The following is a 100,648-nucleotide window of genomic DNA, read 5'->3' on the forward strand; positions in this document are numbered from 1 at the left end:
CGGCTCTTTGGCCCCAGCCCCAGAGCCGTACGGTAGTGCTCCGCCTCGGCCAGCAGAGCGGCGGCGGGGCGCAGCGCGACCCGGGGGTACCCGGTGGTGCCCGACGTGATCTGCGCCGTCGCCGCCTCCTCGAAGGCGGGCCGACGGGCTCCTTCCCGGCCGACGCTCAGAATCCTTTCCCCCCAGTCCGCGGCCGTGACCGGGAAGGCCGGCGACGAACTCGGGGCCGAGAGGAAGTCGAGCGGACAGCGTTCCTGGATCCGCTGGAGTTCCCACGGCGTCAACCGGCGCGAGAGCGGCACCGCGACCGCGCCGGTGGAGATGATCGCGAACACGTCGCCGACGAACTCGGCCGCGGGCCAGGCGACGGTTCCCACCAGGGTGCCCGGCCCGACGCCGGCCTCCCGTAGGGCACGGGCCCTGGCGTCGACGCGCTCGGCCAACTCCGCCGCGCTGGTGGTCCCGGAGTCGTCGCCGATCAGCGGCGCGTCCCCGGCACGGGCGCTCTGGGCGCGCAGCAGGGAGAGCAGCTCCGCACGAGCGGCGGTCATCCGAGACCGGTCAGCGCGCGCCGCAGCGCCCCTACCGCCTTGTCGAGGACGTCGCCGGTGTGCGCGGTGCTGAGGAACCACGGCTCCAGCGCGTTCGGGTGGAAGTAGACGCCCTCCCGCTGGGCGAGCGTCTGGAAGCGGCGGTGCCGGGAGAAGTCGACGGCCTCGGCGAGGTCGCGCAGGGTGTCGGCCTTCTCCAGTGGTTTCCTGAGCAGGGCCACGCCCATCAGGGTGCCGACCCGGGCGATGTGCACGGGCCGCCTCTCCACGGCGAAGACCTCGCGCACGGCGTCCTCCGCGTCGGCGCCGATGGCCTCGAGCTCCGCGTAGAGGCCGGACAGCGCGCGGATCTTGGTCAGTACGGTGACGACCGCACGCAGGGCCGCGTGGTTTCCGGCGTAGACGCCCGCGTGGTGCGCCTCGTTCGTGGCGAGCATCCGCATCGCGGCCTTCCGCCCGCCGAAGGCGGCGACCGGGAAACCCCCGCCCATGACCTTGGACAGGACCGTGAGGTCGGGCTCGACGCCGTACAGCTCCTGCGCCCCTCCTCGGGCGACCCGGAAACCGGTGATCACCTCGTCGAAGATCAGCATCGCGCCGTTGCGCGCGGTCAGGTCGCGCAGCAGCTGGAGGAAGCCGGGTACCGGGGCGATCACCCCGGCGTTGACCAGAACCGGCTCCAGGATGACGGCCGCGATCCGGTCACCGTCCCGCGCGAAGAGCTCCTCGACGGCCTCGGCGTCGTTCCACGGCAGCTGCGCGGTGTGGGCGAGGGCCTCGGGGATCATTCCGGGCGCGCCCGCGACGACGTCCGTCGGCCGGGTGCCCTGTATCTGGAGCGTGGTCTTGCCCGCGCGCAGGACGGTCTCGCTCCAGCCGTGGTAATGGCCTTCGAAGGTGACCACCAGGGAGCGGCCCGTGGTGGCGCGCGCCAGCCGCAGCGCGGAGGTGACCGCCTCCGTGCCGGAGTTGGCGAACCTGACCTGCTCCACGCCCGGCACCAGTTCGGCCACCAGGGAGCCGGCCTCGGCGTCCAATTCGTGCGGCAGGCCGGTCATGTGGCCCTTGGTGAACTGGTCGGCCACGGCGTCGGCCACGTCGCGGTCGGCGTAGCCGAAGAGATGCGGACCGTAGCCCATGTTGAAGTCCACGAGTTCGCGGTCCTCGACATCGCGGATCAGGCAGCCTTCGGCACGCCGCACGACCAGTGGCACGGGGACGGCCGCCGCACGCATGCTGCTGCTGACACCACCGGCGATGACCTCTTTGATGTCCTCCAGAAAATCGGCGTTCGTCCGACGTTCGGCGTCCATGGCACCCACTGAAATCCTCCAGCTTCGGCGGCCTGATCCGGCATCACAGAATGCCCCAGGGATATCGGGCCCGACAGCGGTCGTTACCGGAATGGCCGGATCGCGGGGGTGATCGGCCTGTCTTGGATGGCAGTATCGGACGGGCTGATCGGCGCGCGTCGCTGAGGAGGAATGTGATGTCGTCTCGGGACGTCGCCGTGGTCACGGGGGCGGGATCGGGGCTCGGGGCCGCCATCGCCGTACGGCTGGCCGCCACCCACGACCTGGTGCTGACCCATCTGACCCGGGACACCGGGCTCGCCGACACCGCTGACCAGGCGTCAGCGGCCGGCGCGGACGTCGTCGCCACCGTGGTCGGGGACCTCACACACGAGGAGACCGTGGACCGTCTCGGACAGGCCATGGACGCCTGCGGGCCGAGACTGGACGTCCTGGTCTGCAACGCCGGGGCGTACACCTACACGCCCTGGCAGGACACCACGTGGGACGACGTGCGCTCGGCCGTGGACGTCAATCTCCTGGCGCACATCGCCTGCGTCCGTGCCGCCACACCCCATCTGGTGGCGCGCGGAACCGGCCGGATCGTGGCCGTCTCCACGGTGCTCACACAGATCGGGCGCGTGGAACTCGCCCCGTACATCGCGGCGAAAGGGGGCCTGGAGGCATTCGTTCGCGCCCTGGCCCGCGAACTCGGCCCGCACGGCATTACCGTGAATTCCGTCAGACCGGGATCGATCGAACTGAGTACCGGGCAGAGGTCCCACCCGGATTACCCTTCCTGGCGGCGACGGGAATTCGCCCGACAATGCATCAAACGGCATGGACGCCCCGAGGACGTGGCCGCGGCCGTTGCGTTTCTGACTTCTCCCGGAGCCGGTTTCATCACGGGCCAGGGTCTGACCGTCGACGGCGGCTGGGATCTCCACTGACCTGCCCACGCAGGCCGATCCAAGGAACCATGACGCGAATGGCGCACGAACAGGAACAGAGCTCCACCACCCGGGTACTGCTGGTGCGGCACGCCCAGTCGCATGCCAGCGTGAAGAAGCTGATCGCCGGGTCCCGCACCTGTCCCGGTCTCACGGAGCAGGGGCGGGAACAGGCCGCCCGGCTCTCCGCACGGCTGGCGGCCGAACCACCGCGGCCGCGGGCGCTGCTGACCAGCCCGGTGCGCAGAGCACGCGAGACCGCCGAAATCCTGGCGAGCGGGCTGGAGCTCGGGGCACCGGTCGTCGAGACGGAGGCGCGGGAACTCGACTTCGGGGCGGCCGAGGGTCTCTCCATCGACGAATACCAGCGTGTGCACGGGGCGTTCGACATGACCACCCATCCCGACCGCCCGTTCGCCCCCGGCGGTGAGACCTGGAACCGGTTCCGGGCACGGGCCGGCCGGGTCGTCGACGACCTGGTCTCCCGCCACCGGGGCGGAACGGTCCTCGTGGTGTGCCACGCCGGGTTCGTCGTCGCCGTGATGTCCGCGCTGCTGGACGTCGTCCCGCCCGTGCTGTTCACGGACTCCACACCCGCCGCGACATCGATCAACGAGTTCGTCCACGACGGCTCACGGTGGCGCCTGCTCCGGTTCGACGACGCGCGGCACCTCGACATGGCCGTATGAGAACGGCGGCACCTCGACACGGCCGTATGAGGACCGCGGCACCTCGAAGTGCCGTACGAGAAAAGTGGCACCTCGTCTCGGCCGTACGAGGACACCCGGTCCGTCCGGCCGGCGACCGCCCCGGAAGCGGACGGCTGCGCCCCGGTCCGCCGACGGGTGGGCCGGATGGATTCACTGCTGCGGGCCGCGCTTGCGTTCCATCATGTGGCGGCCCAGCGCCTTCTTCTGCTTCCAGCTCCGCAGGATCTCCGCGCTCAGTCGCGCGTCGCTCCGGGCGGCGATCCGCTCGTTCTCGCGGAGCAGCTTGTGGTAGTTCTCCAGCCGCCTCAGGGGCAACTCACCCTCCTCGACCGCCGCGAGCACCGCGCACCCGGGCTCTCCGTGGTGCGCGCAGTCGGGGAAACGGCAGTCCCGGGCGAGGGACTCCACGTCGGTGAAGGCCTGCGCGACGCCGTTGTCGGCCTCCCACAGTCCCACCCCGCGCAGCCCCGGGGTGTCGATCAGGACACCGCCGCCCGGCAACGGCAGGAGGTCGCGGGTCGTCGTCGTGTGCCGCCCCTTGCCGTCACTGTCCCGCGTGGCGTCGACCCGCTGCGCGTCCGCTCCCGTGAGCCCGTTGACGAGGGTGGACTTGCCGGCACCGGACCGGCCGAGGAGAGCCGCGGTGCCGTCGACGAGGGCCGCGAGGGCGTCCATGCCCTGCCCCGTGGCCGCGCTGACCGACAGAACGCGCGCTCCTGGTGCCACCCTCTCCGTGTCCTCGACGAGATGGGACACCGTCACCGGGTCGGGAACCAGATCGGCCTTCGTGAGGACCACCACCGGCTGCCCGCCGCTCTCCCACGCCAGGGAGAGGAAACGCTCGACGCGCCCGAGATCCAGCTCGTCGGCGAGCGAGACGGCGATGAGCACCTGGTCGATGTTGGCGGCCAGGACCTGACCCTCGGAGCGCTGCGAGGAGACGGCACGGACGAACGCCGTGCGCCGCGGCAGGACCACCCGGACGACCGCCTGGTGCGGGTCGAGCGCCACCCAGTCCCCGGTGCAGGGGGTCAGCAGGGGATCGGGGGAGGCCACGGGCCCTATGCCCGCCCGAACGGTCGTCACCCGCCCGTCCTCGGCGGCGGTGACGGTCTCGCAGCTCCCACGGTCGACCCGCACCACACGGCCGGGCCGGAGACCGTCGGCCTCGTGGGGGGCGAAGTCGGTGGCCCACGCGTCGTTCCAGCCGTACCGGTCGAGGGGATGGGAGGCAGTGGATGCGGTCAAGCTCGCCCCTCCAGAGGGGTGTGAGGGCGGCGGAACCGGCGAAGGGTGCGTGCACCGGCTGCTCGGGCCCGCAGTCTAGTCCCCGCACGCCGGGCACATGAGGGGCCGGCCGTACCCGGCGAGGACCGCCCGCGGGGGTGGTCAGCGGTTCGGCCGTCCCCCGCGAGGACCGCCCGCGGGGGTGGATCAGCGGTGGCCGGCCACCGCGTCCGACGCGGACAGGTCGCACAACGCCTCGCGGTCCGGACGCGCGGTCCCGGTCAGCAGGGCCGCCACATGCTTTCTCGACCGTACGGGGCGAGACGGCCGGCGATGGCCCTGTTGCTGAAAGGGTTCCGCCGGCAACGGGAAGACCTCGTACTCACGGACCGTCACCCCCAGCGCCCGCAGCGGCGCCGGAACGCGTCCGAGCCGCTGCCGGACCGACACACCGGCCTGGCAGCAGGGACCGGCACGCGTCGTTCGGTGCCGCCACTGCCGCCACTGTTGGCGGCTTGACGGATGAGTCGGGTGAGGGATCCGATGCGGCCTGCGGCGCGTCGGCGGAGGTAGGGGGGCGTGGCGGGGGAGGGCACCGGGCTTGTGCTGTTGGAGACCGAGGTTGCTTTCGATGCCGGTGATGACGTCGCGGAATGGTTCGCGTGGTGCCTGGCGTGCGGGGGTGATGAGGGTGGCGCGTCCGGTGAGGAGGGCGCCGCGGATAGGCGGGTGATGCTCCTGCATGATCTGATCTGTCCGGGGCGGACGGTGCGAATCTGAGTGTCGACGCCGGGCGAGGGCGGCCTCGGTGCGGGACCTCCGCGCGCGACGGGGGTGGCAACGTGGCACCGTTCGTCACTGCACGTGGCCTGGGTGAGCCGGAGAGGGCCCGTGCCGTGTTCTGCTCCGGTTGCATCCGTGCCGAAGCCGCACAGGCTGGAACTGACGGAACACGCACGCGAAGGTCCACTGACCTGGATCACTTCTGGCAGCGCAGAAGCGGCGGAGGGAGCCTCCATGACAGGCCGGCCCAACAACGATCATCATCACCGGAATCCCCTGCGTCCCAACGCCCCCAAGTCAGAGCGAAGGCCCGAGGACATGGCCGCCGAGCGGGCCCGGCTCTCAGGGATGCGCGCCCGGCGCCGCCTGAAGGACGTACCGGAGACCAGGCGCCGCAAGTTGGTGGAGCGGAGTCTCGATCTGGGCCTGTCCTCGGCGCCCTCGATCAATGACCGCGACATCTCGTTGTTCTCCCGCAGCCTGGACCCGATGTTCGCGGGGATCAACACCTTCCTCAAGTCGCCGTACGTGGAGAACGTCAGCGACACCGGCCGGTTCGACGTCGCAGTGGTCGGAGTGCCGTTCGACATGGGCACCACCTACCGCTCGGGCGCCCGGTTCGGCCCCGAGGCGGTGCGTCGCATTTCCGCGCTGTACGACTCCTACAGCCCTGACCTGGGCATGGACCTCCTCGAGGAAATCACGATCGGTGACGCCGGCGACATCTTCGTCATTCCGGCCAACATCGAGAAGACCTTCGACCAGGTCGACCTCGGCATCTCCCACCTACTCGACACCGGCACCTTCCCCGTGATCATCGGCGGCGACCACAGCATCGGCTACCCCGATGCCAAGGCGCTGGCCAAGCACATCGACGGACGCCTGGGCATCATCCACTTCGACCGGCACATCGACACCGCGGTGACCACGATGGACGAGCGCATGCACACTACGCACTGGTCCCACGCCACCGACCTGCCTAATGTCCCGCCGGCCAACCTGGTCCAGATCGGCATCGGCGGATGGATCGGCAACCACTCCGGCGTACAGGTCGCCGAGGAACGCGACACCACCGTCATCACCATGGCCGACGTCGAAGAACTCGGCATCGACCATGTCCTGGACATCGCCCTGGAGATCGCCTGGAAGGACGCCGACGCCGTCTACCTGTCCTTTGACATCGACGTCGTCGACCCCGGCTACGCGCCCGGCACCGGAACACCCGAGCCCGGAGGCATGTCCCCCCGGGAAGCCCTCAAAGCCGTCCGCAAGGTCGCGCAGGAGGGCCTGATCGGCATGGACCTGGTCGAGATTTCCCCGCCCTACGACGTCTCGGACACCACCTCTCAACTCGGCGCCCGCGTCATCATGGACACCCTTGCGACCCTGGTGGAAAACGGCCACCTCGGCAAACGCCTCAGCCCTGACCAACGCGCCGACGACGAAGCCCGCCGCGACCGCGAAGCCGGCATCGACGACTCCTGACCCCAGCATGTGCCCCTCGGCCCGCATCCCTGTCCCGATCGCGCCGCCGTACAGGGCGTCGGCGAGCACAGGTCCGGTAGGCCGCGGGGCTGCATTTCGGCTGGTGGACCGAGGAGGGCACGGTCCTGGACGCTCCCGCGACCACAAGTCCACTCGCGCACCTCGCGCCGGGCGCCGGCGTCGACCAGCTGGCGTTCGCCGCCCGGCTCACCGCCGCCGACCCCGAGGCCACCGGCGACGTCGCCGCGTTCCACGCCCGCGCCCGGTTCGGGCAGAGCTGATTTCACCCTCCGCTATGTCCCAGCCTCCCTGATTCCATCGGGACAACCTGTGAGGTCTGGGTGAGCCCGTGGGGCCGTTTCCCCAGGCAGACGCGTTTCCGGGAGGCGACCTGTAACCCTGTGGCACAGGGGGAGCCGCACGCTCCCTGTCCTCTGGCAAGTGATCTTGACCGATGGTCAAGCGATCGGATGCCCCATCAGGACTCAGCTCTCCGCCTGGACCTCGTCCGCCTGCATACCCCTTTCGCCCTGCACAGCCACGAAGGTCACCTTCTGGCCTTCCTGGAGACTCTTGAAGCCGTTCCCCTGGACCGCCCTGAAGTGCACGAACAGGTCCGGACCCGATTCCGGGGTGATGAAGCCGAACCCCTTTGCGTCGTTGAACCACTTCACGGTGCCGCTCTGCCGCTCTGCCATGTCCACTCCTTGAATCGCCTGCCGTAGCCGGACGTGCAAGACACCCCGACGAGCTGATCATCGCCGACTGGAGGACGGGAATTCGGCACAAGCATCGCCACGGGAAGTGATCGGAGCTAAGCGGTCAAACTCATCTGGCAAACGATCAAGGTCGCGTGCCAAGGGTCACTCCCGAAGGCGTGTCACGCTGACAGAGCGCGAACGTGAAACCGTGGGCCAGCCCGGCCGGCTCACGTCAGGGCCGGTCGCTCCGCGGTGCTTCGCCAAGCCTTCCTCTCCGGTGCACCCCCGGACGATTGCGAGCCGATCGGCCCACCGAAGAGCCAGTGGGCCAAGCGGACGAACGAACCACATCTGTTTCCTGAGAGCCCCTCGTGCTGACCCGCCTCACGTGGTGGCGGTCTGGATGTGTGCGAGCCCGGCGTTGAGGAGGTGGCGCAGGCGGGCTGGTGTGGGGGCGATCGCGGTGATGAGCAGTGCGGGTCCGTTCGCCAGAGGGGTGAGGACGGCGTGCCCTTGGGTGGGGTCGTCTTCGAGGAGGAGTGGCTGGTGGTGGGGGTTGAGACGGGGGTCGACGGCGAGGAGTTGTCCGGCGGCGCGGTGGGCGCCCAGGATCGCGGGACCGTCCCAGGCGGGGGCTGGTTCGCCGTAGATGGTGTGCTGGTCGAGGAGTAGCTGGCCGTCGCGTCGTACGGTCAGGCGGGTGGAGAGGTGGCCGGGGGGTTCGGCTGTGCGGCCGAGGAGTTGTTCCTCGCGCAGCAGCAGCCGGGACGTCGAAGCGAGTTCTACGGTGCAGGTCTGGTGCAGGGTGCTGCCGCGTGTGCTGATCAGCGGCTGGGGAAGCCAGTTGAGGGAGGAGTTCTCGCCGAGGGTGAGGCGGACGTCGTAGCTGGCGGGTGCGGTGGTGGGTCCGCGCAGGGCGATGGTGGCGGCGGCCGTGGTGACCTCCAGTTCACAGCCGGCTGCGGCCGTGACATCGAGTGCGAGGCGGTCTCCGCCCAGGGGTGCGCTCATGGCCCCGATCACGCTGACCCGTGCCCGCCCGTCGCGGGGGCGCAGCCGGCGCAGGTGGAAGGGGCCGTCACTGTGGAGGAGCGGGACGGTCGTGGTGCGGCCGTTGTGTCGGGCTCGGATACGGGCGGTGGCGTGGACGCCGGGGGGTTGGGGAGTACTGGCGTCACCCTCGGAGTTGCCGGACTCATGCGCTGGAGCGGCACTGTGCGTCTCGTCGGCGTCACCTGCCGGTTGGTGGCTGGGCGGGGCTGGTGCTGTGAAGGAGAGTTGTGCGGTGCCGGTCACGCGGCACCCTCGGTACGCCAGGCGGCCAGGCGTGCGGTGATCCAGTCGGCGATGGGGCCGATTCCGTCGCTCGTGGTGAGGCTGGTGAAGACGACCGGTCGGGTGCCGCGCTGTTTTTTCGCGTCGGCGGCCATGGTGTCCAGGTCGGCTCCGACGTGGGGTGCGAGGTCGGTTTTGTTGATGACGAGGAGGTCGGCGGTGGTGATGCCGGGGCCGCCTTTGCGGGGGATGTCGTCGCCGCTGGCCACGTCGATCACGAACAGCTGGGTGTCGACGAGTCCGCGGGAGAAGGTGGCGGTGAGGTTGTCGCCGCCGGATTCGACGAGGATCAGGTCCAGGGGGTGCAGCGATTCCTCGAGCTGTTCGACGGCTTCGAGGTTGGCGGAGATGTCGTCGCGGATCGCGGTGTGGGGGCAGGCTCCGGTTTCCACGGCGGTGATGCGTTCCGGGGGCAGGACGGCCTGGCGTCGCAGGAATTCGGCGTCCTCGCGGGTGTAGATGTCGTTGGTGACCACGGCGATGGAGAGCCGGTCGCGCAGCGTGCGGCACAGTGCGGCGACGGTAGCGGTCTTGCCGGAGCCGACGGGTCCGCCGAGGCCGACGCGCAGTGCGCGTCGGCTGCCGTCGGGGCGCATGGCGTCGGCGCTGTGGGTGTGGCGGTGGGGGAAGATCGCGGGGTGGTCGAGGTGCACGGTGACTCCCGTGGTTGGGTTCAGGATGCGAACAGGCGGACGTTCCAGGCGGCGTGCCGCTCGCCGAGGATGTCCAGCAGCGGTGCGCAGACGGCGGGCAGCGCACTGACGCCGTCGGCGGTGACACGGTCCGCCGCCTCTGCGGCGGCGCCGGCGACGTCGTCGAGTTCACCGGCGAGCCCGGCCAGGAGTGCGGTGGCATCGAGCGGGTCCAGGCTCAGTAGCCGTACCGCCGCGGTGGCCGGTCCGCCGATGCTTTCGTAGGCGGCGCACCGGGCGGCGTCGAGCGGTGTCAGGCCGGCGGCGCGGGCTGTGACGCCGAGGACGACGGGCTGGTGCACTCCTTGCGGCCGTAGGCGGGCGAGGCGGTCGAGGTCGGGTGAGGGCCAGGTGACGCGGGCCGCCCGCAGCATCTGCCGGCCGAGTCTGCGGGCGACCTGGCGCAGTGCCGGACCGGATGTGCGGGCGTCAGCGGCCTCGTCCAGGGTCAGGGGGTCGTGTCCGGCGGCCGCGGCGGCGGCGAGTCCGGCCGCGGTCAGTCCGGCCGTGTGCAGGCGCCCCTGGCAGAATGCCTGCAGGCTCGCCTTGTCGTGCACGCTGTGGGAGGCCACCGCGGCCTCCATCCCGCCGGAGTGGGCGTACCCGCCGGCCGGGAATCGGCCGTCGGCCAGGACGAGCAGAGCAGCACGGCTCATAGCGGCGGCCTGCCTTTCACGTGGACAGGTCGGCCCGGCGGTAAGGCGTCGGCCGGGCCGCCGAGGCGGTCAGAACAGGAAGTACCGCTGGGCCATGGGAAGTTCGGTGGCGTAGTTGAGTGCGATCTGATGTCCGTCCACCGTGGTGCGTACGTCGGATTCGACGGCGCCGCCGATGGTGACGTTGAAGGTGTCGGGGCCGACGACGACCTCCGGCAGGCCGTTGTTGTGCACCATGTCGGCCTTGGTCACCTCGCGGGTGTCCTTGATGACACGCAGCTCTTTGAGCAGGCCGCTGCGGGACAGCTCACCGCCGGCGGCGAGTTCGGAGACGAAGTTGAAGGAGTTGGCGCCGGGGGAGCGGCCTCCGGAGCCCCACACCGGGCGCGGCAGGAACGGCTGCGGGGTAGGGATGGAGGCGTTGGCGTCGCCGATCTGAGCGTAGGCGATCTGGCCGCCCTTGATGACCATGTGTGTCTTGACGCCGAAGAATTTCGGCTCCCACAGCACCAGGTCGGCGAGCTTGCCCACCTCGACGGATCCGACCTCGTGGTCGATGCCGTGAGTGATGGCCGGGTTGATCGTGTACTTGGCGACGTAGCGCCGTGCGCGGAAGTTGTCCGACTGGGCGTCGTCCTCGCCAAGGTGTCCGTAGCGGGACTTCATCACGTGCGCGGTCTGCCAGGTCCGCATGACCATCTCGCCGATGCGGCCCATGGCCTGCGCGTCGGAGGACATCATCGAGATGGCGCCCATGTCGTGCAGCAGGTCCTCGGCGGCCATGGTGGAGGGCCGGATCCGCGAGTCGGCGAACGCCAGGTCCGCATCGACCTCGGGATTGAGGTGGTGGCACACGATCATCATGTCGACGTGTTCCTTGACGGTGTTGACCGTCAGGGGCCGGGTCGGATTCGTCGAGGCGGGCAGTACGTTCGGTTTGCTCACCAGGCTGATCATGTCGGGCGCGTGTCCGCCGCCGGCGCCCTCGACGTGGAAGATGTGCAGGCTGCGGTACCTGGAGTCCTTGGTCCTCGGGTCCTTCTTCGTCGCGCCGAAGGTGTGCTGCACGAACCCCGACTCGTTCAGGGAGTCGGCATGCAGGGCGATCTGGACGCCTGTCTCGTCGCACATCTTCAGGGCCGCGTCGATGACCGCCGGTGTGGCGCCCCAGTCTTCGTGGATCTTGAAGCCCAGGGCGCCGGCGGCGACCTGGTCGCGCAGTGCCTTCTCGGAGACCGTGCTGCCCTTGGCCAGCAGACCGATGTTCACCGGATAGGAGTCCAGCGCCTCGAACATCCGCTGCAGATGCCACTTGCCCGGCGTCACGGTGGTCGCCTTACTGCCCTCGGCGGGCCCCGTGCCACCGCCGATCAGCGTGGTTACCCCCGAGGCGAGCGCCTCATGGATCTGCCCGGGACACAGGAAATGCACGTGCGTGTCGACGCCGCCCGCGGTCAGAATGCGCCCGTTTCCGGAGATCACCTCCGTCTCGGGCCCCACGACGAAGTCCGACGCCGGGTGGAGACTGTCCGAACTGGCAGACATCGTCTCGGGGTTGTACGCCCTGCCGATCGCCTGGATCCGCCCGTCACGCATCCCGACGTCGGCCTTGACCACACCCCAGTGGTCCAGGATCAGCGCACCGGTGATCACGGTGTCCACCGGCATCCGGGGGTCATCCCGCGGAATGTGCGACTGGCCCATCGACTCGCGGATTACCTTGCCGCCGCCGAAGACCATCTCATCACCGCTGCGACCGGGACCGCCGCACCAGTCCTCATCGATCCGCAGCACGAGGCCGGTGTCGGCGAGCCGGACCCGGTCACCGGCCGTCGGACCATAGAGGTCGGCATACCGCGAGCGCGTCAGCGGATCGTAGGGCCGTCCAGTCTCACTGGGCATCGAGGTTCATCTCCTGCTCGCTCTTGCCGGCCTGAAGACCCCGGACGATCCGCTCACCCGCAATAGGCACCAACCGCACGGCGCGCTCGTCACCCGGCTCGAAACGCTCCGAGGTGCCCGAGGGGATGTGCAGGCGCATGCCGCGCGCGGCCGCGCGGTCGAAGTCCAGTCCCTCGTTGGCCTCGGCGAAGTGATAGTGGGAGCCGACCTGGACCGGACGGTCCGCCGGGTTGCGCACGACCAGGTCCACATACTCCAGGCCTTCGTTGAAGGCGATCCGGTGTTCCTCGTCGTCCGGCAGAAGTTCCAGTTTGCCCGGATGGACGCTCACGTCCCCGGCTGCCTCGTCGAACGGGTCGTGGATCGTCACCAGCTTCGTCCCGTCCGGGAACGTCGCCTCGACCTGCACATTGCTGATCATCTCCGGGACGCCGTCCATGACGTCGTCACGTGTCAGCACACGGCGGCCGGACTCCATGACCGCGTCCACCGTCGCACCGTCCCGGGCCTCCTCGTACACGTGCGCCGTCAGCAGTGCCATGGCCTCCGGGTAGTTCAGCAGCAGGCCCCGCTCACGGCGCCGCCGAGCGACGTCCGCGGCCACATGGACCAGCAGGCGTTCTTGTTCGTGCGGAGTCAGGTGCACTCGCTTCTCCTTCCTGCTCGTCGCTCGACCTGCGCGGCGAGCCCGCGGGGCAGCGGACGAGCTTTGGTGTGCCGCAGTTCGGTGTGCCGAATGCCGCATACCGATCGTCAGCCCAAGAGACCGGCAACAAGTGCTGAATACCCCCAAACATCAACGATCGAGTGGGACGGGTGCACGGGCGGCACAGGGGGCGCTTACGGTCAGCCCAGCGTCAGGGGTGTATCGACTGCGCCCAGCGCCCTCGCAGAATGCGACCGCACGCGCTGGCCCCCGGCGGCGGACACCAAGAGAGCGTGGAAGTTGGTGAAGAGCAGCTCCGGCAGCGTCCACGTCACACCGCAGCCTTCGCAGCGAGGCTCCATCGTCGCCCGGCGGCACACCAGGGCCCTGAACCCGTGTCAGTTCGGCTCCGCCACCCAGCGAAGTACGCGGCGACGGGATTCGGCACCGCCTGGCATCAGGCCGGCAGCGCGAGGAACAAACCCAGGCGACCACCGAGAACCCGCGCTCGCCGTCGACAGTCACAAGGATGCGGAGCTTGCGCGGGGCGAGGTCCGTGGCAGCAGTCGTAGTGGGCGCGGGGGCTGCAGGGGGGCGGCTGACATGGTGTCCCATCTGCTTCTACGAGGGCCCTTCGTGGGCCGGACCGTTCCATGAGCGCAACTTCCTCCCCAGCTTCCGCGTTCCTCCGTACGCTCACCGTCATGACCGAGACCGCGTTCTTCGTGCACCAGACCGCCCGCCCCCATGGCTTTCCCACCCCCGGCCACTTCACCTTCGTCGAGTCCCCGATACCGGAACCAGGCCCAGGAACGGCGCTGGTGGAGAACCTGTTCTGGTCGGTGGACCCCTACCACCGCGAAATGATGGACGCGGACTTCTCGCTGAACGCTCCTCTGGAGGGGCGCACCATCGGTCGGGTTGTGGACTCCCGCCATCCGGCCCTCCGCGAGGGCGAGATCGTCTTCCACCGGCAGGGCTGGCGCACCCACAGTGTCATCACCTCCGATGAGGCACGTACTGTCCCCCGCTTCGACGGCGTACCGCTCTCCGCGCACCTGAGCATCCTCGGCGGCACCGGCCTGACGGCCTACGTCGGCCTCACCCGCATCGCGGAGTTCCGCGAGGGGCAGGACGTGTTCGTCTCAGCGGCGGCGGGCGGTGTGGGCACGGCCACCGGGCGACTCGCCAGGCTGATGGGCGCGGGACGGCTGGTCGGCAGCGTGGGCAGGCCGGAGAAAGCCGCTTACCTGACCGAACACGTCGGCTACGATGAGGCCTTCGACTACCACTCGGGCCCGGCGGCCGAGCTGCTCGCTAAGGCGGCGCCCGACGGGATCGACCTCTACATGGACAATGTTGGCGGCGAGCACCTTGACGCCGCGATCTCCTCGCTGCGTGAGTACGGGCGGATCGTGCGGATCGGGACGATCTCCCAGTACAACAACACCGGTACGCCCTATGCCCTGCGCAACCTGCCCGACATTGTCGAGAAAAGCCTGCGCATGGAGGGCTTCCTGGTCCGCAACCACCGTGACGTGCAGGACGAGTTGTACGAGTTCGTCGTACCGCACCTGCAGAGTGGACGCGTCAAGCTCGACGAGACCGTGGTCGACGGCTTTGGCGGCATCGTGGACGGGTTCCTGGGAATGCTGCGGGGCGAGAACCGGGGCAAGATCGTCGTGCGGGCAGACGGGGTGGACGTCTGACGGACCGGGGCTATTCGGCACATGTCCTGAAGGGGCGAGGACAACAGCGTTCGATTGCCCCCAGCGTGTTGCACTGCTCTGATTCCGTAGATCACTTCACATCACTACCGCCCTGACCGTGAGCGAGAACATCGACAACCCCGTGGGCATGGGCGGCGGCCAGCGCAAGAGCTGTCCCGCGCTGAACGGCAGAACAACGGTCCGCACCGAAACCTTGACCGCCAGGGTGCGACGGACCAGAAGGCGGAACTGGTGCGCGAGACGACAGACGCAGCTGAGGGCGCCGGGCAGGCGGGCGACGACACCGCACAGAACTGACGGACCGCCGCCGCAGACCGGCACCGCACGGGGCAGGGCCCCCGGACTGCGACGGGCAGCCGGGGGCCCTGCTGCCAAACAGGTACCGCCGGTCGCGCTCAGCTCCCGGCCGCGGAGCATGCAGGACCTCTCCGACCTGGACCTCGGATGCCTTTCCGTGCCAGTCGCCCCGGGCCGACCAGTTCCTCGGTCGATGTCGATCGAGCGCACGATCTCTCCGGCCCTGGACGAGGGCCATGACGATCTCCAGACCGTGCCGGCCCACCCGTCCCGCGTCTTTGCTGCGGCCATCGCCAGCCGGATGGGGCCCTCTGCCGTGACCGCCCAGTCGGCGCCGCGGCTCGATGCGTTGAGGACGACGCGGGGGTTCACCTCGGCCATGACGGCGTCGAGGCGGTCTGCGTCGCGCAGTTCGAGGCGGTACCACGAGGCATGGGAAGCGTCGCCGGGTTCGGTCGCGGACGTTGCGGCCGTGGTGTACCCAGCCGCTCTCGCCTGCTGGAGCGACACAGCCGTCTTAGTGACCATCTCATTTGGCGAGTCTGCGGTAGCAGATGAGGGTGCAGGCGATGCTGGTGAAGGCCAGGAAGTGGTCGCCGCCGGTGGAGCAGGTGGGCACGACAGCGGCGCGCCCGGGTTCCGGCCGCGCCGCTGTCGAGGTGTGGTCAGCCCTCGGGGGAGCCCCCGGGTCAGTGGAGCTTGTTGACGGCGGTCTTCGTCGTGGTGCGGAAGGCGGTCAGCGGGGCGTCCTCGAGGTCGCCCATCTGGCCCCAGCGGACGAGGGTGACGGTGCGGCCGTCGCGGCCGACGGAGAACAGGTGGATGTCGGAGATGCCGATCTGCGGGTCGGCGGTGTCCAGGCTGTAGACCCAGGCGCCCTCCTCGACGGCGAGCTTGCCGTGGGAGGCGCTGACGGCCTGCAGGCCCGGGTTCTGCTGTTCCAGCAGGGGGCCGCAGCCGGCGAGGGCCCCGCGGAGGGTGTCGACCAGCTTCACGGCGTCGGCCTCGGTACGGGCGACGGTGGTGACCTGGACGCCGTTGGTGTCGAGCTCGGTGCTGAACTCGCGGTAGCGGGTGTTCTGCGCCGGGATCTTGTACGGGGCGCAGAGGACGCCGCCGTTCTCCGGGACGCCGGTGAAGACCTGGGTGGCGGTCCACGGCGTCGACGACGGCGGCATCTGGGAGGCGGCGAGGAAGGCGGGCTGGGCAGCGGCCTGCGCCGGGGCTGTGGCGAGGGCCGCGAGGCCCAGTGCGGCAGCGGCTGCGGTGGCGAGTGCGGTGCGGAGCCTGTTCATGGTGGTGGATCCCCCGTCGGGTCGTTCGTTCGGTCAGTGCTCAACCAGCGTGGGGCCGGCGCCCGTCGGCTGCAACGATCACGCGCCCACCAGCCGTCCCGGAACCATTCCACCCCCGCTGACGTGCAAGGACGTGAAGGATGTGACGCAGGGTCGAGGGGGATGGAATGCCGAAGGACGCCGCCGTCGAGGAGTTCGCGGGGCTCGTGCGCGCGCTGAAGGCACGGGACGGGAGGAGTTACGAGGCGCTGGGCCGGCGGCTGAGCGTCAGCGCGTCCACCCTCCACCGCTACTGCTCGGGCGCGACCGTCCCACAGGAGTTCGCCGTGGTCGACCGCCTCGCCCTGCTGTGCGGAGCGGACGAGGAGGAACGGCGGGCCCTGGAGGCGGCTTGGACGGAGGCGGACCGCGCCCGCCGCCGAGCGGCCTCGCCCGCGCCCACGCCTGTGCCGGCCGTGTCGGCCGCGCCGGAATCGAACCCGGAACCGTCCGCGCCGGAACCGGGCCCCGGCCCCGCGCCGGACCCGACGGCCCCGGACCCGATCGCGCCGGACCCGTCCGCCGCGGATCCGTCCGCGCCGGAGGCGCCCCGCGCCCGCCCCCGTCGTGGCGCCCTCGCTCCCCTCCTCGTCGCCGCCGCCGTCGCCCTCGTCGTGCTCGCCCTCGCCGCCGCCCTGCTCGGCCATCCCACCCGTACGGCTTCCGCCCCCGCTCCCGCTTCCACCGCTCCGGGGCGGACCGCGGCCCCCCTCCCCTTCACCTGGAGCATCGGTTCCCAGCTCTGGGAGGGCGGCTGCGGGCACACCTACCTCGTGGACCGGGCCCCCCGCGCGGTCGCCCCGCCGCCGGTCGCGGCCGACTCCGGGGCGTGGGCCGGGACGCACGGTGCCGTGCACGGCGGGGAGGCGCTGGTGCGGATCACGGTCCAGGGCCGCTCGCCGTCCGACGCCGTCGTCCTCCATGCCCTGCACGTGCGCGTGGTCGACCGCGCCGCGCCGCTGCCATGGAACGCGTACCGGATGGACAACGGCTGTGGCGGCGCCGTCACCCCGCGCCACTTCACCGTGGACCTCGACCGGCCGCGCCCGCTCGCGAGGCCCGTCGACGGCCTTGACGCCTCCGGCGCCGAGGTCCGGAAGATCCCGGCCGTCTCCTTCCCGTACAAGGTCACCTCCTCCGACCCCGAGGAGCTGCTGGTCTCCGCGCGGACGGCGGGCTGCGACTGCCGCTGGTACCTGGAGCTGGAGTGGAGCGCCGGGGGCCGTACGGGGACGGTGCGGATCACGGACGGCGGGAAGCCGTTCCGCACGAGCGGGACCAGGGGGAGGCCGGCGTACGTGCACGACTCCGCCGAAGGGCGCTGGATCACAGACTCGGACTCTGACAGACCGGGTGACCGATGAGTAACTTCGACTGACACAGGCTGAGCAAGCGCTTAAAGGGAGATCAGGAACAGCTACGACAGCCTGAGCGCCGACCAGCTGGGGATCGCGTCGCGCCCCAGGGGTTGTCGGTCCGGACTTGGAGTTGATGCGCCTCCTCCACCTACCCGATCTGGAGGTGGACAGCGGCGGCAACTACTCGTTCGCGCCAGGTGCTTCTGCCCGGGTGGCGAACGTCATCCTCCGGCGGGATGGGCAAGCATGGGCGGTCGCTGGAGTGGGCGACCACTTTCTTCGCCCGGGCTGGCCACCAGTGCTTGAGCGGGTCGTGCAGCCGGAGGACTGAACTCTGACCAACCTTCGGTGAGAATCGCTCAGCCGTCGCTGCGCAGCAGGTCGATGTCGAGCCGGGTGAGGCTCGGGTGGGCGCCTCGACCTAGAATCGAACGTGCGAACGATCAGCCGTCTCGTCTCGACCTGCTCGACTTCGCGCGCCGCGTCGTGGTCCAGCAGGCGACCGCGGCACTGAACCAGATAGACGGGTGGATCGCCGACGAGGAACGGCGCCAGGGTGAACGCCGACAGGGGGAGCAGCGGCGGCCGCCGCCTCCGGCCTGGCTGATCCAGTACGGTTTGGACCGTGCGAACCTCGACGCCGTCCACACCGGCGACTGCTGGGCCGCGGCCAAGAGCGGCCGGTGCCGACCGGTCAGCCGGGAACAGGCTCTCGATGCCTCGACAACGGCTACGCCGACGTGGTCACCGGCTTCCGCACCGAGGCCATCGAGCGCGACGGTGAGGGCCGCCTGGTGCTGGCCGGTGAGGACGGCCGTCGCCTCGACCCGGTCGACGAGGTCATCGTGCTCACCGGCTTCCGCCCGGGCCTGTCTTTCCTGTCCGAGCTCCGCCTCGGCCTGGACGAACGGCTCCAGGCACCCACCGAGCCGGCCCCGCTGATCGACCCCAACCAGCACTCCTGCGGCACCGTCTACCCACACGGCCACCGCGAGCTGTCCCACCCCGAACCCGGCGTCTACCTGGTCGGCATGAAGTCCTACGGCCGCGCCCCCACCTTCCTCGCCATGACCGGCTACGAGCAGGTCCGCTCCGTCACCCCGGCGATCGCCGGAGACCTCGCCTCCGCCGACCGCGTCGAACTCACCCTCCCCGAAACCGGAGTGTGCGGCGGCGCCGGCCTCTTCGACGACCCGGCCACCGGACAGGCCGACACCGGCGGCTGCTGCGCCCCGGCGCCCGCGCGCGTTCAGATCGGCGTCGGCCCGCCCGCTGCCGTGATTGCCGAGGAGGCGCCGGCGGGCGGCTGCTGCGGCTCGTGACCGACCTCAACACCCCTGCACGCGGGGCCGCGACCGGAACCGGGGACCGGTCGCGGCCCCGCGCCGCACTCCTGGCGCTGTGCGTGCGCCACCCAGATCACCAGCGTTTCAGCCGCCCGGAAGGCCGTAGGCCCTTCCACGGAAGGTGGATTCCGCTACGTGATGCGGAGCTCGGCCAACTGCAGGCGGTACTGGCTGGTCTCGTCAGAGGCGGGCTTGCCGAGCCTGGTGGCCTTGAGGCGCAGATAGCGGCCGGTGGCCGAGGTGAGGGCGTAGGTCTCGGCGGCACCGTTGGGGTTGGACTGGCCGCTGACCGTGCGGGCGGTGGTGTAGGAGGTGGCGCCTTGCGCCCGGGTCTGGATGGTGAAGTCGACGGGGAAGCCGGCCGTGCCGCCGCCGGTCGCGGCGATATCGGTGCGCGGGTGGAGGGTGACGGACCCGATAGCCCGATCGGCGCCGAGATCAACCTCGATCCACACCGGCGTGTCACTCACGTCGGCGGAGGGGAAGCCGATGCTGGTGAAGCCCTTGGCGCCGGTCGCGCTGGTGAGGGTGCCGTCCAGGACCCGCGTCTTGCCCCAGTCGTTGTTCTCCAGGGTGCAGTTGCTGGTGACGGTCGTCGCGGCGGTCGGGACGGTGAGTTCGGCGAGCTGGAGGCGGTACTTGCTGGTCTCGTCCGAGGCGGGGGTACCGAGCCGCGTGGTCTGCAAGCGGACGTAGCGAGCGGTGGTCGTCCTGAAGCCGTACGTCTGCACGAGCCCACCGGGGTCGGGCTGGCCGGTGACGGTGCGGACTGTGGCGTAGGTGCTGGATCCGTCGGGACGGGTCTGGATCGTGAAGTCGACCGGGAACCCTGCCGTACCGCCCCCCGCCGCCGGTGTGTCGGTGCGCGGGAAGAGGCGTACGGCGTCCAGGTCGGTGTCGGCACCGAGGTCGATCTCGACCCAGACAGGGTTCGCGCTCACGTCGGCGGAGGTGAACTCGTTGCTGGTGTAGCCCTTGGCGCCGCTCACGCTGGTGAGGGTGCCGTCGGTGAGCCGATTCCTGCCCCAGTGGCTGTTCTCCAGGCTGTTGTTGCTGGTGACGGGTCTGCCCAGGGCAAGGTTGTCGAGACGGCCCGCGCCGGTGACAGTGAAGGTCCACGTGCCCGGCTTGAGCGTGAAGTAGACGTACGAGGAGTCCTTGCTCTCGTACCCCAGGCCGCTGACGCTGCCCGTGGCGGAGCCCCCGGAGAATACGGTGGTGCCGTTCGCCTTGATGACGGGCTGGGAGCCGCCGTACGTGGGCACGCCGACCCGGGCCGTCGTGCCGTTCGGTGAGGTGAGGGTCAGCGTCACCTTGGTGCCATCGCGATCGGTCCCGAAGCGGATGTCCCCCTTCACGGTGGACACCACCGTGTTGATCTTCGTGAGCGTGCCGGTCTGCGGCACGACGTCGTATGTCTCCCAGCCGGGCTTGGTGGGGCGGACGCCCGCGGCGTAGGCGGACAGCGCGTACAGCGGGCCGCCGTTCCAGGCGTGGTTGTCGGTGCCGGCAGCCTTGTCCCAGAGCTCCCACAGGGTGTGGCAGGCGGGGTCGGCGACCTGGGCGGCGAAGCGGTTGCGCATCCGCTCCTCGGCCACCGTAGCCGCGCCCGTCAGATACAGCGCCTCCAGGACGTAGAACTCCATGTACGGGCTGGCGTTGAGGTGAGTGCGCAGCACCTCGGTGATCGCCCGGTGGCGGGAGGCGGGGGCCAGGCCGGCGACGACGGCCAGGCCGTTGGCGCGGTCGTCGGTGTCGCGGGTGTAGCCGGGCGAGCGGTACTCGCCCCGCGAGGAGTTCCACAGCACCCGGTCGAAGTTGGCCTTGATGCTGTCGCGCCTGCTCTTCCAGCCGGCCACGTCGCCGCTGTTGCCGCTGAGGTCGGCGAGCTTGGCGGCGGTGTCCAGGGCGAGGTAGTACCAGCAGTTGTCCAGGACGCGGGCGTCGATGTCGGAGCCCCAGTCCTCCCAGTCCCAGTCCCCCGCCCGGTGGTTGACGAGGCCGTCGCTGTCCAGGGTCCAGAGGTCGAGGTACTTCTTGACCGCCGGGTAGGCGACAATGACGGCGTCGGCGTTGCCGGTGTAGAGGTAGTACGTCCAGAACGACCACACCGAGGCCAGCATCTGGACGGGCAGTTCGGCGGTCCAGATCGTCGTGGGCACCGGGGAGTACAGCGCCCCGCTGGGTTTCTGCCAGGCGGCGAGCTGGGCGATGGCCTTCTTGCCCAGGGCATGGGACTTGGTGTCGAAGGTGTAGAAGCCCTCCTTGAGCTGGTTGACCACGTCGCCCCACCACTGGGCCCGCTCACGGGTGGGGCAGTCCATGTAGTTGTCCCGCATGTTGACGTACATCGTGCGCGCGGCCTTGGTCCACAGGGTGTCCAGGAAGGCGTCACTGCTGCTGAACGAGCCCGCGAAGTCGGTGTCGTAGCCGGACTCCCGGTATTTGAGGTCCAGGATCGTCACGCTCGCCGGGATCGTGTACCGCACGGCCGTACCGCTCATCCACCCCAGCGCCTCGAACTCCTGCACTCCGCCGGAGCAGACGTAGGTGGCACGCATGTTGTACTGGGTCCCGGGCTCGATACCCACCAGGCCCGCACCGTCGTCGTAGTGATCGGTCTGCACGCCGATCACCGCACCGGCGGGGGCGTCCACCTTCAGGTACGGGGTGACCTGGAGATTGGACGGCAGCGTGGCCGAGACGGCCGTGGAACCCTGGCCGGTCGACGGCAGTGAGGCGGCGTTCGCGTAGGACTTCAGGCCGGAGTAGCGGAACTGCGGGATCGGCCGCTCCACCAGGGCGTTCCAGGGGGCGGTGCCGACGGCACCGAAGTCGGTCGGAGCGCTCCAGGAACTGTCGTTGAAATCGGGGGACTGCCACCCGGCCATCGCGGAGGCGTTGCGGGCGTCGTAGTAGACGTTCGACTCGGGCAGCCGGAAGTTGACCTGCGTGCCGCTGGTGTTGTTCGCGTAGCCCGGGTGGACGGTGTGCTTCCAGTTCGTGTCGCTCATCAGCCGGGTGGTGGTCGAACCGACCTCGATGTCCGACTGGAACAGCAGACCGCCCTTGCCGCTGCTGTTGTGCGAGAAGCCCTGCTTGCCGAAATGCCACACCAGCAGTGCCACCGTGTTGCTGCCACTGGTGAGGTGCGGGGCGAGATCGATCTCGTCGTAGTAGGTGTCCATACGGTTCGGACCGCGCTTGAGCCCGCCCTCGAAGACCACCAGCGTGCCGTTCACCCACAGCCAGTACTTCGAGTCCGCCGCGATCTGCGTCACCGCTCTCGTCGGCGCGGAACCCAGGGTGAACGATCTACGGAAGGCCACCCACTGGTTCGCCGAGCTGGACGGTGCCCAGACCCACTTCGCGCTCCAGGACACCGCGGCGGACGCCGCCGGAGCAAGGACGGGAAGGACCAAGGGACCCAGGGTGGGAGCAAGAGCCACGGCTATGGCGGAGCGCAGGGCAGACCGGCGGGAGATGTACTGCATGGAGCGAACCTTCCCAGGAGTGCTGTCGACGAGGGGGTGGTGGAGGCGGCGGGGCCGCGGAAGACGCCGAAACCCCTGGCTTTCCGAGATGGGTCGTACCGGCTTCGGGAGGGGTGCGAGTCACCGGGACGACGAACGCAGAGCCAACGGGCGGAGGGAGACTTGAATCGATTCAATCAGGTACTTGCAGGCGTGATTTTTCGGCTCCCCGCAACGCCTTGTCAATGGGCCGGAAGCAAGAAAGTCGCGCCATGGGGCACCTGCACCGGACGCCCGTCGTGAATCCGGCCGCCGCGGCAAGGCCCCGGGTGCTTCCCTCTCCCGGGTGCTCCCTGCCCGGGGTGGGCGACTTGCGGCAGCCACGAGCGTGTTCGGAGCATCCACGCCACTGGACGGCTCGCGCCTATGGGGCTGGGCTGCCGCGACTGCGAACTCCGGTCGAGTGTCGGGCCGCGGGCAGGGACTCCATGGTCTCGGCCTGAGGGTGGCCGCTCAACGCCTACCGGTTTCAGAGGGTGGCCGCTCAACGCCTACCGGTTTCAGGCGGTAAGCGGCGATACCCAGGTTTTGTCGGCAGGGGAGCCTCCGCTGTCCGCGGCACGGGCCGGGCCGGGCCGAGAAGCACCCTCCGGCCCACACCGCCTGGTGCGGTGCAGAGCCCGAGGATGAGCGGCAGGCGTGTCAGAGGGTGAGGAGGACCTTGGTGGCGCGGCGTTCGTCCATGGCCTCCAGCTCGCGTACGTCCAGCAGCTCGATCGGCACCCCGTTCGGCGCCGTGCCCGACTCCAGGCTGCGCCAGGCCTCCGAGCGCATGACGCGCCAGCCGGCGTCCGTGATCGATCACGCCACGTTCTTGGTGAAGAACTCTTCCAACTTGTCGAACGGGATCAGGTCCGTCTTGTCGTACAGATCCACGTGGCCGGCATTCGGGACGACGTAGAGCTCCTTGGGATCCGCCGCGAGTTCGTAGGCATCCTCGCTGAAGTACCGCGAGTGAGCCTGCTCTCCCATGACGAACAGGATGGGCCGCGGCGAGATCGACTTGATGTGCGTCAGCAGCGGGAAGTTCATGAACGACATGGTGCTCGTCGCGGTGAACTGGGTGATGGAGTTCGGGTGGTACCCCCGCGGTGTGGAGTAGAACTCGCCGAACTCGCGACCGACGGGATCGGTGTTCTCGTCGAACCCGATCGGCGCTCCACGCAGGGGCATCAGGGGCGCGTTGCCCAGGAACTCCGCGTACCGCTGTTCCGCCACCTGATCGAGGATGAGGTTGCGCGTCTCTTCGGTGAACGAGTCCTGGAAGCCCTTCGAGGAGGCCCTGGAGATGTCGTACATGGAAACCGTCGCGACCGCCTTGATGCGCCGGTCGACCTGCGCCGCGCTGATCGCGAATCCGCCGCTCCCGCACATACCGATCACGCCGATACGCTCCCTATCCACGAAAGGACGCGTACCCAGGTAGTCCACCGCCGCGCTGAAGTCCTCGACGAAGATCTCGGGGGAGGAGAGGTGTCGCGGCTCGCCGCCGCTGTACCCGTTGAAGGACGGGTCGAAGGCGAGAACCACGAAACCGCGCATGGCCATGTTCTGGGCGTAGATGCCGGGGCCCTGCTCCTTGACGCCGCCGTACGGCGGGCCCACGACGATGGCTGCGTTCTGCTGGGACTCGTCGAAGCCCTTCGGCTGATAGAGGTCCGCCGAGATGCTGATCCCATACCTGTTCTTGTACGAGACCGCCTTCCGCGTGACGTTTTCGTCCAGGTCGAAGATGTAGTTGTCGTTCGGAAACATTCTTTTGTCCTTCTTCCTTCGGTTCCGTGATTCACCTGGCAAGGCAGGTTGTCTTCGCCTGTGTGGTCTGTGGATCGGGCCGGTGATCTCGGTGAAGGGCAGGCTCGTGCCCCGGTTGGTGTGGGCGATGATCTCCGCGGTGATCGAGACGGCCGCGAAGGAAGGTCGGTCAGATGGTGGCGAGCTCTCGATCCCACGTAACGGGCTTCGCCGCGCGCGAAGAAGGTCGCATTTATGGGGGGTATAACCTCGACCTCCCTCCGCGACCGTCCGTGGTTACCGTGGAGGGATGGACCACCGATCCGGCGACCCCGCCGAACACCGCGCCGGTATCCGGGACTTCCTCGCCAGCCGGCGCGCCAAGATCACACCGGAGCAGGCCGGGCTGCCGACCAGCGGCCGTCGCCGCGTCCCGGGGCTGCGGCGTGAGGAGGTCGCCGTTCTCGCCGGGGTCAGCACCGAGTGGTACACCCGGCTGGAGAAGGGGCACATCGGCGGTGTGTCGGAGGATGTTCTCGACGCGGTCGCCCAGGCCCTGCGACTGGACGAGGACGAGCGCACCTACCTGTTCGACCTGGCCCGCTCGGCCCGGCCCGCCCGCCGAACTCCACCGCGTCGCAAGGACGTCGCGATCCCGCCCTCCGTCCAGTGGCTGCTCGACTCGATGACGATGTCCGCCGCCTTCGTGCGCAACGGACGCCCGGACATCGTCGCCAGCAACGCGCTGGGCCGGGCCCTGCTCACGCGGATGTTCGACAGCCGTACCACCGACCAGCACGGCTGCCCCAACTTCGCCCGCTACTTCTTCCTCGACCCCGGCTCCCAGGACTTCTTCGTGGACTGGGAGGCCGGCGCGAGCGCCACTGTCGCGCTGCTGCGCGCCGAAGCCGGGCGCGAACCCTACGACCGCGGGCTGCGCGACCTCGTCGGCGAGCTCTCCACGCTCAGTCCCGAGTTCCGCACCATGTGGGCCACGCACGACGTTCGCATCCGCCACGGTGGCACCAAGCGGCTGGAGCATCCTGAGGTCGGCCGTCTGGAGCTGGTCTACCGGTCCCTGGACCTGCCCGTGGCCAACCGGGCGGTGCACGACCTGACCTTCTTCACCGCCGAGCCGGACACCGCCGACGAAGAGCGGCTCAGGCTCCTCGCCAGCTGGACAGCGACCCAGTCCCGGGCGCCAGAGCCGACCCGCCACCCTCACTGAGCGATCCGATCCCAGAAACGGAGAAGCAGCTACGGGCGACCGTCGCCAAAGTCAAGAAGACCATCGCGAACCAACGAGCCGAACTCGAAGAGCTCCGCCAACTGGTGACCCGCCTGACCCTCGCGAGTGCAGTTCTGACCCAAGGACATGACGAGCTGGCACCACCAGCGGATAACGTGACTCCGATTTCTCGATCGACAACCTAATAGGACTGCTCCCGTTGGTAAGGATCGCAGTGTGCCTTACAGCATCAGCACCTCTACAAGGTCGAGCAGTCCAGGAGTCGTCCGTCAGTGGTACCGATGAGCAGGCGGCCGGGTTCGGTGACGGTCAGCGCGGTCGCCACGACGGGAAATCCGGCCACAACCAGGTGCTGGCGCCAGCGGACGTTGCCGTCATGGAGATCGAGTATGACGAGCTCGCCGTCGTCGTAAGCGACGTAGACGGATTCCATGTCGCGGTCGAGGTCCGTGGCTTTCCGGTCTGTCCGGAAGACCCATGTCGGCTTGTCTCCGGCCACCGTGCGCCTTACTACGAACGATCCACCTGGCTGCAATCCGTGGCCGTGGTAGACAGTGCCGGCATGGATCAGGTCGCCGTCGGCAGTCTCCACGCCGGGGCCTGCGAAGTGTGTCTCGCCAGGCGTCCAGGAGTAGGGAGACAGACGACGGGCCTCCGCCATTCTGGGCTCACGCGGACGTTCGGCGACCGGTATGCTCTTCGGTTCCACGGCCGCGAGCCAGGCGTCACCTGATCCGGGTTTCTGCCCGCTCTTGCTGGGGAGACTTTCCCGGAAGTAGACCCGGCTGCCACGCCGGATACGCAATCTGCTTCGCGCTCCGTTCCTGCCGGCGGGTGCAAGGGCGGGCAGGCCGTCAGCACATCGCACCAGGGACACCGCCCCCGCCGGAGTGAAGCGGTCGAGCCGCGCCCCGTCCTGGAGCGACAGTCGGACCACGGCCTGAGCGTGCTCCTGCCACGGGGGCCGCATCAGGCTGACCCACGCCGATCGCTCATCTGCGGCTACGACAAGGTCGCGGCCGCCACCGTCGTCGTCCTGAACACCCCATTGCCGCTGTCCTGAGGGCAACCAGGCTTCCAACTGGATCCCGTCGAGGGTCGCCACGATCCTGCCGTCGGACAGCTCCTCGACTGCGCGGACGTTGCGACGCGGGTCCCATTCGCTACTCAGGCTGGAGATCCCCTGACGTGCGTCCTCTCGACGGTCGGTTCGCGGGGCCGCTGCTCGTGGTCCGGCCAGGTCGTGTCCGGTGAGCGACCGGGGCGGTACGGCCCTCCAGTCGGGCCGGCGCACTACCGCAACCTGTCCCTCACTCCACGCGTCTTTGTCCTGCCAGTCGTCATACGGCGCCATCAGCACGCGAAGTTCCTGCTCGTTGAGCCACTCCAGGCTCAGGACCTGGCGGCCGAGTTCGTGCTCGATGAGCGATGTGCTCCTACCTGTTTCCAGGTCCAAAAGGAGCAGTTCCCCTTCGAAGAAGTAACCGCCGTCGTATTCGCCTGTACCGACGGCAAGCAGGGGGAGCCGGGGGTGGAAAGCCATGGCATGTACGGGATACCGCGCACGGAGGAGGGCCCGGCAAGCCAGATTGTCGGTGTCGTAGACACCGACAGGTGCGATGCTGCCGAAGTCGGGGACGCCCGCCACCGCCACGTGTGTGCCTGCCACTGCCAACAAGCCGCGACTCTCGTCGTCGACGGCGAGGACTGGATCACCGACCTCGGCGAAGGGACGGTCACCGAGGATTCGATCGATGCGGAACGAGACGGTCATGGAAGTGATCTTCGCAGAGGCGAAAAACGACGTGAAGCCACGGGCATCCGGAAGCTGAACAGAAGAACTTGACAGGGAAGACGGCTTCCGTCGTCTTACGCGGTTTGTACTTGTTCCACACGCCTCGCGCGCCGGGGCGGTAGACGCTGTCCAGCGGCTTGAACAGCACACCTTCGAGGCCGGTCGCTCCAGCGAAGCACGCGGCTTGTCACACATGCTCACTCGGCGGCCCTTCTGTCACCACAAGCGAAGATCGACAGCCTCTGGCTCCTCGAGGCGGTTCCATGCGGCGACACTTCACCACAACCGCGTCCTGCTCCTGCGCGTCCTACTACTGAGCGCCGACAGGAGTCGGCTACCCCGGGGGATCAGGACGCGAGTCATGCAGAAGTACGCGATCGGCCAGCACGTCACACCGTTCTTTTGGCTCCCGCGTGGTGCGAGGCGACAGCCGCCCACGTCCGTCCGGCGACTGGTGGGGTTCTGGCTGTTCATGCTTGCCTTCGGGGCCGGGCTCACCGCGCTCGGCTGGGACGATGACTTCGGCGGCAGCCACCTCATGGCGCTGCTGTTCCTCTTCCATATCGTCGACGACATCAGCGACGGGGTACGGCACCGCTGGCCGGCCGCACTGGCCGCGGTAGCAGTCTTGTGGGGCGCCACCCGGCTCACCAGCGCCGTCCTGCCCGGCTCCCTCGACGATGCCTGGGCGCTGAGCGTCGCCGCCGCTGTCGGTGTCACGCTCGGGCTGGCAGTGAGCGCCGCGATCACACGGCTTCCGGAGCGCCGACTACATCGGCCCGCCGGGGAACACGACTTCGGGGTCGGTGGACAAGACTCTCGGTAAAGGACATGGCCACCGGCCGGGCTCCGGTGTCGTGCACAGGGTTATGGCGGTGGCGGCGCAGAGTCCGGGTCGCCGCGGTGACCCGGCCGCCGGCCTGAGCGGCCGCCCCGCGCTCATGCGGTCGGCGCCTTGCCGGTGAGCAGGTCGATCATGATTTGGGGGGTCTTCTCGCCGAACAGGAGAGTATGGTTCCGGTTCGATTCGGCGGCGAACTGCGCGCTGCGGGGGAGGAAGGCCTGCTCGTATTCGGACAGCGCGGTCTCGGGGTCGCGGGGGTGGGCGGCGATGGCCTTGGCGAGTTCGGCGCCGTCGTACATGGCGAGGTTGGCGCCTTCCCCGGCGAAGGGCGACATGAGGTGGGCGGCGTCGCCCAGGAGGGTGACGCCCGGCACCCGGTCCCAGCGGTGGCCGATCGGCAGGGCATGGACCGGACGGAGGACAGGGGCGGTCTCGCCGTCGGTGATGAGGGCGGTGAGCTCGGGCGCCCACCCCTCGAACTCCGCCCCGACGCGGGCCGTCACGGCGGCACCGTCGGTGAAGTCGATGCGGAGATCCACTCCTGCGGCTTGGAGAGTGCGGCGTAAGTGTGCAGGACGCCGTGGGGCTCGCGGTGCCGGCGCCGCCCGGGCCGCCGGCGTGTGGGTGCTGGCCTCCCAGCTCGCGGTCAAGCAGGACCGCAGCGAGGCCGCCGGCGCCCACGCGAGCCGGGTCGGCCATTGGCGGCTCGCGCGGGCCTGGTACAGGATCGCATCGACGATCTCTTGCATCTCGTACCGGCCCTCATGATCGCTGACCGAGCGGTGCTTTCCCTTGCAGGACGTGATGACCGGCTGGATCAGCTGCCACGCCTCCAAGTCGCCGTAGCGTCAGCACCGCGCACTGCCCGGACTGTCGCAGCGGTCGGCCACGCCGGCTGATCCGCGACACCGGCGCGGGAAGCTCGGAGATCGGGGTGAAGATCAGCCAAGTGATGTCCCTCAACCGTTCGCGCTGCGCCCGGTGGCCGGCCTGGTGGCTCCACTTGCCGCTGGCTCTGGCCGGTGTCCAGACCGTCTCATCGTCCAGGTGGTGGGTCGCGCCGAGGGCCGGGTATCAGCGCTGCCGCTGAGGTACCTCGCGGCGACGGATGCGATCTATGGGCACTCGGCCATCGCTCACAGCTCCAGCACCAACCGCTCTGCTTCCGGTGCACGCGAGACGCAGGGCAGCATGGCGCCGGCCGCACGTTCGGTGGCGGTGAGCCGACGGTCACGATGATCGACCTGGCCTTGGGCCACCCGTATCCGGCAGGTTCCGCAGAACCCCTGGCGGCAGGAGAACGGCAGGGCCGGCAGGGCCTCGTGGAGAACATCCAGGGCGGAGCGGTCGTAGGGCACCTGCAGAACCTGTCCGGTGTCGCCCAGTTGAAGTTCGAAGGGGTGGCCGTCCGTGATCGGGACCGGGCCGAAACGCTCGAAGTGCAGGGAGGACGCGCGGCTGCCACCGAACGCCCGCCGAACGCCGTCGATCATGGGCGCGGGCCCGCAGCAGTACACCGCACCCGCCTCCGGGATCGAGCTCAGCAGTTCGGCTGCTTCGGGCACGCCGGACTCGTCGTCAGGACGGATGGAGACCCGGCCGGGGGCCGCGGCCGCGAGTTCGGCCAGCTCTGCCGCGAAGGGCATCGAGCCGCGGCTGCGGCCGGTGTGCACGAGCCTCCAGTCCAGCCCGCGTCGGGCGGCTTCCCGGGCCATCGGCAGGATCGGGGTGATTCCGATGCCGCCCGCGATGAGCAGGACGGATGCTTCGGCGGCGAAGGGGAAGGCGTTCCGGGGCGCGGTGACGGCGACCCGCACACCGGCTTCGAGGGTGTCGTGCACCTCGGCCGAACCGCCTTTGCCGTTGGCGATGCGGCGCACCGCGATGCGGTACCCGTGCCGGTCGGCAGGGTCTCCGCACAGGGAGTACTGCCGCTTGCGGCCGGAGGGCAGGTGCAGTTCGATGTGGGCGCCGGGCTGCCAGGGCGGGAGTGTTCCGCCGACGGGTGCCGTCAGCCGCAGGGAGACGACATCCTCGGCCTCTTGCTGCTTGGTGGCGACCACCAGTTCCCGGATCGCGGGCATCTCGGTGGCCGGCGGGCGCCCAGGCCGAGTGCTGCGCCGCTCAAGGCGCGTGACCGCTTTGTCGCTGAAAGCCGCCAGCTTCTGCATGAAGGAGTCGCTGCGCGGCCTGCCGTACAGGTCCGGCGGCCGAGTGACGGATGTGCTGATGTCCATGGGCTGCCTCGCTGGTCGCCGGCTCATCGGGCAGCCGCTCGGGCGGCGGGGGACGCCGCCAGGTAGGCGACCGCCTGCTGGGTCGAGCCCTCCTGGGTCGGGTGGTAGCCGGGGCGGAAGTAGCGCAGCACCGAGCGGGCGAACGCGCCCGGCGGGGGCAACAGGTTCTTGCGGGCCGCGGTCAGGTAGTCGCGGAAGCGGACCTTGACCCGGTCGTCGAGTTCGGGGTCGGCGCTCATCAGGAAGCGGACTCCGCGGATCCACAGCCGGGTCAGCACCGGAGCGGTGACGAGCATGCCGACCACGCGGCGGCGGTAGTGGGGATCGAGGTGCACCAGCAGGTCGAACGCGACCGAACGGTGTTCGACCTCCTCCGCGCCGTGCCAGCGGAACAGATCGAGCATCGCGGGGTCCGCGCCGGCCTGGTCCAGGTGCCGGTTGCTGAGAATCCAGTGCCCCATGTACGCGGTGAAGTGCTCGAAGGCCGCTATGAGGGCGAGCCGTTGGAGCAGGTGCGCGTGTGCGGCGGCCGGTGTCAGCTCCGGCCGGTCTCCGAGCACCCTTCGGAAGATCCATTCGGACTGCAGGGTGTACGGAGCCGGGTCCAGCCCCTTGCTGAGCAGGTGCTCCAGGACCTCCTGGTGCGCCTCGGCGTGCATCGCCTCCTGGCCGATGAAGCCGCGTACGTCCTCGCGCAGCCGGTCGTCGGTGATCAGTGGCAGTGCCTGCTCGAAGGTGCGCACGAACCAGCGTTCGAGTTCGGGGAGCATGAGGTGGAGCACATCGAAGGTGTGCGTCGCGAAGGGCTCACCCGGCAGCCAATGCAGCGGGGTGGTGCCCCAGTCGAAGGTGACGTCCCGGGGTTGCAGCACCAGGTCGTGGTGGTCGATGGGCTCGGACGGACGCTCCGGGTGGGCATGTGCGGCATGTGCGGCTCGGAACATGACAGGTTCCTCCTCCGTCAGCGATCGGTGTGTGGGAAGGGGCACGTCAGGCAGTCGTCCAGTGCTGCTGGCTGTCAGATCGGGTGCGCGGTGTGGTCCGTACCGCGGCGGGAGCCGTCTTCGACGCGGTGGGCGAATTCCGCGATCCGGGACGCGACCTCCTCGGGGTGGCTGAGCTGTACCCAGTGCCCGGCGTCTATCGGGCGCCGTTGTATCTGGCGTGTCCAGTGCTCCACTCCGTACGACAGCACTGGCGTGACGCAGAAGTCGCGTGTGGGGATGATGAGCTGAATCGGGACGGTGGTCGGCCGGTCCCGGGGACGCAGCAGGCGGGGCAGCATGTTGGCCCGGTACAGCGCGATGCCGGACACGGCGTCGCGGGCCAGCGTCGGCGCGGGGTAGGGGGTGTGCTCGGGCACGCCTTGGGAGCCGGTGAGGAATGCGTGCCAGCGGTGTCCCAGTGCTCTCCAGGTCAGGGCGGGCAGGAGCGGGAAGTGGAAGTAGGCGACGTACCAGGACCGTGCGGCCTGCCGCAGCAGCTTCGGCAGATCCGGATGCCGCGGTCGAAGGCGGGCCCGGATCAGGTGGCCGACGTGGTCCAGACAGGGTCCGGAGATGGACGTGAACGAGGCGATCCGCCCGGCCAGGCGGGTGCCGGTGACCGACTCCCAGGAGTGGATCGATCCCCAGTCGTGTCCGACCAGATGCACCGGGCGGTCGGGGCTCACGGCGTCGAGAACGGCCTCCAGGTCGGCTTCCAGGCGGTCCATCCGGTAGGCGCGCAGTCCCCTGGGCCGGTGGGAGGCACCGGCTCCCCGCACGTCGAAGGCGGTGACGTGGAAGCGGTCGGCCAGGCGTTCGGCGACCGGGTGCCACACGGCGCTGGTGTCCGGATAGCCGTGGACCAGCACCACCGGAGGAGCCGTGGACGCTCCCCACTGGTAGGCGGCCAGCTCCACGCCGTCCACGCCGTCCGCGCCGTCCACGGTGATTCGGCGGGCGGCCGGGCCGGTCACCGGCCACCGCCGACAGCGGTCAGTTCGCCGTAGTTCAGACCGCCGTGGAAGAAGCTGGGCAGCACCGGCCACTGCCGCTTGAACGGGGCCAGTTCCGAGGAGGGCAGGATCTGCAGCCAGCGCGGATCGCGCCGGCTGGGGTCGGCGAGGGTTTTCTCCTTGACCATGGAGTCGTACTGGTCGAGGGAGTCCTCCAGGGTGTTGGCGTTGGGCACCACCTCATGGCCGTAGAACGCGGCGTGGCGGCGCACCCCGGGGATGCGGGAGAGCTCGGGCTGCCAGTTGTCGGCCGAGATGCCGTTCTCGGAGGAGACCCACACTCCGTCGGGGGTGTTCAGCACCAGGGAGTGGTTGCCGTCCGTATGGCCGGGGGTCCACAACAGGCTGACACCTACGCCGAGTTCGACATCGCCGTCGAAGGCGGCGACGCGCTCGGGCGGTACCCCGTCCATGCCTCCGTCGACGTACCAGGCCCACTGCATCGGATGCGTCGATGCGAAGGTGCCCAGCTCCCTGCGGTGCACCAGCAACCGGGCGCGCGGGAACAGCGCTTCGCGGGGCGCCCGTTCGCCGGGAATGATGCTGGTGCTTCCCATGATCATGCGCACGTCCTGGACGTGCAGGTGGTCGAAGCTGACGAAGTCCACGTCCTCGGGTCGCAGACCACAGGAAGGCAGGACGGTGTTCGGGTCCTGATAGAAGCGGGCGAAGACGTGCTCGGTGAGAAAGTCACCCGCCAGCCGCTTGAGCTGGGCGTAGAACGGCGCCTGAGCGGTTCCGGCGGCGACGGTCGGCTCCCACACCAGTGTTTTGGGCTCACCGTCGAAGCCGTCGAACTGCACGACGAGCATCCGGTTGACGATGCTCACGAACGGGTTGACGGAGAGCGCGGCGCCGTGGAAGCCGAACCGGGTCGGGTACGGGGCTGCGGCGATGTCGAAACTGCGGACGGCGCGGATGCGGCCCTGCTGGACGAACCGCTCACGGTAGGCGGCCGCGGCGCCGCGTACGGCGCGCAGCCGGTCACCGCGGGGCCATACGTCGTGGACCCCTTCGAATTCGGGGATGGGACGCAGAGCGGCGGCGTCCTCGACCTTCTTGGCCTGCTCCGCGCTGGGCGCCGGCTTGGGCGTGGTGGTCACGGGCTCAACCTTCGGGATGGCGGGCGGTCCGGGTGCGCTGCTCGTAGGCCGCGCGGACCGACCGGTCGGACAGGGCGGCGAGCTGGTCGGGGACAAGGAAGTGATGCAGGGTGTCGCGGGCCCGGCCCGGCAGCACCGCGGCCAACCGGGTCAGGGCGGCCACCTGGCGTGGCACGAAGACCTCGAACCGCGGGCGCAGCACGACGTCGAGCACCGCGTCGGCCACCTGATCCGTCGTCAGGCGTCGGGTGGGGCCGGTCGCCGTGCCCACGGCCAGTTCGGTGTCCACGACGCCGGGCATCACCAGGGACACGTGCACGCCGGTGCCGCGCAGTTCGGCGCGGACGGCTGTGCTGTAGCCGTGGAGGGCGTGCTTCGTCGCCGCGTAGGTCGCCTCGCCGGCCGGGGCGACCTTGCTGGCGGCGGAGGCGATGTTCACCACGTGGCCGCGACCGCGTTTCCGCATCCCCGGGATCACGAGTTTCATCCCGCGCAGCACGCCGTGGACGTTGACGTCGAACTGGCGCAGGGCGGCTTCCTCCGGTTCCTCCGCGAAGGGGCCCACCCACATGATTCCGGCGTTGTTGATCAGTACGTCGATCGGCCCGAGCCGGGTCTCCACGGTGTGCAGGAAGTCTTCGAAGGACGGTGTGTCGGTGACGTCCAGAGGCAGCCCGAGCTCGCACGGTTCGGCGCGCTGCTCGCCGGATTCCCCACCTCGGTCCCGGGGGTCACCGTCAACCGGCTGTGCGGGTCCTCGGTCGAGGCCGTCATCCAGGCGTCACGAGCCGTCGAGGCAGGAGACGCCGACATCGTTCTCGCGGGCGGCGTGGAATCGATGAGCCGTGCACCCTACGTCGTCGAGAAGAGCACCAAGCCCTTCCCCGCGGGCAACCAGACGATGTGGAACACGTCGATCGGATGGCGCATGGTCAACCCTCGCCTGCCGCAGGAATGGACGATCTCCAACGGCGAGACTGCCGAGAAGCTTGCAGGAATCCACCGGATCTCACGGGAGGAGCAGGACGCCTTCGCGGCGCGCAGCCATCGCCTGGCCGCCCGAGCCTGGGCGGACGGCATCTTCGACCGCGAGATCGTCCAGGTCGACGGCCACCACCTCGCCCGCGACGAAAGCATCCGCGACGAGTCCACCGTCGAGGTGCTCGCCGGCCTGCGCCCGGCGTTCTCCGCGAGCGGCACGGTGACCGCCGGGAACTCGTCGCCCATCAATGACGGCGCCTCCGCCGTGCTCGTCACACGCGAGGGCGTGCTCGACGGCGAACCCCTCGCCCGCATCGCCGGCCGCGCGGCGTTCGGCAACGACCCCGACGTCTTCGGAGTCGCTCCCGTCGAGGCGGCCAACCGCGCACTCGCCCGTGCCGGGCGCACATGGGCCGACGTCGACCTGGTCGAGCTGAACGAAGCCTTCGCGGCGCAGTCGCTCGCCTGTCTGCGGCTGTGGAGCGGCCTCGACCCGAAGAAGGTGAACGGGCACGGAGGGGCGATCGCGATGGGGCACCCGCTCGGAGCGTCCGGGGGGCGCATCATCGGTCGCGCGGCCCACGAACTCGCCCGCCGGGGCGGTGGTATCGCAGTCGTGGCCATCTGCATCGGCGTCGGCCAAGGTCTAGCTGTCGTGCTCGAGAGGTGAAGGGCGGCGGACCGGGTGGGGGAGGAGGCGTTGACCCGGGAGACCACAGCCCCCGGCGGGGAGTCGCCGGATTCGTCCTGTCCTCGCGACCGGGCGTCGTCATCAACCTCTCGCCCCCTCCGAGACTGGCCAGCCGATGCGGTACTCCCCGGTATTCCTCCCAGAACCCCCATACCGCACATACGTGCCTGGATCTCAGGCAGCGTAGAACGCGTGCGGTCCTTCCCATGAGGGTCGGCGAGGTTGCGTTCGCCTCTGTCCGGCCGAGGTCGCCGTTGGTCCGTCGTGCCACCCCCGGCTTTTCGGGCTTCCTCGACATTCTCCGGGCGACCGGCCGCTGTGGCAGAGAGCATCGACTTGTTGGGGTTGCGAGAGGCCTGCCGTTGGATGCCGGTGTGCACGAGACTTGAGGCGACCGAGTGAGCTGTTTCAGAGTGGCCACTGATCGGGTGACACCGGCAGTGTGCGCACCGCACGAGGCTCCCGTGCCGTTGGGGGAGGTGTTCGAAGTCTCAACCCACAGGCGCAGGAGCCGCGTTGGTTCCGTATTCTGCCGCACTCGACCTGGACACCTGCCCGCCTGAGCGGGCCGTCGGCCTGGGCCAGCGGGCGCGCGCCGTGCTGGCCCGGCCCCTGCCGCCGACGATGTCGACCAGGCCCTGCCCGCCGTCCTCGGTCCCAGTTCCAGCCTCGATCAGGCCAGTGGCCGGGCTGAGTCGCTCGCGTCCTGGCTGCGGGTGTGGCGCTGGTCGCCGGTGCTGCCCGCGCCGCTGCTCACTGGCTTCGCGCCGCTGCTGGCGGCGCTGCGCCGGCTCAAGCGGGCCGGCCCGTCCGACCCGCGGACCGTCGCCCGCCCGGCGTTGCGCCATCACACCGCCGTCGCCCTGGAGGACCTGCGGGAGCTGAGGGCCGCGGCCGGTCCTGCTCGCGGCCGCCGCGGTCCCCGCCGATGCCCCGGGCGCGGGTGCCGACGGCTGCGCGATGGTGCTGCAGCGCCTGGTGCGGGCCTCGCCCGCCGCCTGGACGGCCGATGTCCCCGCGGTGCTCGCCGCGCTGGTCCGGCCGGAGTTCGGCGTGTTCAACCTCGCCGGTGCCGCGACCGTCGCGCGCCGCTCTGATGCGTTTCCCTCCGGTCCGGCCGAGGCTGTCCTCGCCGCTCCCGCGCTGAGCCGCGGCCTGCCGGCCTCGGCCAGCCCTCATGCACCCTCAGGCCATCCGCGTCCCCGTCGGCGGCCGCATAGTGCATCGCCGTCCGCTCCGACCGATCCCGATCTGTCATGCCGACCATCCCCACCCGGCTTGACCAAACAGATAGGGGCACCCCCCAGTGTTGGCGCGCTCTCGTCCCTTGCGTGAACCATCCCCGTAGGGATTGCCGTGTGTTCCCGCGGGGGCAATGTTCACGTGCTTGGACTGGTGATGTGCACCCCTGGTCACGACGCACAGCCTGTTCAGCTTCACGGGGTGCCTACAGGCACCGGGGGCGGCATGAAGTCTTCCCGCCGTGCCCCACAGCAGCTCCAGGGCTTCGGCGATCTCGTCGTCCGCCACCGAGGCCAGCGGCCGGCCACCGCCGAGCTGCTCGGCGGTGTCTGCCCTGACGGCCGCCTGCACAGGTGCAGCTTGTCGTCACCGTTCCGTCACAAGTAGTCGCCGCACGGAACTCTGCCGCTCTCCCGCCCTATCTGCACTCACGTACCACGCGTACCGCGGGGCAACAACCGACGACCGAAACCCGCGGACGAGACGACTCAGGGGGATAACAGCATGCGTCACAGCAACGGCATTCGCAGGGCGGCTCTGGCGACGACGGCGGTCACGGCCGTCGCGGCGGCGGTGACCGGCATCCTGCCCGGCACCGCCATGGCGGCGAGCACCACCACCTCCACCCCGCCGCCCGCCTGCCGGGCCTCCGCTCTCCAGGTCAGTGCCTGGCAGGCCGCCCACCCGCCCGTCGGGACCGGGACCGGGGCGGCGGTCGTGCAGTTCACCAACGTCTCCGGGAGGACGTGCGTCCTGAAGGGCCACCCGACGGTCGCGGGCGCCGGCAACGGCTCCCCCTCCCACAACACCCCGCTCAAGGTCACTCCCACCGGCAGGGCGGCCACCGTGACGGTCCGGCCGCACGGCAAGGCGTGGGTGAAGCTGACCTTCGTCCAGGTCCAGGGCGAGAGTGACGGCTACTGCGTGTCGGGCAAGACCCCGAAGGCGTATCCGACGATGGTCATCGGGCTGCCGCACTCCGGGAAGCACCAGGTCGCCCTGAACGACGGGGTATGGGCCGAGTGCGACAACAAGGTGACCGTCACCCCGGTCTCGGCGGTCAAGCCTTCCTGACCCCCGCCCCACAAATCGAGCAGCCTGCATGACGATAGCAAGGCTCTGACCTGGACGTTTACGAGGACCTGCACATAAGTGCAGGTCAGCGACTCAGCGCACCTTCGGTGCGCTGAGTCGCTGACCTGCGGTGACTAAATTCCGATGACACAAACTCGCATCCGTCAAAGTCCGATGGCCAACGGTCAAGATGTGGCACGGGACCGTGCGCTCCTCCTGTGTCCTCTAACACTGGAGTAGGACCGTTTGACATCGAAGTTGGACCGCTGACCTTGCGCTGACGAGCCGGTGACCGGCAGCCGTTGTTCCGACTCTGCGTTCGGGCCAGCCACGTGTCCACCATGACGTCGGATGCCGTCAGCACCGTGGAATGCGACCCCTCGGCGCCGTGAGGGGCCGGGCGGCGTGGGTTCCTTCGACGCGCCGGGGCTATGAGCCGCGGTGGATGCACATGAGCTGGTCTTGGATGCCGGTCTTGTCGCGGTAGGCGACGATGACCGGTCCCTGGGCGCTGTAGTGGTTGGGCAGGCTGGTGTCGTGCTCCAGGTGCTGCCGTTGCAGCGGGTCCACCAGAGTTTGCCGTCGGAGCCGCCGCGGTGGACGGAATAGAGGTGGTTGTTGAAGGCGGCCAGGGCGGGGCCTTCGGCGCTGGCGTGGCCGGTGCGCGCCGAGGGATACGACATCCGGAACGAGGACGTGGCCCGCCTCTCCCCGCTCAAGGACCATCCAGGCCATCTCCAGGCACATCTCTCTCGGTCGAAACGGTCCTGAGTGCAGCGCGTTGGTGGCAGAGTGCAGACCTGGCCATCCAAATAGGGGTGTGGGATGCGGCGTTCCGTGCGGTGGTTGGTAACCGCGGTTGTGATCGTGATGACGTTCGGGTCGTGTCTGTGGGCGGGGCACGGGTTGTCCTGGGATTGGCTGCCGGACGGCGAGGCGGAGCGGTGGGGGGTAGCTGCCGCGTTCGCCACGGTGGTGGCCGGTGCAGTGGGGGCACCGCTTGGCTGGTGGGCCGGCCGTGAACGCCCTGCCCGACCGGTGCCGGTCCTGGAGGGCGACCGGGTGCTCCGAGCCCGCGCGGTCGACAGTGGCGAGGTGGACCAAGCTGCCGGCAGTCGTGGCCCGGACGGAGTAGCGGTGAAGGGCCGAGTGGAGATGGACGCCGAGGCATCGGGCAACGGCAGGATCCGGCAGACCGGCGGTGACGACACCGCCGGTGGCGCCTGAATCGACGATAGTGCCTGATCTGACAGAGGGGCGGGGCTGCCCTGAGGGTGCCCGCGGACCGAGAGGGCGACCGGATTCATGTGGAGTGGAAAGGGAGGCGGTCGGCGTGTCCGACAGAACGCCAAGGCTTCGGGCCGCGCCCAGGTAATCCAAGTGGCGGGGGACTACGTCACGAACGCACCGCATCCCCTAGCCGAGCCCCGGCGAAGCCTCGCGTACGGCGTCGAGGTAGCGCTCGGGATCTGCGCGGTCGCGGCCCTGCCGCTCGGCAGCCTTCTGGGTCTCCCCCTCGGATGGAGCGTCCTCGCTGCACTGATGCCAGCAGGGGCTGGCTTGGCGGTGGCGCTTTCGGCGCGGAGGCGGGTGGACCACACCGACGAACCGGACTACTGGGTGTCCGCGTTGGCGGCCGAGGTAACAGCGGTGGAGACAGCGCAGCGGGTGCAGTTAACCGGCGAGGGGGCTCACCGGATTAACCTGTCGTACCGAGTGGTGCGGGCTGGTCGGGACGACGCCTCCGCCGTCGGCGCCAATGGGCGATTGGCCGGCGTCCTCACGCTCTACCGGGCGTTGTCGCCCCAGCGGCTTGTCATCACGGGGGTGGCGGGTTCAGGTAAGACGGCAGTGGCAACGGAGTTGTTACTTGGCCTGGTGGACGCCGATCCGGACGGTCCGGTGCCCGTCAGGATCAGCCTGACGTCTTGGGACACCACCACTCCCTTCGAGGAGTGGCTCGCGCAGGAGGTCCGCTCACAGCTCCCGCCCAAGGTCCTCTCCCTGAGGACCGCCCACCGGCTGGTGACGCGCCGTCACGTTCTTCCGGTACTTGACGGACTCGACGAGATGGACACAGGCTTCGCCGCGCCGCTGCGTCCCCGTGCGGCCATGGCGGTGGAGGCCATCAACCTCTACCAGGACGCCCGCGGTCTGGCGGCGCTCATCGTGACGTGCCGGTCGGACGCATACGCCGAACTCGCCGCGGCGGGGATCCGCGTCCGGGGCGCCGCGCACATCACCCTGGAATCGCTCACCCTGGGCCAGGCGCGCGTCTACTTGAAATCCCGGGGGGCGGATCTGCGCCGGTGGGAGCCCCTTCTGCGGTTGCGGCGGCGCACGGAGAGCGAGCCGCCCCTCTTCTCCGTCCTGTCGACGCCTTGGCTCCTCAACCTTGCGCTGACCGCGTATGAGGAGAGGGATTCACGGACCCTGGCGCATTCAAGAGATCCCTCCGAACTGCTGCGGTTCTCCGACGCGAACGCCCTGCGGGACCACCTTTTATCCCTGTATATCCCTGCCCTCACCCGCCAGCACCCGTCGGCTCCGGACCGCTACGACGCGCGGGACGTCCACAGGTGGCTCTCGGTGCTGTCCCTCCATCTACACGGCCCCACCTCCGGCGGACAGGACGGACACCGGTCCGGCATCCTTCTGCACGAACTGTGGCCGTCGGCGGGTCAGCGACTGGTGAGGAGCATCGACCTGATCCTGACCGCCTCCCACGCGGCAGTGGCTATCTGGCTGTACTTCCGGGCCTTCGGGGATCAAATGATCCCTTACAGCACTACTTTTGCTCTGCTGGTGCTCACCCTGTTGCTGCTGGTGCGGTCCGCCAGGAACGGGTCGCCCGCGCCTTTGGTCCCTCCCAAGATCCGCAGCTGGCCCCTGGCGACCCGACGGATGTCGAGGAAGGTGTTTGCCAAAGGAGCCACGCTGGGGGCCTCGCTGGGATTCGCCTACTTATCGTGGAAGTACGCAGCGGACGAGTACGGGCTCCTCATCTCGGTAGTCGGAGCGGCATGGTGGGGTGTCACGTTCGGTGCGGTGGGGGTATGGGCGTGGGGCAAAGAGCGGCAGGAGAGCGAAGGACAGCGGCGTCTCACCGACCCGTGGAAGCCCTTGGTCTTCGAAACCGTGTTGGTCCTCGCGGCCAGCATGCTCGCTTCGCTCGCCCTTGTTCTCTTTGGAGGCGTGACTGCCGCTTTCTTCATCGTCCTGTGTCAGTTGGGTTCATGTGTCGGAAGGCGGTTCCTCGTCTTCCTCTTCTGTGCGTGGGCACGACGGCTTCTCCCGGCCGAAGTGGTGGTCTTCCTACGATGGGCGCGGGCGGGAGGGATGCTCCGTCAGTCAGGAGTCGCCTACCGGTTCCGTCACCAGGAGTTGCAGGAGTGGCTGGCCCGCTATCCCCTGCCCCCCAACAAAGGCGCCTGACGAGCTGGCCGGGCCTGGCCAACGGCTCGTGTACGGCAGCAGGTTCGCTTGGTGGCCGGCCGCCGCGTCTTGTGACGTCTGCCGGTCGAGCATGCTGAGCAGGGCGCGAGGCGGGCGATCACCTCCCGACCGAGCGGGTCGTCGACCGTGCCGGGTTCGATCAGCGTGCGCCGCCGGCCGCCGGACTGCGCATCCCGGTACAGCACGTCGCGCTCCACGACCTCGAACAGGGCGTGCAGCAGCGCCTCGTCGCGGGTGTTGCCGCATGCGAGGCCGGTGCTGGTCACGCGCCACACGTCCGGGGTCCAGGCGGGGCGCTGGCCGCGGCGGCGGACCAGGCCGACCGGCAGCAGCGCCTTCGCCCCGGTCACCAGGCCGGTGCCGGCCGCCCAGTCGCACACCACCCTGGCGAGGGCGTCCTTGGGGTACGAGGCGGTAGTCGACAGCGCGGACAGGGGGCAGTCGGGGGCGACCTCGGCAGCGGGGCCGTACGCGGCGACGGGCAGCCGCTGTTCGACGTGCCACAGCTCGATCGCCTCCATCACCGCCGACAGCTTTGCCAGCAGCGCGGTGGCCCCCTTACCCTGCGATGTGCTGAGGGTCCGGGAGGCGGGCCGGATCGCCGTCCACGCCGGCAGCCCGATCACGTCCAGGCCCGTCAGGTCCGCGACCCGGGTGATACCGAACTCCTCAAGGCGCCCGGCCACCACCGCCCATGTCTCCTCCGGTGTCCGGGCCCGTACGGTTCCAGGCAGCGCCACCAGCTGTTCAACGCCCGCCATGGGCCGCCTCCGCCCTCTTCTCGGTCTCTTCCCAGAACCCAGGCACCAGCCGCTTGGCCGCGTCCACCGCGCTCGCCGCCCGGACCAGTCCCCGCGCGAACGCCTCCGCGTCGAACTCCACCTCCGGGCACCGCCACACCCGCAGCAGGAGATCGCGGGCCACCTCGTCACGGACCGCCGCGGTGGAGAACCCGGGCCGCCTACGGCGAGCCCAGACGAGGGCATCGGCGTACCGGGCGACCGCGCGCCGGTCGGCGGCGGTCTCCCGGCCAGCAGCAGCGCCACGGTCTGTTCGTCGCGCAGATCCGGCTTCTGGTGGAACACACGGTCGGCGGTCAGGCACCCGCCGCACGCCCGGGCCAGGCGCGCGGCGAGCGGCAGCCCGGGCCCGCCGTCGGCAGGATGCGAAGCGCACATCGGCACCCACTTCGCCCGCGCCTACATCGTCCCCGTCACCTGACTCCGCGTTAGGGTGTCCGCACTCGGCCCCGGCGCCGCCCTCCCCCCGTGGGGCGCCGCCGGGGCCGAGTGCTGCCCAGGCCTCGCACCCGGCACGGTCACCGCACCCACTCGTACTCGTCGTCCTCTCCATCGACGTCGGGGTCCTCGTCGCTCAGCAAGTCGTTCACCTCGTCCTCGGTGAGCTCACGCGCGAGGAGCAGTTTTCCAGGTCGTCGGCCGGCACCGGCCGGGCCCCGCGTCCGGTGAGCTGGTGGAGCCAGCCCTCGGCCCAGTGCGCCTGGTCGACCAGCCGCAGCACCCCCTCGGCCGACGCGGCGCGGCCCGCCTGCTCCTTCGTCGGCAGCAGCGTCGCGGCGGCGGCCGACGACCGCGCGAGCACGCGCTCCCGTTCGCCGTCCTTGCCGATGACCTCCTCGGCGGCGATGGCGCCCTGGAGGTACTTGGCCGCCCACCACCGCCACTCGGTCACCACCGGCGCCGGGACGTCAGCGGCCACGGGCACAGCGTCCAGCAGTTCAGACGCGCGGCCGGCGGCGGCCTTCGCCGCGGCGGACAGCTCCGCCTTCATCCGCTTCTCGTTGGCCTGCCACCACTCCTGGGCACACTTCCAGCACCGCCCCCGCTTCTTCGCCGCCGCCTCCGGCGTCACGGTCTGGCGGCCAGGGCTCTTGGGCGGACCCAGACCTCCGCCCGGGCCGGATCAGACAGCGTGAGGGCCAGCAAGTCCTGGGCGCGGCCGGTGGCGTAGTTGGGGGCGGTGTCGATCCACTGCGCGCCGGAGGCGGCCGCACGGTCGGCCGCCTCCGGGATCGCCCGGCACCGGTAGGTGCCCAGAGCGAGCTCCGCCGTCACAGGAGGCTCCCCACCGTCGCGGCCTGCCCGGCAACGAGCTCCGCTGAAGGGGCTGACGGTGTAGGACGGCCAAGGCGACAGCTCCGCGATCCGGACCGCCGAAGCCTGCACGTGCTACGGGCCGGGTAGCAGGCGTTCGCTCTGGTCCCATGGAATGCGAGCAGTGTCCCAAAAGCGGTTGCTTTCGGCGTGCCATCGGATGGTGCCCGCGAGCCAATCGGCGAGGCCAGTGAGATAGTCCTCAAGCTGGCCCCACTCGCTGTCGTCGGTACCGTAGAGGGGGCGGGCGCAGCGGAGGTCATCGCAGGCGGTGAAGAAGTCGCTGATCGCTTCCTCGGTCATGGACGTCGCAGTCGCCAGGGCCTGTTCCCACGTGCCGCCGCGGGATAGGAACAGGACGACGACCAGGTTAACGGGGTCGTTGTTGTTGTGATCTTTGGGCAGAGACCACAAGTCGTTGTCCCAGCCAGTGATGTTGGCGGCTTGGAGTCGGATGTCGAGGTTGAGATCGCTGTCGGCGATGACCGGGACCACTTCGTGACCGAGTTCGATGAGGTCGAGGCTCATCTGGGTGCCTGAGTGCTGGCGGCGACGCCGGATGTAGGCCTGCAGGCCGGCGTTCCCCTCCTCAGGGTGAGCACGGTGATGGCGGGTCTGCAGGGCGCAGGCCAGTGCCGTGCGGAAGTGGCTGGCAATTTGGGCGCGCCAGTGCGGAGATTGAGTCGGCGCCATGCGGCACAGGTCGGCCATCGCGCGGGTCATTGGTTGCGTCGGTCTGGGCGCGTGCAGGTAGATCGGCATCTGAGCGAGTAGGTCGTGTGCGAGGTCGAGCATCGCCTCGTCGCTGCCTTGCTGTTCGTCGATGACGTCGTTGACGAGCCACATCAGGGCGTTCCACGCGGCGGCCACTTCCAAGTCGGCGGCACGTGGATGACAAGAGGCGGAGAAGCGGCCGAATTGTGCATGTGCGAAGCGCCGCGCGGCGCATTCATCGTCCAGCAGGTGCAGGTCGGTAGCCCACCGGGCCAGCTGTTCCTCGATCCGATCTGCACCCGGATGTATCACGCTCGGAACAGGAAACTGCAGTTCGGGCAGCGGAAGGGTGGTGGGCAGCTCGGGCAGCGTGATCATGAGATCCTCACGGTGGCGATGTCGGCGAGTTGACGCAAAGCGGTGGTCACATGGCCTGGTAGAGCGCTGCATGTCAGGGCCCGCTGCCCCTGGGCGCAACGCTCCTTGATCATCTTCTCGATTGACTCGCGGGCTCCGGTGACGGTCAGGACTTCGCGCACGTGGGCTGCTCCGTCCTCGTCCAGGTCAGCTGCGCCGATCAGGGCGCGCAGCAGGTCTTGCTGGGTCCGGTTGGCTCGCGTCAGGGCGAGGGCAACCAGAGCGGTGGCTTTGCCCACGCGTAGGTCGTCAAGAACGGCTTTGCCCGTCACGGCCGGGTCGCCGAAGACGCCCAGCAGGTCGTCACGGAGCTGGAAGGCTTCCCCGAGCGGTACGCCGAAGGCGCAGAGGACCGTCAGCAGCTCCTCGTCGGCGCCTGCCAGCGCGGCGCCCAGGTGCAGGGGACGCTCCACGGTGTACTTGGCGCTCTTGTAGCGGTCGATGACCAAGGCCGCGTCAATGTCGCTTGTGGGCCGGCCGGTGGCCACGAGGTCGAGGTACTGGCCGAACATCAGCTCTGTGCGCATGGTGCTCACCACTGTGGCGGCGCCATTGAGCTGAGCTGCGCTAGGACCGTGTCCTACATGGTCTGTTGGTCGTTGGTTCGGTCATGGGGAGTGGGCGGTGGGGATGGATCGTTCCGGACGGGCTGCGGGAGTTGGCGAGCCCGTTACTGCCGCCTGCACGGGTTCGGCCGCAGGGCGGCGGAGTCGCGAACATCGATGATGAGGCGGTCTTCGCCGCGATCATCTACGTGCTCGTCAGCGGCTGCGCCTGGCGGGCTATGCCGCCCTGCTTCGGAGCATCGAAATGGACCCCTCACCTGCGGCGATGGCTCTGGGGCAAGCACATCGGCGTCCGCATCGCCCGCAAGGGCATCGAGTCCAGCGAAGGACTCGGCCGCCGAAGGTAGGGTCATCGAACGCACCATGTCCTGGCTGACCGGCTACCGCCGACTCAACTACCGCTACGAGCGCAATCCGGCCAACTACCTGGCCTTCCTCGGCCTCGCTGCAGCTCTCTGCGGCTACAAACGGCTCCTCAAAATGACCATGTAGGACATGGTCTAAGGCCTGCGGTGTGCAGGATTTCGTCGGACCAGGACAGCGCGAGGTCGCCGAGGAGGATGGCAGCGTTGGTGCCCAGCCGGGCGGCATGGGGATGGTCCGCGTGACGGGCAGCGAGGGCCTTGTGCGCGCTGGAGCGTCCGCGGCGGGTGATGCTGCCGTCCATGACGTCGTCGTGAATGAGGGCAGAGGCGTGGAACATCTCCAGCGACGCGGCTGTCCGCAGCACTGGGGCCATGTCGCCACTGCCGCCGGCCGCGTGCCAACCGATCACACACAGCACGGGGCGGATGCGTTTCCCGCCGGTCAGGATGAGGTCCCGCAGGACCTCAGTGACCTCGGCCGGAAAACCCTCTGCGGCGGCACTACGGGCCTTGGCGTCCAAGAAGCGGTTGAGATGGGCATCGACACCACGGTGAACAGTAGGCAGGTCGATCCGGCTGGCCTTCGGGACTTGGGGGGTCGCAGGCACCGAGGGCCACCTCCTAGGGGTACCGGTAGCAGCGGCGAAAGTTCCAACCAGCGAGCCCGGTGGTGCCGCCCGGTACCAGCTCGGAAGTACTGTTGCCCGCGGTGCGACGCAACCGACGTGCGGGGGTGCCGTCGCGATTTCTACCTTGGGCACTGCGTCCAGCGACGACCGGCAGAGTCCCTCACCTCCCCGTCATCAGTCCGCCCGAGACCGACTAACCCAGAGGTCCGTCCTCGGTCCATCTTCCTCCCCGGCTCGATGTTCCCACCGCAATAGACCATGACAGGTCCTGTGCAGCGAACCAGGGGAGCAGACTCAAACCCCACGATCGCAGCAAGATTCAATGCAAAGGCCCGGCGTCAGTTGGCTCCTGCACGGCCGTTTTCAAGAGTTGCCATCAACACAGGGCTTTCCGAGTGGCAGGGCAAGTCCGGGCGGGTGATGGTGGTGTCAAGGGGCGGTGACCCCGGAGGCAGCGCCACGTCGCTGCTCCGCTCGTCGGACGTGCGCGGCCGCGGCGAACTGGCGCCAATGGCCGCACACACCGTAAGCACCCCATGGAGGTTTCCTGTGGTGTCTCTTCGCCTGCTCACCGGCGCGGCCGGTACCGCGCTCGTCCTCGCGCTCTCGGCCACAGCGGTACACGCCACGCCAGCGGTCGCGGCAGACAACTGTGCCAAAGCGCTCGCGGTCGCCGAGAAAACACAGAAGGACTACGACTCCTGGCTGAAGTGGTACAACGGCTTGATCGCTCAGGGCGGCCACCCCGGCATCGCGGAGCAGCAGGCCCTGGCCGACGCGAAGGCCGACCGCGACAGGACGGCCTCCCAAGCCCAACGCATCTGCGGCCCATGACCCCATGCCTTCGCGACCGCTGACGGAACGCGAGGAGAAAAGCAGCGTCGCCATCGCCTCGAACGAGTCGTTCGGCAAAGCGCACATGTTCCGCCGAACCCGTGCGAGGTGGTGCCGAAACCTCACGGGTTCGACCTGCGTGCGGCCCGGAAGTCTTGGTACTCGTCGCAGACGACACCATCGTTGACCCAGCGTTGGGGGTCCGCGGTGAGTTCTTGCTCTGCCAGGTGCAGGGCTTCCTCGGGAGTGGGCAGGACGGCGATCTCCCGTCCCCAAGTCTCTTCGTCGGGGTCCAGGGGCGGGAATTCGGTGATATCGAGGAAGGTGTCGGTGCCGACGTCCTCAACCTCGTTCAGGTAGATGGTGACGCCCGTGCGGCCGGGGCTGATGGCGATCCAGCGGAGCCCGTGCCGGCCGTCGGTTTCGGTGGCGCCGAGGAACTGCTCGATCTGCTTCCCGCGCCGGAGAGCACCGAGGGCGAAGGCGGGGGTGAGGTGTCGCATGTCAGTTCCTTTGCTGGTGCTGGTCGGGCAGGCCACCCGGGTCGACGTGGTCGGCGAGGTAGATCATGACGCCTTCGGGGTCCATGCCGAGAGCTGCGGCGACGAGCTTGGGGTCAAGGGTGTTCACCAGCTCGGCGAGCCGGGTGCTCCGCAGGGTCCGCGGTGGGACGCCACAGGGGTCGAGCACGTGGCTGACATAGGCGGTCGAGGCTGCTGCCTGGCCGGATTTGGTGATCTTGGTGACGATCACGTGGAGGTTGTCGGTGTGCTGGCTCTCGCGGTGGGCCAGGCATCGTTGAAGCACCGACCAGCTGGCCGGGTCCATGGGCACCGGATGCGGCCGTTTGTCCAGCCGGACGGTGCGGTTGGCGGGGTCGAGGTCGTCCACGCACAGGAATCGGACCTCACTGCTGGAGGCCGCGTGGAGGAGGGCCAGGATTCCGAGCGGCCCGGTGGTTCGCGATGTTCCTTCGCACCCTGCCCGGCGAGTCCTGTCCACGGACCACGAGGCGTCACCGGAGGGCAAGCGCAACCACGCGTTCTACCGGAGTCTGGGCTTCCTGACCTACGAGGAAAAGGAGATGGCGGGCTTCGGACTGCCCAGGAACCGCCCAGACCTGCGTGACATGGCGCCATAAAACGAGATTCGTACGTGGCCTGAACCGCAACCGGTCTCCCTTCCGGTCGACCTCTGCCACTACTCCCACCTACGACGGCCAGCCGCCCTGACGGGCGGCTGGCCGTCCCGCATCTCCAGACACAACAGTGCCGTCGTTTGTCGGTTCTGGCAAAGATCTTGGGGAGCGGTCGCGGAGCGTAGCAATGCGTTCGATTCCGAGGATTCGGGATTGGTCTGTCAGACGAAGATCTGAGCCTCGGCTGCCGATATCGTGCGAGGCATGATCAACTCGCATGCAGACCTCGACGATGTCGGGGTAGCCATAGTTGCGGCACGTGCCGGTGCGGACGTAGTGCGCGACCTGTACGGCCAGCGGCTCTCCCGCACGGAGAAGGGTGCCGGGGACTTCGCCACCGCAGCTGATGTCGATGCCGAGGAGATGATTCTCAGCATCATCCACGCTGCCCGGCCCGATGACGGTGTGCTTGGGGAGGAAGGCGGACAGCAGGGTGCCGCAGGGGCCGCGCGCCAGTGGTTGGTGGATCCCCTGTGCGGCACGCTCAACTACGCTGTCGGCAATATGCTCGTGGCCGTCAACGTGGCGCTGCGCAGCGGTGCGGCTGCAGTGGCCGATCCGTTCAGTGGAGAGGTCTTCTTCACCGATGGTGTGACTGCCTGGGTGCGACACAATGGTGTCGACGCCCAGCTGGCGCCGTCGTCTGCCACCCGACTCGTGGATGTCAATCTGGATCCGCCGTTCCCCAGCGCACCCGGCTTCCGGACTGTGGACTTGCTGGCCCAGCACCAGTTCGTGGAACGGTTCCGGCCGCGGGTCGTGTCGACGACTCTGGCGTTGGCCTGGGTTGCCGCCGGCAAGCGTGCCGCGTACGTCACGGATGGCATCGACCTGGTGGGGAGCGTGCATTTCGCTGCCGGCATCACTCTGTGCCAGGCAGCTGGCTGCGTAGTCACCGGGATCGACGGCGCCCCCATTGGACAGGCAGGCCGCGGACTTGTAGCGGCCGCCGACGACGAGAGCCACCAGCTGCTGATGTCGATGATCCGGGGCTGAAGCTGCGCAACAGAGACAGCAACTGCGGAGCGATTGCGGAGGGTTACTGAAGGACGATCATCTTGCGTAGAAGTTCGAATCCGGCTCGCCCGTAGAGTTGCCTCTTGATCTTCCTGATGCGGTTGACGGCGCCCTCGATGCTGCCGGAGTTCCAGTCCAGGGTGAGTCCGGCTGTCACGGCGTGGAGGTCTCGGAGCAGGTGGAGCGCGCAGCCGGTGAGGCCGGGTAGTTGGCTGGCATCAGCTGCGTCAATCCAGGAGCCTGGCACCCAGACAGTCGCTGAGTATCTCGCCGAAGTCGCGGACATGGCCGGCGGCCGTGTCCAGTTCGGGACAGCGGGCCAGGACATCCTTCAGGCCTGTGCGGTCCTCCTCGCTCGGGGCGGTGGGGTGACGGGTGAGCAGCCGGTCACCTGCCGCACCGTCGGTAGCCGGGGTGGCGCACCGTAAGGAGCCGCGCGCAAGGTGGCGATGTGGGCGCGAACCATGGCGTAGGTGACGGGAGCGCGCTCGGCAACCAGCTCGCCGTGCAGCCGCGTGACGCTGGTGCATCCCTCGGCGAACTGTCGCTCCAAGTAGGGCTTGTAGGGGTCCAGCCTGCTGGACCGGGGCCGGTTCTCGCGGATGGTGTCCTGCCAGCGTGCGGCGCTCGCGTACCGGAGCACTTCGCACTCCAGCTGACCCGCGCCTACCCTGCTCGGGCGCTCACCGCCCCCGCTCCTGATCAGCCTGGCCTGGGCGTTAGCCTCAGCGGATGATTCCTCAGCCGCCACCGAAGGTCATCACGCGTCACCGCGACGGGCGGATCCACGCCTACGTCGTGGGCACCGGCGTCTACGGGACGCTGGAGCCGGCAGCGGTGTTCCAGCCGCGGGGTGGTGACGAGGTCGTAGCGTCGGTGGTCCGGCAGGATCTGGAGCGGGTCGTGTACACGACGTTGAACGGAGTCGTCTGCCTCACGCGTGCCGGCGACCTGATGTGGGCCTTGGGCTTCGAGCCGTACTCTGACGTACGCCATGGCCACCGGCCTGGCTGTGCGCTGTCTCAGGACGGCCGGACAGTGTGGGTCTACCGGCCGGACGCGATGGCGGGACGCGGGGGTGGGGACCAGTGGGTGGTGCACGACGCCGATAGTGGTGTGGTTGTCGCCCGCCGGGAGCTGGAGACGGTCGGGCACGGTGCCTTCCACCACGTGCATCCCGTGGACGGCAGCGTCTACCTCGACATTGGTGAGGGCCAGGACGGCTCCGTCATTCTCCGGGGTACGGGCGGGGCGGACAGCGAGCCGGAGTTCGTGACGTACCCGTGGTCGGACCGCTGCCTGATCGACCTGGCGCCGTCAGGGCAGCAGTTCATGACCGTGGACCACGGGCAGGCGGACGTTGCCTTCCACGATCACCCCGACGGGGGCGTGCTCTTCACCCTCCCCGTTGAAGCCTTCGGGTACGACCCGGAGGAGGCCTTCGTGGAATGGAGCGGCGGCTACCTGACCGAGGACACGGCGATCGTCACCCTGGGTGGTGAGAGTCAGGACGAGGAGGAGTGGTTCCGCTACCACCTGGTCGACGTACGCACCGGCACGCTGAGCGGCGAAATCACCGTCGAGGTGGGCAACCCATTCGAGCTGGTTCCCCTGGGTGACGGTTCCTGGCTCACCGGCGGCGCCGGCGGCGACCCCGTCCGTTGGTCCCGCGCTCCGCAGCCGTTCGCACCGCCGCGCCCGGCCGAATCGACCTCTCCCTGCGAAAGGCAGAAGTGATGACGGCGGACACTCGATTGCCACTGATCCCTCAGGCGCCTGAAGGCCTGAGCCGACGAGCCCGCTACTTCGTCGAGGGGCACGGGCTGCGTGTTCCCCGCCGCGACCTCACGCCTTGTCGGGAGGTATGGCTACAACACGGGATACCACCTGCGGAGATCGACCGGGCCGTGGCCTTCCAAGAGCGCTGGGGCGGCATCGCTCTGCCCCCTGCCCCCGCATACGAGGGCGGCCCACGGGTTCTGGAAGCCGATGTGCCCGAAGGCTCGGCCGTGGACGGATGGCGGTTCTCGGCAGGCGGCTGTCGCGTCTCGATGGCCTACGGGTTCATGATCGGGCCGGGAGGCGAGTTCGGGATCGACGCCGACCACTGGACACCGCTGCACGCCAGCACCCAGGGTTGGGTCGAAGCCCTGGCTCTGGCCGCCCATGCGGGTTACTGGGCCAAGACGATCACGAAGATCAAGGGTGGCGCCGTTGAGGAGCTGGACCTCGACGGATTCGAGCCGGTACCTGAAGTCCAGGGACTTGCTGACACCTGGTGGCAGGGCAAGGACTCCCTGATCGCCGTCTACCGCGGCGAAGCCTCGGGCTTTGACGCCCCCCACTGCCTCAGGGCCCATATCTACGGCGGACTCGATGCGTGGGGCCTGGGTGGCACCTGACCCCCGAAGGCCAAGCTCGTCGGTCCCGCCGCTGAGCGTTCGGGTTGGCCGTAACGGCCAAGTAGAGCGCTAGGACCGTGTCCTACATGGTCTGTTGGTCGTTGGTTCGGTCATGGGGAGTGGGCGGTGGGGATGGATCGTTCCGGACGGGCTGTGGGAGTTGGCGAGCCCGTTACTGCCGCCTGCACGGGTTCGGCCGCAGGGCGGCGGAGTCGCGAACATCGATGATGAGGCGGTCTTCGCCGCGATCATCTACGTGCTCGTCAGCGGCTGCGCCTGGCGGGCTATGCCGCCCTGCTTCGGAGCATCGAAATCGACCGTCCACCGCCGCTTCCTCATATGGTCGCGCGCCGGGGTCTGGGGCCGGCTGCACCAGAAGGTTCTCCAACTCCTGGACGAGAGGGGTCTGGTGGACTTGTCCCGTGCGGTCCTCGATTCAGCCCACGTCCGCGCTAAAAAGAGGGGGCGAACTTGCAGGTCCGAGCCCCGTGGACCGGGGTAAGCCAGGTTCCAAGATGCACGTCCTGTCCGACGCGGACGGACTGCCCCTACGCGTCGGACTCTCCGGAGCCAACACCCACGACAGCCTCGCGCTGAAGCCGATGCTGTCCCATTTCCACATGGGACACGAATCCCATGCAGCTGATTCCAAGCCCGTGCGGCTTCATGCCGACAAGGCCTACGACATCCCTCACCTGCGGCGATGGCTCTGGGGCAAGCACATCGGCGTCCGCATCGCCCGCAAGGGCATCGAGTCCAGCGAACGACTCGGCCGCCGAAGGTAGGGTCATCGAACGCACCATGTCCTGGCTGACCGGCTACCGCCGACTCAACCACCGCTACGAGCGCAACCCCGCCAACTACCTGGCCTTCCTCGGCTTCGCTGCAGCTCTCTGCTGCTACAAACGGCTCCTCAAAATGACCATGTAGGACATGGTCTAAAGGCTACTTGGCAACATCCAAAGAAACAGATCCCTCCCTCCGGTAGTGAGGAGAGTCGCATCCGGTGAAAAAGCAAGGGAATTGGCAGAGCCGTCGGGGACGAGTAGAGCCTCGCAGGCGGGCTCCCAGGCAGCCGGGTCCGGCCCCTTCACCCGCCACAGCAGCACCAATCCGTTCCTCCAGCTGGAGGCAAAGAGGGATCCATCTTGAGAAAACGTGACGGCGCCAACCGCGTTATTTGGGCTAGCCCGCAGTGGCTTGGCCCGTTCGCAAGTGACCGGATCCAGTCCTTCAACCCGCCATAGCTGCACAGACCCGTCGGCGTGGCCGGAGGCCAGAAGAGATCCATCCCGTGAGAATGCTACGGAGTTCACACCCTTCTCATCACCAGGCAGCGGGTCACAGGCGAGCTCGCACGTGACCGGGTCCCGCCCGGTCACTCGCCAGATGCGTACGGCAACATCCCCTGGCCGGCTGTACTCGCTCCAGGCGTTGGCGGTTGCCAGAAGACGACCATCCGGTGAGAAAGCCATCGAAGTGACCGCAGAGTACCCTCCATCCAAAAAGTTGACCTGAGATCCCACAACATCCCCAGTGACCGGGTTTCGAAACAGCATTACTCCGTCGATTCCTGCGGTGACCAGCAGAGAACTGTCGGGGGAGTAAGCAGCTGCTATTCCGTTGCCATGGTGCCCTCTGTCCGCTTCTCCCGTGCACTGCAGGGTCATGGCATCCCACAGTCGAACCTGCCCCCAGTTTTCGATCGTTGCAAGGCGTAGTCCATCTGGGGAAAAAGCAACTGTGGATACGCCCACCTCGTGTCCAGATATTTCACCAAGCGATCGGCAAGTGATGGGGTCCCACAGCCACGACACCCCTCCGCTGGAGATCGCCGAGCATGCGGTGGCGATGGCGATGCCATCAGGATGAAAGGCAACAGTACGGTGGAGCGAGCCCCGTCCGTCGTTCAACCTGGCAAGGAGAACAGCTCGGCTTCTGAGGACCGTAAGAAGCGTCTCAGACGCCATACCTTTCTCGGCCAGGACACGCAACTGTGCCACCGTTCGGCTGCGCCGGTAGTCGCGAGAGTGTTCCAGGAGCCCTTCGACGCTTGGGGCCGAGCTGATTGGCGAGGCGGGAGTCCCCGGCGAGGCTGAGCCTGGTGGCACGGCCGACTCTAGCGCGGACACCAGGGCCGTCTCGAGCGCGGATACTAGCGCCTGGGCATCACCGTCCCTCCTCACGGCTGCGGACCCTCGGCACACGGCACGCAGAGCTTCCAAGTTCCCCCACACCTCCCGCCATGGCTTCAGCCGGGGATCCTGGCGCTCAGGAGGGGTGATCTCTTCGCCGTCGTTGTAGGACAGCAGCGTGCGCACCAGCCATAGCAGCCTCTCCATCGTGGAGGGACCACGAAGTCCGGCGAAGATTTCACTCATGGACGGCTTCGAGATTGCCCACTCCTCACCGAGCAGTTCCACGCCGCGGGAGCGGATCCGTTCGTAGGAGGGAGCCTGGCGTGCGCGTTTAAGGGTGGTGAGCGACTGGCCCAGCGTCCGTAGCGCCCCCCCCGATAGGAGTCGCTGTCCCTCTTGTTCTTCATCGTCACGCTGCCGCCCCCTTTCGTCCTCCGTGGAAGGGTAGGCAGTCAGGGCGGAACAGCGGCGAACTCGGCCGAACACAGCGGAACATATATGTATCTTGATCGGACTACACCGGAGTTGTTCGATCTGTGCAGGCCAGCCGCGTGTATGAGGTCACTGTGCTGACATGACGCACATGACACCGCCGCCGGCGGGCCCTTGCCCGGGCGGTTCCCCGCCGGAACCGCCGTTCCTCTCCCTCCACACAACCGTCGTACTGCTTACTGCAGTCGTCATAGGGCTTGTGGTGGGCTGCCTGACTGTTCTGACCGGAGCACCTGTCGCAGGCGCCGTACTCGCCGGGCTGGCCGGATCAGGTTCCGCAGTGCCGGTGCTGCGCTCCCTGATTAGCAGCAACCGATGAATGGCCCCACCCCGCTCGGCAGCTGCGCGTCTCGTGGCACAGCTTGAGCGAAACAGAATCCCGCACAGCACGCCCGGTCCGGCAACGGCTTGTGGCCCCGGGTTCCAGAAGCGCCGCTCACGCTGTGGAAGCTGCGGCTCCAGACGGTCCTACAGCTCATCCGACACGAGCCAGGCGACGTTCCCAGAGCGAGCCAACCGCTCAACGCGCGCACCGGACAGGGCCATCAGGGCCGATCCATCTCATTGTGTTAGCCGTTGTAAGACCTTGGTTGTTCGAGACGGGAACTGCCCGGCAGGGAGGCGTCCTTCGCATGATGTCCGTGGTTTTCCCACAACGGCCCACTCCGCTGTCGGCTGCCACCAGCGTGAAGCCACCCTCGCCGTGTACGCCTACGGTCTGATGAAACCGTCTGGCGCCAGCAGGCCGGCGACCGGCCAGGTAGTCGGACCAATGCTCAAAGGCCGCTGTTGTCCGACGCAGCCTCCTCCATGACCTTCCACGGCTGGGCGATTGTGCCGTCGGGCTCCCATCCGTCCCGTGTCAGTTGGGCGGCCTCCTTGGCCCGGCCCATCTCGTTCAGCAACTCCGCCGTTGACCGCAGGGCATCGCGGTCCCCGGCGGCAGCGGCGCGCCGGTACCAGTCCAGCGCCTCCGGTCGGCGCCCGACTTCCCACAGCATCGACGCCGCCTTGCTCAGCTCGCCAGGGCTGTCCGACGCCGCACGCAGGTACCAGGTGAGGGCCTTGTCCACTTGGTCTGCCTCCCGCAGGATCCTCGCCGCATGTAACGGAGCGTGGCGGTTTCCCGCATCTGCGGCGCGCTCGTACCAGGTGAGCGCCTGGTCCTTCTTCCCCGCCAGCTTCAGCATCTCCGCACCCCACATCAGGGCGAGCTCGTCGCCCGCCCCGGCCGCTAGGTCGTAGTAGGTCAGCGCCTCCGCCTCCTGCCCCGCTCGCTTCAGAACCACCGCGATCTCCCGCAGTGCCCCCGCATCGCCGGCCTCCTGCCGCTCCTGCAGCCACGCGAATGCTGCCTCCTCCCGGCCCGCCTCCGTCAGCAGCGATGCCGCCGCCCCCAGCGCCATGGTGTCCCCGGCGTCGGCGCGCTCGCCGAGCCACGTGAGCGCCGCCTTCGTCCCCTGCAACTCCTGCATCAACTCCGCCGCGCGATCGAGGAAGAGGAATCCACCGAGCACGTCGACGGCCCGCAGGTACCAGCCGAGCGCCTCTTTCCGCCGGCCCGCCGAGTCCAGCCTGCGGGCAACCCACTGCAAGGAGCTTGAGTCGCCCTGATCGAAGGACTTCTCGTACCAGGGCAGCGCCTCGTTCATCAGGCCCAGCTTCTGCAGAGTCTGGGCGATGTGCAACGCCAGCGGAGCACCGGCCTTGTCACCGCGCAGGAACCACTCGAGGGCTTCCTCCAACCGTCCTTCGTCCTTCAGCATCCTGGCCATGGCCCGCACCGCGGCGAGGCTTCCGGCCTCGGCCCTGCCCCGCAGCCATGCAAGCGCCGTGTCGACCCCCTGCGCCTTCTGCAGAATCCGCGCCTCGGTGTGGACGGCGTCGGCGTCATCGGCCGCAACAGCACGGAGGTGCCAGGTGCGCTGCTCATCCGTTCGGCCCGCGTCCTTGAGCAGGGCTGACGCCAGCCGCCACCCCTCACGACGGCCGGTGCCATCGCCGTCCGCAGCGGCGGCGTAGAGGCGCATCGCGATCCGCAGCAGGCCCCGGTCCCAGGCGGCACTCGCGAGGCGGGCACGCTCGCCCGGGGCCGCGTGCCGGACGAGCGCGTCCCACGCCGCGCCAGGTGCGCGGTCGCCGCGTCTGAGCTGCTGGCCGTGCTGTTCGAGGTAGTCGGCCAGGCGGTAGTCCGGCCGGGCCGATTCCGACCGATGACCGGCCCGGGGACGGATCCGGGTGAGCGGGCCCCGGGTACCGCGCAACGGCATTGCCGTGTAGGCAAGGGCGCGTTCCAGCCAGTCGTCGTCCAGCAGATCCCACTCGATGTCAGTGAGGTAGCCCTCGGCGGCGGCCTCCAGCAGGGGCAGCGGAAGTACGGGACCGTGACCCAGCCGACGAACGTCCATGGCGGCTTCGATCAGCGCCCGCGCTGCTGGCGGCGCGGCGCCGTAGCGTTCGAGCAGGGCGGGTGCGCCGGCGAGGTATTGGGTGATCTGGCCTTGTTCGGCGCGCTGGAGGGCCTCCGCTAGGCGGGAATCGCTGGCGGCCGAGGACCGGGCCGCCACCAAGTCCTCGCCCGTGAACACACCAGGGACGGCGATGCTTCGGTTTTTGACCAGTTGGCGGGCCTGGGCGTGAGGGTCCGAGCCCCGGCTCGACTCGGAGGTCAGAGAGGCCCAGTGCTCGGGCCAGACGGTGCCCAGGATCAGAATCGGCCCCCTGTCGCAGGCGTTGAGTAACGCGCGCAGGCTGGCGGCGGCCCGCGCGCCGTGCTCAGGGTCGAGCAAGTAGTGCTGGGCCTCGTTGAGCCACACCACGGTCTGCGGCGCCACCCGGTCCAACTGGTCGATCAAGGCCGACGCACGGTCTGGCTCAACGGGATGCCACAGCCGCCAGCCGTGCGGCAGCCGTCGGACAGCCTCCCAGCAAGCCCGGGTCTTGCCTGTCGACGAACCGCCCACCAGCACCACGACGTCGCTGCGCCCGCCTTCCACTACGGCGGCAACCATCTGGGCCAGGTTCGCATCGAAACCCCGGTGGACGTAGGCGGGCAACGCGCTTCGCCCGGTGCCGACCTCCGTCGGCGACAGCGCCGGGTGCACCTCCAGATCGTCGACAAGGAGCCGGTCGTCGTACTCGCCGATCGGCCGGCCGGCAGGGACGCTCTTCCGCGCCTCCTCCCACAACCTGCGTACCTCATCGGCAGCGTGGTCATGGTCCCGCTTGGCCCAGCGTGCCAACACGACCGCGACCGAGACCGCGTCCGCCCGGCCGGGTGGGAGGGTGGGCGAACTGATGCAGCGTGCGATGGTGTCCCGGCTCGGTGCGCCCGGCAGGCTGTCATCGTCGGAGATGGCTGCTGCCATATTGGTGAGGCTGGGCGTGCCTGCCGCCGTGTACAGGTCGTACAGCAAGTCCTTCAGCTGTCGCAGCTCAAGCGGCCACCCTGCCTGGGCACGCGCCACCGGCCGCGGCCTCCTTCTGCCTGCCGCGCGATCTCCCGCGTCGCTATCCATCGCACCATCGTCCCCGACATAAGGGGCCAGTGAATCTGAACGGCAAAAACAGACAACCAAGTCGGCGGAGCATCGCAACTCATAGTCGATCTCCAAATGGGTCTCAACGTGGACAGCAAGCCGGCCGGCTGCCCATCATCCGCCACGACTTCATGGAGATCCCATGCTCCGCACTCACCTGACGCGCCGTGAACGCCTCGCCCTGGCCGGATCAGCCCTGGGCGGTGCCGTTGCCGGCGCCTTCCGAGCTCTCACTTCCTGGCTCCTGGAGGAGTTCAGCCGGTAACCCACAGCCGGACCGCATGGACGTAAGGTCGGGGCTGGAAGCGGAGCGTACGCACTACGCCAGCGTGCCAGCCCCCGACCCTGCACTTCCGGGATGCAAGATGACCTGCGGCTGGAAGGCCGGGGGCTGCTGCTGGTGCCTTCACCGTCCGGGTCGGAATCACCGGTCGTCGACCCCGATGCCGAGCCCCAGCCCTTCCTGACCTACCCCGCCAACTCCGGTGGGGACCTCATCCCTTTGATCTCCGCCCAGTCCACGGTCGGAGGCACTTCTGCGGCTCTGGAAGACCGCCTCTCTCGGGAGAAGACGTTGTCCTGGGGGGTGGGCCTGCGTCAGCTGTGCAGCGTGAGGAGGAGGAGCCCGGTGCGGGTGAGGGCGTGCACCCGGCTGTTGCGGTGTCGGAGAGTGGTGACCAGTGCGGCCTGTCCTCGGGACGGTGGCGTGTTGGCTGGCACCGAAGGCACCGACGTCGGGCGCGTCGATCTCGGTGCGATCGATGATGCCAGTCGTTCCGCTCGAGCCGAGGCGGTCGATGACCTCGGCCAGGGTCCACATTCCTCACGTCGGGGCTGACGGTGCAGCCTTGCTCGGCGAGCAGAGGCCGCACCTCATCGACGGCTCGGGTGATGGTGGAGCGGTCCAAGCCGAACCAGCAGGCCAGCACGTCGGGAGTGGCTCCATGACGAAGATGGACGAGGGTGGCCAGCAAGCGGTCGACGAACATCAGGCGATGTTTCGGCCCGCCACCCACGACCCCCTTCCGCGGCCGAGAGGCCAGCTTGGCCTGGTGCCGCTCATGCCGCAAAGGACCTCTCTCAGCTACAAGTTCAGCGATCACATCGCCCGTCAGGCCCGTGATGCGACGGTTGCTGATGATCACTGCACGAGCCCTCTTCCCCACCACCCGACCAAGATCCACCATTGCAGGCTCGACGTCTCACCATTTGTCGTGCACGAGTTCGTCAGGGCCTTCCGATGTGCTTGAAGTCCGTGGGATGCGCCAACCGGCCCCTGCGGTAAAGGGCGAGAACGCGGCCGGCGATCTTGATGAGCCATTTCGGGGACTGTTGGCGCACGTCCTCGCGCCGAGTCTCCCATTCGACCGTTACTTCTCCGTACAGCTCCACGGTCAAAATATTGATCTTCCCCTCCAGTCCTTGGAGGTAGGCTCCCAGCCGAATGATGGACTTGTTGCTCGTCCGCCAGTAGACGACGGCGAGTACGAAGAAGGCGCCGATTCCCCCGATGAAGATGCCCGACAGCCCCTGCTTTCCACCCGTGAGCAGGATCGTACCCACGGCCGACGCCAGGACAGCCATCGCGCCTATGAAGTTGATGAGTTGACTGCGGGCGACGATGCGCTGGTCAATTTCGCGACGGAGCCACTCGTATTCCCTGAGCGCGATGTCCAGGAGTTCCTTCAGGTCTTCGCGCGGGAGCTGCTGCGGCATGTCCCCTCCCCAAGGCGTCCCCCATGAGGAATCCCCCGCCGCACCTTCGCCGAACCGTCCCCGAGGTAGAGGACGGGGCGGGCCCGGATCAGCGGAGTGGTTCGGCGAAGATCGAGGAACGGAGGCCGTACGCAGGTGTCGCTCCAGGTTCCACGTACCACTCCCGCCCCAGCAGCAGACCGAAGACGGCCACTGGCAGTCGCAGGACGAAGCGCATCAATGGGGCGAGTCGACCCGTACCGTGCACCTGCGACTGGTGTGCGGCCAGTGCCGCCCGTCTGCGGCGGGCGGCACGCCGTGTGTCGACGCGATGCGTGATGGCAGCGCGTGGGGTATAGGCGCCACGGAACGCCTCGGTGATCTCGCGCGGGGACAAGCCAAGGCAGCAAGCCAGGCGCAGCGCTCGGACGAGGGGCTCTCTTGGCAGCGTCGCCTCTAGCAGGAGAGCGACAGAGGCACGCGTGGCGGCGCTACGGCCGACCTCGTGGACCTTCACATGGTCAGGGTGGCCATAGCCACCGTTGGCGTCGTAGCTCAGCAGGACGTCTGCCCGCTCGGCCCTGAGGATCTCCGCGAGCCGCTCTGCCGCCTCGTCCGTGTCAACCCTGGCGAAACGGACGCGGCCGGGAGGATCGGGGAGCATCGGCTCGTCCCTGCCGCTGTCCGCGTACCCGAGGTGGACAACGCGGTGGACACCCAACGCAGCAGAGCTTGCCCGCAGTTCCCGCATCCGCACGGACTCCTCGCCGGTTGCCTCGCCGGTGTTGCCGTCAGTCGCCGTGACCAGTACGACGCGGTGCCCTTCGGACGCGGCGCACGCCAGGGTGCCCCCCGTCATCAGCACTTCGTCATCGGGGTGGGCGTGGAACGCCACAACAGTAGCCATACAGCCATCTTCCATGGACCCGTGCCGGGAGTGGGCCGGGAACCCTTAGAGGCAGTTTCCCTGTAAGATTGCGCGTGCATTCCGTGCAGGATTTCGCGTTCGATCCGTACAGGAACTCGCCCGGAAAACGTGCAGCGTACGGACGGTGCGAGACCACCAGCAGCAACGCGTCCCCTCCTGTCACACCTGGGCGTGCGGCCCTATGAGGTTTCGTGCCGGACTCCTGACACTTTCCGGGTCCGCTCCTGGCCAGGTCCCGATGACACGGGATACGCCCCACGCCTCGACGGCAGGTGGCGTAGGCAGCACGCGACGCAAACCATCCCGGGTCGCACGGTCCGCGGCCATGTCTGCGACCGTCGCACTGCCCCGTACCCGGATCGTCGGCGCCCGACGAGATCGGTGCCGCCCGGGGACTTTGCAGGCCCGGCCGGCACGCCTCGGCACGGCGCGGGGGCGACGGGGGCGGGGGCGAGGGCGCGCACGGTCGACGTCGTGCGCCCTGCCGCGGCCGGCCCGCCCGGCCGTAGCGTCACGACCAGGCCCTGGCTGCCCGCCGGGGCCGTGCTGCGGAAGGCGCCGGGTGTGGAGCGACGCAGTGTGCTGGCGGCGGGAGTTGCCTTGGGGGCCGGTATCTTCGCCGACCCGGTGGCAGCGTGGGCGGCCCCGGCGCCGCGGTTGTCCGCCGGCGACGTCGCCGCGGGCGGCCGGCTGTTCGCCGCCGGCGTCTACGCCCGGCTCGACCAAGTGCTGCCGCTGCTCCTGGACGGCGCCGCGCACAGCATCGAGCCGGGCCCGGCCGGCGCCGCCCGGGCCGCCGGCGTCCCAGCTCGCGGTCAAGCAGGACCGCACCGAGGCCGCCGGCGACTATGCGAGCCGGGCCGGCGCCGCGGCCCGCCGCTCCGGCGATCCGGTGGTGCTCGCCGACGCGGCCCGCGAGGTGCCGGGCGGTCGGCCTCCCGTCCCCGGCGTCCTCCCCGCCGACGCGGGGGTGCTCCGGGCAGTCTCCCCGGTCCCTCGGCTCTCGGTTCTGCGATGCGGGTGCGCTGGGTGCGGATCTCACGCTCGGCCTGGGCCTCGGCGGGCCTCGGCGGGGGGCACGGAGGGGGAGGAAAATCTGCCCGGCCACGCCGACGGGCCGGGCAGGTGCATGCCGTCCGTACGCGCTTAGTACGCAAATTGAACCCTCCATGGTGCGGTCGGCCAGCACGCGCGGTGCAGTAGGCGGCGGGGCCGACCGCGTGGAGGGGCAGACGGCTATCCCCAGTTCCAGCTCGTCGAGCACGGCAGCGGCACCGCACGCCGCCCGCGCAACAGGTGAAGCGGATGTCGGGCTTGCCCAGGGTGGCGAAGATGAAGCGCCCTCGACAACGACATCGAGGTAGCCGAGCGCGACGACAAGGTGCTGGTTTACGACCACCCCGTCGGCAAAGAGGGACTGCTCTGGAAGCACCTCCTGCCCTGGTGGCAGGAAACCCGAGGTATCACTGATCAGGAGCAGGCAGCCCGGGCCCTCTACAACCGTATGAAGGACTCCCTGCCCAAAGAATCCACAGGGCAGCAGAACCTGTTCTGGTACTACCACCACGCCAACTGGGACCGCCTGAGCGGCGTGCACGCCATGCAGAACCTGCGGATGGATTTCCTCATGCTGCTCCTGGGCACCCGGCGAGTGGTGCTGGAAGTCGACGGCATGCGGCACTTCACCCGGAACGGCGGCACCGAGCCCGACAGCGCGAAGTACGCCGCCACCATGGCCGGCGACCGCGACCTGAAACTCCGCGGCTACGAGGTGTTCCGGTTCGGCCACGACGAACTCCGCGACCGCGACCGCGCCCGACCTCTGCTCGCTGGCTTCTTCGACACCCTCCTTGACCGCCCACCCGCCGGTCCGTCTCGGGTGTAGAGCTGCCCGCCCAATCCTGATCGGGGCTCCACGGCTGCTGTCGTTCTGCCGCCAAGTCCCGCTGAGGGGTGAAGCCGGGAGGGGTTCCCGCCGGGATGGAGGTACCGCTGTGATCGTCCGACTCCTAGATGATCGATTCCAAGGGGGCAGTGGCCGTGGGCCGTGGGGGCGGGTCACCTCTCTTGATCTCAACCATGCTTGAGGTAGCAGCATCGTCGGCATGAACACGGATTCCACGGCGTACGCCGCAGACATCGAAGCCGTCAAGCAGGTCGTTGCCACCGTCGAGCACTCTCAGCAACACAAGGACCCCGACGAATTCCTCGCCCTCTTCCACCCCGACGCGGTCTGGACGACGGCCCACGGCAAGGTTCTCATCGGCCTCCAAGCGATCTCGGAGTTCACCCGGAAGGTACTCCCCGCGGCCAGCTGGGACGGCAAGGTCAGCTACGAGGTGATCCACGTGCTCTTCATCCGCCCCGATGTCGCGGCGGTCAAAGTGCGTCAGCGCTACCTCTCCCCGGACGACGAGAGCGAGGGTGCTCCGCTGTACGTGATGACCAAGCAGAACGACGGCCGCTGGCTGTTGACCGCCTGCCAGAACACGCAGGTCGCTACCGACTGACCTCTTCGAACGGACTGGCTGCACGCACGAAGCGAGGGCGTCCAACATCAGTGTGTGAAGACAGAGTTGGACACCCTCGCGACCGCACTGCATGTGAGAACCGATGACATGCTGAAGTCGTCTCCACATTTGGCACCATGGCGGCCGGTCGTGGGGATCGCCCCGCGGCTCACCGACGCCGAACTGGTCACGCTGGCGATGATGCAGGCCATGCTCGGCTTCACCTCCGAGGCCAAGTGGCTCCGCCATGCCCGCGCCCACCTGCAACATCTCTTCCCGTACCTGCCCAAGCAGCCTGGCTACGACAAACGGCTGCGCAAGGCCGCCGGACTGCTCCGCCGGGTCACCCGGCTGCTGGCCACCGACACCTCCGTGTGGAGCGACGACGTGTGGATCGTGGACTCCACACCGGTGGAATGCGGCCGTTCCCGCGAGACCGTCAAACGCTCCGACCTGGCCGGATGGGCCGAGTACGGCTACTGCGCCAGCCACAGCCGCTTCTTCTGGGGCCTGCGGCTGCACCTGGTTTGCACCCTCCAGGGTCTGCCCGTCGCCTTCGCCCTGACCGGGGCCAAGGCCGACGAACGCGAGACCTTGCTGGACCTCCTCGCCGCCGAATCGGCACTCGTCACCGCCCTGCCCGGCCAGACGCTGATCGGCGACAAGAACTACTTCGGCTGCGGCTTCGAACACGAACTGGCCGAGCAGGACATCCGGCTGCTGCGGCCGGCCCGCAAAGGCGGGCCAGAACGGCCCGGGGCACCCCTGTTCAGGCCGTTGCGGCAGGTCATCGAGTCGGTCAACGAGACCTTCAAGGGCCAACTCGATCTCGAACAACACCGAGGGCGCACACCCGGCGATGTCATGGCCCGCGTCATGCAGCGCATCCTCGCGCTCACCACCGCGATCTGGCACAACGACCACACCGGACAGCCAGTCCTACGCTCACTGACCGACTACGACCACTAACCACAGAGCCCTTGGAATTGATCATCTAGACCGGTCGTCGATGCCGCCCGACCGCCCCGCCGGCGGAATGCGGGAGATCCCGCGGCCGGGGTGGGCCGGGTGCGTGCTGGTGTCGGGTGGCGGCCGGGTGATCGCGGGACTACAGGGCCATGACCACGGGACTACAGGCTTGCGAAGAACGTCGCGTGACGCAACGGTCTCCTGCCTCGTTAGCAGTGATCACCGTCTATTCCAACAGAAGGTTGGTGATGTCCATGCGACAGCGTTTTCGATTCCAGGCAACCGCCGCCGGTACGGTGGTGCTGCTTGCCGCAGGTGCCGTCAACGCCTCAGCTACCACGATCATCGGGTTCGGCAACGCGGCTAGCAACAACGCATGCACCAACACGGGCGCTCCTACGCTTCGTGGCGCTACCACCGCGGGACCAGGTGTTGTGAACGCGCTGAACGCGGCCGTGCCCGTCGGCTCGCCCACCAACAACTGTGGCGGCCTCGGATGGAAGAACGGTGCCGTCGTGGGTGGCATTCTTGGCTACGTGTACAGCAAGCACCCGGCACCTTCCTGAGGTAGCCCAGCCTCGAACCACGGGCCGGAGCCATCGCCGACGCCCACAAGCAGGACGCACCCTACGGAGCAGGTACATCCGTGCTCCCACCCGCGTGATGGTGCTCAGATCGCGCTTCGCCGGCCCGCGCCGTAGAAACAAGACATGAACGCTGATGATCAGGTCTACCACCCGGGCGAAGTGGTGCCGCAGTCTGGGATCTACCAATGTGATTGTGGGCAGTCGCACGAGTACAGCACGGACGTCAAAGGCCACCGCTTTCCCCCGCTGCAGAACGGATGCAGCGGCAGTGGCTGGAAGCTGAAGACCGCCGCCCACCCCAGTTGAGCGCCGACGGCAAGTCCCGGTGTCTGTGCTGCAGGTGATGTCGTCGACATCGTCTCGCAGCTGACGAAGGATGTCAGCGGTCGGCGGCTAGCTGGAGGTGTCGGCCATCTGCTGCTCGTGGTGGCGCTTGAGTGCGTCACGGGCCGCGAGGACATCGGCCGGGGCGAACTCGCTCCAGTACGCGTGCGTGACGATGGCCGTGGCGAGTTCGGCTTCCCGCGCCCGTAGCCGCGCGATCTCCGCCGCGTCCTGGGGATCCCAGCCGGGGGAGGCGGGCCGGGACGACTGCCGCCAGGCGTTCTCGTGCGTCTCCCACGCGAAGGGCATCACCGTGGCGGTGTGGGTGAACACCCTGCCCCGGCTGCAGCGCGGCGAGCCCTGGTACGAGATCGGCGTCGACGACCCGCACCGGCGCCGCGAGCGCTATCCCGAGCCCGTCGGCCGCTGACGCCGCACGCGACGCCGGGCACACCCCTGCCGCGAAGGGGGCTGCCCGGCGTCCGGCCCGGCGGAACTCCCGCTGGACCGCGAACCGTACGAGAGTCTCGTCAAGGCCGTCCTCGCGTGGACCGGCGAGGACCCGCTCACGACCCGCGATTACGAGCAGATCGCCCTCCAGCTGACCGGTCACGCCCGCGCGGCCGCTTCCGACGTCCGCCGCCGCGCCGCCCAGCTGCCGAAGGACAGCGGCCCCAAGGCGCTCGCCGAGGTCGTCCTGCGCGAGGCGGAAGGTCGACTATCCGCGACGCTGGAGGGCACCGTGCACTGTGTCCAGAACCGCGCCCGCCTCGTCCGCGCCCTGTATGAACGCCTGGACCGCCTGGCGACCGCACTCGTCACGGGGACCGTCTGACTGCCGCGCACCCGGACGTGATCGAACAGGTTAGTCGGGTTGGCACGCCGAATAGAGTGAGCCGTATGGACATGCGCAGGATCGTCGCGCAGCTGGCTGGGGAAGTCGAGCAGCAGATCCAGGAGCAGGTGTGGGAACCGGCGGCGAGTGACCGCGCACTCGCTCTTAAGGCTGTGACCGGCCTGCGCGACGCTGTCGGTCCGCAGGATGTCCAGGAGGCGTTGTCGCAGATCGAGCGGCTTGAACGACTGCGGGAGACGCTCGCCGTCCTGGCGGTCTCCCTCGCTCGCACTCACGAACGCATGGCCTGGTTCCTCGCTGGTGCTGTGAACGCGCTCGAACCGGTCTTGCGCTGGCGTGCGATGCCTGCCGGCCGTGGCGGCACTTTCGGCACTGTGCCGACGGGGTCATCTCCCGCCCGGAGTATCTTGCCCGGCCCGAGCACGCAGCGCAGGCACTGGGCCGGGCCGACGACGACCCGCTCCTGTCCGTGGCGCGCACCGCCCACGAGCGGGTGTTCGCGTCGATGGACGTGAACCAGGACGGACGGGTGACCTTCGCGCAGTACGAGGCATGGGCGGGCGCGGAGGCCTTCGACGAGGTATGCAGGCCGGCCCTTGGATCGCTGTTCGACCTGGCCGACACCGACAGCGACGGACACCATGACCGGGCAGAGTTCACCCGGCTGCGCCACGCCCTGGGCAACCCCGCCGACAACGCCCGTGCGGCCTTCGACGCGCTGGACGAGGACGGTGACGGCCGTATCGACCGCGACGCCTACCTGGCACAGATCCGTTCCTTCGTCACCGACGGGTCCTCTTCCATGGCGCGGGCCCTCCACGCGCAGGCCCACAGCTGACCGTTGGCACCACCCGGCACCCCGAGCCCGTGGGCCGGGCCGCTCGCCGGGCCGGTCGCGCTGGTGTCCTTCGCCGCGGCCACCGACATCGTGCTCGCGGCCCGCGTCCAGCTGTCCGGCGCGGAGACCATGGACGATCGAGACGCTCCGCACCCTGACCTGCGGCCTGTCCTGGAACACGCGTTACACCGGCCCTGACGTCGCACTGGAGGTCACGCTCGGCAAACGGCAGGAACCCCCGCTGCACGCGGCCCATACCGTCGGCCTCACCCGGCTCTCCGTCGGCGCCCGCAGCACACCAGGGGAGGGCGCTGCGTTCACTGCGACGGCACCGAATTCGCCCGCCCACTATGGGAGCCGTCGTTCTCAGCCGGCCACGACGTCGCGTAGTTCCCGTACGGCGCGTTCGCGGTGGTGCTGGGCGGGGATCGCCTCGTACAGGTCCAGGGCGCGGCGGCGGACCAGGCCGGTGCGGTAGTCCGGGGGCAGTGCGGTCAGGGCGGTGACTGTACGGCGGCACGCCTGCTCGGTGTCGCCGTCGTGATGGGCACAGGCGGCACCGTCGATGGTCAGCAGGGTGCGCGTCATGGTGCTGGTCGGTGCGGATAGTTCCAGGGCGCGCTGCTGGCTCTCGTTTGCGCGGCGGGTGTCTGCGAGGGTGGTGAAGGCGTGGCTGAGGTGGACGTGGTGTTTCTGCTCGCCGTAGGTCAGCCAGGTGTCCGACCGCTCGCCCTCAGGGAGGCGTTCCATGAGGGCGTCGGCATCGGCGAGCGCCTGGCGGGCCTGCTCGCTCTGGTGGTTGAGGGCGTAGGCGCGAGCGGCGACCGCGGCCGCCAGCGTCGCCGCAGCGGTCGGCCGGGTGCCGGCGATGTGGCGGGCCTGTTCGGCGAGGCCGGCCGCTGCCCTCGGGGCGCCGTAGTTGAGCGGCACCATCGCCTCACGGGCGAGGACCCACGCGTGCAGCTGCTGGTCGCCGGATTCGGCGGCGGCCCGGGCGGCGGTGGCGAACCACGCGCGGGACTCCTTCCGGCTGCCCAGGTCGTGTAAGACGATCGCGGTCATCCCGGCCATCTGCCCGGCCGTCCGGCACAACCTGGCCCGGACCGGTGCGGGCTGCGGGATGGTGAGCAGCGGACGCAGACCAGCGAAGTCCGAGACCAGATCGGCCAGCACACGGGTGGGGGCTTGGCCGTGGTAGCCGTACCCGTAGCTCTCGGCTGCGGCCTCGAGGTCGGCCAGGTCCTGGGGCGTGTCGGGGGAGAGGGTCTGGTCGACGTCGGTCCGGGCGGCGGTGAGGGCGGCGAGTGCCGGGGCGGTGAGGCCGGCGGCGAGCGCGCCACGCAGCATGTTGCGGCGCTTCATCGGGTCATCTCCATGGTCGGACTCCGTGCCGAGGGCGGCGGTGTCCTCCCAGGGTTGCGCAGCGAGCCCCAGGAGGGCACCGGGAATGCGCAGACCGCCGGAGATTCGCTCGACAGTTGCCAGCGCGGTGACAGCTGCGGTGCCCCGAGCGATCTGGCTGACTCGTTCGGACTTGAGCGCGCACGCCTCCGCAATCCGGTTGTAGGAGATCCCCTCGTCGTGCGCCATGGCGAACACCGTGGTGAAGTCGCGCACGCGCAGGGCCCTCACGAACGTGGGGTCGGCCAGCAGACAGTGCGGCATCTGGGCGGGTGACGGCGGTAAGTCGTCCACAAGTCCCCCTGAAAGCTCGTGGAATGACGCTGCGTCAGCCTGACGACCATACCCACCATGGGGGCCCCATGACGGGGTTATCGCCAGCCGTTCTCGTGGCTGTACTAGCGGGTGTCGCGGCCGTGCCGTCAGGGCTCGGCCGACCGATCAGAAGGAGGGTCCTCATGCAGAGTCCCGCCACGCCCCCGCCCGCCACGTCCGGGCCGTCGACCGGCGGCCTGGTCCGCTCCCGCCGGGCGATCGTCGCCGCCCGGGGCCGCAACGCCATCCCCTCGGACGGCGGCGGCACCGGCAAGAGCGACGGCAACGACTGACGGATCGGGAGCCCTGACGCGATGACGGATCTGTCCATCGCGGCGTGCCTGGGCGAGGACTTCCTCGCCCAGGCACTGCACCGCGAACACCGCCACGTACCCGGCGCGCTCGATGTCGCCGGACTGATGACCTGGGACGACCTCAACCACATCCTCGCCGCCCACCGCTTGGAGCCGCCGCGCATGCGGCTGTCCCGCGACGGCGAGACGCTGCTGGTCGGCGCCTACACCACGCCGGTGGCCACGCGACGGCACACGGTGTGGCACCGCCTCCACCCGGCCGAACTGCACGCCCGCCTCCAGGAGGGCGCCTCGCTCGCCCTGGACAGCGTCGACGAACTCCACCCGCCGCTCGCTAGCCTCTGCGAAGCGATTGAGCGTGACCTGCGCACCCGCGTGCAGGCGAACCTGTACGCGTCGTGGACCAGCACCGAGGGGTTCGGTGTTCATTGGGACGACCACGACACCGTGATTGTCCAGCTGGACGGCGCGAAGCGGTGGCGGATCTACGGCACCACCCGCCCGTTCCCGCTCTACCGCGACATCGACGACCCGGGCGAGGCACCCACCGAGCCGGTCGCCGACCTGGTCCTCCATCCCGGGGACGTGCTGTACGTGCCACGCGGCGTGTGGCACGCGGTCTCCGCCGACCAGGGCACCCGTTCCCTGCACGTCACCTGCGGCCTGCAGACCCACACCGCGACGGACCTGATGGCGTGGGTGTCCGAGCAGCTGCTCACCCATGAGGACTGGCGCCGCGACCTGCCGCTGCTCGCCGCCCCGGACGTCCAGGCCGACGGCATGGACGGGATGCGCAAGCGGCTCGCCGAACTGCTGGACGACCCCGAGCTGCTCGCCCGCTACCGGGCCGCGATGGACGGCCAGGCCGTCGGCCGCATGATGCCGAGCCTGCCGTACATCGACGGCATCCCGGCCGACCCACACCTGCGGGTGCGGCTGACCACCGCCCGCGCCGTGCTGGACGTCGGCGACGACGTCGTGACCCTGTCCGCCGTCGGCACGGTGTACGACTTCGCCCTCGAGGCGGAGGCGGTGCTGCGCCCGTTGGTCGACGGCCGCACCGTGGACCTGGCCGCGCTCGCCGACACGGCTGGCCTCGCCTTGGAGGACGTCGTCGGGCTGGTCCAGGAGCTCGTTGCCGGGCAGGCCGCCGTGGTGGGGAGCCTGTTGTGACAGCGGAGCTCGCTCTGGGTACCTACCGGTGCCGGGCGATCCCGGAGGCGGCTGCCCGTGCGGCCGCCTCCGGCGCGCGGTGGATCGACACCGCCCCGAACTACGCCGCAGGCCGCGCCCAGGACGTGCTGGCTCCGGTCCTGGCCGCCCACTCGTCCCTGCGGGTCTCCACGAAAGCGGGGTACTTCACGGCGGCCACCGGCACCGACGCGGTGAACGCCGGTGTCCTCACCGAGGACCAGGCGGTGACCGGGCACAGCCTCGCCCCGGACTACGTGCGCTGGCAGGTCCCCCGTAACCGCGAACAGCTCGGACGTGAGCGGCTGGACCTGGTCCTGCTGCACAACCCGGAACGCGCACACCCCGGCGACCGTCCCGCCCTGCACCAGGCGATGCGGGACGCCTTCGTGGTCCTGGAGGAGGAGGTGGCGGCCGGGAACGTGGCCGGGTACGGGGTCGCCACCTGGGCGGGTCTGGAACAGGAAGCGTTCACGGTGGGGGAGCTGCTCGCCCTGGCCGCCGAAGCCGCGGGCGGACAGCACCACCACCTGGTCGCGGTCCAGCTGCCGGTCAGCCTGGTGATGATGACGCCGATCGTCCAGGCGCTGGACGGCCGGGGGCCGCTCCCGGCCGCCGTGGGCGTGGGCCTGCGGGTGATGGCCTCAGCTCCGCTGCACGGCGGCGAGCTCCCCGGCATGGTCGACCAGGAGCTCGCCGACCTCATCCGGCCGGGCCTGACCCCCGCACAGGCGTGCCTCCTCACCGTCGCGTCATGCCCAGGAGTGACGGACGTCCTCATCGCGGCCTCCAGTACGCCACACTGGAGGGACGCGGCCGACGTCGTCGCCCAACCCTCCCTGACCGCCGCCAAGTTGCGGGAGATCACTCATGTACTCGCCTCCCCCTGACCCGGACACCGAACAGCGCATGCGCACCCACCACGCCCGTGCCGCGAAGGCCCTGGACGTGCAGACCGAGCCGGGCGGGGAGTTCTGGGGTTGGGCCGGGCGCACCCTGGGTGCCCCGGCCCGCACCGCCGCCGGCGCCCCGGCGTGGCTGCGGCTGGTGTCCGCCCCGGAGGCCAAGGCGTCAGGGAAACTGTGGGACGGCGCCATGGACGCACAGCACGCTTTCGGCGACCTCGACGGGCACCGCCCCGAGCTCCTGGCCGTGCACGACGCCGTCGACGACGGCACCGCCTACCGGGCGGAGCTGTCAGCCCGCGTCGACCAGCCCGTCCTGTCCGGCGACCCGATCCTCCAGCACGACCTCCAGCTGCCCGGCTCCTGGTGGGCCGACCTGACCAAGACGCTGGAGAAAGTGTCGGCAACTGTCACTGACCGTGTCGCCGTACGGCAGCAGTACATGAACCGGGCGATCCCCGAGTTCGTCGGCATCCCGGCCCCCGCCGTTACCTGCTGGACCACTGCCCACGCCGACCTGCACTGGGCGAACCTCACCGAGCCTCTGCGGCTTCTGGACTGGGAAGGCTGGGGGCAGGCCCCGGAGGGGTTCGACGCCGCCATGCTCTACGCCTACTCGCTGCGCCAGGAGGACGTCGCCACCCGCGTCCGCGACGCCTTCCCCATCCTGGGCAGCCCGGCCGGCCTCGCCGCCGAAGCGACAGTGTGCGCCCAGCTGCTCCAGACCGTGGCCCGCGGAGACAACCTGGTCCTCGAAGGACCGCTTCGGAACTGGGCCGAGGAACTGCGCCGCCGCTGAGCCCGCGCGGTCGCCCCGCCCATGAGGCCGACCACGCCGGGTGCGGCCCCGACGACGGCTCCGGTCGGGGCGTGTCCGATGTGACACCGAATTCGAACAAGCGATCTAATACCGGTATGGACATGACCGACTTCCCTGACGACCTGGTGCAGACGCAAGCCGCCTGGAACGCCACCTACGACGCGCTCGCCGCACCCCGCCCCCGCAACACCACCGCCCTGCGCCGCCGCCTGCTGCTCCTGTCCGGACGGCTGTGGTGGCACCCCTACTGGGAGACCGTCCCCTCGGTGCCGGCCGCGCGCTGCGAGCTGCGTCAGATGGCCCGTGCCCGGGGAGCCGTCCGGGTCGCGTGACCGGCCGCCTCGGGTCGACCAGGAGCACTGGGTTGGGGCAAGGGTTGCGCCTGGCTGTTGCGCTGGAGGTTGCGCCTACTGTTGCGCGACCCGATGGGCCGTCTCCGCCTTCTCGCAGGTCACCACGCGGTTTCTCCGTGGTCGGAGTGCTGACATCCCCGTTGCGGCCGCTCTGCTCATGTCCTCTGGCTGGAGTGAAACGCTACAGACTCCCGCCTCACGACGAGTGGGCAGTCAAGCAAGCCCCCGGCCTCGAAGCAGCAGCTGTCGACCGCTCCCTGATGACCATCACCAGCCTCAACGCTCAAGACACCCGCACGATCGAGTCCTACGTCGCCGGCCCGGCCGCCCTCCTGATCGCCAAGGCACACAAGCTGTACGAACGCATCGAGGACGCTAACCGCGGAAAACCACAACGGCTGAGCGCCAAAGACGCCGGCGATGTCTATCGCATCATGATCACCATCCGACCCGCTGAAGTCGCCGCATCCTTCGCCATCCTGCGCAGCGACCCCCGCGTCAGTACCGTCACCGAGCACGGCCTTGAGTTCCTCCACGCTCTCTTTGGCGCCCCAGCGACACCCGGAACAGAGCTTGCGGTCCAGGCCCTCGCCCCCGGTGACGTCCCGGAAGCCCGTATCCGGGCCCTGGTTCCCGCCTACATTGCGGACCTCAACCGCTAGGACCTGCATTGGCCTGAGTTCTGTGCCCACGCGCAGATCGGTGTCCTGTTGTTTGTAAGCACTTCCTTGGGCACCAGGGCACCAGCGTTTCGTGGCTCTACTGACGTACCAAGTTGATCTGGCTTCACCGGTATGACCAGGCAGTTCAGGCAGGGGTCTGGAGGGCCTGTGCCTCGCGCATGCGACATGATCGAATAGGGGATGGCTTCGTTCTGGACTGGTGAGCGGGTACGTCTGCGCGGTATCGAGCCCGACGACTGGACGGCGTTCATGGGTTTCGCCGTCGACGAGGAGCGTTTGGGAGACCTGCTGCACCCGCCCCGGTCTGCCGAGGGGTTCCGCGCCTGGGCGAAGGACCAGGCCGTCGCGAAGTCCGACGGCGACTGCTTCGGGTTGGTCATCGAAGCCGTGGACACGGGGCAGATCGTCGGGGCTGTCGGATCGCACCACGCAGATCCACGTGCGGGATGGTTCGAGTACGGCATCACTATGGGCGCCGGGCACCGGCGCAAGGGCTACGCGGCAGAGGCTGTGGTGATGCTGCTGCGGTTCATGTTCGCCGAGCGGCGCTACCACAAGTGCGAAGCGCGGATCTTCGCGCACAACGAGGCATCGCTGGCACTGCACCACCGGCTCGGCTTCACCGAGGAGGGGCGCCTGCGTGATCACGTGTTCTTCGCCGGCCAGCACCATGATCTCGTCGTGATGGGCATACTCGCTGACGAGTTCGCGCAACTGCACTCGCTGAGCGGTCTTGAGTGAGAGCTGGGCCTGAGTCGGGTCGGCGGACGCTACGGGGGCATGTCACAGCCGGCGGTGTCACCGCGTCGGGCACAGCCGCGGTCACTGCCCGGGCGCGGTGGGGCCGGCCCCGAGCACCCGGTTCGCGCTCGCTCAGGCGATGCGGCTGGGCATGGGCGGGGAGCGTTTGATGGATGTGGAGTTGGCGGTCGCGGAGCTGACGACCAACAGCGTGGTCCACGGCGGAGGCCGCGGGACGCTCGCCGTCTGGGCCGAGCGGGGGCAGCTGGTGTGTGAGGTCCGCGATGAGGGCCGGCTGACCGATCCGCTGGCCGGCCGCCGCCCGCCGCAGCGCGGCCAGCTGGGCGGCCGGGGCCTGATCCTGGTCCACTACGTCGCCGACCTGGTGCGCATGCACACCGGCGACGACGGCACGACCGTGCGCTTCTACCTCAGCTTGTGACAGCGCGCGTGGGCGGCCCTCCTGTCCGGGCGGCCGCCCGCCCCGCTCCTCTCGCGGACCTTGTATTTCTCCCAGCCTCGCACCGAGGGCCGGTCGGCGTCGTCCAGCCTTTTGAAGACCATCCGCCCCATGCCGACCGACGCCCACGTCAGCCACTCCGGCACGGTGTCCGGATCGGTGGTCGACGGATACAGTGCCCACGGCGCGACGAGCCGGCGGGCGGTGAACACGGACTCCAGTGCGGCCCTGCGCCGCCGGTACGGCCAGATACCCGATCCCTTTCACCGAGAGCTCGGGTGCTGTCCTCCTAGTGCAGAGTGCCGCACACGGCGGAGGCGGGAGAGTCCCAGCCGGACCTGAGTTCGGCCGGGATCATTTGACTCGCAGGCGGCCCGATGGGTGGTCGGGAGCTGTCGGCGACGTGACCGGGGTCGCCTGTACGTCCCCTGCACTGCGATTTTTCTATGGGGCGGCGTATACCTTCGGCATCGCGATCTCGCGGATGGTTTCTGGATTGTTGGGTGGCCTCAGCGTTTGCGTGCTGATGACTTGGGTTCCGGTGTCGCGGGCGGCTGCGGCCAGTTCCGTGAGAGCTTGGCGCACTACGTCGTGGGCGATGCCCTGCTGGTGAGGGTTGTCCAGCAGCAGCAGCCCAGGGAAGGCGCACTCCTGGTCGAGATCCCTTTCGAGGAACAGGATGGCGTAGCTATATGCCAGGAAGAACAGAACCTTGGCCTCTGCTCCCAGACCTTGGTCCCAGGGCCGGGAACCGACGTAGAAGGTGAGATCGGTGTCCCTGATCGTCACGTCCCGGGTCACCCAGAGCGTGTCGCGGTAGCGGGCGAGGAAATCGTTCATGCGGTCGGCGAAGGCGGAGCACCGGTCCATGGGAGACAGCACGGATGTCCTCGAGGCCGGCTGCTGTTTCTCGATCTGATCCACGGTCTGCTGAGCGGAGAGCAAGGTGCGGTGCGCTTCGTCGCGGCGCTGCAGAATCTCTTCCATCGCCGGGAGGGCAGTCATCTTGTGCTCCAGTTGGGCGATCTGCGCGGCGAGTCCTTCCAGCGTCGCCATGAACGGGGCAAGTTGTGCGGCGCGCTGTTGGTTGAGTTGCTGCGCCAGTTCGGCCTGCTGTGCATGCAACGTCTGCTGAAGCATTCGCGTGGCTTCGAGGTCGGTTGCGGTGTGTGTGATGACGTCATCCAGCTCGGACAGTTCTGACTTCAGGGATCTGATTTCCACCTGTGCCCTGCGCTGGCGCTTGTCATCGTCCACCGGCTGGAAGCACAGATAGCAGGCGTCCTCGTGGTGAGCACGCTGGGGATCGACGCTCTGCTCGCAGGCAGGGCACAAGCGGACTGGCAGGGCGTCGAAGACCTCGATGGAGGTGATCAGACGTTCCATTCGACCTACCTCGGCTGTGACCGTGCGAGCCGAGCGGCGGTGTTCCTCAAGGAGATGTTCCAGGTCCGCCATTTCCTCGGTCGCGCGCCTGAGCTGGCTGGTGACCTCCCCGTAGGCAACGGTCAGGGAGGAGTCGTATCCCGCGGGCGCCCCGGCAGGTGTGCTTCCTTCAGTAATGCCTTGGATTTCAGCTGTCAGGGTTCGACGGCGTTCGTGGATGGCATTGAGCTCGCCCTGCAGCTCGCGGCGTGCTGAGGCGACCTGCTCTGCGCTGTGGGTGAGGGGCAGGCCCAGGTTCTCGGATATGGAGGTGATGGCCTGCAGAGTGCTTTCCCGGACCTCCCTGCTCACGGCCTCTGCTTCGTCTCGGCGCCGTTTTGCCTGTGCGAGCTCGAAGTCACGGTTCGCCTGGGCGCTTCGGGATTGGGCGAACCCTAGGAGCTGGCTGACGACGGCTCGCCGGACGAACTCATGCTCCTTGTTCGCGAAGCTGGTCCAGGAGTCCTCGTTTCGGTAGAAGTGACGCAAGGTGTTGCGGAAGGACAGGGGGACCTGTTCAGTGGCCGCAGGCGGATGAAGCCCCTTGGGTATGCGCAGGTTGGGCCAGCCCAGTTCACCCAAGATCCAGTCAGAGAATTCGGCGGCTGTGATCTCCGAGCCGTCGATGCTGACTTTTCCCATCCGTCCCTGCGTGAGGTACCTGGTGAGGGTATGGGGCTGGCCGTGGATCCTGATGTCGGTGCTGACCTCTACGTGCTCATCGGCGACCGCCGCTTTGAGAGCTTCGGCGGGACTGTCCCGGTCACCGAGGCAATAGTCGATCACTCGGAGTGTCGTGGTCTTGGAGCTATTTCGTACGCCGGTGAGGATGTTGAGCTTGCTGGACTCGAAGGCATATTCGTCGAACTCGCCGCTTGGGTGTACGAGCGTGACTTTGGCGATCCGAAGCCCGCGCTCGGATGTGCTGGGCTCGCTCATGGGCGGATCTCCTGATGGAAGGTCGCGTTGCCGACCTCGTCCGGAAATAGGTCGTAGATGAGGTTCTTCAGGTCAGTGCCTGACATGTCCGCCAGGTTGCCCTGCATGGCTCGGCATCGCTGGACCAAGGGCTGGAACTGCTCCATCGCCGTAAGCCGGGCCGCCGTCGCCTTGCCGGCGGCCGTGAGCTTCACCCGCTCAGGGTTATGGCTGACGGTGATGGTTGCGAGGCCGCGGGCGGTGAGAAAGGACAGAAACTGGCGGTAACGGTGGTCCCAGGGGCCGTACCGATATCGCACCATTGGCGCCTCGATCTCGGAGGTGTCCGGAGCGACGAACACTTCTGGCCGACCAGCTCTGCCCGGCAGCAGAGCGGCGTGCGCTCGTTCCAGGAATCCGGGGTAGCGCAGGAAGAAGTCGAGCTTCGCGAACTTCGTGCGCCCTTCGATGTACGGCCCCGGGCTCTGACCGCACAGGTGGATGAGCAGCAACAGGCGCGAGGCATGGAAATCGACCGAGTCGTCGGGATCCCATGCCCTATGGAGGGGCGGCACGACCTTGCTGCCGATTTTATGAGGCATCTTCGTACCTGTTCTGGCAGCGTGCGGTGATGTCGCTCAGCACAGCCAGAGCCTGGCTGAGGTCTACCGCTCCAGAGACCACTTCCCGCATCTGGCTGACTTTGAGCATCGTTTCCCTATAGGCGGGTTCGCCTGCCTCGATCAGACCGCCGCGCCTCTGCATCGAGGTGAGCTGGCAGATGGCGTAGACCTTGTCCGAAAGCTCGGCGAGACGCTGGCGCTCACTACCCAGGCTGCGGCGCTGGGCCTGGCGGAACGTCAGCATGGCTTCATGTTGACGTTCCGCCTCGGCATCGGGGACACCAGCCGGCCGCAGCTTCGCCTGAAGGGTCATGAGCGGCTCGGTGGAACCATCGGAGCGCTGCCCGGTCACCTGGAGAATGGACTTCTCGAGGATGATCCGGAATTCGTGAGCCGTGTGGCGTTGAGGTTCTGGTTCGGCCGCACGGCGCGCGATGTACCCGGAGACAAGCCCCAGCAGAACGTTGTCCACCTCCTGCGCCAGCGGGTCCTGGCCGAGGTACGTCGTAATCAGTGGAATCAGACGTCTGCGGGCTTCATCTTCGACCTGATCGCAAGTGCGCGCTGTGACAAGTACATCCAGACGATCGACGCACCATCCGACGTCACGGCCGTCGGGCAGGCTCAGACCGTTGAGCTTGTCGATGATCCGCTCACGATCGTCTGCGCTGACCGGCCCGTGTGCTCCGCCGCGCTCACAGACAAACTGGAACAGATCTCGCTGGGGGGTCTCATTCACGATCAGCGTGAAGCGTGTTCCCTCAGGAAGTGGCTTTCCGCCGAACAACTTGCCGAGGTAGCTCGTTGCCGCCGTTCTGTTCTCTGCCTTCTTCGCCGCATCCGGCTTGCAGATGTCGGCGATGCTGTGGCGCTTCGCTCCTTCGACTGTCTTGACCTGCCGGTAAGAAGGCGCGTCAGCTTTGTAGCAGAGGATGTCCTCCAGATCCTCCCACGAGACTTGCGTCCAGTGGCCGTCCAGCATGTCGAGGCAGTCCAGGAGTGTGACCGCATCCTGGTACAGGAAGCCGCGCCGGCTGCGCCGGCCACCATCAGCAGGCGCAAGCGTCACTGGCGCTCCACTTACGCAACCGGCCGGTGCCGACCACCAGCTCAACGGCACAGGTTTCTATTCGCATCGTGCCCCCAACGGACGCTCTAGGCATCGGAGTAGATCACCATCCGCACACGGATCGCAACGGTCCGTTGGAGCAATTCGTACAAGAACAGGCTGACCCCGCCGGCCGCTGGTGGCCCCGGCCAGGGAGCGGGACCACCACGTCGGCGGAGATGGGATCAGCGGGGGCGCCGGGTCAGCGCTGCTGGATCCACCAGATGATCCAGCCGGTTCCGCTCGCGCCCACGGCGCCAGCGGAGCCGCGGACGATGCCGTAGCCCGCCGTACGGGCGAGGGCGCGCAGGCGACGGCGGCGGCCGCCGTCCAGCAGCTGCCGCAGCCGAGCCCGGATCTCGGACCAGATGTTGCGCAGCTTGCCGTTGCCCTGGTGGTGCCGGGTCGACGCCGGCCGGGCGGTGCCCTTAGGCTCGTTGAACATGCTGATGGTGCCTCCTTGGGAAGTGACTGTCGGTTTCTTCACTAGGCGGCTCCCTGCTCCAACAGGGGGCCGTCGCCCGTTTGCGGGGCGGCGGCCTGCGCCGCGCCCGACCCGTGTGTGCCGGGCCGGGAGTCGTGGGGCCGGGACGCCGCAGCGCCCGGCGGTTCTCATTTCGGGGCCAACGCCCCCGAGAGCATGGGGACACCGGAGGCGATCCGCAGCGCGGTGGCGGCGGCCCCCGCCGGGGTCCAGGCGGCGGCCGCCGCCTCCCGGTCGTTCTTGTTGATGTTCAGGTCGAACGGCGCGGCGAGCGCCCAGCGCACACCCGTGCTCTGGCCGAAGATGGAGGAGCCGTCCAGGTACTGCTCGGTGAGGAACTCGTACAGCAGCCCCTTCGTCTTCAGCTCCGTGATGCCGCGCCCGACGGTCGCCGGGGAGATCCCGTACCAGGACGCGAACTGCTTGTCCTTGTACAGGACGAAGGACCGGCTGCGCTGGCTCATGAAGATGAACAGCATCGCCTTCGCCGGCATCGTCAGCGACTTGTAGTAGTCCTGCTCCCAGTACGCGAAGGGCACCTTGAAATAGATGTCCTTGCGGGAGCCCTCCCAGTTGCCTGACGGCAGCGTGTACGGGTCCCCGGAGCCGTCCTCGTGCAGCTTGATGATGCGGGTCATCCGGCCGTCCGGCGCCGTGCTGATCAGTTTCAGCTTCTTCAGCTTGGCCAGGTGCCGGGAGACCGCGGCGCTCGCCGTGCCGTCGGTGGCGAACGAGATCCCTGCGGCGCGGCCCCATGTCTCGGACCGGCGAGTCACGCCCCAGTCGCCGTCGACGCGACCGCGCGGGAGTGGGCCCCGTGCGGCGACGCAGTGGACCAGGAGGAAGAGCTCCAGCCGCTCGGGGCTGCGCAGTAGGTGACGGAGAGGGCCGGGCCGCGTGACCAGGCGAGGGCCGGGGACAGTGTCCTGAACGAACGCGCGCCGGATGGGGACAGCACGGCTGGAGCGCTTGGATTCGTCCAGCAGCATCCGTATCGTCTCGCCCTGGCTCACGACCTTGTCCCGCTTGAGCACGGTCAGTTCGGTGTTCACAGGCCCAACTATGCGCCCCAGACAGGGCGGTTCGGGTGCCGGATACGGGAGCGCACGCCCGGCCGGACGCCCGCTCAGCTCGGCTAGTCGGAAAACATGAGATAACAGATGACCCCGATAGGAAACTTTTGTTCACCAAAAGCCGCAGGCAGGCCCGCATCTGATGCTCGGAACCCTTGCGTGTTCAGCTTGCGATCTATGGCGTTCTGGACGTCAACATTTGACAATTTCATCTCATAACTCCGTGCTCGGGAGGAGACGACCCACGAGTGGGTCCCGCATCGGCCCGGCTGACCTAGTGCCGCGGCAGGCAACGTTTGCCTCATTGTGACGCGCCGTCCGGGTACGGGCCCGAAGGGCGCGCGTGGGCCATGCTGTCCTGGTGGCTGAACGGGTGCGGGTGCGGGAGATCGACGACGATGAGGGCCGGAGACTGCTGCGGATCATCCGCCGGGGCACTGGGTCCGTGGTGACCTGGCGGCGCGCCCAGATGGTGCTGCTGTCCGCGCAGGGCATGCCCGTCGACAAGATCGCGACGGTGACGTTCACCAGCCCAGACCGCGTCCGCGACGTCCTGCACAACTTCAATGCCGACGGCTTCGACTCGCTCTACCCGAAGTACAAGGGTGGGCGCCCCAGGACGTTCACGCTGCCCGAGCGTCGCGAGATCAAGAAGATCGCCAAGTCCAAGCCGGCCGAGCACGGCCTGCCGTTCTCGACCTGGAGCCTGGTCAAGCTGGCCGACTTCCTGGTCGCCGAGGGGGTGGTCGACGACATCAGCCACGAGGGCCTGCGGGTCCTGCTCCGCGAGGAGGGCGTCTCCTTTCAACGCGTGAAGACCTGGAAGTCCTCGAACGACCCCGACTATGCCGCGAAGAAGGCCCGGGTCGAGCACCTCTACGCCATCGCCGACGGCGAGGTCATCCCTGAGGAAGGAGAGCCCGAAGTCATCTTCTGCATGGACGAGTTCGGCCCGCTCAACCTCCAGCCCCACCCCGGACGCCAGTGGGCAGAGCGCGGCGGCAAGCACAAGGACCCCGACCGTGAGCCGCGGCCCCGCCGCCGTGCCACCTACACCCGCCCGCATGGCGTCCGGCATCTGTTCGCCGCCTACGACCTGGGCACGGACCAGCTCTACGGCCACATCAAGAAGACCAAGAACCGCTCCAAGTTCCTGGAGTTCTGCCGCTACCTGCGCTCCCTGCACCCCATCGCGAAGCGCATCGCGATCGTGTGTGACAACTTCTCGCCCCACCTGACCACCAAGCGGTGCCGCCGGGTCGCCAACTGGGCCGAGGCCAACAACGTCGAGATCGCCTACACCCCGACCAACTCCTCATGGCTGAACCGCATCGAGGCCCAGTTCACCGCCCTGCGCTACTTCACCCTCGACGGCACTGACCACGCCAGCCACAAGCAGCAGGGCAGCATGATCCGCCGCTACATCATCTGGCGGAACAAGCACGCCCAGGACGAGCGCCTACGCGAGGTCGTGAACAGGGCGAACGTCGCCTGAGGCAGCCGCACCCCAACGGAACAACGCGGTCCACAGGAAGGTCACGCCGAACAGTGCTGAGTCAGGGGGCTCCTCCCGCATGCGGCGCAGTTCGACCTCGACCAGGTCGGAGAAGATCCAGCGCAGCGATTCCGGTGTGTAGGCGAGGCCGCCCTGCAACTCGCGTTCGCGGTAGATGTCCGCGTCGGTGAGTTCCGACCCCATTCCGGCCTCGCCGGCGGCGAAGCTGGTGAGCGCGAGGTGGCCGCCAGGGGCGAGGACGCGGTCGAGGAGGGCCAGGTAGCTGACCCGGCGGTGGGGCGGCAGGTGGTGGAAGCACCCGGAGTCGACGACCAGGTCGTAGGGGCCGCTCAACTCGGCGGCGGGGAGGGCGAAAGCGTCACCGCACAGGAAGCGGACGTCGACTCCGGCCTCGTGAGCCCGGTCCTTGCCCCAGGCGACGGCCACCGGGGAGAGGTCGACGGCGTCCACCTCGAAGCCGTGTGAGGCGAGGTACAGGGCGTTGCGGCCGGGTCCGCTTCCCAGGTCCAGAGCCCGGCCGGGAGCGATCAGACCCTGGTCGAGGTACGCGGCCAGGTTCTCGTCCGGCTTCGCCACGAAGAACGGGACGGGCCTTGACCGGTCGGCATAGAAGCGGTCCCAGAAGTCCTTGCCGTCGCCCGTCGCCAAGCGGCCGGCCTCGGATTCAGATACGAAGAGCCCGTCCAAGAGCGCGAGAACGTCCTCGACGGTGCGTACGGTCCGGTCCATCCGGCCCCCCTTTCGACCGATGTCGATCATAGGAACGAGGATGACAAAAGGCCAGGTCAGAGGGAGTATTGCGACGGCTGGAATGGGCTGCTGCAGGCCCCGGAGGCCACTGGCAAGCCCCAACTCCCGCCCCCGACTCCGCGTCCGCCCAGCCAGCCATCAAGGGCCAGAATGGGGCCATCCTCGGCTGCGGCGGGGAGACTATTTCGACGAGTTTTCCAGCGGTGCTACAGGGCAAACGTTGCCTGCCGCGGCACTAGGCGACGTCCGCCCGCCCGTGCCGACAGCACGAGGCCCAAGGCCTTTTGAAGGGAGGGCCCGGGTCTGGCGCGGTGGGGAGGGAGCAGGCAGAGGCTTTCTCAGTAGTCGTCCCGTTCGGAGGGCGGTCCGTACTGCTCGATGAGATCGCAGGTGCAGGTGCCGCCGGCGACCAGCGGTTTGTCGCACTCGGCATGGTGGTGCCGCACCGGCGGCTTCGGCGGCGAGGGCCGTACGGAGCCGCCCTTCGTCGGCTGGGCCGGGACAACCTGGGTGTCGATCCGGGGGTGGGTAGTTGGTGTGTGGGGTGGGGTGTGAGCTGCGGGGTTGGGTGTTGGTTGAGAATGGGTTCTGGTGGGGGTGGGGTGGGGCTGAGCTGGGGTTGTGTGGGTTGGAGTGGGAATTTCCGGGGTGTTGTGGGTAGCTTCTGCGTCTAATGGTCCGGGGTGTGTTTTGGCTGGTCAGGCGTGTTGTGCCTGGTCAGAGGCGTGGCCTGGTGTCTGTGGTGTCGGTGCGTTGTAGGGACGTTTTGGGGGGGGGCTGGTAGCTCTTGGCTCGGTGGTCGGTGGGTTGGGGGTTTTTGCCGGTCCAGTACAGGGCGGTGTCGAGGTCGCGTGGGGTCCAGCCGTCGGCGGGTGCTCGGCTGTGTTGGAGGAGGTTGTCGAGGAGTTGCATGTAGCGGCCGTAGCGTCCCGGTGCGGGGGTGAGGGTGAGACCCAGGGTGTCTAGGGCGTGTTGGACTCGGCGGTCGTAGACGGCCATCCGTGTGGGGGCTGCTGCTGTCAGGGCGGCTGAAGCGAGGGCGTCGCCGGTACGGAAGCCGGGCAGTTCCCACATGATGCTGCGTCCTGTGCGGGCAGCCTCACTGCGCGGGACCGCGGTGTCGCGGACTGCGGTGACGGCCCGCTTGGTGACCTCGCGCACCTGGGTGTCGGGCAGGGACATGAGCGCCGATACCCACGGGGTCTGTGCGGAAAGCCGTTTCCAGACGACCAGGGCCGCGATGTCCGTCTTCCCGAGGCTGCTGGCGTGCTCGGTTCGTTGTGCGACGTCGTGGAACACCTCGTCGTAGTGCGGTGAGACTCCTGCCAGGTAGTCGGCACGGGCGGGGATCAGGACGTCCCACGCCTGGCCGCAGACGGCAGTGCATTCATCGTCAGTGGGCATTTCCCTGGTCTTCTTCACGTCCGCATCATGGCGGTGTGGACGGTCGGCGGGTGCGGGGGCGCTTGTGTTGTTCGGCGAGGTGGTCGAGCTGGATGGCGTCCAGTGCTTTCTTGGTGATGCGTTCGGTGCCGTCGTAGATGGCGCTCCCAGGCATACACCCGCTCGCGTACAGCCTCCGGCAGTTCCTCAAGAAGCCCGCAGGGCGCCACGCCGCGCCGAGGTGCGCCCACGACTTCGAAGTCGGGAGCAGCGAAGAGGCGATTCACCAGCACCGTTGCCACGGAGTCGTCCGCGTCGATCAGCCGGGCGCGAGGTTCTTCCAGCATGACTACCGTCCAGGTCCGCTGTGCGAAGCGCAGCTGCGTTCCGGGCTCAAGCACCGTGTAGGTCACGCCGCCCCCTGGCCGGCCTGGTCCGATGACACGGTCACCTGCTCGTGCAACGGCTTGAGCAGCGGAGCTGACAAGGCGCCGTGCCATAGCGCGTGGAAGACCACAGGGAGGATCTCGACGGGATCCCCGACCTCCCGGGCGCCTTCTATCAGAGGCCGCGGACGGAGAAAGGCATTGACCACGCGCCCGGCCAGCTCGCCGCCCCTGTAGCGGGGATGCCGGTAGCCGGCCAGCCACTTGAGATTGGCGGCCACAACCGGGTCCGGTGGCCGGGCGATCTTGTACTCCCACCCTGCCGAGCCAGCAGCAGCCGTGACCCTCTCTGCGCGATGCGCCAGCCGGCGTGAGATTTCGTCGTGTCCGGCACAGTCGAGGAGGAGACCACTGCCATCGGCTAGCCGGGCCATCAGATGCGGTGCGTGCCGGACACAGGATCCGTCGGCCTCGCGCGGATCCGTCGGCCTCGCGCCATATGAGCTCCACTGGGCGGCACGCCATCGCCACAACCTGCGGATCACGGTCGAGCAGTATCACCTGGGTCCGCATGACGCCCGACCCGTAGCGCACCAGATGGCCGTCGGTCGCCGACCACCACCACCCGGGCGCGATCCGCCTCCCGGGCTGCACAGCAAATGGACGCACCGGCGCGCAGTCCTCCAGCCGGATGCCGCGTATGGCGTCCATCCACGGCATCTGGTGGCTGCTGCCCACCAGATCCAGGAACCGCGCCTCGAAGGGAGCAGGATCAGCACCCACCGGACTTGCCACCGCTTCTCGTCCCTGCATACCGGCTCAACTGCTGATCATCAGATCCGGTAATGGCTTCGCGTTCGGTTCTGGCCCTGGTGTGATGAGGCTGATGGTGGCTGCCTGCAGTGACTGGGTGGCGGCGTCGATGGTGGTGTTGATTGTCTTGGGGGTGGCTCCGGTGCCTCTGAGCCGTTCGGCGTCGATGAGGCCGGCAGCGGCCAGGGCGGCGTCGCCCGCTGCTTGTGCCAGGGGGCTGGAGTCCTCGTCGAGTGTGGCTTCGATGGCGCTGCGGATCAGTCGCATGCTCAGGAGCCGCAGGCGGGTTTCGTCTGAGGGTGAGGGGATGGTCGAGCGGTAGCCGGTCAGGAGCTGGATCAGGCCGCGCGGGGGTTCTTGCGTGGGGTCGGCGCGCACGGCGGCGTCGAGTTCCGTCTTGGCGAGCAGCACGCCCAGCAGCAGCGCGCTGTCGGTGCGTTTGGGCCCGTCCGGCCGCAGGCCCGGGTCCGGTACGGGCGCAGCGCCGAGTTCGTCCAGAGCGCGGTAGAGGGCACGCGCGCTGGATGGGCGTCGGGCGGACGGACGCGCCATCACGCTTGTCCTGGCTGTGGCTTGATGTCAGGTCCGGGTAGTGGCGTGGCGGCGCCGCTTGGGTTTCGTGGTCCGTACCGGTTTGGGCATGGTCATGGTGGCCTTGTTCATGCGGTCGTAGGTGCGGGTCATGTGGGCGATCTCGTCCTGGAACATGGCCAGCACCTCGTAGTCGGCCACCTGCTCGCCCAGGGGGTTGATGGCCCCCGACAGCAGGCGGCGCAGTTCGGTGTTGATCCGGCGCATCCGCAACGAGGCGTTCTCGGCGATTTTCGCGGGGTCGGTCGTGATCATGTAGCCGCCGCGGTAGGCGAGGAACGCTTTGCCCTTCTCCATGGTGAGGTGGTCGCGGATGTAGCCCTTGGTGCGCTCGAACTGTCCGTCGGTGGCGTGGATGCGGTCGGTGATGTGCTCGCGGGGGAGCAGGACGTCGTCGCCGGCCTCGTCGAAGAGGTGCCAGGCGAGTTCTGCCAGGTGCTGGGTAGGCACCGGGGCGGCCCGCTGGCCCGTGCCCGAGGCTGCCGTGGTGCGGGCTGGACGAGTCATGGCTCGTCATCTCCTTCGGACAGGATGCGGGCGAGTTCCTCGTCCATCGTCTTGTCGCCGGTTGCGAGCGCGGAGTCGCACCAGTCCAGTGCGGCACGGATCCTTCGGTGGTTGTCCAGGATCGCTCTCACCTCCCGGTCGGTGAATTCCGCGACGTGCAGACGGGGGACCATCTCCTGCAGGTCGACCAGAAACGCGGTGCCGGTGCCGATCAGTTCCAGTGCCTCACGCGAGGCACGCTGGTAGTCCACGGCCGGTTCCCGCAACCGCTTTGATGTCTGGGGCGCGGCCGTCGTCTCCTCCTGCTCCCAGGGGCCGCTATCTGCGGGCTCGCTATCGCGTTCGTGCGCGGCCGCCAGCCGGTCTGCCGCGGCTTCCATCCGCTGCTCGTGGTGTGCGCGGTACAGGATGCGCTGGTTGGCCGGGTTGGCCATCACCCGGTGCGCGACATCAGGCCGTCGGATGATCTCCTCCACCGCGCCCACCGCGTTCTCGGAGTTCGTCAGCAGGGTGCGCACCCGGTCGAGTTTCTCTTCCTTGGTAAGTGGCCGGTGAGGCAGACGGCCGGCACGCCTGAGAGCGGCGTCCTCAGTCCAGCGGCCCGCTCCGTCCGGTGGTTCCTGGATGAGCTCGAAACGATCGTCCAGGGATTCCAGGGCACGGTGGACCGACCAGGACACGCCCGGCTCCCTGTGCTCGGGCGGCCACTGCATGGCGGTGAACCGGTAGCCCAGCAGCGTGTGGACGTTGATACCGATCTGGTCGGCGTAGCGGTCCAGGATCGCGAAAACGCCGCGCTTTTCCCCGGGCTCGGACTTGTCGACCATCTTCAACGTGATGTCGCCCAGCTCGAACTGGATCCGGGTCTCCTCCAGGACCAGGTCGCGGCCCTGGCGCACGTAGCGCCCCCATTGCCGGTCGGTGTAGCGCTGGGGAAAGGGGCTGACAATTCTTTCTCTGACCATGGTTAGCCTCCCTGCATGCCGAGGCGCGAGTACAGGTCCAGCGGGCACATCAAACCTCACGCCCGTGCCCTTACTCCCAATCTAGAACCTTATGTCACGTTTGTTTATTGATTGGCTGGTTTATCTGAACGGCAGGGTGCTGTTCATTGCTGCCCCCTGCGTCAGTAACCGCGCGCGCTCGCTGAAGCCGGATTTGAAATCGGGGTGCGGGAGTACAGGAGCGGACCTACGGATCTACCGCATTCCCGCAGGCCAGGGTTCTGTAGCACGACGTTTATCCGTCACGCGAGGATCGAGGCGCGGGCCCGGTAGGCGGCAGAGCGGCAGGCAGGCCGGTCGTACACCGCATCGCGCCGACGATCCTGCCCAGCGGCGACGGACTTACCGCAGACAGGGCAGCTCTGCAGCGCTCTCGACGTCGTATCGAAAGGCCCTGCCTCCAGGTCGGCAGCACGCCTCCGCCGCGCAGCCGCGCCGCAGGCAGGACGGCAATAGCGGACATCCGACCGAGCCAACACCGGCAGCGGCTTACGGCAGAAGGCGCAGCAACGCACCCGCCTGTCCATATCTCCAGAGTACGCATGGTCCTACCGTCCAGTGACGCCCTGCCGGAACAAAAAGCACTGAGCCTTTTCCAACCTGTTCGCCGCGAGCGTGGTGCTCGGCTGGTCATGCACCTTCGGTGTCAAGTCGCTCTGCGGACTGGAGCAGGTACTCGGGCAGTTTCGAACTGGCCGCCAACACCTCGATGCCGATGAGGCGGCCCTGCTCGTCGAAGTCGAGGTTGATCATGCCATCGACGTCCACTGGATCGCAGGGATACATGCGCGCGGACGTCACGCGGGCCTGCGGTTCGGTGAGGTATACGTACGCTGCGTTGACGGTCTTGTCGTAGGTGACTCTGACGTCTGTCACGGTGAGCGGTCTCCCTTGCTGTCGTTGATGGTGGCGCTGTCCTTGTCCATACCTCCGGCCGCAGCGATCTCAGGCTGCCGTGGCGAGGTGCAGGGCCAGGACGGCCTTGACGATGTCGGTGATGCGGGTGGTGCTGCAACGGAGTTGCGCAGGAGCCGCCAGCTCTTCAGGGTGGCGTTGGCCTGCTCTCCGACGGCTCGGATCCTGGCGTGGGAGGAGTTCACCGCCCGCTTCCCGGCTGGGAGCGTGCTCCAGCGGCCCCGGTAAGGCACCCGGATCGTCCCCTGCGCTCCCTGATATCCCTTGTCGGCCCACGTCCGGATGCCGGCTTGGGTGAGCGCTTCGATGATGCCGTGGATGCGTGCGGCCTTGACATCGTGGACGGCACCTGGCAGGGCAGGTGAGGCCCAGAGCAGGCGTCCGAACGCATCGGCGATGACCTGGACGTGCGTTCATGCCGTGGCGCTTGTGCTTGCCAGAGTAGTAGGGGCGGTCGGCGGCAATGCGGTCGATGTGCAGCAGGGTGCCGTCCAGGATCACGAATGCCTTGTTGGCGGCGACGGTCATAGCCTGCTGGAGGGTGGGGGCAAGGGCGGCCAGGACCTCAACCGCCTCGACGATGTACCGGTAGACGGTGGCCAGCCCGATCCCGAAGCCGGCCGCGAGCTGGGCGTACGTGTGCCCGCAGCGCAGATGGGCCAGCGCGAGCAGAGCCTGTCGGTCCGCGGTCAGGCGGCGCCAGCGCGTGCCGCGCTCACGACGCCGGGCTCTCAGCAGGCCGGACAGGTAGCGCAGGGTCGAGTTGGACAGATCGATCCCCGATGGGTAGACAAGCATGTGAAGCTCCGGGCGGACAGGTTGATCTTGGTCGACAACCCATCTACCAGGAGCTTCACCTTTTCCTCAACGCCGCCCTCAGCCAACCGACGTGCTACGCAACCACCGTTGGAAAAGCCTCATTATCTATGTTCAGGCACCAGAGCCACCTTGGGAGACGTGGGAGACACTTCTTCAGGTCCTGGGTGACATCACCCCGGTTGTCGAGGCCATTCCCCCCGACGCCGCATTGGCGGATGTGAGCGGGAGCGTTCGCTATTTCGATTGCGACGCTGTTGAGATTGCGCGACTTGTGCGTGTGCGCATGTTGGCGTTGTACGGCTTTGACTGTGCTGTCGGTGTGGCTCCCAATCCCATGCTCGCCAGGATGGCCGGGCATCACGGACCATCTGGTGCCGTTCGCTGTATCACGGATACCCCACAGGGAATATCCGGCTTCCTGAACCCAAAGCCAGTAGCAGTCCTGTATGGAGTGGGGCCGAAGACGGCGCGCATGCTCTGCGAGTACGGGTTGGACAGTATCGGTAAGGTGGCAGAAACTTCTGAGGCCACCTTGCAGAGGATCCTGGGTGCGAAAACGGGGCGTCTTGTGCACGAACGGGCCCGAGGTATCGACCGGAAACGTGTGGTACCGCACGCTCCGCCCAAGTCGGCCAGCGCTGAATTGCGATTCGCCAGGCATGAGGTCGATGGATCGGTACGTCGCGGTGCACTCCTTGGACTTGCCGTTGACGTCGGTAGGCAATTGAGGACGGACGGCCAGGTGGCCCGCGCGCTCACACTCACAGTTCATTACGCGGATCGGTCGAAGACCACCCGGACGCGAGTGCTTCAAGAACCCACGGCTCACACTCCAGTACTGGCGGGCACCGCACAAGCACTGCACGACGCCTTGGGACTTCAACGGGCACGGGTAACAGCTCTCTCCCTGAGAGCCGAAGATCTGACGACCGCTCGGCTCTCCGGCCAGCAGCTCACCTTTGATCGCCATACGGAAAGCGCCCGTCGACTTGAACCGGTCCTCGACCGTATTGCCGCGAGATGGCCTGGCTCGGTGGGGCCGGCGACCCTCGTGCGCCCCTTGACCGCTGAGCGCCGCCGGACCGGTCCGGCGCAGGTGAGCGCGGTGACGTTCACAGCGGTAGTCGTCTCACCTCCGGAGGGCGGTCGAGCCGGAAATCCCTGGAGACGTGAGGCTTGACGGGTGTTCCGCGGCTGGGCCATGCGATGTCGTCAACGGCGAGGAACGGCTCGCCGACCACGGTAACGGGGGTTGCCCCGGTGAACGCCATGACGTCCCGATGCAGGTGGGACTGGTCGGCGTAGCCGGCGTCGGCCGCGACTCGGGCCGCGCCTTCACCTGCGACCAGGCGGTGGACGGCATGGTCGAAGCGGACCAGCTTCACGGCGCGCTTGGGTGGCAGCCCGAGCTGCGACCGGAACCGGGACCACAGGCGCTTACGGCTCCATCCGACCTCGGCCGCGAGTCCGTCGACCCGGGCCAGGCCACGGCTGCCGACGATCCGGTGCCAGGCCCAGGCCACCTCAGGGTCCACGTGCGGCTCCGCCTCATACCGACGGGCGAGCAACGCGTCTGTCAACGCGAAACGCTCCTGCCAGGACGAGACATCGCCGAGTTGCTCGCGGATCCGGGACGCCTCCCGGCCCCACAAATCGCCCAGGGACACGACGGCGCCGTCGAGGTCGGCGGGGGAGACGCCCAGAACCGCGCGGGCGATCACCGGGGACAGGCGCACCTGCACGCACTCGACGTTCTCTCCCCGCGCCCGGACCGCGCCTCCGGTCCCAAGCCCGGGCCCGGCGACGAGGCTTCCCCGCTGCTGCTGCCCGGCGGCACAGTCAATGACGGGCGAGCCGGCGCCGAACTCCAGGAGCAGCGTCACGGCCGGGTGCGGGACCATCCGGAGCGCGTCCAAGTCACGGACACGGAACCCGGCCATGGTGAGACAGGCCACCCTGCTGGGCCGCTGCGGGCATGCGACGTCCCACACAGACGCACCATGCATGAAAGTCCGCACCGTCCCATGCTAGTTGAGCCGGCTGACGGGAACATTTATCCAATCCGCCGACGGGGACCGGCAGCGACAGTGGGCTCATGACTGTTTCTGACGGCGGACCGTACGTGAACGGCGGCGCAGAGGCCACCGAGAGTTCGACCCTGGCGCTGGACGACGGCGACATCCACGTGTGTCAGGACGGCCCCCGCGACGCCCGCGCACTCTTGCTCATCCACGGGTCGGCATCCTCGACCCGCTCGTGGGACTCGCTGGTTCCCCTGCTGACCGGATCTCACCGCGTCATCCGGATCGACCTGCTCGGGCACGGCCGGTCGGCCAAACCGACCGACCGCAGCTATGCGCTCCCGGACCAGGCACGCCGGGCCGGCGCGGCACTGGACCGGCTCGGCGTCGAGCACGCCGTGGTCGTAGGCCATTCCAGCGGCGGCGTGGTCGCCACCGCCCTCGTCGAGCAGCGACCCGACCTGGTGACCGCGCTCGCGCTCGTCAACACCGGACCCAGCCTGGACGCCTTCATCGCACCGCAGTCCGTCGCCATCGGACTCTCCCAGTGGCCGCCGACCGACGAGCAACTCCGTCGGTTCGCGAGCACCGGTTGCAGCCGTGCGGGCTACCAGATCCCACCGGAGCTCCTGGACGACGTGCGCTGCATGACCCACCACTCGCTCACCGCAACGATGCAGGCCACCCGCGAGTACCTGGAGCAGCGCGCGCTCCCGGACCGGCTGACGGCGCTCGGCAAGCCGCTACTGGTGATCTTCGGTGAGGACGACCGCAGGTGGCGATCCTCATCCGCCGCCGACTACCGCTCAGTTCCGGGCGCGAAAGTCGAGTTGCTGCCCGGTCTCGGACACTCACCCATACTCGAGGATCCCCCGCGGACCGCAACTCCCCTGCTGGCCTTCACCACGATCCACGCCGTACGGGTGGACTGAATGACAATGAGGGGTGCCATGCGGATTCTCGTCTCCGGCGCCAGCGTCGCCGGCCCGGTGCTGGCGTACTGGCTCACCAAACACGGCTTCTCTGTCACCGTCGTCGAGCGCGCGCCGACTCCGCGCAAGACCGGCGGCCACGCGGTCGACCTGTTCCGGCCCGCGATGAACATCTCTGAGAAGATGGGCGTGCTTCCGCGCATCGAGGAGCGGGCCACCGGCACCAACCGGATGACTGTCCAGCAGGAGGGCGCACGGCGTCCCGTCCGGGTGGACCTCTCCAAGATCTTCAGTGCCGCTTCCGACCGGCACGTCGAGGTCATGCGCGACGACCTGAGTGAGATCTACTACGACGCCGCGCGCGACGACGTCGAGTACATCTTCGACGACTCGATCACCGCCATCTCGTCCGACGGACTGGTGCGGTTCGAGAAGGCCGCACCGCACCGCTTCGACCTCGTCGTCGGCGCGGATGGGCTGCACTCCAACGTGCGCCGCCTCGTGTTCGGAGACGAGTCCCGCTTCAGCGCCTTCACCGGGGCGTACCTCGGGGTACTGACCCTGCCGAACGTCTCCGCGCTCGATGGCGAGCTCCTCATGCACGTCGGCGTCGGCCGCACCGTCGGCATGTACGGCGCGCGGCACCTCGGCGACGCGCGGGCGTTGTTCCTGTTCCGGAGCGAGCGCGAGCTCGACTATCACCACCACGACGTGCCCCGGCAGAAGGAGCTGCTGCGCGGTGCGTTCGGCGGCATGCACCCTGACGTGGACGACTGGCTGGACGAGCTCGACCGCACCCCGGCGTTCTACTTCGACTCGATCACCCAGCTCCGCATGAACACCTGGTCGCGGGGGAGGGCGACGCTCGTCGGCGACGCGGGCTACTGCCCCGGCCCGGCCGTCGGCGGCAGCACCAGCCTGGCCGTGGTCGGAGCGTACGTCCTCGCGGGGGAGCTGGCGCGGGCGGGCGGTGACCACGAGCGCGCCTTCCCCGCCTACGAGGGAGCGATGGCGGAGCACGTGCGCGGCAGCCGCGCGGCAGCGCTCAGCGCGGCGAAGACCCTGATCCCCACCTCACGCCTCGGAGTGCAGGGGCTGGCCCAGGGCGCCCGCCTGATCTCCGCCCTGCCCGCGGGGCCCAGCCGCGCCCTCCTCCGCCTCACCACCAAGAGCGCACGCCTCTACAACTCCATGACCGTCGACGACTACCTGCCGTCGCCCACCGCATCGCGAGGCCGAGTTGGCTTCGCGGGCGACCTTGGAGGCGGGCTCGGGGTGGAGTGAGGAGTGCTCGCCGCCCTGCTGGCGGCCCGGCTTGCGGAACTCAGTGGCTGCTGCGCAGGCCCGCGTCCCCAAAGATCGCTGCGCAGAGCCGAGGGTTGGTGAAGTTACGGCTCCAGCCTGCATCGGGCACGCGATAGGACGCAGGTCCCGCGCACACCCGCCACGCCAACTTGCCTGCCCTCCAGCCGGGTTGAGCAAGGAGCAGTGTTGCTGGACGTGTGGCAGAGCCCTGATCAGGGACGAGGTAGGAAAGAAGGGATCCCGAGATCGACTGACCGGCCCGGTTGCTCGGACCTCAGGGCCTGCTTCCGTTTCTCGCGCAGAAACTGCAGTGTGAGGTCGATGCCTTCGATCTCACCCAGCCAGCCTTCGGTCTCTGCTTGCTTCCGGCGGGCCTCCAGATCCTCTTCCAAGTCGTCGAGACGTGACAGCATCTTGGGATTCACCTGAAGCATTGGGCACGGCAGACAAGCGTGCTCATGCTGGCAAGGTGTTCCGTAGGGGCGGGCGCAATTTCCGAGTTCGACCTTGCGGCGGTCGAAGTGCTCTTGGAACTCGTCCCACTCATCGGACGTTGCTGATCGGTACTCTTCGACAGGGCGCACGGCCCGACGGCGAGCCAGGTATTCCTGATAGTGGCGAACGACATCCTCGTTGAAGACAGCTACATAGCCGCCGGTGGTTTCGATGTTCAGGTGGCCCAGCAGTGCCGCACCGATATGGATGGGTAGCCCGTTGTTGACGATCTCAGTGGCGAACAACCTGCGGAAATCATGGGGGGCGAACGTCAGGCCGACGAAGGCCGGGTTCGCCTCGGCGAGTTCGCGGCAGAGCGTCCTGATCCGATTGGCGATGGTGTTAGGGCTGATCACGCCTCGGCCGCCCCGTGAGCCACGTTGGAACAGGAAAGGCATGGATGCAGACCACTGTCGCTCGTGCGCATCGTAGCGCTGGGTAAGAGGAACAGACCTCCGCTCTCCGGTGATATGGCGGCGAATCACCGATGCGATCACGTGGAAGAGCTCCGCCGACATGGGGATGACGCGCTCTCGGTCGGTCTTCGACGGCGCGATTACCAGGAGGGCGACCACCTCGCCGTTCGGCCTCTGGTACTGCCGGATGCTGAGCTGCGTCAGCTCGACAAGCTCCTCGATCCGGACCCCGCTCAGCCTCAGTGTCTCCACGTAGGCCCAGTCCCAGAAGGCATCCTCTTCTGCTCCTTCAGCATGGATTGCTTCGCCGGTGGCGAGGTCCTCCACACGCACCGGCGCTTTGGAATGACGAGTCTTTGCCTGGTCGGCTCGGCTGTTCGTCCGGCGGTAGGAGCGGCCGGCATGAGTGAACTCCTCGCCGAGCGGGACAGCCGACGCGGCCTGGAGCAGGGCGCGCGACTTCCTGTGCCTCTCCTCCACATGCTCAACCAGCGTGGGCAGAAGCGGTTGCCGTTCACGAATGCGGTTGTCGGTCCGTTCCTTCGCCCTACGGCGGCCGCTTCGCGCGGAGCGCACCTCGTGCCGCGGGACAGGGCACGGTACTGCCCAGACGCCCCACCGATCCGGCTCTTCAAGTGCGATCTCTCGGCGTCGCGTCGGTGGTGGTGAGAGTCGGTGGTGATGTTCTGGGGTGGGGCGTTACAGGGCTGGTCAGCGGATGTTGTGGTGGGGTAGGTCGCTGTCATGAGGTGAGAGATTGAGGGACAGGACCACTGTCGTGGGGCTTTATCGCATGGCGGCTGATGCTGTCTCAGGTTCGTGAGTTCTTTTGCGGTGAGGTGGGCCGGGTCGGTGTGATCGTGGGGTGGACCAAGAGGTAAGGGCCGGTCGTGGGCCTGTGCTGCCCAGGGGGTTGGTGGTGCGTCGTCTGTTGGAGCGGCAGCAGGCGGGGGAGCTGGCCACGCGGCATGTGCGTGCGGTCGCTGAGACGGTGGGTGTCTCGGAGCGCACGGTGTGGCGTTGGCCGGAGCAGGCCAAGACGACCGGGCAGGTGGAGGCGCCGGTTCGGCAGGGGTATGCGGTGTCGCACGAGGTGTGGGCGCTGCTGGGCGAGGTGGGAGGGAATGTTGCTGAGCTGAGGCGCCGGCTGGCCGGGATGGCGGCGGGGCCTCGGTGCCGTCGGCGTCGACACTGCACCGGGTGATCCGCAGGGACCGCCGGGCGGGGCGGGCGTTGATGGTCGAGCGGGAGCCTGAGGTGGCGGGGCCACGCAGGTCCGATCCGCTCAGCGAGCTCGGCCTGAACGTCGTGGCCGGCCAAGGTACAGGCGGGCAGGTTTTTCTGCGCGAGCAGAAGCATCTGGCGCAGGTCCCGGTTCTGGTGCCGGGCGCGCAGGTGGTGCATACGTCCGCTGTGCAGTCGGTGCTGCGGACGGTCGCGCACGCGGCCGCGGTCGGGGCGGTGGTGTGTCTGTACGGCGACGCCGGACAGGGCAAGACCGTCGCGTTGCAGTACGCCCTGTCCCAGCTGCCGCACCCGGCCAGGGTCCGCCGGGTCCACGTCGGTGTGCACCCGACGGTTCCCGAACTGCGCCGGGTACTCGCGGACGCCCTTGAGCTGGGCAGGCGTCTGCCGCGCGGGGCGGGGGAGGCCGACTTGATGCTGGTGAACGCGTTGAGACAGCCCCGCGTGCTGGTACTGGACGAGGCACAGCGTCTTCCGGGGCCGTCGTGTGGATTGGAGGGGTATGTGTAAGGCGGGGTTGCTTTTCTTCTGGTGTCTCGTTGATGGCTTCGGTGGCACGCGCATGGTTCAGGTGTCACCTGAATGACGGTTGTCGCGGGATGGTGGTGCGGTGTGGGGGAGCGGTTTCTCAGGCTGATCGAGGGCGGGCTTGCCACCTCGGTATCCGATGTCGACCAGGCGCTAGATGAGTGGGCTCTCCAGGCCCGCTGTACAGAGGCCTTCGTCCGTGTCACCACCGCGCAGCTGGAATCCTTCCTGGCCCTCGCCCCGGCCCGTCGTGCTTCCCGCCTCGCGGGACTGCGTCAGTTCTTCGCCTATGCCCACCGCTCCAAGGCGGTCCTCCACAACCCCGCCGACCCGGTAACCGCGGTGCAGCAACGGGGATTTCATGGACCTACCCTCGCACTGGCTCAGCAGCGAGCCCTGCACAGACGGTGGACCACCAAGCAGGACATCCACCCGCACGAGGCCTTCATCGGACTCGCCGCCCGGCTCCACGCAGCAACGATCACGGAGCTACGCCTGCTCACCGACACCGGAATCGACCCTGACCACCAGAGCGTTCAGTTTCCCGGCAGGTCAGTGGCCCTCCCGCTGGACGACGCGACTTGGGGGCCCTGCAGCGCTGCCAAGAACATCGGCGCCGCCTCGGCTCGGACAACCCACACCTGCTCGTCACACGCCTCACCCGGACGCGCCGCGGCCCCGCCGGCGCCGCTCACGTCCGCGACAGCCTCGCCCCCGTCGGCCTACTGCCACGCATCCTGCGCTCCACCCGCCTGCTCACCCTCGCAGACGAACTCGACATCAAGGTACTCACCACATCGCTGGGCATGTCATACGCAGGGGTCGCCCACTACCGGCCCGGAACAACGCCGACGAGCTTCATGTGACAGACCACGCACTTCGTACGCAATATGTACGTCGATCGAACGCTGTCCGTACGTTTCATGGGTCACAGTGTGGGAGGTGTTCCATGTTCTGCGCTGCCGTCGCCAGCCGAACGCAAGCGGTCATCGCAGGCAGGGTCCGGCTGCTTTGTCGGAAGGCGTTGTCACGGCCTCACACCAGGCTAGCCCGCCGTAGCCGGGGGGTTCCTAGGTTCTCGGCATGACGATGATCGCCAGCTGGCTTGATCAGGGCATTCGAATGAGAACGGCGGGAACACACACTTCATGACGAACTCCGATGACGAAGTGCAGACGTCCCATACACCGGGATCCCAGCCGAGCGTCCGCCCGGGTTCCGACGAACCGCAGACGATCACGGCGCCGACACCGCCCGTCGCGTGGAGCGGTGACGCTCCGGACCAAGCCGACCTGGCCGACGAAGAGGAGGAGTCGGAACGGCCCCGCACTCGCGGAGAATCGACGATTCCGTCCCAGAGTGACTGAGCCCCTCCTGGGGGTGCGGCTGGCAACGGCGTGTGTTGGGGCGAGGTCAGCGCCCTGCAGGTGCGGCGACGGCCCAGCGGCTGGTTCCGAGGAAGTCATGCCAGGGTGACGGCGGGCTGTCATGATCAGGCCGTCCCGTGCATGGTCAGGTCCATCGCATGCCGATGGTGGACAGCTGCTCCATCCGCTCCGGGGTCAGCGTCGCGGCCCTGCTGCGCTGGTTACCGACCCATGCCCCGAGCCGAAGCTCCCGCTCCTCCTGGTCGTCGCCGACGATCCGCTCGACGTGCTTCCTCGGCACTCGAAGGTGGCCCTCACGCTCGTAGAACTGCCGGGCGGCCTCGTAGTTCATGGCCCATTTGTCGGCCTGGGTGCGGCGCGGGCGCGGCTTCTCGTCCTCGGCCGCGGGCTCGATACCGAGGATGTGCTCGCACATCCATTGCTGCACGCCGGTGAGCTTGTCCCAGCCGAGCCGGACCGAGCGCACCCACCGCCCCAGATCCTCGCCTTGGTGCACGACCATGCCTGGCTCGGTCGGCAGTGTCCCGCCGGCTTCCAGGTGCTGCCGGGTGAGGTGGAAGCAGCGTTGCCATTCGACCGGCCAGGTGGGGCACCAGGACGCGTCGATGTCCTCGAGCTGCTCGCGCCGTTCTTCCGGCAGCGCGCCGGCCGACGACGGAACGGGCAGGCCTTCGGCGCGCCGCTGCTCGATCTCAGCGGCCTTGCGGGCGGCGGCGCGCGCGTTCTTCAACCAGATGCCTACCCGGTAGCCCTGGTAGGTGGCGTCCAGTGGCGCCAGGAGATGGCCCGCTTCGGCAGCCCACCCGCGCGCCGCCGCGAGGCCCTCTTCCCAGGCGACGTCGAAGTGCGACCAGACCATGCCCAGCTTCTCCAGCTGCTTGATGCGGTCGGCATCCATGACACCGCGGACGTAGATGCGCCTCGCGTCGGCGATCCATTGCCCCAGTGGGAAGGAGGCGAGCGAGGCCGGCCACCCCTGGCCTTCGGCTTCCTGGTCCCCGCTCTCGGAGACGCGGTACGTGAACGGCACTTTCAGGTCGCCGTGGAGCCGGTTGTAGATGGTGGCGGCTTCAATGCCGCGGCGCCAGTGCTGGTGTTCGGGGTTGATCACGCGCAGGTTGATGAACGCCGCCAGCTGCGTAGGGTCACGCGGCGTGGAGAACTTCAGCAGTTCCCGGGCCGGCACCGACAGTCGGTCGCTTCGGTCGCTCTTGGCTTCCTCGCCTTCCGCTCCGCTGCGGCTCTGCACACCCCTGACACGGCTCTGCGCCTGCGGCTCGGCGAGTGCTTCCACCATGCGGGTGTCGTGCGCCCTGAGTGCCTCAAGCAGCTTGGCCAGTCCGCCGTACGCCCGAGAGGTGAGCATGTTGTCGGCTGTCTCTCCGGGGCCGAGCAGGACGGGCACCACGAGCGAGGCCATCTTCCCCTCGCCCGGCTGCATGCGCAGTGCGCGGCCGACGGCTTGGACGAGGTCGGGCATGGAGCCGCGTACGTCCGCGAAGTACACGCTGTCGCAGTTGCGGGTGTCGACACCCTCGCCCAAAATTCGGACGCTGCTCAGGAAGGCCTTCTCCACGACGGTACCGTCTGCGGCGATTCCGTCGGCGAACTCGCTCAGCACCTGCCGCCGGTGGCCTGGTTTGTGGTCGCCGCACAGCCAGCCGGCCCAGACCATCCGCGGGTACAGCTCCGGGTCGGCGTCGTGCAGTTGCTTGGCGATGTGGGGGAGGCCGGCCGCGAAGGCTTCGGCCTCCTTCACCATGTGGTGGAAGACCAGCGTGCGCCGGAAGCCCTCCTCCGAGGACGCCTTCACCAGAGCGGTCTGCAGGGCGGCGAGCCGGGTCCCGCGTACCTGCTCGGAGCGCGCGTCCTCGCCCAGGAGTTGTGCGGCTTGGAGCTGGGTGTCGGTGATGTCCAGGCACACGACCTGGTAGGGGGCACAGATTCCCCTGTCGATGGCGTCCGACAACGTAAGGGTGAAACACCTGCTGCCGAACGCCCCGTCCGGATCGTCGTCCATCGAGGCCACCAGTTCACCTGGTGCCCCCTGCTGGGAGTCCTCATCGAGCTGCCACAGCCGTGGCGTGGCGGTCATGTAGAGGCGGCGCAGGGCGGGGATGCGGGTGTTGTCGTGAACGACCGCCCACGGCCGGCCGATCCTGCCCGAAACCCGGTGAGCCTCGTCGACGACGATCAGCGACCACCCCGGAAGGCCGGCGGCGTGCGCGCGTTCCAGTGTGCCGAGCCCGAGTGAGGCGTACGTGGCGAACACGGTGACCTTGTCCAGGTGGCGAGTCCACTCCACCAGCTCGTCCACGTCTGTGGTGTTGGGGAAGGACACCTCCTGACCGCGCAGGGAGGAGACTCCGATCATCGGGCCGGTGCGGCCTCCCTCGCGCCACGCGGTCTCGGTCTGGGCGAGCAGGTCCAGCGAAGGAACGAGGACGAGCACCCGGCCCGCACGGAGCTCCTCCGCACTCCGGGTGGCCACGAGGGTCTTCCCGGTTCCGGTCGCCATGATCACCTGAATGCGCAGCCCCCGCTCCGGAACAGTAGATCTTGCAGGCAATTCGAGCGCCCGGAGAACCGCGTCCACGGCTTCTCGCTGGTGAGGACGGAGTTCCTTCACAGCCATTCCGATCTGCCCTTTTCTACAGACTGGACGAAAAATCCCACACGCCAAAGGCCAGCAACCAGCATGCCACCGCCATGGATGGGGCACGACGCCCTACCAAGACACCGCAGTCACACCTCTGCTCCGGGACACAGATGACCACCCTCAAACGGGGCCACGGAACTCACATCGATGGAGCCATCCAACTCCAGAGCCTATCGCACGCATAGAATGAAGCAGAACAAGCAGAGAATCAGCACCGACCCCCGGGGTACTCCCTCCCCATCACTGTCCACCCTGTAGGAGAGAGCCATGACACAGAAGACGGGAACCGGCGAAGGCAACCGGTTCTGCAAGGCATGCGGCACGCCGGCCGAAGACGGCAAACTGTGCAACCACTGCAACGCCGTCCTGGACCTCCCCGACACTGCAGGACTGGTCGAGGACCAAGGCGCGGCCATACGACGCGACTTCGAAGGACGCACCCAGCAGCAAGAGTGAACGACGCCGAAGGACGAACCCGACCAACCCGACCCATTGAAGAATGTGCACTGGGGTACACGGGCCGGCATGACATCCACAACTGATCGCGTCATGTCCTTGCGGGCCGTGCGGCAGCTGCGCCGGGTCCGCGCCTTCTACGCGGGAGGCGCCCTACTGTGGGCGGTATTGACCGCCTGGACAGGCTGGCAGTTGCCCGCCAGCCGACAGATGTGGGTATCCGCCCTCCTCCTGACCGCCTTCAACGGCCTCCTGCTCACAGCCTCCCTATGGCTACACCGCCTCCAAGCCGCAGGCTCGCGACGCCCCGCGCACCATCCCGCATCACACAGGGCCACCGCACCACGCCACGCGCACGCCTGACCAAACCGCCGGCACGGCAGTACCACCCGCGACCCCTGGTCTCCTCGTGTTTCTGCGCCTCTTCGCGGGCCTGGTTGGAGTCGTTGCCCCCAACCGTTTCTGGCCAATAAACAGCCCTCACAGTGTGGCTGGATGAAGGACCCCGGCAAGACCGAACCCTGTGAGCATCTCTGAAGCCGGTGGGGCCGTCTGTTTTCGGCCCTCTCCCAGACATCGGGAGGCAAGGGGAGGGCAGGGGGTACTCGGATAGATATGGATGGCACACGACTCCGACCAGATGATCAGGGCACACAGGCAACCCGTGCCCGAGGAACGATGCGGATCTGGCGGTGGGCCAGGTGGGCGGCACTTGTTCTCGCGGCCAGCTGGGCGGTCAGCTGGATCGTCAATCTCGTCCAGGGCGAAGGGGGACGAGACCTGTGGTGGCCTCTAGCCAGTACCGTCATCTGGACAGCGATGACCGTGTACGGCTTCAGGACCTACCGGCGGATCGGGACAACGACCCTGCCGGCCATCACCGGCCGCCCATCTGCCTGACCACCTCGGCCAGCCCGCTCCCTTGTGCTGCCTCCCGGCAGGAGCACCGAACAATGACGCTGCCGTACGGAAGCCGAGAGGGGATGGCGATGGAAGCAGCCAAATGGTCGGTAGACCGCGAACGCTTGACCCAGTGGGTCCCTGAGGGCGAGCAGATGACAGCCGGCTGCGCGGTGACATACGGACGCACACTGTGGGGCCTGCTCCCACGACGCGCTTCACTTCTGTTGACCGACCATCGGGTACGAGTACCTGCGCCACCAGGGCAATGACCTCCAGTACGCCATACGCGGTATCTGGTTCGAAATGATGCGCGGCGAGGCCGTGGCGGTCTGCAGGAACCCCCAGGTGCGGGTGGAGTTCGACAAGGGACAGGAAATAGAACTGCGCCGGCACGAGGGCGGGGTGGAGCGCCTGCTGATCAGCCAATGGGATGCGGTGCATGCCGAAGCCCTGTACGCGGCGTTCCCTTCCGAGAGCAGCGATCCGCAGTCCTGAACACCGCCGTGAGAGCCGGGCCGCTCAGGCCGGCGGGCTGCCTCGACCCACACCACCAGACCCCTCCTTGTTGCCGCTCGGGCCGAAGGCCCGTGACCAGGCCCCGCGCAGCGGGGCCGACCTTGGTGGCGCGCAGCGCCACAGGGTGGCTGGAGCGCAGCGAAGGCCACCCGCAGCTCCGGGAGCGCAGCGGACGGAGCATCGCCAGCCCTGCGCAGCAGGGCTGGCGAGCGGGAGATCGG

The 100,648-nt window shown here is 68.4% G+C and carries 94 protein-coding genes and 10 pseudogenes (1 of these 104 cut by a window edge); 45 read left to right on the top strand and 59 right to left on the bottom strand.

The features are described 5' to 3' along the window. Positions 1 to 551 carry the start of a class I adenylate-forming enzyme family protein gene (locus ACFYO5_RS10970; protein WP_388706849.1) on the bottom strand. 889 nt of this gene lie to the left of the window's left edge, so 551 of the gene's 1,440 nt are visible here — the first part of the coding sequence; the start codon lies at positions 549 to 551; the stop codon falls past the left edge of the window. Next, entirely contained in the window at positions 548 to 1,864 is a 1,317-nt protein-coding gene (locus tag ACFYO5_RS10975) for an aspartate aminotransferase family protein (protein ID WP_388706852.1), read from the bottom strand. Before ACFYO5_RS10975 ends, ACFYO5_RS10970 begins: the two co-directional genes overlap by 4 nt. Before the next feature lie 176 nt (positions 1,865 to 2,040). Between ACFYO5_RS10975 and ACFYO5_RS10980 the strand changes: the two genes are divergently transcribed. Both ACFYO5_RS10980 and ACFYO5_RS10985 read left to right on the top strand, forming a co-directional pair. Continuing rightward, positions 2,041 to 2,793: an SDR family NAD(P)-dependent oxidoreductase gene (locus tag ACFYO5_RS10980; protein WP_388706855.1), complete on the top strand. Its 753-nt coding sequence runs from the start codon at positions 2,041 to 2,043 to the stop codon at positions 2,791 to 2,793. Positions 2,794 to 2,831: 38 nt separating this feature from the next. Next, complete coding sequence (locus ACFYO5_RS10985) at positions 2,832 to 3,482, top strand: histidine phosphatase family protein (protein WP_388706857.1); 651 nt, start codon at positions 2,832 to 2,834, stop codon at positions 3,480 to 3,482. 171 nt (positions 3,483 to 3,653) lie between these two features. Here the strand turns inward: ACFYO5_RS10985 and rsgA are convergent, their stop codons facing one another. After that, positions 3,654 to 4,751, bottom strand: a complete 1,098-nt coding sequence (rsgA, locus tag ACFYO5_RS10990; RefSeq protein ID WP_388706860.1) for a ribosome small subunit-dependent GTPase A — start codon at positions 4,749 to 4,751, stop codon at positions 3,654 to 3,656. Positions 4,752 to 5,747: 996 nt separating this feature from the next. On the opposite strand from rsgA, the gene speB reads away from it, so the two are divergent. Continuing rightward, the gene (speB, locus tag ACFYO5_RS10995; RefSeq protein ID WP_388706862.1) at positions 5,748 to 6,998 is read left to right on the top strand and encodes an agmatinase; all 1,251 of its coding nucleotides are present in this window, start codon (positions 5,748 to 5,750) and stop codon (positions 6,996 to 6,998) included. 485 nt (positions 6,999 to 7,483) lie between these two features. On the opposite strand, the gene ACFYO5_RS11000 is transcribed toward speB, so the two are convergent. From ACFYO5_RS11000 to ACFYO5_RS11025, 6 genes are all read right to left on the bottom strand, one after another. Beyond that, positions 7,484 to 7,696, bottom strand: a complete 213-nt coding sequence (locus ACFYO5_RS11000) for a cold-shock protein (protein WP_388706865.1) — start codon at positions 7,694 to 7,696, stop codon at positions 7,484 to 7,486. Positions 7,697 to 8,083: 387 nt separating this feature from the next. Further along, positions 8,084 to 8,710: an urease accessory protein UreD gene (locus ACFYO5_RS11005; protein WP_388706868.1), complete on the bottom strand. Its 627-nt coding sequence runs from the start codon at positions 8,708 to 8,710 to the stop codon at positions 8,084 to 8,086. A gap of 281 nt (positions 8,711 to 8,991) precedes the next feature. Continuing rightward, positions 8,992 to 9,687 (bottom strand): urease accessory protein UreG, encoded by a 696-nt coding sequence (gene ureG, locus ACFYO5_RS11010; protein ID WP_388706871.1) that lies wholly within the window; start codon positions 9,685 to 9,687, stop codon positions 8,992 to 8,994. Between the two features lie 20 nt (positions 9,688 to 9,707). Then, the gene (locus ACFYO5_RS11015) at positions 9,708 to 10,382 is read right to left on the bottom strand and encodes an urease accessory protein UreF (protein ID WP_388706873.1); all 675 of its coding nucleotides are present in this window, start codon (positions 10,380 to 10,382) and stop codon (positions 9,708 to 9,710) included. Between the two features lie 69 nt (positions 10,383 to 10,451). Further along, positions 10,452 to 12,284 carry an urease subunit alpha gene (locus tag ACFYO5_RS11020; RefSeq protein WP_388706876.1) on the bottom strand — a complete coding sequence of 611 codons (1,833 nt, stop codon included), beginning with the start codon at positions 12,282 to 12,284 and terminating at the stop codon, positions 10,452 to 10,454. Next, positions 12,274 to 12,930, bottom strand: coding sequence for an urease subunit gamma (locus tag ACFYO5_RS11025; protein ID WP_388706879.1), 657 nt, complete (start codon positions 12,928 to 12,930; stop codon positions 12,274 to 12,276). The genes ACFYO5_RS11020 and ACFYO5_RS11025 overlap by 11 nt, the downstream gene beginning before the upstream one ends. 704 nt (positions 12,931 to 13,634) lie before the next feature. Here ACFYO5_RS11025 and ACFYO5_RS11030 point away from each other — a divergent pair. Further along, entirely contained in the window at positions 13,635 to 14,639 is a 1,005-nt protein-coding gene (locus ACFYO5_RS11030; protein WP_388706882.1) for an NADP-dependent oxidoreductase, read from the top strand. Between the two features lie 112 nt (positions 14,640 to 14,751). Next, positions 14,752 to 14,957 (top strand): annotated as a pseudogene (locus ACFYO5_RS11035) (DUF6243 family protein). 689 nt (positions 14,958 to 15,646) lie between these two features. Here ACFYO5_RS11035 and ACFYO5_RS11040 read toward each other — a convergent pair. Next, on the bottom strand, positions 15,647 to 16,252 hold the full coding sequence (locus ACFYO5_RS11040; RefSeq protein ID WP_328937413.1) for a hypothetical protein: 606 nt from the start codon (positions 16,250 to 16,252) through the stop codon (positions 15,647 to 15,649). A gap of 167 nt (positions 16,253 to 16,419) precedes the next feature. Here ACFYO5_RS11040 and ACFYO5_RS11045 point away from each other — a divergent pair, with 167 nt between their 5' ends. The 3 genes and pseudogenes from ACFYO5_RS11045 to ACFYO5_RS11055 form a co-directional block, all read left to right on the top strand. Further along, on the top strand, positions 16,420 to 17,655 hold the full coding sequence (locus tag ACFYO5_RS11045) for a helix-turn-helix domain-containing protein (RefSeq protein ID WP_388706885.1): 1,236 nt from the start codon (positions 16,420 to 16,422) through the stop codon (positions 17,653 to 17,655). 378 nt (positions 17,656 to 18,033) lie between these two features. Further along, positions 18,034 to 18,315: pseudogene (locus ACFYO5_RS11050) on the top strand (hypothetical protein); the annotation flags it as partial. Positions 18,316 to 18,371: 56 nt separating this feature from the next. After that, a pseudogene (locus tag ACFYO5_RS11055) lies at positions 18,372 to 18,971 on the top strand (flavoprotein); the annotation flags it as partial. A gap of 155 nt (positions 18,972 to 19,126) precedes the next feature. Here the strand turns inward: ACFYO5_RS11055 and ACFYO5_RS11060 are convergent. The 3 genes from ACFYO5_RS11060 to ACFYO5_RS11070 form a co-directional block, all read right to left on the bottom strand. Then, the gene (locus tag ACFYO5_RS11060; RefSeq protein ID WP_388706887.1) at positions 19,127 to 22,276 is read right to left on the bottom strand and encodes a discoidin domain-containing protein; all 3,150 of its coding nucleotides are present in this window, start codon (positions 22,274 to 22,276) and stop codon (positions 19,127 to 19,129) included. Positions 22,277 to 23,170: 894 nt separating this feature from the next. After that, on the bottom strand, positions 23,171 to 23,302 hold the full coding sequence (locus ACFYO5_RS11065; protein WP_388706890.1) for a hypothetical protein: 132 nt from the start codon (positions 23,300 to 23,302) through the stop codon (positions 23,171 to 23,173). 27 nt (positions 23,303 to 23,329) lie between these two features. Next, the gene (locus ACFYO5_RS11070; protein ID WP_388706892.1) at positions 23,330 to 24,283 is read right to left on the bottom strand and encodes an alpha/beta hydrolase; all 954 of its coding nucleotides are present in this window, start codon (positions 24,281 to 24,283) and stop codon (positions 23,330 to 23,332) included. Positions 24,284 to 24,572: 289 nt separating this feature from the next. Between ACFYO5_RS11070 and ACFYO5_RS11075 the strand changes: the two genes are divergently transcribed. Then, on the top strand, positions 24,573 to 25,490 hold the full coding sequence (locus ACFYO5_RS11075) for a helix-turn-helix transcriptional regulator (RefSeq protein ID WP_388706895.1): 918 nt from the start codon (positions 24,573 to 24,575) through the stop codon (positions 25,488 to 25,490). Positions 25,491 to 25,749: 259 nt separating this feature from the next. Here ACFYO5_RS11075 and ACFYO5_RS11080 read toward each other — a convergent pair whose 3' ends face one another. Then, complete coding sequence (locus tag ACFYO5_RS11080) at positions 25,750 to 27,285, bottom strand: hypothetical protein (protein WP_388706897.1); 1,536 nt, start codon at positions 27,283 to 27,285, stop codon at positions 25,750 to 25,752. Between the two features lie 382 nt (positions 27,286 to 27,667). On the opposite strand from ACFYO5_RS11080, the gene ACFYO5_RS11085 reads away from it, so the two are divergent. Beyond that, entirely contained in the window at positions 27,668 to 28,132 is a 465-nt protein-coding gene (locus ACFYO5_RS11085; RefSeq protein ID WP_388706900.1) for a hypothetical protein, read from the top strand. Between the two features lie 113 nt (positions 28,133 to 28,245). Here the strand turns inward: ACFYO5_RS11085 and ACFYO5_RS11090 are convergent. The 6 genes and pseudogenes from ACFYO5_RS11090 to ACFYO5_RS11115 all read right to left on the bottom strand — a co-directional run. Next, positions 28,246 to 28,757 (bottom strand): annotated as a pseudogene (locus tag ACFYO5_RS11090) (FAD-dependent oxidoreductase); the annotation flags it as partial. A gap of 529 nt (positions 28,758 to 29,286) precedes the next feature. Then, positions 29,287 to 30,387, bottom strand: coding sequence for a PDR/VanB family oxidoreductase (locus ACFYO5_RS11095; protein WP_388706903.1), 1,101 nt, complete (start codon positions 30,385 to 30,387; stop codon positions 29,287 to 29,289). Positions 30,388 to 30,410: 23 nt separating this feature from the next. Further along, complete coding sequence (locus tag ACFYO5_RS11100; protein WP_388706906.1) at positions 30,411 to 31,331, bottom strand: metal-dependent hydrolase; 921 nt, start codon at positions 31,329 to 31,331, stop codon at positions 30,411 to 30,413. 74 nt (positions 31,332 to 31,405) lie between these two features. Continuing rightward, positions 31,406 to 32,347 (bottom strand): alpha/beta fold hydrolase, encoded by a 942-nt coding sequence (locus tag ACFYO5_RS11105; protein ID WP_388706908.1) that lies wholly within the window; start codon positions 32,345 to 32,347, stop codon positions 31,406 to 31,408. After that, positions 32,344 to 33,489 (bottom strand): hypothetical protein, encoded by a 1,146-nt coding sequence (locus ACFYO5_RS11110; RefSeq protein WP_388706911.1) that lies wholly within the window; start codon positions 33,487 to 33,489, stop codon positions 32,344 to 32,346. The genes ACFYO5_RS11105 and ACFYO5_RS11110 overlap by 4 nt, the downstream gene beginning before the upstream one ends. A gap of 4 nt (positions 33,490 to 33,493) precedes the next feature. Beyond that, positions 33,494 to 34,120 carry an SDR family NAD(P)-dependent oxidoreductase gene (locus ACFYO5_RS11115; protein ID WP_388707204.1) on the bottom strand — a complete coding sequence of 209 codons (627 nt, stop codon included), beginning with the start codon at positions 34,118 to 34,120 and terminating at the stop codon, positions 33,494 to 33,496. On the opposite strand from ACFYO5_RS11115, the gene ACFYO5_RS11120 reads away from it, so the two are divergent. After that, a complete protein-coding gene (locus tag ACFYO5_RS11120; RefSeq protein WP_388707207.1) occupies positions 34,010 to 35,140 on the top strand; it encodes a thiolase family protein in 1,131 nt (376 codons plus the stop codon). The two genes, ACFYO5_RS11115 and ACFYO5_RS11120, sit on opposite strands and share 111 nt — an antisense overlap. A gap of 1,500 nt (positions 35,141 to 36,640) precedes the next feature. On the opposite strand, the pseudogene ACFYO5_RS11125 reads toward ACFYO5_RS11120, so the two are convergent. Next, a pseudogene (locus ACFYO5_RS11125) lies at positions 36,641 to 36,730 on the bottom strand (integrase/recombinase); the annotation flags it as partial. A 177-nt stretch (positions 36,731 to 36,907) separates the two neighbouring features. On the opposite strand from ACFYO5_RS11125, the gene ACFYO5_RS11130 reads away from it, so the two are divergent. Further along, positions 36,908 to 37,477 carry a DUF4232 domain-containing protein gene (locus ACFYO5_RS11130; protein WP_388706914.1) on the top strand — a complete coding sequence of 190 codons (570 nt, stop codon included), beginning with the start codon at positions 36,908 to 36,910 and terminating at the stop codon, positions 37,475 to 37,477. Positions 37,478 to 37,906: 429 nt separating this feature from the next. Here ACFYO5_RS11130 and ACFYO5_RS11135 read toward each other — a convergent pair whose 3' ends face one another. Further along, a complete protein-coding gene (locus tag ACFYO5_RS11135) occupies positions 37,907 to 38,047 on the bottom strand; it encodes a hypothetical protein (protein ID WP_388706916.1) in 141 nt (46 codons plus the stop codon). 810 nt (positions 38,048 to 38,857) lie between these two features. Between ACFYO5_RS11135 and ACFYO5_RS11140 the strand changes: the two genes are divergently transcribed. Further along, positions 38,858 to 40,912, top strand: a complete 2,055-nt coding sequence (locus ACFYO5_RS11140; RefSeq protein WP_388706918.1) for an NACHT domain-containing protein — start codon at positions 38,858 to 38,860, stop codon at positions 40,910 to 40,912. Here the strand turns inward: ACFYO5_RS11140 and ACFYO5_RS11145 are convergent. From ACFYO5_RS11145 to ACFYO5_RS11170, 6 genes are all read right to left on the bottom strand, one after another. Beyond that, entirely contained in the window at positions 40,882 to 41,694 is an 813-nt protein-coding gene (locus ACFYO5_RS11145; protein WP_388706921.1) for a YcaO-like family protein, read from the bottom strand. The genes ACFYO5_RS11140 and ACFYO5_RS11145 overlap by 31 nt on opposite strands. Beyond that, entirely contained in the window at positions 41,681 to 41,857 is a 177-nt protein-coding gene (locus ACFYO5_RS11150; protein WP_388706924.1) for a hypothetical protein, read from the bottom strand. The genes ACFYO5_RS11145 and ACFYO5_RS11150 overlap by 14 nt, the downstream gene beginning before the upstream one ends. Before the next feature lie 462 nt (positions 41,858 to 42,319). Next, on the bottom strand, positions 42,320 to 42,805 hold the full coding sequence (locus ACFYO5_RS11155) for a hypothetical protein (RefSeq protein WP_388706927.1): 486 nt from the start codon (positions 42,803 to 42,805) through the stop codon (positions 42,320 to 42,322). Next, on the bottom strand, positions 42,802 to 43,008 hold the full coding sequence (locus tag ACFYO5_RS11160; protein WP_388706929.1) for a hypothetical protein: 207 nt from the start codon (positions 43,006 to 43,008) through the stop codon (positions 42,802 to 42,804). Before ACFYO5_RS11160 ends, ACFYO5_RS11155 begins: the two co-directional genes overlap by 4 nt. 114 nt (positions 43,009 to 43,122) lie before the next feature. Next, the gene (locus ACFYO5_RS11165) at positions 43,123 to 44,139 is read right to left on the bottom strand and encodes a hypothetical protein (protein ID WP_388706931.1); all 1,017 of its coding nucleotides are present in this window, start codon (positions 44,137 to 44,139) and stop codon (positions 43,123 to 43,125) included. Then, positions 44,136 to 44,717, bottom strand: coding sequence for a polyprenyl synthetase family protein (locus ACFYO5_RS11170; protein ID WP_388706933.1), 582 nt, complete (start codon positions 44,715 to 44,717; stop codon positions 44,136 to 44,138). Before ACFYO5_RS11170 ends, ACFYO5_RS11165 begins: the two co-directional genes overlap by 4 nt. Before the next feature lie 71 nt (positions 44,718 to 44,788). Here ACFYO5_RS11170 and ACFYO5_RS11175 point away from each other — a divergent pair. Together ACFYO5_RS11175 and ACFYO5_RS11180 are read left to right on the top strand one after the other, a co-directional pair. After that, positions 44,789 to 44,947, top strand: a pseudogene (locus tag ACFYO5_RS11175) (IS5/IS1182 family transposase); the annotation flags it as partial. 90 nt (positions 44,948 to 45,037) lie between these two features. Further along, positions 45,038 to 45,236: pseudogene (locus ACFYO5_RS11180) on the top strand (transposase); the annotation flags it as partial. On the opposite strand, the gene ACFYO5_RS11185 reads toward ACFYO5_RS11180, so the two are convergent. Then, entirely contained in the window at positions 45,220 to 45,717 is a 498-nt protein-coding gene (locus ACFYO5_RS11185) for a polyprenyl synthetase family protein (RefSeq protein ID WP_388706935.1), read from the bottom strand. The pseudogene ACFYO5_RS11180 and the gene ACFYO5_RS11185 overlap by 17 nt on opposite strands. Positions 45,718 to 46,290: 573 nt before the next feature. On the opposite strand from ACFYO5_RS11185, the gene ACFYO5_RS11190 reads away from it, so the two are divergent. Then, complete coding sequence (locus tag ACFYO5_RS11190; protein WP_388706938.1) at positions 46,291 to 46,572, top strand: hypothetical protein; 282 nt, start codon at positions 46,291 to 46,293, stop codon at positions 46,570 to 46,572. Positions 46,573 to 46,694: 122 nt separating this feature from the next. Here ACFYO5_RS11190 and ACFYO5_RS11195 read toward each other — a convergent pair whose 3' ends face one another. Together ACFYO5_RS11195 and ACFYO5_RS11200 are read right to left on the bottom strand one after the other, a co-directional pair. Beyond that, complete coding sequence (locus tag ACFYO5_RS11195) at positions 46,695 to 47,075, bottom strand: hypothetical protein (protein ID WP_388706941.1); 381 nt, start codon at positions 47,073 to 47,075, stop codon at positions 46,695 to 46,697. A gap of 1 nt (position 47,076) precedes the next feature. After that, complete coding sequence (locus tag ACFYO5_RS11200; protein ID WP_388706944.1) at positions 47,077 to 47,463, bottom strand: hypothetical protein; 387 nt, start codon at positions 47,461 to 47,463, stop codon at positions 47,077 to 47,079. Positions 47,464 to 47,974: 511 nt separating this feature from the next. Between ACFYO5_RS11200 and ACFYO5_RS11205 the strand changes: the two genes are divergently transcribed. Beyond that, entirely contained in the window at positions 47,975 to 48,766 is a 792-nt protein-coding gene (locus ACFYO5_RS11205) for an inositol monophosphatase family protein (RefSeq protein WP_388706947.1), read from the top strand. Between the two features lie 43 nt (positions 48,767 to 48,809). On the opposite strand, the gene ACFYO5_RS11210 is transcribed toward ACFYO5_RS11205, so the two are convergent. Beyond that, positions 48,810 to 48,944, bottom strand: a complete 135-nt coding sequence (locus ACFYO5_RS11210; RefSeq protein WP_388706949.1) for a hypothetical protein — start codon at positions 48,942 to 48,944, stop codon at positions 48,810 to 48,812. 174 nt (positions 48,945 to 49,118) lie between these two features. After that, positions 49,119 to 49,430 (bottom strand): hypothetical protein, encoded by a 312-nt coding sequence (locus ACFYO5_RS11215; RefSeq protein ID WP_388706952.1) that lies wholly within the window; start codon positions 49,428 to 49,430, stop codon positions 49,119 to 49,121. Positions 49,431 to 49,519: 89 nt separating this feature from the next. Here ACFYO5_RS11215 and ACFYO5_RS11220 point away from each other — a divergent pair, with 89 nt between their 5' ends. From ACFYO5_RS11220 to ACFYO5_RS11230, 3 genes and pseudogenes are all read left to right on the top strand, one after another. Beyond that, a complete protein-coding gene (locus ACFYO5_RS11220) occupies positions 49,520 to 50,524 on the top strand; it encodes a hypothetical protein (protein WP_388706955.1) in 1,005 nt (334 codons plus the stop codon). After that, complete coding sequence (locus ACFYO5_RS11225; RefSeq protein WP_388706958.1) at positions 50,524 to 51,189, top strand: hypothetical protein; 666 nt, start codon at positions 50,524 to 50,526, stop codon at positions 51,187 to 51,189. Before ACFYO5_RS11220 ends, ACFYO5_RS11225 begins: the two co-directional genes overlap by 1 nt. A gap of 112 nt (positions 51,190 to 51,301) precedes the next feature. Then, a pseudogene (locus ACFYO5_RS11230) lies at positions 51,302 to 52,119 on the top strand (IS5 family transposase). 8 nt (positions 52,120 to 52,127) lie between these two features. On the opposite strand, the gene ACFYO5_RS11235 reads toward ACFYO5_RS11230, so the two are convergent. Both ACFYO5_RS11235 and ACFYO5_RS11240 read right to left on the bottom strand, forming a co-directional pair. After that, the gene (locus tag ACFYO5_RS11235; RefSeq protein ID WP_388707209.1) at positions 52,128 to 53,570 is read right to left on the bottom strand and encodes a WD40 repeat domain-containing protein; all 1,443 of its coding nucleotides are present in this window, start codon (positions 53,568 to 53,570) and stop codon (positions 52,128 to 52,130) included. Positions 53,571 to 54,595: 1,025 nt separating this feature from the next. Then, positions 54,596 to 57,286 carry a hypothetical protein gene (locus ACFYO5_RS11240; protein ID WP_388706961.1) on the bottom strand — a complete coding sequence of 897 codons (2,691 nt, stop codon included), beginning with the start codon at positions 57,284 to 57,286 and terminating at the stop codon, positions 54,596 to 54,598. A gap of 214 nt (positions 57,287 to 57,500) precedes the next feature. Between ACFYO5_RS11240 and ACFYO5_RS11245 the strand changes: the two genes are divergently transcribed. After that, a complete protein-coding gene (locus ACFYO5_RS11245) occupies positions 57,501 to 57,623 on the top strand; it encodes a hypothetical protein (protein ID WP_388706964.1) in 123 nt (40 codons plus the stop codon). A gap of 229 nt (positions 57,624 to 57,852) precedes the next feature. Here the strand turns inward: ACFYO5_RS11245 and ACFYO5_RS11250 are convergent, their stop codons facing one another. Further along, a complete protein-coding gene (locus ACFYO5_RS11250; RefSeq protein ID WP_388706966.1) occupies positions 57,853 to 58,347 on the bottom strand; it encodes a transposase family protein in 495 nt (164 codons plus the stop codon). Here ACFYO5_RS11250 and ACFYO5_RS11255 point away from each other — a divergent pair. Next, a complete protein-coding gene (locus tag ACFYO5_RS11255; protein ID WP_388707216.1) occupies positions 58,303 to 58,608 on the top strand; it encodes a hypothetical protein in 306 nt (101 codons plus the stop codon). The genes ACFYO5_RS11250 and ACFYO5_RS11255 overlap by 45 nt on opposite strands. On the opposite strand, the gene ACFYO5_RS11260 is transcribed toward ACFYO5_RS11255, so the two are convergent. Both ACFYO5_RS11260 and ACFYO5_RS11265 read right to left on the bottom strand, forming a co-directional pair. Then, complete coding sequence (locus ACFYO5_RS11260; RefSeq protein WP_388706969.1) at positions 58,586 to 59,074, bottom strand: hypothetical protein; 489 nt, start codon at positions 59,072 to 59,074, stop codon at positions 58,586 to 58,588. The genes ACFYO5_RS11255 and ACFYO5_RS11260 overlap by 23 nt on opposite strands. Before the next feature lie 88 nt (positions 59,075 to 59,162). Then, positions 59,163 to 59,960, bottom strand: a complete 798-nt coding sequence (locus ACFYO5_RS11265) for a PIG-L deacetylase family protein (RefSeq protein WP_388706972.1) — start codon at positions 59,958 to 59,960, stop codon at positions 59,163 to 59,165. 1,402 nt (positions 59,961 to 61,362) lie between these two features. Here ACFYO5_RS11265 and ACFYO5_RS11270 point away from each other — a divergent pair. The 5 genes from ACFYO5_RS11270 to ACFYO5_RS11290 all read left to right on the top strand — a co-directional run bounded on the left by ACFYO5_RS11270 (position 61,363) and on the right by ACFYO5_RS11290 (position 64,353). After that, complete coding sequence (locus ACFYO5_RS11270; RefSeq protein WP_388706975.1) at positions 61,363 to 61,866, top strand: hypothetical protein; 504 nt, start codon at positions 61,363 to 61,365, stop codon at positions 61,864 to 61,866. 220 nt (positions 61,867 to 62,086) lie between these two features. Continuing rightward, positions 62,087 to 62,491 (top strand): SgcJ/EcaC family oxidoreductase, encoded by a 405-nt coding sequence (locus tag ACFYO5_RS11275; protein ID WP_388706978.1) that lies wholly within the window; start codon positions 62,087 to 62,089, stop codon positions 62,489 to 62,491. A 54-nt stretch (positions 62,492 to 62,545) separates the two neighbouring features. Then, positions 62,546 to 63,460 (top strand): IS982 family transposase, encoded by a 915-nt coding sequence (locus ACFYO5_RS11280; RefSeq protein ID WP_388706980.1) that lies wholly within the window; start codon positions 62,546 to 62,548, stop codon positions 63,458 to 63,460. A gap of 215 nt (positions 63,461 to 63,675) precedes the next feature. Further along, the gene (locus ACFYO5_RS11285; protein WP_388706983.1) at positions 63,676 to 64,026 is read left to right on the top strand and encodes a hypothetical protein; all 351 of its coding nucleotides are present in this window, start codon (positions 63,676 to 63,678) and stop codon (positions 64,024 to 64,026) included. 144 nt (positions 64,027 to 64,170) lie between these two features. Next, a complete protein-coding gene (locus ACFYO5_RS11290) occupies positions 64,171 to 64,353 on the top strand; it encodes a hypothetical protein (RefSeq protein WP_388706986.1) in 183 nt (60 codons plus the stop codon). Between the two features lie 87 nt (positions 64,354 to 64,440). Here the strand turns inward: ACFYO5_RS11290 and ACFYO5_RS11295 are convergent, their stop codons facing one another. Then, positions 64,441 to 64,704 (bottom strand): hypothetical protein, encoded by a 264-nt coding sequence (locus tag ACFYO5_RS11295; RefSeq protein ID WP_388706989.1) that lies wholly within the window; start codon positions 64,702 to 64,704, stop codon positions 64,441 to 64,443. 169 nt (positions 64,705 to 64,873) lie between these two features. Between ACFYO5_RS11295 and ACFYO5_RS11300 the strand changes: the two genes are divergently transcribed. From ACFYO5_RS11300 to ACFYO5_RS11310, 3 genes are all read left to right on the top strand, one after another. Further along, positions 64,874 to 65,206 (top strand): DUF6415 family natural product biosynthesis protein, encoded by a 333-nt coding sequence (locus ACFYO5_RS11300; RefSeq protein ID WP_388707212.1) that lies wholly within the window; start codon positions 64,874 to 64,876, stop codon positions 65,204 to 65,206. A 490-nt stretch (positions 65,207 to 65,696) separates the two neighbouring features. After that, positions 65,697 to 66,065 (top strand): EF-hand domain-containing protein, encoded by a 369-nt coding sequence (locus ACFYO5_RS11305; RefSeq protein WP_388706992.1) that lies wholly within the window; start codon positions 65,697 to 65,699, stop codon positions 66,063 to 66,065. Between the two features lie 3 nt (positions 66,066 to 66,068). After that, entirely contained in the window at positions 66,069 to 66,263 is a 195-nt protein-coding gene (locus ACFYO5_RS11310; protein WP_388706995.1) for a hypothetical protein, read from the top strand. A gap of 168 nt (positions 66,264 to 66,431) precedes the next feature. Here the strand turns inward: ACFYO5_RS11310 and ACFYO5_RS11315 are convergent, their stop codons facing one another. Then, complete coding sequence (locus ACFYO5_RS11315; RefSeq protein ID WP_388706998.1) at positions 66,432 to 67,760, bottom strand: hypothetical protein; 1,329 nt, start codon at positions 67,758 to 67,760, stop codon at positions 66,432 to 66,434. Positions 67,761 to 67,924: 164 nt separating this feature from the next. Between ACFYO5_RS11315 and ACFYO5_RS11320 the strand changes: the two genes are divergently transcribed. From ACFYO5_RS11320 to ACFYO5_RS11355, 8 genes and pseudogenes are all read left to right on the top strand, one after another. Then, complete coding sequence (locus ACFYO5_RS11320) at positions 67,925 to 68,074, top strand: hypothetical protein (protein ID WP_167358666.1); 150 nt, start codon at positions 67,925 to 67,927, stop codon at positions 68,072 to 68,074. A 21-nt stretch (positions 68,075 to 68,095) separates the two neighbouring features. Next, entirely contained in the window at positions 68,096 to 69,268 is a 1,173-nt protein-coding gene (locus ACFYO5_RS11325; protein ID WP_388707002.1) for a JmjC domain-containing protein, read from the top strand. Continuing rightward, the gene (locus ACFYO5_RS11330; RefSeq protein ID WP_388707005.1) at positions 69,265 to 70,176 is read left to right on the top strand and encodes an aldo/keto reductase; all 912 of its coding nucleotides are present in this window, start codon (positions 69,265 to 69,267) and stop codon (positions 70,174 to 70,176) included. The genes ACFYO5_RS11325 and ACFYO5_RS11330 overlap by 4 nt, the downstream gene beginning before the upstream one ends. Next, positions 70,157 to 70,990 carry a hypothetical protein gene (locus ACFYO5_RS11335; protein WP_388707008.1) on the top strand — a complete coding sequence of 278 codons (834 nt, stop codon included), beginning with the start codon at positions 70,157 to 70,159 and terminating at the stop codon, positions 70,988 to 70,990. The genes ACFYO5_RS11330 and ACFYO5_RS11335 overlap by 20 nt, the downstream gene beginning before the upstream one ends. A 116-nt stretch (positions 70,991 to 71,106) precedes the next feature. Beyond that, on the top strand, positions 71,107 to 71,343 hold the full coding sequence (locus tag ACFYO5_RS11340; protein WP_388707011.1) for a hypothetical protein: 237 nt from the start codon (positions 71,107 to 71,109) through the stop codon (positions 71,341 to 71,343). Between the two features lie 281 nt (positions 71,344 to 71,624). Next, complete coding sequence (locus ACFYO5_RS11345; protein ID WP_388707014.1) at positions 71,625 to 72,026, top strand: hypothetical protein; 402 nt, start codon at positions 71,625 to 71,627, stop codon at positions 72,024 to 72,026. Between the two features lie 201 nt (positions 72,027 to 72,227). Then, positions 72,228 to 72,788 (top strand): GNAT family N-acetyltransferase, encoded by a 561-nt coding sequence (locus ACFYO5_RS11350; protein WP_388707016.1) that lies wholly within the window; start codon positions 72,228 to 72,230, stop codon positions 72,786 to 72,788. Between the two features lie 118 nt (positions 72,789 to 72,906). Continuing rightward, positions 72,907 to 73,230: pseudogene (locus ACFYO5_RS11355) on the top strand (ATP-binding protein); the annotation flags it as partial. Here the strand turns inward: ACFYO5_RS11355 and ACFYO5_RS11360 are convergent. The 6 genes from ACFYO5_RS11360 to ACFYO5_RS11385 all read right to left on the bottom strand — a co-directional run bounded on the left by ACFYO5_RS11360 (position 73,215) and on the right by ACFYO5_RS11385 (position 78,858). Then, the gene (locus ACFYO5_RS11360; protein WP_388707018.1) at positions 73,215 to 73,460 is read right to left on the bottom strand and encodes a hypothetical protein; all 246 of its coding nucleotides are present in this window, start codon (positions 73,458 to 73,460) and stop codon (positions 73,215 to 73,217) included. The pseudogene ACFYO5_RS11355 and the gene ACFYO5_RS11360 sit on opposite strands and share 16 nt — an antisense overlap. Positions 73,461 to 73,692: 232 nt before the next feature. After that, on the bottom strand, positions 73,693 to 75,612 hold the full coding sequence (locus ACFYO5_RS11365) for a hypothetical protein (RefSeq protein WP_388707021.1): 1,920 nt from the start codon (positions 75,610 to 75,612) through the stop codon (positions 73,693 to 73,695). Next, positions 75,609 to 76,193 (bottom strand): hypothetical protein, encoded by a 585-nt coding sequence (locus tag ACFYO5_RS11370; RefSeq protein ID WP_388707024.1) that lies wholly within the window; start codon positions 76,191 to 76,193, stop codon positions 75,609 to 75,611. Before ACFYO5_RS11370 ends, ACFYO5_RS11365 begins: the two co-directional genes overlap by 4 nt. Further along, positions 76,183 to 77,283, bottom strand: a complete 1,101-nt coding sequence (locus ACFYO5_RS11375) for a dsDNA nuclease domain-containing protein (protein ID WP_388707027.1) — start codon at positions 77,281 to 77,283, stop codon at positions 76,183 to 76,185. Before ACFYO5_RS11375 ends, ACFYO5_RS11370 begins: the two co-directional genes overlap by 11 nt. 241 nt (positions 77,284 to 77,524) lie before the next feature. After that, positions 77,525 to 77,767, bottom strand: coding sequence for a hypothetical protein (locus ACFYO5_RS11380; protein WP_388707031.1), 243 nt, complete (start codon positions 77,765 to 77,767; stop codon positions 77,525 to 77,527). A 167-nt stretch (positions 77,768 to 77,934) separates the two neighbouring features. Next, positions 77,935 to 78,858: a hypothetical protein gene (locus ACFYO5_RS11385; RefSeq protein WP_388707034.1), complete on the bottom strand. Its 924-nt coding sequence runs from the start codon at positions 78,856 to 78,858 to the stop codon at positions 77,935 to 77,937. 382 nt (positions 78,859 to 79,240) lie between these two features. On the opposite strand from ACFYO5_RS11385, the gene ACFYO5_RS11390 reads away from it, so the two are divergent. Next, entirely contained in the window at positions 79,241 to 80,374 is a 1,134-nt protein-coding gene (locus ACFYO5_RS11390; RefSeq protein ID WP_388707036.1) for an IS630 family transposase, read from the top strand. Here ACFYO5_RS11390 and ACFYO5_RS11395 read toward each other — a convergent pair. The 9 genes and pseudogenes from ACFYO5_RS11395 to ACFYO5_RS11435 form a co-directional block, all read right to left on the bottom strand. Next, positions 80,339 to 81,124, bottom strand: a complete 786-nt coding sequence (locus tag ACFYO5_RS11395; RefSeq protein WP_388707038.1) for a class I SAM-dependent methyltransferase — start codon at positions 81,122 to 81,124, stop codon at positions 80,339 to 80,341. The genes ACFYO5_RS11390 and ACFYO5_RS11395 overlap by 36 nt on opposite strands. A gap of 738 nt (positions 81,125 to 81,862) precedes the next feature. Beyond that, the gene (locus ACFYO5_RS11400) at positions 81,863 to 82,549 is read right to left on the bottom strand and encodes a hypothetical protein (RefSeq protein ID WP_388707041.1); all 687 of its coding nucleotides are present in this window, start codon (positions 82,547 to 82,549) and stop codon (positions 81,863 to 81,865) included. 25 nt (positions 82,550 to 82,574) lie between these two features. Beyond that, positions 82,575 to 82,703, bottom strand: a complete 129-nt coding sequence (locus ACFYO5_RS11405) for a hypothetical protein (protein WP_388707044.1) — start codon at positions 82,701 to 82,703, stop codon at positions 82,575 to 82,577. 234 nt (positions 82,704 to 82,937) lie between these two features. Continuing rightward, positions 82,938 to 83,459, bottom strand: coding sequence for a TnsA-like heteromeric transposase endonuclease subunit (locus ACFYO5_RS11410; protein ID WP_388707047.1), 522 nt, complete (start codon positions 83,457 to 83,459; stop codon positions 82,938 to 82,940). Positions 83,460 to 83,733: 274 nt separating this feature from the next. Continuing rightward, positions 83,734 to 84,279, bottom strand: coding sequence for a hypothetical protein (locus ACFYO5_RS11415; RefSeq protein ID WP_388707050.1), 546 nt, complete (start codon positions 84,277 to 84,279; stop codon positions 83,734 to 83,736). A gap of 27 nt (positions 84,280 to 84,306) precedes the next feature. After that, a complete protein-coding gene (locus ACFYO5_RS11420) occupies positions 84,307 to 84,825 on the bottom strand; it encodes a hypothetical protein (protein WP_388707053.1) in 519 nt (172 codons plus the stop codon). Then, entirely contained in the window at positions 84,822 to 85,790 is a 969-nt protein-coding gene (locus ACFYO5_RS11425) for a DUF6192 family protein (RefSeq protein ID WP_388707055.1), read from the bottom strand. The genes ACFYO5_RS11420 and ACFYO5_RS11425 overlap by 4 nt, the downstream gene beginning before the upstream one ends. Before the next feature lie 669 nt (positions 85,791 to 86,459). After that, complete coding sequence (locus tag ACFYO5_RS11430) at positions 86,460 to 86,705, bottom strand: DUF2283 domain-containing protein (RefSeq protein WP_319182176.1); 246 nt, start codon at positions 86,703 to 86,705, stop codon at positions 86,460 to 86,462. A 69-nt stretch (positions 86,706 to 86,774) separates the two neighbouring features. Beyond that, positions 86,775 to 87,542, bottom strand: a pseudogene (locus ACFYO5_RS11435) (transposase family protein). Positions 87,543 to 87,633: 91 nt separating this feature from the next. On the opposite strand from ACFYO5_RS11435, the gene ACFYO5_RS11440 reads away from it, so the two are divergent. Continuing rightward, positions 87,634 to 88,743 (top strand): helix-hairpin-helix domain-containing protein, encoded by a 1,110-nt coding sequence (locus ACFYO5_RS11440; RefSeq protein ID WP_388707058.1) that lies wholly within the window; start codon positions 87,634 to 87,636, stop codon positions 88,741 to 88,743. Here ACFYO5_RS11440 and ACFYO5_RS11445 read toward each other — a convergent pair. Then, positions 88,676 to 89,581 (bottom strand): helix-turn-helix domain-containing protein, encoded by a 906-nt coding sequence (locus ACFYO5_RS11445; RefSeq protein ID WP_388707061.1) that lies wholly within the window; start codon positions 89,579 to 89,581, stop codon positions 88,676 to 88,678. The two genes, ACFYO5_RS11440 and ACFYO5_RS11445, sit on opposite strands and share 68 nt — an antisense overlap. A 77-nt stretch (positions 89,582 to 89,658) precedes the next feature. Between ACFYO5_RS11445 and ACFYO5_RS11450 the strand changes: the two genes are divergently transcribed. Further along, positions 89,659 to 90,516 carry an alpha/beta fold hydrolase gene (locus ACFYO5_RS11450; RefSeq protein ID WP_388707063.1) on the top strand — a complete coding sequence of 286 codons (858 nt, stop codon included), beginning with the start codon at positions 89,659 to 89,661 and terminating at the stop codon, positions 90,514 to 90,516. 18 nt (positions 90,517 to 90,534) lie between these two features. Then, complete coding sequence (locus ACFYO5_RS11455) at positions 90,535 to 91,800, top strand: FAD-dependent monooxygenase (RefSeq protein WP_388707066.1); 1,266 nt, start codon at positions 90,535 to 90,537, stop codon at positions 91,798 to 91,800. A gap of 233 nt (positions 91,801 to 92,033) precedes the next feature. On the opposite strand, the gene ACFYO5_RS11460 is transcribed toward ACFYO5_RS11455, so the two are convergent. Beyond that, complete coding sequence (locus tag ACFYO5_RS11460) at positions 92,034 to 93,212, bottom strand: tyrosine-type recombinase/integrase (protein ID WP_388707069.1); 1,179 nt, start codon at positions 93,210 to 93,212, stop codon at positions 92,034 to 92,036. A 720-nt stretch (positions 93,213 to 93,932) separates the two neighbouring features. On the opposite strand from ACFYO5_RS11460, the gene ACFYO5_RS11465 reads away from it, so the two are divergent. Then, entirely contained in the window at positions 93,933 to 94,487 is a 555-nt protein-coding gene (locus ACFYO5_RS11465; RefSeq protein WP_388707071.1) for an ATP-binding protein, read from the top strand. A gap of 171 nt (positions 94,488 to 94,658) precedes the next feature. On the opposite strand, the gene ACFYO5_RS11470 is transcribed toward ACFYO5_RS11465, so the two are convergent. Both ACFYO5_RS11470 and ACFYO5_RS11475 read right to left on the bottom strand, forming a co-directional pair. Further along, entirely contained in the window at positions 94,659 to 94,868 is a 210-nt protein-coding gene (locus ACFYO5_RS11470) for a hypothetical protein (RefSeq protein ID WP_388707073.1), read from the bottom strand. Between the two features lie 1,149 nt (positions 94,869 to 96,017). Beyond that, complete coding sequence (locus ACFYO5_RS11475) at positions 96,018 to 98,528, bottom strand: Helicase associated domain protein (protein ID WP_388707076.1); 2,511 nt, start codon at positions 98,526 to 98,528, stop codon at positions 96,018 to 96,020. Positions 98,529 to 98,819: 291 nt separating this feature from the next. Here ACFYO5_RS11475 and ACFYO5_RS11480 point away from each other — a divergent pair, with 291 nt between their 5' ends. Next, a complete protein-coding gene (locus ACFYO5_RS11480) occupies positions 98,820 to 99,008 on the top strand; it encodes a hypothetical protein (RefSeq protein ID WP_388707078.1) in 189 nt (62 codons plus the stop codon). Positions 99,009 to 100,262: 1,254 nt separating this feature from the next. Next, positions 100,263 to 100,406: a hypothetical protein gene (locus ACFYO5_RS11485; RefSeq protein WP_388707080.1), complete on the top strand. Its 144-nt coding sequence runs from the start codon at positions 100,263 to 100,265 to the stop codon at positions 100,404 to 100,406. Positions 100,407 to 100,648 lie beyond the last annotated feature (242 nt).

Source organism: Streptomyces sp. NPDC006259 (assembly GCF_042870975.1).
Classification (GTDB): Bacteria; Actinomycetota; Actinomycetes; order Streptomycetales; family Streptomycetaceae; genus Streptomyces.

What these genes read in the sequence shown, in the direction of transcription:
- ACFYO5_RS10975 (WP_388706852.1), bottom strand. Translation starts at nt 1,864, where the DNA reads ATGGACGCCGAACGTCGGACGAACGCCGATTTTCTGGAGGACATCAAA.
- ACFYO5_RS10980 (WP_388706855.1), top strand. Translation starts at nt 2,041, where the DNA reads ATGTCGTCTCGGGACGTCGCCGTGGTCACGGGGGCGGGATCGGGGCTC.
- ACFYO5_RS10985 (WP_388706857.1), top strand. Translation starts at nt 2,832, where the DNA reads ATGGCGCACGAACAGGAACAGAGCTCCACCACCCGGGTACTGCTGGTG.
- speB (WP_388706862.1), top strand. Translation starts at nt 5,748, where the DNA reads ATGACAGGCCGGCCCAACAACGATCATCATCACCGGAATCCCCTGCGT.
- ACFYO5_RS11000 (WP_388706865.1), bottom strand. Translation starts at nt 7,696, where the DNA reads ATGGCAGAGCGGCAGAGCGGCACCGTGAAGTGGTTCAACGACGCAAAG.
- ACFYO5_RS11005 (WP_388706868.1), bottom strand. Translation starts at nt 8,710, where the DNA reads ATGAGCGCACCCCTGGGCGGAGACCGCCTCGCACTCGATGTCACGGCC.
- ACFYO5_RS11015 (WP_388706873.1), bottom strand. Translation starts at nt 10,382, where the DNA reads ATGAGCCGTGCTGCTCTGCTCGTCCTGGCCGACGGCCGATTCCCGGCC.
- ACFYO5_RS11020 (WP_388706876.1), bottom strand. Translation starts at nt 12,284, where the DNA reads ATGCCCAGTGAGACTGGACGGCCCTACGATCCGCTGACGCGCTCGCGG.
- ACFYO5_RS11030 (WP_388706882.1), top strand. Translation starts at nt 13,635, where the DNA reads ATGACCGAGACCGCGTTCTTCGTGCACCAGACCGCCCGCCCCCATGGC.
- ACFYO5_RS11040 (WP_328937413.1), bottom strand. Translation starts at nt 16,252, where the DNA reads ATGAACAGGCTCCGCACCGCACTCGCCACCGCAGCCGCTGCCGCACTG.
- ACFYO5_RS11045 (WP_388706885.1), top strand. Translation starts at nt 16,420, where the DNA reads ATGCCGAAGGACGCCGCCGTCGAGGAGTTCGCGGGGCTCGTGCGCGCG.
- ACFYO5_RS11065 (WP_388706890.1), bottom strand. Translation starts at nt 23,302, where the DNA reads ATGCGCTCGGAGGCCTGGCGCAGCCTGGAGTCGGGCACGGCGCCGAAC.
- ACFYO5_RS11070 (WP_388706892.1), bottom strand. Translation starts at nt 24,283, where the DNA reads ATGTTTCCGAACGACAACTACATCTTCGACCTGGACGAAAACGTCACG.
- ACFYO5_RS11075 (WP_388706895.1), top strand. Translation starts at nt 24,573, where the DNA reads ATGGACCACCGATCCGGCGACCCCGCCGAACACCGCGCCGGTATCCGG.
- ACFYO5_RS11080 (WP_388706897.1), bottom strand. Translation starts at nt 27,285, where the DNA reads ATGACCGTCTCGTTCCGCATCGATCGAATCCTCGGTGACCGTCCCTTC.
- ACFYO5_RS11085 (WP_388706900.1), top strand. Translation starts at nt 27,668, where the DNA reads ATGCAGAAGTACGCGATCGGCCAGCACGTCACACCGTTCTTTTGGCTC.
- ACFYO5_RS11095 (WP_388706903.1), bottom strand. Translation starts at nt 30,387, where the DNA reads ATGGACATCAGCACATCCGTCACTCGGCCGCCGGACCTGTACGGCAGG.
- ACFYO5_RS11100 (WP_388706906.1), bottom strand. Translation starts at nt 31,331, where the DNA reads ATGTTCCGAGCCGCACATGCCGCACATGCCCACCCGGAGCGTCCGTCC.
- ACFYO5_RS11130 (WP_388706914.1), top strand. Translation starts at nt 36,908, where the DNA reads ATGCGTCACAGCAACGGCATTCGCAGGGCGGCTCTGGCGACGACGGCG.
- ACFYO5_RS11145 (WP_388706921.1), bottom strand. Translation starts at nt 41,694, where the DNA reads ATGGCGGGCGTTGAACAGCTGGTGGCGCTGCCTGGAACCGTACGGGCC.
- ACFYO5_RS11165 (WP_388706931.1), bottom strand. Translation starts at nt 44,139, where the DNA reads ATGATCACGCTGCCCGAGCTGCCCACCACCCTTCCGCTGCCCGAACTG.
- ACFYO5_RS11195 (WP_388706941.1), bottom strand. Translation starts at nt 47,075, where the DNA reads ATGCGACACCTCACCCCCGCCTTCGCCCTCGGTGCTCTCCGGCGCGGG.
- ACFYO5_RS11205 (WP_388706947.1), top strand. Translation starts at nt 47,975, where the DNA reads ATGATCAACTCGCATGCAGACCTCGACGATGTCGGGGTAGCCATAGTT.
- ACFYO5_RS11220 (WP_388706955.1), top strand. Translation starts at nt 49,520, where the DNA reads ATGATTCCTCAGCCGCCACCGAAGGTCATCACGCGTCACCGCGACGGG.
- ACFYO5_RS11225 (WP_388706958.1), top strand. Translation starts at nt 50,524, where the DNA reads ATGACGGCGGACACTCGATTGCCACTGATCCCTCAGGCGCCTGAAGGC.
- ACFYO5_RS11235 (WP_388707209.1), bottom strand. Translation starts at nt 53,570, where the DNA reads ATGAGTGAAATCTTCGCCGGACTTCGTGGTCCCTCCACGATGGAGAGG.
- ACFYO5_RS11245 (WP_388706964.1), top strand. Translation starts at nt 57,501, where the DNA reads ATGCTCCGCACTCACCTGACGCGCCGTGAACGCCTCGCCCTGGCCGGA.
- ACFYO5_RS11255 (WP_388707216.1), top strand. Translation starts at nt 58,303, where the DNA reads ATGACGAAGATGGACGAGGGTGGCCAGCAAGCGGTCGACGAACATCAG.
- ACFYO5_RS11250 (WP_388706966.1), bottom strand. Translation starts at nt 58,347, where the DNA reads ATGTTCGTCGACCGCTTGCTGGCCACCCTCGTCCATCTTCGTCATGGA.
- ACFYO5_RS11260 (WP_388706969.1), bottom strand. Translation starts at nt 59,074, where the DNA reads ATGCCGCAGCAGCTCCCGCGCGAAGACCTGAAGGAACTCCTGGACATC.
- ACFYO5_RS11265 (WP_388706972.1), bottom strand. Translation starts at nt 59,960, where the DNA reads ATGGCTACTGTTGTGGCGTTCCACGCCCACCCCGATGACGAAGTGCTG.
- ACFYO5_RS11275 (WP_388706978.1), top strand. Translation starts at nt 62,087, where the DNA reads ATGAACACGGATTCCACGGCGTACGCCGCAGACATCGAAGCCGTCAAG.
- ACFYO5_RS11290 (WP_388706986.1), top strand. Translation starts at nt 64,171, where the DNA reads ATGAACGCTGATGATCAGGTCTACCACCCGGGCGAAGTGGTGCCGCAG.
- ACFYO5_RS11320 (WP_167358666.1), top strand. Translation starts at nt 67,925, where the DNA reads ATGCAGAGTCCCGCCACGCCCCCGCCCGCCACGTCCGGGCCGTCGACC.
- ACFYO5_RS11325 (WP_388707002.1), top strand. Translation starts at nt 68,096, where the DNA reads ATGACGGATCTGTCCATCGCGGCGTGCCTGGGCGAGGACTTCCTCGCC.
- ACFYO5_RS11335 (WP_388707008.1), top strand. Translation starts at nt 70,157, where the DNA reads ATGTACTCGCCTCCCCCTGACCCGGACACCGAACAGCGCATGCGCACC.
- ACFYO5_RS11340 (WP_388707011.1), top strand. Translation starts at nt 71,107, where the DNA reads ATGGACATGACCGACTTCCCTGACGACCTGGTGCAGACGCAAGCCGCC.
- ACFYO5_RS11345 (WP_388707014.1), top strand. Translation starts at nt 71,625, where the DNA reads ATGACCATCACCAGCCTCAACGCTCAAGACACCCGCACGATCGAGTCC.
- ACFYO5_RS11350 (WP_388707016.1), top strand. Translation starts at nt 72,228, where the DNA reads ATGGCTTCGTTCTGGACTGGTGAGCGGGTACGTCTGCGCGGTATCGAG.
- ACFYO5_RS11365 (WP_388707021.1), bottom strand. Translation starts at nt 75,612, where the DNA reads ATGAGCGAGCCCAGCACATCCGAGCGCGGGCTTCGGATCGCCAAAGTC.
- ACFYO5_RS11370 (WP_388707024.1), bottom strand. Translation starts at nt 76,193, where the DNA reads ATGCCTCATAAAATCGGCAGCAAGGTCGTGCCGCCCCTCCATAGGGCA.
- ACFYO5_RS11380 (WP_388707031.1), bottom strand. Translation starts at nt 77,767, where the DNA reads ATGTTCAACGAGCCTAAGGGCACCGCCCGGCCGGCGTCGACCCGGCAC.
- ACFYO5_RS11395 (WP_388707038.1), bottom strand. Translation starts at nt 81,124, where the DNA reads ATGGACCGGACCGTACGCACCGTCGAGGACGTTCTCGCGCTCTTGGAC.
- ACFYO5_RS11400 (WP_388707041.1), bottom strand. Translation starts at nt 82,549, where the DNA reads ATGCCCACTGACGATGAATGCACTGCCGTCTGCGGCCAGGCGTGGGAC.
- ACFYO5_RS11405 (WP_388707044.1), bottom strand. Translation starts at nt 82,703, where the DNA reads ATGCCTGGGAGCGCCATCTACGACGGCACCGAACGCATCACCAAGAAA.
- ACFYO5_RS11415 (WP_388707050.1), bottom strand. Translation starts at nt 84,279, where the DNA reads ATGGCGCGTCCGTCCGCCCGACGCCCATCCAGCGCGCGTGCCCTCTAC.
- ACFYO5_RS11420 (WP_388707053.1), bottom strand. Translation starts at nt 84,825, where the DNA reads ATGACTCGTCCAGCCCGCACCACGGCAGCCTCGGGCACGGGCCAGCGG.
- ACFYO5_RS11425 (WP_388707055.1), bottom strand. Translation starts at nt 85,790, where the DNA reads ATGGTCAGAGAAAGAATTGTCAGCCCCTTTCCCCAGCGCTACACCGAC.
- ACFYO5_RS11450 (WP_388707063.1), top strand. Translation starts at nt 89,659, where the DNA reads ATGACTGTTTCTGACGGCGGACCGTACGTGAACGGCGGCGCAGAGGCC.
- ACFYO5_RS11455 (WP_388707066.1), top strand. Translation starts at nt 90,535, where the DNA reads ATGCGGATTCTCGTCTCCGGCGCCAGCGTCGCCGGCCCGGTGCTGGCG.
- ACFYO5_RS11470 (WP_388707073.1), bottom strand. Translation starts at nt 94,868, where the DNA reads ATGAAATCCCCGTTGCTGCACCGCGGTTACCGGGTCGGCGGGGTTGTG.
- ACFYO5_RS11475 (WP_388707076.1), bottom strand. Translation starts at nt 98,528, where the DNA reads ATGGCTGTGAAGGAACTCCGTCCTCACCAGCGAGAAGCCGTGGACGCG.
- ACFYO5_RS11480 (WP_388707078.1), top strand. Translation starts at nt 98,820, where the DNA reads ATGACACAGAAGACGGGAACCGGCGAAGGCAACCGGTTCTGCAAGGCA.